Origin of the sequence: Paenibacillus vandeheii, from assembly GCF_030433635.1 — a bacterium.
GTDB lineage: Bacteria > Bacillota > Bacilli > Paenibacillales > Paenibacillaceae > Paenibacillus > Paenibacillus vandeheii.
Map to the genome: position 1 here is coordinate 1 of NZ_JAROCD010000003.1, position 115,343 is coordinate 115,343.

A 115,343-nucleotide genomic window follows, 5' to 3' on the forward strand; every position below is an offset into this window, starting at 1 on the left:
AAAGTTCACAGCGACAAGTACACGAATTACGAAACGAGGCTCTAAAAGGCTCAGACGTTCGCTATATTTAGCGGTGCGATGTGGAATGCGAAAGAATGCGAATGCAAGAATCCGTTCGTACTACGAGAAAAAAAGAAACGAGGGCAAGCCCTACAAGGTGGCTGTGATCGCCTGCGCAAACAAGCTGTTGCATCACATTTTCGCCATCTTGAAGAAGGGCCAGCCCTACCAAGCGTAATCCATATTTAACCAGAACCTCCATTGCAGTGGAGGTTATTTGCATTGGTCGAAAAAAGTATAACATGAAAAGAAAACTCATCCAACCTGAAATGCTTGACAAACATTAGCTGGTTTTTGTTGTTTTTAGGTTGCCTGGACACCCTGTTAAGAAGCCTACATAAAGAAAAGTATATAATTTTTTCATTTTGGAAAACCTTTGCAGTAAGGGGGAGGTTCTATAATGAAAAAGCAATTTTTAATTCAAAAGAAAAACATACGGTTTATCATCTCTTGCTGTGTGGTGCTCACTGGAGTTATTGTGAGCTTGAATCAGGCAGATGCGTATACCTTTGAAGAGGAAAATGAAGTCCTGTACGTAGAGAGTCGCAACAACGAAACTTCAAGTGAGCGTGAAGGCGAGTATTTAGAAACGGCGGTATTTGCATACAGTGATCAGGCTCAACTCTCCACCATGGTCTATATGGGTTTGATGTGGTCTCCGCAGCCGATTGTTATTCCACGGTCGGAAATACCGAAGAAGCAGATCGGAGTTGACCCTTCCATGCCGGTGCTCGCTCCGCGGACAGAACAGGTATTGGATACACACAAGGTGACGGCTACCGGATACACTGCAGGTGTGGAATCAACCGGCAAAGGACCTAAACATCCTCAATATGGCATTACATATTCAGGTGTAAAGGTGCGCCGCGATAAAGAAACAGTCTCTACGATTGCAGCTGATCCAAGGCTGTTTCCACTGGGTTCCATTTTATATATTCCCGGCTACGGCTACGGTATCGTTGCAGACACGGGCTCCGCGATTAAGGGCAATAAAATCGATCTTTATTTCCCTACAACAAAGCAAGTGTACAAAGAATGGGGCAAAAAGGACGTCGAAGTACAGGTGATCAAGCAAGGTACTGGGAAATGCACTGAAAAAATGCTGGAAGAGTTATCGGAAGCCATCGATGTGTACAAATCCGTACCGGATTCATGGTTGGACAAGGCCGTTTAATTGTTGAATTTAATGGATGAATAACTGCCATGCACTCTTCACATAATATGGACTGGGGACAAACCCCGCGCAGCAGCAATGCAGCGTAAATATGAAGAGAGAGGTGATCGTTGTGGCTAAGAAATCCCAAGGATTCCAAACACCAAACGAGAAGTACAATGAGGAGTTTGGACAAGAAAACGTAGCAAACAAAGTAAAACAATCCGAGCAAAACAAAGTACAGGAAAATTTCAAAACACCTGATGAAAAATTCAATGCTGAATTTGGTGTGGAAAACACAGGCCAAACAGGCCAAACAGGCCAAACAAGCCAAGTCGGCAAAGCAGGAAAATTTCAAAAATAAATAAATTTTCAGCACCCTGGAGCGGTAGCTCCGGGGTGTTTTTAATTTGGGCTTGCAAGTAACTTTTACATAAATATCCTTCAGCCTCCGTCTGGAGACCGAGATCAATTCCATCTGCCGCCGCTGTTAACCAACTCTTGTCTGATGTAAACTGGATACAGAATACAGACAAAGGAGACATGAGCGATGAAACGATCTACGCGGGACCGCTGGTGGGTTGGCATACCCCTTATTGCGATTGGCGCAATAATATTGTTCAGGCAATTGGGCTATGACATTGATATAGGATACATGTTCAGAACATATTGGCCGTTATTTTTGATTTGGTGGGGTGTAAAGGGAATAACCGACATTCGGCGCAATGGGAGTCATGCATTGATTGGACCTGCCATAGTCCTGGCGATTGGTGGATACTTTCTGGCACGTAATCTGGGATGGATTGATTACTCTATGGGTGAGTTCATTCGCTATCTGATCCCGGTGATGCTAATTGGTGGGGGCTTATTTGTTCTGATTGGACCCCGTCGTCGTGACCGGAAGCATCATGATCAAGTACAGCCGCCTCCACCTCCACCGGAGCAACCGTATAAGCCGTTGTCCCCTGAGGATCTGGAGATGCCGTCTTCGTTTGATGAACAGTTCGAGAAGACATTCGGCAAACCGAAACAGGAACAAAAGAATGATTTGCATGGCTCATTTTATACAGATAAGGAAGACCATAAATCACACGGACATCAACACCATCAGCATCACCATCAACACCACAAGCATAAAGGTTACGGCTCAAACAAAAAAAATTATGGAACATTTGCTGACGATGACAATTATGATGATGATTCCAATTATTATGGTGGCAATGGAAATACGATTAACAAATCAGCATTTATCGGCGATCTGTATATGGGACAGGAAGTGTTCTCGCTGAAACCGATGAACATTTCGGCGTTTATTGGCGATACGGTTATTGATTTGACGAAGGCGCAAATACCTTACGGTGAGACGAAGATTAACATTTCCTCTTTTATTGGTGATGTAAAGGTATTTGTACCGGAAGATATGGATCTGGGTGTGACCGTGACGACGAACTCGTTTATCGGAGACATGTCCCTGTTAAATCAAAAACGTGGTGGATTCCTAAGCAGTGCTCAGGCTGAAACGGCGCATTACCGCGAAGCTGGAAAAAAAGTACGGATTGTTGTGAGTGTGTTTATTGGAGATGTCAAAGTGAATAAGGTGGGTTAACGCATGATTCGAACGATTCTCAAGGCAAATAAGTGGGAACTGATGATGTATTTTGCGCTGACCGGGCTCATTACTTTGGGCGGATTTTACTTGCTGTACGGGGAAGTGCTGATGGGAACAGGGCATCAGCGTGCGTGGACCTATGTTGCTGTTGTTCTACTGGCTACCGTAATCACCGGGTATATTGCTGCCCTGCGGCTTCAACGCAAAATCGATCTTCTGGATCTCAATATGCTGAAAGTATCCAAGGGTAATCTCACCGTTCGAATGCCTGAGGCAGATGATGCCTCCTTCGGACGGGTATATCAGGAATTTAATGTCATGATGGACTCGATTGAGAAAAAAATGAGATTGCTTCAGCGGCTCGGTGAGCAGGAAGTCATTGAGAAGGAACAGGCATCGGAACGCGCTGTGATTGAAGAGCGCAAACGGATGGCAAGAGATTTGCATGATACGGTCAGCCAGCAGCTGTTCGCCATGCATATGTCGGCTTCCTCCTTACCACGTCTGCTGGAGATGAATCCCGAGCATGGCAGCAAAGTGCTGGATCAACTAATTCAGATGTCGCATATCGCACAGCGGCAGATGCGCGGACTTATTGCCCAGCTTCGCCCAGTGGAGCTGGAGGGAAGGGATCTCACCGCAGCACTGGATAGCTGGTTCCCAGATTATTGCAGGCAGAACGGACTCAAAGGAGTGAAAGAGCTGGAACTGGATGGCGGAATTTCCGATGCCATTGAGCACCAGCTGTTTCTTGTTATTCAGGAAGCGGTTGCCAATGTAGTAAAACATGCGGAAGCAGGTTTGGTCAGCCTGTCCATACGTGAAAGTGAGCATCAGATCAGTATGAGCATCAGTGATGATGGCCAAGGTTTCTTACAACAAGCAGAACGGCCCGGTTCATATGGATTATCAACGATGCGTGAACGGGCAGAGAAGCTTGGCGGGCAGGTTCAGATTATATCGAAGCCGGGAGCGGGGACAACGGTGCGGGTATTTATCCCGAAATTTCCGAAAGATCCAGAGGAGGAAACGGAATGAGCGGAAAAGTGAATGTAATGATTGTGGATGACCATGATATGGTGCGAATGGGGTTAAAGACGTATTTAATGCTGGAGCCCACATTTCATGTGATGGGGGAAGCCGGTAACGGACAGGATGCATTGAATCAGCTGCGCAAGCTGGGTCAAAGTGAACTGCCTGACCTGATCCTGATGGACCTGATGATGCCGGTGATGAATGGTGCCGAAGCGACAAAAGCGATCATGACGGAGTTTCCGGGATTGAAAATTGTGATGTTGACCAGTTTTCTGGAGGATGATCTTGTGGTCCAGGCGATTGAAGCCGGAGCGGTCAGTTATGTGCTGAAGACAGTTTCGGCCGACGAGTTGATCTATGCTTTGCAAGGCGCATACCGGGGTATGCCTGTTATGACAGGTGATGTATCACAGGCACTGACCCGTGGCATCAGACAGCGTACAGCAAGAGAGAATGAATCCGGTCTGACAGAACGGGAAAAGGAAGTTCTCTTGCTGATTGCAGAGGGCAAGACCAATAAGGACATTGGGGAAGAACTACATATTAGTATCAAAACCGTCAAAACTCATGTAAGCAATCTGCTAATGAAATGTGAAATGGACGATCGGACACAACTGGCGATATACGCTCATCGTCAGGGCTGGGTGAAGAATAAGGGTTAGAATGCAGATTTGGCGGGGAAAATGTTCTATAACAGTGTGCTTTTATCTCCTTTTTAATTGTTTTTAAGGTACGGTTAAGGTTTAAAGTACAAAATAAGGACAGTTAAAGAATATCTCTTGCGATAAGAGATTGGGAGGTAGAGAGGCATGGACGAACGTAATTACAGAGCGAACCGTCAAGACGAGGAAAATGAAACTAAACAAGCGGAGAATCGCAATTCATCCGGGACGGACGATTCCTCCTATTATTATTCTTATGGACCTTTTCAGTCCGTGAATCAGGAAGATACAGCAAGTTATAATGGGGAACATAGTCAACGTGAAGAAGGAAATGTAGAGATTACAAGACCTGACCCCGTGAAGCCAGTGCCTACTTACTACAGTAACTACAATAACGAATCATCGGATCAAGCCCATACCTCATCCAGAGGGGGCGGCAATGGTTCAGGCAACGGAGGAGATCAGGGGAATGGCGGCAAGAACAATGGCAATTGGAATTATAATAACCGTCGGCCACGTTCTTCCGTAAGATCGCTTTTGTTCTCTTTTATCGCCGGGATGCTGGTCATCACAGTATTGATGTATACAGCGGACAGAACAAATATGTTTACACCGCAGGAAGCGCTCACAAGTGCTGAAAATGAAAGCACCAGTACGTCATCTTCACCTACCAATTCGGGCAGCAGCAATAATGTGACAGCGTCATTGCTTCCAACCGGTAAAGAGGATGTTTCCTCCGTGGTAACGAGTACGAGTCCGGCTGTCGTCAAAATTGAAACGCTCGCCAAGCAGTCCTCACGTAGCAGCAGCCAAGGCGGTTCTACGATGAGCGATCCATTGTACCAATACTTCTTTGGTAATGGAAGCAATGGCGGAACAGATAGCTACCAAGGTCAAAATCAGCAGCAACAGCAACAAAGCAGCAATCAGTTGGTCCCGCTCGGTATTGGCTCCGGATTTATTTTTGACAAAGAAGGATATATCCTGACGAACCAACACGTGGTTCAGGGTGCAGATGTGATTCAGGTCACGCTGGAGAACAACAGCAAACCGTATGAAGCGAAATTGCTTGGAAGCAGCTTCGATCTTGACCTTGCTGTATTGAAAATCGAGAAAAACAGTGGCGATGATGCTTTCCCTGTCGCTCCACTGGGTGATTCCAACAGTACACAAGTGGGTGAATGGCTTGTAGCCATTGGTAACCCGGAAGGATTTGAACACACGGTTACCGCAGGTGTGTTGAGTGCGAAAGAACGTACCATCAGCATTCCAGACGAAGAAACAGGCAAAACTCGTGAGTACAGCCACTTGTTACAAACGGATGCTTCCATTAATCCGGGTAACTCCGGTGGACCATTGCTTAACCTCAATGGTGAAGTCATTGGTATGAACGTGGCAGTTAGCGCAGATGCACAGGGCATTGGATTTGCCATTCCTTCGAGTGTAATCTCGGATGCTGTTAAATATCTGAAAGAAAACAAAGAAGTTCCCAAAGAGCCGGTACCGTTCATTGGTGCATCTCTGATGGCCCTCACGCCTGAAGTGGCTAAACAGATGGGAACTGACATCACTGAAGGTTCTGTTGTAGCCAGCACGATCTATCAATCCCCTGCTTACCAAGCAGACCTGCGTGCTTATGACATCATCACAGGTGCCAACGGTACGGCATACAGCACAAGCCAGGATTTGATTGATTTCATCAAGAAACAGGAAATTGGCAGCGAAGTGACACTGAGTGTTGTTCGGGACGGTAAAAAAATGGATGTGAAAATCAAAATCGGCAACAAAAACGATTACGATACTACACAAACGACGGATCAACAACAGCAGCAACAACCATAATGAAACTTGGGTTATAGAATAAGGTACAGAAGAGCGGAAGGGTTCGTTGGCCCTTTCGCTTTTTTTGCCCTATATAAGCTTGGACTACATCCAGGATGGACTTGAAAAGCAGCAAGGTATTTGGAGAAGATGCAGATTGCGCTTTTGCCTGTTACAATGGGATTAAAACGTTAAGGGATAAAGGAGAAAGACCATGCGCTCAACTATTCTGATTGTGGATGATGATGAAAAAATTGTGTCCATGCTTCGGCGGGGACTGGCTTTCGAAGGATATGATGTACAGACGGCTTCCAATGGAGCGGAGGGCCTTAGTAAGCTGATGGATAAAGAGCCGGATATTGTGGTTCTTGATGTCATGATGCCGCAAATTGACGGGTTTGAAGTATGCCGCAGACTCAGGGAAGCAGGGAGCAAGGTGCCCGTGCTGATGCTCACAGCCAAAGATGAAGTACAGAGCCGGGTAATCGGGCTTGATACAGGTGCAGATGATTATCTCGTGAAGCCGTTTGCACTTGAAGAATTGTTGGCTCGTGTCCGTGCCTTACTGCGTCGTAAAGCAGATATGGTAGACACGCCTGATAATCGTCTTATGTATGAGGATATTATTCTGGATAATGATTCTCGTGAGGTGTTGCGTGACGGTCAGCGTCTGGAACTGACTGCCAAGGAGTTCGAATTGCTGAATCTGTTCATGCAAAATCCGAAACGTGTGCTGTCCCGTGATCTGATTATGGATAAAATCTGGGGTTATGATTACAGTGGTGAATCCAATGTGCTCGAAGTGTATATTGCCATGCTCAGACAAAAAACCGAAGAATACGGCGGCAAACGCTTGATCCAGACCATCCGGGGAGCCGGCTATATTTTGAGAGGTGACTCCTGACATGTCCATTCGGTTAAGATTAACCGCGTGGTATTCAGGCATCTTGGCAGCCGTACTCATTTTTTGGGGAGTTGTAATCTACGCTTTTGTTTATTTTAATACGTATCAAGAAGTGGAACAGCAGCTGAAAGATAAAAGTGAACGCATTACGAATCAGATTGGTGTCAATCCGCTTTCACAGTCACTGGACCTGGACCCTTTTACGGAAAGTCAGCTTCAGGAAGCTCAAATTTACATCCAGTTGTGGGACTACCAGAGCAGATCTGGCAAAATATCAGGCAATATGGAGAAGCTTCAGATTCAATTTCCCGTTGTGAAATCCAATGAGATCCAGAAAAAGCGTGGGATATCCAAGATCTATGTGAACGGGACCCCTTTCTTGGTGAACCAGCAGCCCTTGTCTCTTCAGGGAACCAATGAAATAAGGGGGCTCCTTCAAGTCGGGGCCAATGTTAGTTCCCAGGAGCGATTGCTGGAAGCTCTGCGCAATATTTTGGTTTTTGGCTGGCTTGTCGCGATGGCACTTGCGATTACTTCGGGTCTGGTTCTTGCTCGTAAATCCATGCGGCCACTCGTCAATGTAATTGATGCGGCTAATCAGATTCAGTCTGGGGATGATCTCAGCGTGCGCATACAGTACACGGGTCCCAAGGATGAGATTGGACGTCTGATTGAAACAGTCAATAATATGCTGGAACGAACAGAGCTGTCATTCCGGGGCCTGGAAGAAACGAATAAAGCCCAGCGCAGATTTGTGTCTGATGCCTCTCATGAGCTGCGTACACCGCTGACTACGATCCGTGGCAATGTGGATTTCCTCAAGAAGCTGTGGGATCAGGAGAGCACAGACCGACCGAATCTGGATGAAGAAACGGTTAAACAAATGTCGCTTGAAGCGATAGAGGATATGGCGGATGAAGGCAAACGCATGAGCAGGCTGATCAGCGACATGCTGTCGTTGGCCAGAGCCGATACAGGACAGAAAATCGAACTGAATCCGATCCCGTTGCAAATTCTGGTGCAGGAAGTGGCTCGCAGATCGCAATTCCTTGACCATCAGGCAGACTGGCGTCCAGGAGACCTATCGATTCTGAATGGCATATATGTAAACGGCAGCAAGGACTATTTGCAGCAGATGCTGTTTATTTTTATCGAGAATGCTTTCAAGTACACTCCGGATGGTTCGGTTACGCTTGATGCGATACTCTATAAAGGTCAGGTAGGGCTTCGTATCAGTGATACGGGGATCGGAATGGATCGGGATGAAGTTCCGTTTATCTTTGACCGATTCTATCGGGCAGATGAATCACGTGGGGCCACACCAGGCATAGGCCTGGGGCTGTCGATTGCCAAATGGATCATTGAGGAGCACCATGGATCTGTCGAGGTGGTAACCCGGCGTGGAGAAGGAACGACCTTTATCATTTGGTTGCCGGTTGTCTTTGCTCCGCCTATCGAATAAGGTTATAATAGACAGGACTGCAATTACATCGGCTATCTTTGCCGAGAAAGAAAGCGGGTGGCAACCAAGTGGAAGTTCTGCGAATTTCGCCGCGGGGATATTGTTACGGAGTTGTGGATGCGATGGTGTTGGCGCGCCAGGCGGCACGCAATCTGGACCTACCACGGCCTATTTATATATTAGGTATGATTGTGCATAACCAACATGTGACGGATTCTTTTGAAGATGAGGGTATTATTACACTGGACGGTCCGAATCGGATTGATATTTTGAGCCAGGTAGAGAGTGGAACAGTGATCTTTACGGCCCATGGTGTGTCTCCGGAAGTGCGCAAGATGGCACGTGATAAAGGTTTGACTACAGTGGATGCAACATGTCCGGATGTAACCAAGACCCATGACCTGATTCGGGAGAAGACGGCTGAAGGCTATGATATTATCTATATTGGGAAAAAGAATCATCCAGAGCCTGAAGGGGCTGTTGGTGTTGCGCCCGATCATGTTCATTTGATCGAGAAGGAAGAGGAGATCGACGGACTGAACGTACCTCCCGGCAAAATCCTTATTACGAATCAGACTACGATGAGCCAATGGGATATTAAACACATTATGAGCCGTCTTCTGGAGAAGTATCCGGGCGCTGAAATTCATAATGAGATATGCTTGGCTACCCAAGTTCGGCAGGAAGCTGTTGCTGAACAGGCAGGGCAGGCAGATCTGGTCATCGTTGTAGGTGATCCTCGCAGTAATAACTCCAACCGGCTTGCACAAGTATCGGAGGAAATTGCGGGGGTTACGGCATATCGTGTATCCGATGTGGCTGAGATTCAGCAGGAATGGCTGAAAGGTGTGAATAAGGTGGCGGTTACTTCAGGCGCTTCAACGCCAACACCGATCACGAAGGAAGTCATCCTGTATCTGGAGCAGTATGAACATGACAAGCCGGAAACGTGGGAAATCAAGCGTACGGTGAATATGAGTAAGCTGCTCCCTCCTGTAAGGGAAAAGACGCGTACAACGTAAAGGAACATCATTATAAGAATCCTGCAGTACAGAGCCGAAATCCGGTGGCTGGCTGCTGGATTCTTTTTTTTGAGGTGGATAAGAGCCGGCTTGACTGAAAAGGGTGAATATGTTATATTTGCTTTAGTGATTAAAAGCTTAAAAGCGAACAAGCGTTTAAGTGAAGAAGAGTTTTGGGGATTAAATCAGACGCTAAGGCGCTCTCATACAAGGAAGGATGGGAATTATAATGATCGTTATTGCAGGTAAAGCTACTCCGGAGGAACATATTCAGGATATCGTCGCTACAATTGAGAAGGAAGGACTTCAGGTTCATATCTCTCGTGGGGAAGACCGGACCATCATTGGTCTGATTGGAAAAGTAGAGCCGAAAATGGCAGAGCATCTCCGTCAAATGAAAGGTGTGGAGAATGTCGTCAAAATTTCGAAATCCTACAAATTGGCAAGCCGTGACTTCCATCCTCAAGATACTGTAATCTCCATCAAAGGTGTAGATATTGGCGGGAAAGAACTCGTCGTTATGGGTGGACCTTGTGCAGTTGAATCAGCCGCACAGATTGATGAGATTGCCGGATTGGTTAAGGCTGCTGGTGGGCAGGTGCTGCGCGGTGGTGCATTTAAGCCACGTACAGGTCCATACAGCTTCCAGGGAACGGGTGTTGAAGGTCTGATCATGATGGCAGAAGCAGGTAAGAAGCATGACCTGTTGACCATAACAGAAGTCATGACGCCTGAATATGTGGATATTTGTGCCGAGTACGCGGACATTCTGCAAGTAGGTACACGTAATATGCAGAACTTCGATTTGCTGCGCAAATTGGGTGAGTGTGGCAAACCGGTATTGCTGAAACGTGGTTTCAGTGCAACTTATGATGAGCTGTTAAATGCGGCTGAATACATCCTTGCGGGTGGCAACCCGAATGTAATGCTGTGTGAGCGTGGTATTCGTACATTCGAATCCTACACACGTAATACGCTCGATCTGTCGGCTATCCCTGTTCTGCAGTCTCTCAGCCATCTGCCAGTCATTTCGGATCCAAGCCATGGTACTGGTCGTCGTGAACTGGTTGAACCGATGACGAAGGCTTCTGTTGCTGCTGGTGCTAACGGCCTAATTATCGAAATGCATACAGATCCGGATAACTCTATGACGGGTGACGGCGTGCAGTCTCTGTTCCCTGACCAATTTGCCAACCTGCTTCAGGATCTGGAGAAATTGGCACCAATCGTGGGTAAAACATTCAACACAGCCAAACAGCCGGCTGACTTCTTTCCGGCACGAGTGGGCGTATAACTGATCTTCATCGTATAGGTATTATATATCATCCGGGCATCTGTCCTGGCTCCGTTCAATGAGAAAGGGGTTAGGACAAAATGTCCGGTTTTTATGTTATTTGGAGCTTTGAACGCATTTATTAATCATAGGTGATAAGAAACATTTATGATGTAATGTTATTTCCATAATTTAGGTTAATTATAGCCTTGCTTTACCGCATTAAACCAGTTAAATGTGGTTTATATACGTTGTTAAGTGAAATTCATAGGTTTATAAAATGTAAGCATAGCTTACATACTCGCAAAAAATACCTTACATAAGTATTGACGATGTCACATTTGAGATTTTATAATGACGACAGAAAAAAATTCGAATATGGACATTTTCTTAGCGGGGTTGTTTAATGTTCGGAATATTTGGGAGGACGAATACATGTCGGTTGAAAACGTATTGAAATCAATTCAAGAGAACAACATCGAGTGGGTAGATTTTCGTTTTGTAGATTTATCCGGTCGTGCGCACCACATCTCGTTACCAGCTTCGGCAGTTGACGCAGACACTTTTGTAAATGGAGTAGCCTTTGATGGTTCTTCTATTCAAGGTTTCCGCGGAATTGAAGAGTCCGATATGGTTATGATTCCAGACCCTGAAGCGACTTTTGTCGATCCGTTCACAGCACACCCTACCTTGAATGTTATGTGTGATATTTTCACTCCGGATGGCGAGCGTTATGAGCGTGACCCACGTGGTATCGCAGTCAAAGCGGAAGAGTTCCTGAAAGAAAGTGGAGTAGGTACAGCAGCATTCTTCGCACCTGAATCCGAATTCTTCATCTTCGACGATGTACGTTATGAGAGCGGCACGAACAGCTCTTCCTATTTCGTAGATTCCGAAGAAGCTTCATGGAACACCAACCGTAAGGAAGACGGCGGTAACCTTGGCTTCAAAGTTCGCACTAAAGGCGGATATGTTCCTGTAGCTCCAGTGGATACACAACAAGATATTCGTAGTGAAATGTGTCGCATTTTGGAAGAAGCCGGCCTGTCGATCGAGCGTCATCACCACGAAGTAGCGACAGCAGGTCAAGCCGAAATCAACTTCCGTTTTGATACGTTGAAGAAAACAGCAGATAACCTGCTTGTATACAAATACATCGTGCATAACACTGCACGTCAATATGGTAAAGTAGCAACATTCATGCCAAAACCACTGTTTGGTGACAATGGTAGCGGAATGCACGTTCACCAATCCATCTTCGATGGCGATTCCCCATTGTTCTATGACAAAGCGGGATATGCAAACCTGAGTGAAATGGCTCTGCACTACATCGGAGGGATTTTGTATCACGCACCAGCTCTGATTGCTTTGACTAACCCTAGTACGAACTCTTTCAAACGTCTCGTACCTGGTTATGAAGCACCGGTTAACCTGGTTTATTCCAAAGGTAACCGTTCTGCAGCCGTACGTATTCCGGTTGCAGCGGTGACACCGAAAGGTTGTCGGATCGAGTTCCGTACACCGGACTCCACAGCTAACCCTTACCTGGCGTTCGCTGCAATGCTGATGGCGGGTCTGGATGGTATCAAACGCAAAATCAACCCAACTGAGCTTGGATATGGTCCGCTCGACAAAAACATCTATGATTTGTCTGATGCAGACAAAGAAAATATCCGCAGTGTGCCAGCTTCCCTGGAAGAAGCGCTTGACGCTCTGGCAGCGGACAACGAATTCTTGACTGAGGGCGGCGTCTTCACAAAAGAATTCATTGAAAACTATATCAACCTCAAACGTGACGAAGCGAAAGCAGTAGCAATCCGCATTCATCCGCATGAGTACAGCCTCTACTTCGACTGCTAATCCGGTCGGAACAGAAACTGTTCCCAATGTAAAGCCTCCGGGACTCGCTCTCGGAGGCTTTTCCTTGAAACAAACGATGTAGTGCATTAACTTTGCAGGGTGATAAAGGAATTTGATAACCCTGATTCGCAGCTTCGGTGCTTATTGCCCTTGAAGCAGATAGGGAATACTGATATCATAGCGATAATATTCACTTCATATGTCAGCTACGGATGGAAAGGGCGGGGGATTTTGTGACAAAGAGAGCGTATAATTTTAATGCAGGACCTGCGGCGTTACCACTTGAGGTATTGGAGCGTGCTCAGGCAGAATTTGTTGATTTTCGTAACACGGGAATGTCGATTATGGAGATGTCTCACCGTGGGGCAGTGTACGAATCTGTACATAATGAAGCTCAGGAGCGTTTGTTGTCTCTTCTAGGCAATCCCAAAGGATATAAGGTTCTCTTCTTGCAGGGCGGAGCCAGCACTCAGTTCGCCATGCTGCCGATGAACTTGCTCGGAGAAGGGCAGACAGCCAGTTACGTCATGACAGGCAGCTGGGCCAAGAAGGCGCTGTCTGAGGCGAAACTGATTGGGGAGACACAGGTCGCTGCATCTTCCGAAGCGGATAAATATATGAAATTACCGGATGTGTCGAATCTTAGTTTACCGGATCGCACAGCTTATGTTCATTTGACATCTAACGAAACGATTGAGGGCACACAATTCAAGTCATTCCCGGATACCGGTTCAGTTCCACTTATTGCCGACATGTCGAGTGACATTTTCTGCAAACCGTTTGATCTGAATCAATTCGGCATGATCTATGCAGGTGCACAGAAGAACCTGGGTCCATCAGGGATTACGGTTGTTATTGCCCGTGAAGAAATGGTGAGTGAATCTCCTAAAACGATTCCGACTATGCTCCGTTATAGTACACATGTGGACAATAATTCTCTCTATAATACACCTCCGTCCTTCTCCGTATACATGGTGAATGAGGTTCTGAAGTGGATTGAGGAACAAGGTGGATTGGCTGGAATTGAACAGAAGAACGTGAAGAAAGCAGAATTGCTCTATAATACTATCGATTCCTCCGGAGACTTCTACCGTGGTTGTGTAGATCCGGCAGATCGTTCCCTGATGAATGTGACCTTCCGTCTGGCTAATGAGGATTTGGAGAAACAGTTCATCAAGGCTTCGGAGCAAGAAGGTTTTGTTGGTCTGAAAGGGCATCGCAGTGTGGGTGGCCTGCGTGCTTCCATTTACAATGCTGCACCATATGAAAGTGTTAAGGCACTTACGGACTTTATGAGCCACTTCCAGAAGACTAATGGATAAATGACTGGCGGGAGTTGTGAATTTCTAGTATTCACACTTCCGCTTTACCAGAGCCTTCCACATTGACGTGTGGAGGGCTTTTCTTTAAGATTAGAGAATTGTTGTTTACATGAAATGAAAAGGAGATTGAACACATATGGCTTTACATATCGTTCTGGTTGAACCGGAGATTCCGGCAAATACGGGCAATATTTCTCGTACATGTGCGGCTACAGGTACACATTTGCATCTCGTGCGTCCACTCGGATTCCGTACGGATGATGCCACACTGAAACGCGCGGGTCTGGATTACTGGCATGCCGTTCATATCGAATATCATGATTCGTTTGCCGAGGTTCAGGAACAGTATCCTGAAGGTCGTTTTTTCTACGCAACCACGAAGGCGAAAAACCGATATAGTGATTTTGAGTTTCAGGATGGAGATTTTCTGGTATTTGGTAAGGAGACAAAAGGTCTTCCTCCAGAATTAATTGCGGCTAATCCCGATACTTGTATGAAAATGCCAATGTCAGGTGATGTCAGATCATTGAATTTGTCAAACTCAGCAGCAATCATTGTGTATGAGGCATTGCGTCAACTGAATTTCCCGGGTCTTGATTGATCCAATTCGTGTATAAGTGACGGTTAGAATTCGCTAAAAAAACATTTTTCAAAAAAAAGGACAAAAAATGTTTATTTCCAGCAGGATTCGACAAAATCATGGCGAATTAATAAACATAGTACAAATGTACCTAGAAATTTAGAGTAAGATAGGAGAGGTGTGCCGTAGCTATGAAGCCAGCTGGAGTCGTTCGCAAAGTTGACCAATTGGGTAGGATCGTATTGCCTAAATCTTTGCGTAAAAGGTATCAAATGAATGAGGGAGATCCTGTAGAGATCTTAGTACAAGGGGACCATATCATTCTGGAGAGATACCGTCCAAAATGTATTTTTTGTGGATCAATGGAAGAAGTCAATGAGTTCAAAGAGCGTTACATATGCGCACAATGTTTAGATGAAATGACCCAGCTTCCACAGCACGGGTAAGTGAAATAAAAAGTATCATGGCCTCCTGAAGGTCATGATACTTTTTTGTGTGGAAAAAAAATCGCCATCCACTTCCATCATACGTTATGAAGCTAATGGGATTAAGCTCTTGTGTCATACTCCATCACCCAATATTTTTCTCCGGGTTTACCTTCTTCAATGACTTTTTTCCAACCCTGTCGTTCGTAAAAACCAATTGCTTTATGATTGTCAGACACACATTTCAATCGAACGGGCTGCTGCATGAGTGAAATCGATGCATCAAGTAAGCGTGAACCTGTGCCCCCGTCCATAAAACCGGGATGGATAAACAGAAGGTGGATAAAATGATCAGGGAGGTACAGCGATGCGAAACCGAGAATCTGTCCATCTTCCTGTTCAGCCACGATAATATGCTCATCCACAGTATCTGCGTCAAAATCTTGAAGGGACATGTCCTCCGGATTTGTCCAGTGAAAACGGGCGCGACGTGACTCCAGATAAATGTTTCTTAACTCAGGGTAATCTGTAACAACAGCTGTTCGTATATTCAAATGTTCCCCTCCAGAATAGGCAGTATATCCGACCATACACTGTCAAGAATGGCCTGCATATTTTGTTCATCACTATTGATGGCAACGACGGACGCCAGCTCCGGTAGGACAACGCATAGTTGACCATTTGCGCCATCAGCACGGTAAGCGTTATGGGAACATCTCCAGAATTGATATCCATAACCTTGTCCCCAATCACCGTCTCCCGGTGTATGGATCTGTTGTGCCGACGCCAAGCGAATCCATTCCGCAGGAATGAGCTGTTTGCCGTTCCAGTAGCCCTCCTGAAGCAATAATTGACCGAATCTGCCTAATTCCTCGTTGGTGAGCTGCAAGCCTGCACAACCCAATGTAATGCCCAAGGGAGAAGTTTCCCACTCTACATTCGAAATACCCAGTGGCTCGAATAGCCGGGGAATCAGATAGTCCTTAACGGTTTGACCAGAAGCAGCCTGAAACATGGCGGAGATCATAAACGTATCTGCACTGCTATATGTAAACGTTTCACCAGGAACTCTGTTCAAAGGAAGGGACATGTAATATTTTGCCCAATCTTTCTCAGGAAGGGTGGCACGCTCTTCTGCCCATAACACGGGGACATCATGCCCCGAGGACATCCGCAGCAAATCGTACAGGGTGAGATCCGCAGGAGGGAAGGCCGTTAAATGAGAAGCAGGAGTTGGTGATGTGAAATAATCCCCGAGTCTGGATTCAAGTGTAAGCGTGCCTTCAGCCAATGCCAATCCAATGGCCATACAGGTAAATGATTTGCTGACGGAATGCTGTAAGCGGCGCATATCACGGGTACGATCCCAGGCTCCGATGGTAACCCCTTTCTGCAATACCCGAACAGAATGTACGTTTAACTGTTGTTCATTAATATGATGAACAAAAGAATCTATAATTCTCGACATCGTAACATCCTTTCTAAAAAAAAGAAGAATTTTTACTATTGGTGAAACGTTTCCGCAATTTGGCTCAAAAATTAGAACTTATGTTAATACAAACGGAGTTCAATGTCAATGAGAATGTGCAAACGGTTACTTAAAGGATATTGTTGCATAATAAAAGTGCCTTTTGACGCAAATTTTATTACGAAAAATCAGTTTTTCGAGAAAAAAGCGCGAAATTTGTAAAAAGGTTATTGACAGGGTTTGCACTTCGGGATTATGATTTATTCGAAACGATTCGAAGAAATCGCTTCCACGTAAAAAGTGTTGTAATCAAGTCCAAGTAAATCAACGTTGGCTATGTTTTGAAACGATTCGAGAAAATCGTTTCGATAACCGAGCAAAATACGGGGGAATCACTGGAAGTTGCAACAAAAAGGCAGAAAAACAGAAGTTTACAGACAGCAGCCGACGATGAAAGGGGTTACATATGGCGCATATAACGATCGAAACCGGATCGCCTACATTATGCATGAATACAAGCATACATGTAGTGTCCAGTGACTCCGGAGACACTTCAGGCGGTACGCTATATTTGCTGCATGGGGCAGGCGATAATGCAAGTACATGGCAACGTTTGACTACAATTGAAATGTACGCGGAGCAATATGGCTGTACCATCATTATGCCGGAAGCGAACCGAAGCTATTACACCGATATGGAATACGGCCTGAATTACTTCCATTACATCACTCAGGAGCTGCCTGAATTCTGCAGGCGTCAGCTCAATCTCAATACAGACCCGGCCAAGACTTACGTCGCCGGTCTATCCATGGGTGGGTACGGTGCATTGAAATGTGCACTGACATATCCCGAGAGGTACCGCAAGGCGGTGTCCTTATCTGGTGTAACTGATATCCAGACCCGGCTTCATGACCCGGAGATGCCATCAGGCATGATCAAGGAAATGAAAGCGGTTTTTGGGGAACGGTTACAGGTGAAACCCGATCAGGACCTGTACGCACTGTCTGCCAAGCTGTTGAAGCAAGGTGGAAATTTACCGGATATTCTGAGTTGCTGTGGTGACATTGATCCGTTTGTGGATATGAACCGCAAATTCGCAGCATACATGCAGAAAACGAATTTTGAGTTTCGATATGTAGAGACACCGGGCACCCATGAATGGAGATTCTGGGAGCACCACCTGAGAACCATGTTTGATTTTCTGTATAACGACAAGACCAAAGTAGAGTGAGGAGATGCAATTTGAAACCTGCAGCCGAAGGACCTAGCAAAAAGCTGAAGGGAAACTTGAAAGGCAATTCGCTCTGGAGTGAAATCTGGAAGCACAGAATGACGTACACCCTGCTTATTCCAGGGCTCGTCTGGCTGATCCTGTTTGCCTACATGCCAATGGGTGGCCTGTCTCTTGCCTTTAAAGACTACAAGGCGAATCTGGGGATTTGGGGAAGCCCATGGAGCGGATTTGAGAATTTCAAATACGTTTTCCGGGATCCAACCTTTATTGACGCAGTATGGCGGACGCTGTACATCAACATTCTGAAACTGATTATTCAGTTCCCGTTCCCGATTATTCTTGCCCTGTTGCTGAATGAATTGCGGATGCGGAGAGGGAAAAAGTGGTTCCAGACGGTTCTTACGTTCCCTCACTTCCTTTCATGGATCATCGTATCCGGGGTAGTCATCAACGTCCTGGCTTATGACGGACTGGTAAACAGCGCACTTGGTTTGCTTGGATTGCCAACCATTAATTTCTTGGGTTCCGAGTCCAACTTTGTACCGATGCTGCTGTTGACGGATATTTGGAAATCAAGCGGATGGGGTGCGATTATCTTCCTGGCTGCCATTTCCGGTATTGATCAGGATCAGTATGAATCGGCACAGATTGACGGCGCTTCCCGTATGCAGCAGATGTTCAAGATTACATTGCCAAACATTCTTCCGACAATTACTGTCATGTTCATTCTGTCGGTTGGCGGATTGATGTCTTCCGGTTTCGACCAGATCTTCAACTTGGCGAATGCCGCAACCAAAAATGTATCGGAAGTATTGGATGTATACATCTATCGGATTACGTTCCAGTCTTCAACGGACTTCTCATTCTCGACGGCGGTCAGCTTGTTCCGTTCCCTCGTGAATATGGTCTTGCTGCTTCTCGCAGACAGATTTGCCAAGTGGCTTGGCGGAGACGGTTTGTTCCGATAAGAGAGGAGGAAAAATGAAATGAGCAAGAGAGCTAACAAAAAACCGAGAATTGGTACAGAAAAAATGACATTTCTCGATTACATTATTTTCGCCATTTTACTTGTGCTTGCCCTGATGATTCTGATTCCGTTCTGGAATGTCATCATGATCTCGTTCGCAACACAAAAAGAATATGCAGACAATCCATTTTTGATGTTCCCTAAAGAATGGACATTGGATTCCTATAAGGCGTTGTTCGCTGACGGAACGATTCTGTCGGGGTACAAAAATACAATTATTTTGCTAGTCATCGGCTTGCCACTCAGCTTGTTCCTGACAACAAGCATGGCATATGGCCTTAGTCGCAACAAATTTCCGTTCAAGAAATTTCTCTTTTTCCTGGTACTGTTCACCATGATCTTCAATGGTGGTATTGTACCGCTGTACCTGATCATGAAATCACTTCACCTTACAGGTACGCTGTGGTCCGTTATCCTGGCAGGAAGCTTCAGTGCATTCAACATGATTCTGATGATGAACTACTTCTATACCTTGCCTGAATCGCTGATGGAGTCGGCGAGACTGGATGGAGCAGGGGAGTGGAGAATTCTGTTCTCGGTAGTTCTGCCACTAGCTACACCAATTATGGCTACCATCACGTTGTTCTACGGTGTGGCGTACTGGAACAGTTGGTATGATGCGATGATATTCCTGCGAAAAGCGGATCAGTTGCCGCTCCAGAATGTACTCAGAAACATTATCGTCACATCCCAAACGAACGCATCCAATGCATCCAGTGTGGATGCTGCCCAAGCAAGCAATTTCTCAATGGGTATGAAGATGGCGGCCGTATTTGTCACCATGGTACCAATTATGTGTTTCTTCCCAATGCTGCAAAAACACTTTGCCAAAGGGGTATTAACAGGGGCTATCAAGACCTGATTATACGTATAGGATTTTTGCATTAAAATTCTACTAAAAACATGGGGGTAAAACATGAAAACGAACAAAAAGTTGTCAGTAAGAGCTCTCTTTGCCATCACGCTTAGTGTAGTTATGCTGATGGTGACCGCTTGTTCCAGCCAAGGAGCTTCAGGTGGTAACGAAAAAGATGCAGAGGGAAATTACAAAGACAACCTGACCATCTCTGTAGCTAACCTGACAGAAATTAAAAACGGGAACTTGGATAATGACTTTCACAAGTTCTGGACAGACAAGTTCAATGTAACATGGGATTACAACTATATTGATTGGGATTCATGGGGCGAGAAACTTCGTCTGTGGATCAACTCTGGCGATTTGCCGGATGTCGCAGTATGGAACTACGTGCATGGCGATGCCATGAACAGTATTGATCAAGGCCTGTTCTACAAATTCCCGGATGACTGGAAAGAACGCTGGCCTAACGTGGCAGCAGCCTACAAGTTGACCGGTCTTGGAGACAAGCTGGAAGAACTGACAGGTGGAACATACGTCCTGCCAAGACCAATCTATTTCGAGAACAAACCTGCTGACCCATTGACGAATCAAATTGGTGTCATTGCGCTTCGTAAGGACTGGGCTGAAGCGGTTGGTTTCGAACTGAAAGATGCATATACAACAACTGAATTAAATGAATACGCTGAGCTAGTGAAAGAGAAAGATCCAGGCAAAGTGGGTAACAAACTTGTACCTCTGTCCTACAATGCGGCAGATGCGATGACGAACATCATTATGCCTAACAGTGTACATGCCATGACCGACTCTCCGTTCTATAAAGGAGAAGATGGCCAGTTCCACTGGGGACCAGCAGATCCTGAGACGCTGACAGGACTTAAATTGATGCAAAAAGCCTACAAAGATGGCTTGCTCAATCCTGAGTTCTACACATGGAAAAACAATGAAGGTCAAAACAACTTCAAAGTAACAGGTACAGCTGCAGTAACAAGTCTGGGCGGACTGGCTTCGTACAGACAAGGTCTGGATTCCGATATGAGAAAGAATCTGGGTGTAGATAGTGATGATCTGGTACACACAGCAATCGTATTGGGCGATGATGGAAAATACCGCAACATGGAGCAAGCGAACTTCTGGTCTGCATTGATCTTCAATCCGAACATCAGTGACGAGAAATTCGAACGGATCATGGATCTGATCGACTACTCGACTACCAAAGAAGGACAACTGCTGATCAACATGGGCTTCGAAGGAAAAGATTGGAAGTATGACGAAAACAATGAACTCGTTAGCTTGCTGCCAGAAGGAACTGTTCTGGAAGACAAATACCCGGCACGTTTCGAAGGTCTGTATCTTCTGGGTGACGACTTCAGTGTTGTAAACCCTGCAATCAAAAAGGATTATCGTGATAGAGCTGTGAAGCTGTTCGAGGAAAAAGCAAAACTCGGTACAGAAGGTCAATCACTCGCAACATACGACTGGGATGTCAACCTGTACGATTCCAAAGCTAAAAGTCAGGCTTCATTCGACTACCAGAATGAGTATGCCAACTTGATCCTCAAAAATGGAGATCTGGAAGCGAACTGGAAAGAATGGGTAAATAGCAAAATGTCCCTGGTTCAACCTTATCTGGATGAACTGAACAAAGAATTCAAGTAATCATTCAGTAGTTAGCAAGATGGGATATGACAGATGTGTTCTGTCGGTCCTATCCAATCGAACCCGGTGCGCGGTCTCTCCCCGAACGCAGCCGGGTTCTTTCTTTCAACAACATGCAGTGGAGGATAATGTCTATGAATAACGAGCAGTTGCTAGACCTTGTAAAACAGATGACCCTGGAAGAGAAAACGGCCCAGCTGCTTCAGCTGACCGCTAACTTTTATGAAGGAACCAATGTCGAAGGTCAGATCACAGGTCCAATGGAAGAAATGGGAATCACGGAGCAGTCCGTGGATGCCAGTGGCTCCATTCTGGGATTATCCGGTGCACAGGCCATCATTGATGTACAGCAAGCTTACCTGAAAAAAAGTCGTCTCGGCATTCCGCTTTTGTTCATGGCGGACGTTGTGCATGGTTTTAAAACCATTTTCCCTATCCCGCTAGCGATTGGGTGTTCATGGGACACCGAACTGGCTGAGAAAAGTGCTGAGATTGCAGCACGCGAATCCGCCGTATCTGGCCTACATGTCACTTTTGCGCCGATGGTCGATCTCGTTCGTGATCCGCGCTGGGGCCGGGTGATGGAGACGACAGGCGAAGATCCTTATTTGAACAGCCTGTTCTCTGCGGCATTTGTACGTGGATATCAAGGCGATAATTTGAAGGATGAGCCGGATCGTTTGGCAGCTTGTGTAAAACACTTTGCAGCCTACGGGGCAGCAGAAGGTGGTCGCGATTACAATACGGTTGACATGTCTGAGCGTCATTTGCGCGAGTACTATTTACCGGCTTACAAGGCGGCACTGGATGCGGGCGTAGAGATGGTTATGGCTTCGTTCAATACGGTCGAGGGTATTCCAGCGAGTGGAAATGAGAAACTGATGCGAGACATTTTGCGTGACGAGTGGGGCTTTGATGGTGTATTGATCTCGGATTGGGCTTCTATTCGCGAGATGATTGCTCATGGTGCAGCTGAAGATGATCGTGAAGCCGCATATCGTGCCATTCGTGCAGGCGTGGACATCGAGATGATGACACCTTGTTATGTTCATCATTTGCCGGAGTTGATCAAGAACGGAGAAGTGGAAGAAACGCTCATTGATGAAGCGGTACTTCGTATTCTACAGCTGAAAGAAAAGCTGGGATTGTTCGATAATCCACTTCGTGCAGCTGATCCGGAGCGTGAGCGCGAGATTGTGTTCTCCAAAGAACATCGTCAGGTATCGTACGAGCTCGCAACCAAATCGGCTGTATTGTTGAAAAACGATAATCACGTTCTTCCGCTGAAGCCGGAAGCCCATGTAGCGTTAATTGGACCTTTTGCTCAAAGTGAAGACATTCTCGGATGGTGGTCCTGTGAAGGCGTCAAAGCGGATGCCGTTAAGCTCGGAACTGCTTTGCAGGAACGTCTTACTGCCGGAAAAGTTCATATGGCTCAAGGGAGCAACGTCCACACCATCACGGCTGAACAGATTGCTGAAGCGCTTGAAGCAGCAAGCAAAGCCGATCTGATTGTGCTTGCCCTTGGCGAAGATTCCGAAATGAGCGGTGAAGGTGGATCGCGTACAGATATTCGTTTGCCAGCAGCTCAACTGGAATTGGTTAAGCAGCTCAAAGCAGCGGGTAAACCGATCGCCAGCGTTATTTTTAACGGTCGCCCGCTGGACCTGCATGGTGTATTTGAAGAATCCGATGCTGTGCTTGAAGCTTGGTTCCCTGGCAGTGAGGGTGGAGCGGCCATCGCCGATGTATTGACAGGTGTGGTGAATCCATCTGCGCGTCTGACAATGTCCTTCCCGCAATCCGTAGGTCAGATACCGGTATATTACAATCATTTTAATACAGGACGTCCGCTCAATCCGCAAAAGACAGAAGAGCGTTATGTTTCCAAATATATTGATAGTCCGAATGATCCGCTGCTTCCGTTTGGCTACGGCTTGTCATACACCTCATTTGAGTATGGTGACCTGGAAGTTTCAAGCCATGAAATGACTGCTGATCAGTCTCTGACGATCCAAGTGCGTGTAACCAATGCAGGCGAGCGTGCTGGCGTGGAGACGGTTCAGTTGTACGTACGTGATGTGACTGGTGAAGTAGTTCGTCCAATGCGTGAACTGAAAGGGTATGTTAAGCTGTCGCTCGCACCGGGTGAAAGTGGTACGGCAATATTTACATTAAACGAAGAACAGCTTCGGTATCATCATTCCGATTTGAGTCATCGCAGTGATAAAGGAACCTTCCACATTTTCGTAGGGTCAAATAGCCGTGATACATTGGAGAGTACGTTCAAGCTGGTGTAATTGGATATAGCTCTTATCGATGAATGAAGGAGGATATAAATAGATATATGAAAACCATGAATAAATCTCAAATCAACGTACAATCCGGCGAGCTGTGCTTTACGTTCTGGGAAAGCGGTGATTTGTTCAAGGCCGTAAGTGGAAAAACGATGATTAATCAGTGGATGGCTAGTCCGGTAGACGGCTCTATGAACAATCTGTACTTGCGTTTTCACAGTGAATCCGGTATCCGTTTTGTTCCGATGCTGGGCCTTCACTCCGACAGTCAGGTAAGCACCGATGGCAGTCGTATGGTATGGACAGGCACCGCTGAGGGCGTAGGTTATCAGGTTATTTTTGCTCCAACAGCACAAGGTGTATGGTTCTGGGATGTAACCGTAAACGGTAATGGAGAAGAGGTCGACGTGGTCTACGGCCAGGATGTCGGCAATGCGGATCCAGGTGCCGTACGCAGCAATGAGGCTTACTTGTCCCAATACATTGACCATGCCGTATTTGAGGATACGAAGCTTGGGTATATCGTAGCTTCACGGCAGAATCAGCCACAAGGCGGTGCTTTTCCTTATCTTCAACAGGGTTCATTAACCCGTGCAGTAGGTTATTCCACAGATGGATTTCAGTTCTTTGGCTTGAGTTACAAGGAAACGAATGTGCCTGAAAGTTTGGGCAAGCCAACACTTGCGAATGAAGTATACCAGTATGAATTTGCATACACAGCCCTTCAGTCCGAGAAAGTGGTTCTGAGTGGCGAAGCTCGTTTTGTGTTCTATGGACTCTTTCAGGCCAATCATGCGAAAGCAGTGAAGGAACTGGAATACCAGGATGTTGTCCAACAGGCCTGGGACGAGTATGAAGCGAAGCGCCAAGAGAAAGCAAGCACGGGACAGACTTTCTCTAACGTATTTCCAAAAGTATCTCTCCACCCGGTAATAGGGGAGCCCCTGCAGGTCTTACCGATGACCGAAGAAGAAGTGAATTCCCGCTTCCCCGCTGCGAAGAGACATGAGGAAGAGCGTACGGATGGTGAGTTGCTGGCTTTCTTTACAGATACGTATGAGCATATTGTGCTCAAGGCAAAGGAAATGCTTGTGGAGCGTCCGCATGGTCATATTCTGATGAGTGGTAACAATGTGAAGTTGGGTCAGAACGTAATTACTACGTCTTCCTATATGTATGGTATTTTCAATTCTCACGTGGTTGTGGGTAATACCAACTTTAATAAAATGATGAGCAATGCACGTAGTGCACTCAATATCCCGAAATCATCGGGTCAACGGATCTATGTCGAGGTTGAGGGAATGTTCCGCCTGCTCACGATGCCTTCCCTGTTCGAAATGGGCTTCAACTATGTTCGCTGGTATTACAAGACAGCTGAGGATACGTTGATCATTACGAATTATACAACATTAGATACGCCTGAAGTACATCTTCATGTCAAGTCGGAAAAAGGAGTAGCTTATCGCTACCTGATTACCAATCAGATTACGATGAATGTGAATGAATATGAACTGCCTGTTCATGTTACTGAGCAGAATGGTGAACTGAGCTTCAAGGCAGATCGCAGTTCCCTCAGTGCAGAAGTATATCCGAATCTGGAGTACCGCATGCGGGTAAACGGAGCACAAATGAAGGTTGGCGATGAGACTGAACTGGCCAGTGGAGTAAACGCAGGCGAAGCATCACTGACAACTTTACAGCTGGACAGCAGTGCTGAATGGACATTAACCATTCAAGGTCTGTTGGAAGGTGGACAGACTGCATCATCGACACGCAAATTTGAAGAGGAAGTGGCAGCCTATCGGACCTTCTATGCAGAAGTGATGAACGGGTTCCATTTATCCCAGCCTCAAAAGCAAGGCGCAGACGAGCTGTTCAAAGTCAATGCTCTTGCATGGTGGTACACCCACAATATGCTGGTGCATTACTCTGTTCCTCACGGACTGGAGCAATATGGCGGCGCAGCTTGGGGAACACGGGATGTTTGCCAGGGGCCGGTCGAATACTTTATGGCTACACAAAAGTACGAGCAGGTCCGCGATATTCTGAAGACAGTGTACTCGCATCAGTATGAGGATGATGGTAACTGGCCTCAATGGTTCATGTTCGATCGGTATTTCAAGGTTCAGCAGGAAGAAAGCCATGGTGACATTATTGTCTGGCCTCTTAAAGTGCTAAGTGATTATCTGATTGCCACCAAGGATTATTCGATTCTGAATGAAGAGGTGCCTTATACCTTAAAACATGGTTTTGACTTTACCGATCAGACCGCCAGCGTGCTCGAGCATGCCCAGAAAGAGCTGGAGTATATCCGCAGCCATTTCCTGCATGATACATTCCTCTCCTCATACGGAGATGGTGACTGGGATGATACATTGCAGCCTGCCAATGCTCAATTGAAGCAATATATGGTCAGCAGCTGGACTGTTGCGCTCACTTATCAAACGTTGAACCAGATTTCCAGAGCACTTGCGCCTGTGAAGCCGGAGCTTTCTTCCGAATTAAGTGATATGGCAGCGGGTGTGAAAAGGGACTTTAGCAAGTACATGCTGGATACTGATGTGATTCCAGGCTTTATATACATGGAAGATCCGGCACAAGCAAAGCGTATGCTTCATCCGGATGACAACGAGACAGGCATTCAGTATCGGTTGCTGCCTATGACACGCAGCATGATTGCGGAGTTGCTGGAACCTGAGCAAGCCCAATCCCATTATGAACTGATCAAGGACAAGCTGTATTGCCCGGATGGCGTCAGATTGATGAATCGTCCAGCACAGTATGATGGCGGCGTCAGCACTCATTTCAAACGTGCAGAGCAGGCATCCAACTTCGGACGTGAAGTGGGCTTGCAATACGTTCATGCTCACATCCGTTATATTGAAGCCATGGCGAAGCTGGGCAACCCGGATGAGGTCTGGAGTGGCCTCGGCATGATCAATCCAGTGGGTATTCAGGAAGCTGTTCCTAACGCAGATCTGCGTCAAAGCAATGCCTACTTCAGTAGCTCTGACGGTAAATTTAACAACCGTTATGCGGCGCAGGAGCAATTCGACAAGCTTCGCACCGGCAAAGTACAGGTGAAGGGCGGCTGGAGAATCTACTCCAGTGGACCGGGAATCTATATGAATCAGCTCATTTCGAACGCCCTGGGCATTCGTCAGGAGGAAGAAGACCTGATTCTTGACCCTGTGCTGCCTGTTAGCTTGGATGGAATGCATTTTGATTTCCAATTTGCCGGTAAAAAAGTAACCTTCGTCTATCATCTCAGCGGAGAGGCTGTCCAACGTATTGTGCTGAACGGCAAGGAACTGGATGCAACAAGGCTGCAGCAACCTTATCGTCTCGGCGGCCTGCGTATTCCACGCACGGCTCTTGAACAAAGCCTGAGCGAGAATAATGTGATTGAGATTTACTGTTAATCCTGTAAACAATAGTCCATTTTAACGATTATAAAATATTTAAGATGTCAGGTCCTCCGATTTCGGAGGGCCTGATGAACATAACAGGGGAGCGAAGAATGTGTTCAGTATCAAGGATATCGCCAAACAGGCGGGAGTTTCGATCTCTACCGTGTCATATGCTCTAAATGGCAGCAACAAAGTGACAGATGAGACCCGTTCCAAAATTTTGGCTATCGCCAAAGAGCTGAACTATGTTCCCAATGCTGCTGCGAGAACATTGAAGAAGAGAGAATCCAAAATTTTGGGCGTATTTCTGACGGATTTTAGCGGGGATGTATATGGAGACTTGCTCAGTGGTATGAAGTCTGTATGTAACGCGCAAGGTTATGACCTGATTGTGTGCAGCGGAAAGCAATCTCACCGAATGCTTCCAGAGCGGATGATTGATGGTGCTGTCATTCTGGACCATACATTTGCGAGCAAGGAACTGTTGCAATATGCAGACAGAGGGCACAAGATTGTCGTTCTTGACCGAGAACTGGATCACCCGAACATTAATCAGGTTTTGCTGGATAACAAGGCAGGAGCGACCCTTGCGATGGAGCATTTGATTGAACAGGGGCATACGAAGATCTATGTCGTGACAGGTCCGGAAGGTTCATTTGACTCGGCTCAGCGGTTGAAGGCTGTCAGTCAGGTATCGGAGCGGGAAGCGAATGTGGAATGGATTGAGATCACCGGAGATTTCGAGAAGAGTGGCGGAGAACGTGCAGCTGAACGTATCATTCAGGAGTACACTCAACCGGTTGGAGTGTTTTGTCTCAATGACGAGATGGCCATTGGGATGTGTGATCGGCTCGCTGACAGTAAGTTAAACATTGGTCAGGATATTGATATTATCGGATTTGATAATATTGAACTTAGCAAATATGTGCAGCCAAGGCTAGTCACGATTGATTATTCCAAACGAAAATGGGGCGCACTGGCCGCTGAACAATTAATTAAGATTATTGCCGGAGAGCCTGTCGATCATGAGCGCATTTACGTGACACTGGTGGAGGGTGGATCGGTAAACAGCCAGGTTCAGTCCGATCATGATGGACACACCTTGAGTGAAAAGGCGGTTAGCTATTGACGACGCTGCCCCTTCTTCATTCCATGGATGATGTGATAAACGTCGACTGTGCAGCAAGAGCAAGAGACAAGGCTTAGAAGAATTACATATTCTTTTAAGCCTTGTCTCTTGTTTGGATTGTTTTTAAATTATTGTTTTTATTTAATTTTGGGTTGATGCCAATTAAAAAACCTCTCACGAGGAGAGGCTTGGCCCTTAAAGGCCCTTGGTCTTGTCATTGTTGTAGGATGAAGTGAGAATGCCTGTAATGAAAAGAGTCAATACGATAGCAATAATCCAAAATGTCAGCGAAAATGACATACACTTGGCACCTCCTGCACAATCTCATTTACTTCTATTATAACCATTATAGGAAGAAAAGGAATGCTTCACACCATCATTTGTAAAATAAAAAGTGAGTAGGTACCGGTCTAAGGCTCCCATCCGAAGGATTATTCACAACCCGGTTATTCACGATGAGAGAGGACGACCCGCCGCCATCCAGATTATAGGCATCCACGATGCCAAGCTTGTACATCCGTCCTTGCAGCTCTTCCAGAGTAGCTCCTGAGCTGCCTCCTTCGTTGTAACCGTCAACCACGATAATCAACAATTGATCGTCCTTGTAGTTTCCGATTACGGTGCGTGGAGCCCGCTTGGGTGATACTTTCCATTTGGCCGGAATGGCAGTCTTTTGTCCATTCTGCAAGAGCACGGGTACAAATGTGGCCCCGAATTGCGGTTGTAGGCGATCCAGGGAACTTTTGTCGAAAAATTTACCGCCAACCAGCTTACCGGTATCATTGAGACCTACAAAAAACAGATCCTTAAAGCTGGCTTGAAAACCATTCACATATTTGCCGTCCATTACGGTTGTGCTCAGCGGATAACGTTTGCCGCCGCTGTCGGCGAATCCGCCTGCATTAATGCCGGCAATGGCACCATGGCGCTTAACCGCCTGCATCGTTGTCTCAGAACGCCCAGGTTCGCTGTCCAGAGCCATCTTCATGGCCGTGGGATCTTTGAGCTTAATTTTCATCGCATAGCCCTTATAGGGACCTGGGTTGACCCTATACAGTTCAATCGTAAGCCGATCACTGTCGATCCGTTCAAACGGGACGCCCAGCTTGGAGGAAATTCGCTGATTATAGATCGTTTCCGGGCGAGCGGCTTGAACTGCTGCCTTCTGTACTATCGTAGACATCGTACTCGTCGTCTGATTGTACAATTGCGTTGTTCTTTTAATAGAAGAAGAAGTCTGAACAGCAGCTTCTTTTGCCCCTGCAAGCTCCTGGCTAATCGCCTGGGTCCGGGGTGTAACGGTCTCTTCAGTCAGACCGGAATCAATGAAGTCTCCGGGTTCAATCGGAGGACGAAACAGCAGCATGCATAATATCAATCCAACAAAAGGAGCAAGTGCAAGCATAAATAAACGATTAACCGTTTTTACGGGTGTAATCATTTGAGCAGGTCCATCTTTTTCTGGAGTGTTTCCAGTTGTTTTTTGACTTCGCTCAGCTGCGTATACAGTTTGTTGCTGTTGTCGGTCTTATCGTTTGCATTATCCTTGGTGAAAGTCAGCAATTCATTAAAGGACTGCACCTGGCCCTGCAGGTCCGCAACTTCCTTGGATATCGTTGTTAGCTGCTTTTCGTAGTCGGCTTTGAGTGCTGCAATCTGCTGTTGATTATGGGTCTGAAGCTGATTAATCATCTGTTGCTGGAGGTGGTTACTATAATAGTAGGTTCCGAGTACTCCAAGTGCAATGAGAACAATCCACATGACCAGAAACAGCTTGACTGAAGATCCGGCCTTACCTTTGGCGCTCCGGGCGTGATGGATGTCAGAGGGTTGGGCAGAAGGTTTCATATCATCACTCCTGGTTATTTATAGGTACAAAAATTTTTCCAGTCCTCATTCTATCACGCCCCTATTGATTACGCAAAAATGAAATTCTTTGAGTAATAGGATAAAAAGAGATTGCATCGGAAGGAAGTCCTAGGATACAATTTCTTATAGATGCAATAAGTAGGAACTTTGGGCAAGTTTTTCGACTTTTTTAGATAGAAATGCAGGAAATTTATACTATATTTTGATCTTTCTTCGCTCGGGAAGACAAAAGTCCTGATGTGTCGACAGCAAAATACAGTAGAAATAGAGCTGTTCTTACAGCTGTATCAAGTGTTTTTCTATTTTTCGACATAATCCGACTTTTACTTCTTCTATACACGGACTGTCGCAAGGATAGAGTCATCATCATGGCTGATGGTAGAAAAGGAATTTGTCCAATACATAACAGGGGGAACAACAATGAAAAAAGTATGGCAGGTGGTCATCGTAGATATCCACCCCACCAGCATGCTGGGTACGAAATTGATTTTGGAAGAACAACAGGATTTGTTGGTACGGGGGATGACTTCGACCGGGTCCGAAGGCCTTGACCTGGTGAACATTCACCAGCCCGATCTGATTTTGATGGATTATCGGCTTCCTGAGGGCCAGGCGGATCAGTATATTGCCCAGATGAAAAATCTGTCGGCACATAGTCACATCATCATTCTAACGGACGAGGATAATGTAAAATTATTTCGTCATCTGATCAGTCTTGGTGCTAGTGGTATGCTATCCAAACAGGCTTCCCCTAGCCAGCTGATTCATCTGATTTCCGGGCTGCGTGAGGGATGTGTATCCATTCCATTATCCTGGTTGGCCAGTGCGGAGTGGGCCCAGCCCGTCGAGTCTCCGGCCGAAGAACTTATTGTTGAATTAACAGAAACCGAAACTTTTATTATGGAAAGAATTGTTCAGGGCGTAACCTATGATAAAATAGCCAGTGAGATTAATGTTAGCAGACGTTCGATTGATAATTACCTGCGTAAAATATACGTGAAGCTGGATGTAAGCAGCAGGGCACAGGCGATTGAACGTTATGCTTTATATGCGAGGCAGACCAAAACCGTATCCTGACGAGCATGGTTTCATGTATCCCTATGGACGATGACTCGTCAAATGCCCGGTTTGGTCATATTCAGTGTCCAACAGGAATAGGTTGTAGGGGCTACGGACTGCGAGCACAGTTCGGATTTAGGGATGAAAGGGGAACGGACCGATGAAATATTTCTTCGCCTCCCGTACAAACAGGCTTTTGACATCACCGCTAAGGGACATTCGTGAGATGTCTGGCCGGGAGTATTTCATTTCTTTGGCAGAAGAACTGCCTGCAGAGGAGCTGTTTCCATTCAAACTGCTGGAAGAAGCAGCGGTGTCTGTATTTAGTTCCGGACCCTCCGCATTGCAGTATGGCGAGCCGGCAGGGTACAGACCGTTGAGAGAATGGTTGGACAACGATTGGAATGCACGTAAGGGCATCCGGACGGTACCAGAGCAGATTCTATTGACCACAGGTACTCAGCAGGCCATCGATCTTGTGATGCGTTTATTACTTGAACCTGGAGATTCCGTACTGGTTGAGCATCCTACCTCTCCGGGTTGTCTCGAGGTTCTGGAGATGCAGGGTGCCAAAATCGTACCCGTCACTGGTGATGGGGATGGTATTTTGCCTGACCTTTTGGAGCATCACATGCAGCAGGTGAGACCGAAGCTGCTTTTTGCTGCACCCAGTTTTTCCAATCCAACCGGCGTGCTGTGGAGCATGGAACGGCGTGAGGCTGTACTTGATCTGTGCTCACGCTATGGCGTACTGCTTGTGGAGGATGATTCCTATGGCGAACTTCATTTCGATGGATTGGAGCCGGGAGACTTCTACCGGAAGTATCCTTCCCTCTTTGCGCTGGATACAGCGGATCAGGGTGGACATGTTCTCTATATTGGTTCGTTTAGCAAAACCGTAGCACCCGCCCTGCGTACAGGTTGGGCTGCCGGACATCCGGCTCTAATCCAGGCTATGGCCTCAGTGAAGCGAATAGCAGATGGACAGTCCAGCCCAATGAATCAGCGGTTATTGTATCAACTGCTTGCTCATTCTCCTTTTAAATGGAGCGATCATCTGTCCATGCTGAACCGGGAATACAAGACCAGACTCAAGCTTATGCTCGAATTATTGAAGCGTCCGGGCTGGAAAGGGAGCCAGTACAGCATTCCTGAAGGGGGGATGTATCTGTGGGTTAAGTTGCCGGATGGATTGGACAGCGGAGCTCTGCTCAAAGCTGCTCTGTTAAAAGGTGTATCGTTTCTTCCCGGTTCGCTCTGCTCCACTGGTGAGCAGGATCATCGGTATATCCGATTGAACTTCAGCCATCCCGGCCGGGATGAATTGCTGCTTGGCATGAATCTGATCAGTGAGTCCATCACAGAGTTTACAGCCCGAAGCTAAACCGGATATAGGAAAAGATAGAATGTATGGTCAAATTCGCGCCTGGGACCTGAGCCAGCAGAAGTTCCAGGCAGTGAATTTGGAAGCAAATGTGTTACCCCCAAAGTAATTACGTTATTGCATCCACTAACATTTTTATATATAATATGTATTAATGAGTTGTTGTTTTCTTTATATAAGCTGCATTCATTGCAAGTTCAGGAGAAGCACTCATATATTTTAACTAACGGGGGAACGAACATGTCCAACATTTTATTTGTCAAAGCAAACGACCGTCCTGCAGATCAAGCAGTCAGCGTACAATTGTACGATGCATTTCTGAGCGCATACAAAGAATCCCATCCAGGTGACACAGTTACCGAATTGGATCTCTACAATACAGATCTTCCATACTACGGCAACACTGTAATTACTGGTGGCTACAAAGCAGCTAACGGTATCGAAGCAACACCAGAAGAGCAAAAAGCGGCTGCACTGGCTGCACAATTGCAAGATCAATTTTTGGCAGCAGACAAAGTAGTATTTGCGTTCCCGCTGTGGAACTTCACTGTTCCAGCACCACTGGTGAACTACATTTCCTACCTGAGCCAAGCTGGTAAAATGTTCAAATACACTGCTGAAGGCCCTGTAGGTCTGGTAGGCGACAAAAAAGTAGCATTGCTCAACGCGCGTGGCGGAGTGTACTCCGTAGAGCCTATGGCATCCGCTGAAATGTCCGTAAAATATGTAACCAACGTACTGAACTTCTGGGGTATCCAAAACCCTGAACTGGTTATCGTTGAAGGTCACAATGCTTCACCTGATCGTTCCCAGGACATCGTGGCAGCAGGTCTGAAATTGGCTTCTGAAGTAGCAGCAAGCTTCTAATTGCAATTATATATAGAAACACGAGAAAGCCTGTTATCTCCGCGGAGATGACAGGCTTTTTTGCATCTTCATTTGCCTGAAGCTGCATTTCCTCAGACATTCCTATTATGGTGGATCAGGTAGGGCTCCACTACTTCTGCAATATGCTCCAGCTCACTATCGCTATGTTGAACCAGAGAAAAATCCGTTTCTAGTTCATTTATACTCCGCTCAATCATATCATTATCCTCAAGCATGTGAGCATGCTCGGTCAGGGCTTGCACACCCTTAATCGTCAGCACATATCGTCCACGGGATAGCCGCTCGAACCAGCCATAATAATTTTTTTGCAGTATGGCCGCAGCGGAACCCACGCTTGTCTGTTTGGCGAGAGAGGCCGGGGAGGCTTCTCCCTGAGCGCGAAGAGCAGAAGCCACACGTAATGCCTTTTCCCTGTATGCGGTGACCAGCTGTCTGCGTGTGCTTCCTCCCGTGTTGTAGTCACCACTGCGCTCGTCGAATTCCTTCAGCAGTCGTTGCCGTCGGATACCACCCTTACGGATACCGGTGCTGTCACCCAGCGCATGAACTTGGGCAGCAGGTTCGCACAGCACATCAATCAGAGGGGATTTGGTCTTGTAGAACGTGACGGTGATAAGCCCCAGTCCAAGTTGTCTGCACAGTGCGGACAATTCTCCCCAGCGCTGGTTCACGGCGCCACGCTTGCTGCGGTTCCGCTCAACAGCCAGATACACGAAGGGGCTGAGCTTCAGGCGCTGCATTCCCTGCAGCAAGAGGGACAGATTGAATGTTTTTTTCATCTCCACAATGAGTGGCTCATTCTGATCCGATCTGACTCCAACCAGGTCACAATGTTTGACTTCAGCCTTCACGTCGTAGCCGCGTCGTTCGAAAAAAGCCTTTACAGGTGAATATAACTCCGTTTCGTACTTTACCGCCATCGTTTCTGCTCCTTTCCTGAAGTGGCTCTTCTCTGGCCATGTATTGTCCCGTTTTATGAATTTAGAACCTTCATTATATCATATCCATGCTTTTTTTTCTGAGTGCACAAGATGTCTGATAGAACAGGGAAAGCCTCAAATTCAGAGTCGCAAATTGAAAAAAAGAGGTCAACTTATCCGATTTGCCGCATAGGTATGTAATACACTTTTCACAACAATAACTGATGTTTGGACAGAAGGTGGCGGGACTTATCCGGACCGCAAGATTGGTATTCAAGCAGAAGCATAAATTCTATTGATTTCTTCATACCATTCGGAATGGTTGACAATCACACTAAAGGAGCCATGGGAGGTACCAAGCATGAATATTTTTGAACGCGTTGCGGAACATCGGGCAGAAAGTGACCGTTTATCATGGAACGGGACATTTGAAGATTATATTGCACTGCTGAGAGAGGACCCGACTCCGGCAATGACGGCTCACGCTCGAGTGTACCAGATGATTGAATCGTTTGGCGTGGAAGAAGTGGGGGGGCACAAACGATACAAGTTTTTTGAACAGGAGATTTTTGGACTGGATCGGTCCATTGAAAAACTGGTGGAAGAATATTTTCACTCGGCAGCACGCCGTCTGGATGTACGCAAACGGATTCTGCTGTTAATGGGTCCGGTCAGCGGAGGGAAGTCAACGCTGGTAACGCTGCTTAAACGTGGCCTTGAACAATTTTCCCGGACAGAAAAGGGCGCCGTATACGCCATTGACGGATGCCCGATGCATGAAGAGCCATTGCATCTGATTCCGCTGGAGCTTCGTCCCGAAGTGGAGAAGGAGATCGGTGTCCGTATTGAGGGTAATCTCTGCCCATCATGCCAGATGCGTCTTCGGACCGAATATGGCGGTGATATCAGCAAGGTGCGAGTGGAACGGGTTATCATTTCCGAGGATAACCGGGTGGGAATCGGAACATTCAGTCCGTCTGATCCCAAATCACAGGATATTGCCGATCTGACCGGAAGTATCGACTTCTCAACCATTACCGAATTCGGCTCCGAGTCCGATCCGCGTGCCTATCGTTTTGACGGAGAATTGAACAAGGCCAACCGTGGATTGATGGAATTTCAGGAGATGCTGAAATGTGATGAGAAGTTTCTGTGGAACCTGTTATCCCTGACACAGGAGGGTAACTTCAAAGCAGGCCGATTTGCCTTGATCAGTGCGGATGAAATGATTGTGGCGCATACGAATGAATCCGAGTACAAGTCGTTTATTTCCAACAAAAAGAATGAAGCCTTGCAATCCCGGATGATCGTCATGCCGATTCCCTACAATCTGAAGGTCTCCGAGGAAGAGAAGATATACAGCAAGCTCATTCAGCAGAGTGACATGAAGCATGTCCATATTGCACCGCATGCCCTGCGGACTGCAGCCATTTTTTCCATACTTACCCGCCTGAAAGAAACGAAGAAACAAGGCATGGATCTGGTCAAAAAAATGCGGATGTATGACGGTGAGGAAGTTGAAGGGTACAAAGAAGCTGATCTGCGTGAGATGCAAAATGAATATTTGGATGAAGGCATGTCGGGCATTGATCCGCGTTATGTCATCAACCGGATATCCAGTGCTTTGATTAAGCAAAATCTTCAGTGCATTAACGCGCTGGATATACTCCGGGCAATCAAGGATGGTCTGGATCAGCATGCTTCAATTACAAAAGATGAACGTGAGCGTTATCTGAACTTTATTGCTCTTGCACGTAAAGAATATGATGAACTGGCGAAGAAAGAAGTGCAGAAAGCATTTGTCTACTCGTTTGAAGAGTCGGCCAGAACGCTGTTCGAAAATTACCTCGATAATATCGAGGCATTCTGCAACTGGTCTAAAATTCGTGATCCACTGACGGATGAGGAGATGGACCCGGATGAGCGCTTAATGCGTTCGATTGAGGAGCAAATCGGTATTTCCGAAAATGCCAAAAAGGCATTCAGGGAAGAGATATTGATCCGCATCTCGGCTTATTCCCGCAAGGAACGTAAGTTCGAATACAGCAGTCATGATCGTCTGCGTGAAGCGATTGAGAAGAAACTGTTCACTGACCTGAAGGACATTGTTAAGATCACAACTTCAACCAAGACACCAGATGCAACGCAACTCAAACGAATGAATGAAGTGATTAAACGGTTGATTGAAGAACATGGCTACACCGCAGCCAGTGCCAATGAATTGCTTCGTTATGTGGGCAGTTTGTTGAATCGCTAATCTGCAACAACCATTCCGAATCAGGCTCCTGATGCCTGTTGTGAGGCTCCTTCACAGCAGGGTCAGGGGTCTTTTTATATGCGGAAACGCACAATTGGAGGCTAAAAAACTGACAAAGAAGGTCAATTCCATGACAAATAGTTCTTAGGGTATATGTAAAATTAGGTCATTTAGTCTATAATCGATACAGATATTTACAATTTATTATTTTTTGTGGTTATTAAGGAGCTGACAGAACTAGTTATGAATATTGCTATATCAAGACAACAACAACTTGATTATATTGGATTGACCGCCGAAGATCTGCAATTGCTTGCTGATCATCGACCTGCGTTTGTGAAAGTGGTTGATGAAGTGGTGGACCACTTCTACAATCATGTGGGTAATTATCCGAATTTGGTCGATCTGATTGCCCGCTTCTCTTCCATTGATCGGTTGAAAGAAACACAAAAGCAATACTGGTTATCGATGACCGATGGTGTGGTTGATGATGCATATATTGAACAGCGCATTGCAATCGGATTAGTCCATTCCCGCATTGGTTTGTCCGAAGATTATTATCTGGGCACGTATATGGTTTACCTCGATATTGCAACAAGCATATTCCAGCAAGTTATCCCTGAGAGCTGGCATTTGGTTATTCAGGCACTTAGTAAAATGTTTAATCTTGATTCACAGCTTGTATTGGAGGCTTACGAGAAGAAGGAAAAGGAAAAGTTAAATCAACTGGCTGAAGATCAGCAGCACACTTTGCTGGCGATTACACAGATTACCCAGCAGCTGACGGGTATGATCAGTGAATTGAACGAAAATGCTCAGGCCATCTCGGATGTCGCCAGGGAAACAGCAGCCTCCCAGGATCAGGCCAATGGGCTACTGGGAGAGCTAACTAAAGAAATTCATCAGATTGGTAAAATGGGTGAGCTTATTCGCGAAATCTCGGATCAGAGTCATCTCGTGGGCTTGAATGCTGCCATTGAAGCTGCACATGCAGGAGAATTTGGACGGGGATTCGAGGTGGTTGCCAGCGAGGTTCGCAAGCTTGCGGCTAGTTCCCGTGAGGCTCAAGGACAGATCCAGTCGAACCTGGCACAGATCATGAAAAAGCTGAGCAGTGTTCAACAAGAGTCGAAGCACACAGCTTCAGGGGCAAGGCGTCAGGCATCCCGTTCAGAAGAGCTTGCGGTTTTTGCTACCACTATGGAGAAATTGGCACTTGATCTAAGGAAATTGGATCATCAAGAATAGCCGGTAACACTGGCTGGAAGCTGTGATACCGTTTCTGGCTGTTTTAAGCTATAATGGGTAGACAAACCTGCCGATGTTATAGTGAATGCAGCCGGAGACAGGGGATTTGAAAGAGGTTGAGGTGATCAGGTGGCTTCTATCCATGATGTGGCCAAAGAGGCGGGCGTATCTGTTGCAACCGTTTCCAAAGTGCTGAACGATTATCCCGATGTAAGTGACAAAACTCGCAAAAAAGTCAATATAGCCATTGAACTATTGAAATATCAACCGAATGTGGTTGCACGTGGACTTGTAAAACGCCGTTCTTGGACGGTAGGTGTATTGTTGACGGTCCCTTTTACCAATCCGTTTGTCTCAGAGTTGCTTGAAGGCATCAAAACAGCGCTTGAAAACAGCGGATACGATCTTGTTCGGTTATCTACACGTTTTGATGATCCGACGTACTCGTTTATCAAACATTGCCGCAGCCGAAATGTCGATGGCGTGGTTGTTTTCGGGGAAGGAAGAGACAATAAGAGTATTCAGGAATTGGTCACAGCAGAGATTCCGACGATGTTTATTGATACCGACTTGTTTGGCAAGCGGGCAGGATACATAACGACGGATAATGCAAATGCCATTGCCATGAGTGTGAAGCATTTGCATGAACTGGGTCACCAGAAAATTGCTTATATTTCAGGTACACTGGGACCTGCCGTAGCCAACCTTCGACTGGATGGATATCGGGAAGGATTGCGTGTCTGCGGTATTCCATATTCAACGGTGTATCTGGAGGTCTGTGACTATTCTTTCGATGGTGGCAGTAAGGCAGCTCGCCGATTGCTTGCATTGAAGGACCAGCCTACGGGAATTGTGTGCGCTTCAGACATGTCTGCTTTCGGTGCAATCCACGAAATTGAGAAGCATGGTTTACGGGTGCCGGAGGATGTATCGGTTGTCGGATTTGATAACACTTATTATGCGGAAGTATTCAAACCGGGGTTAACCACGATCAATCAAAACATTCATTCCATTGGGATCAAATCAATTGAATATCTGATCGCCATGATTGAGAATCCTGCATATACTCCGCCAGTCATTACGGAGCCATCCAATCTGGTGATCCGTCAAACGACTGCACCTGTGAACGGGTAAAGGTCTTCAAACCAGCACAGCCTATGGGCTGTGCTTTTTTTGCTATGCTATTTCATACTAAGAAATAACGGATATCAGAAATTGTTGTGCATAGCTGGCAGGAAAAGCTGTTGACTTTTTGCAACACAGACCTTAACAATAAAAGGCAGAATAATACAAAAAAATATGTAATCGCTTTCTTTTTGCTAATGAATAGAAGAACACTCCAATTGTCATTCAATGGGAAGGGTGATGGGCATGCATCGGGTACTGCTGGTTGATGATGAAGTATACGCACGCAAAGGACTTCGAAAACTGATTCGTTGGGAAGCATGCGGGTTTGAAGTGGCTGGAGAGGCGAATGATGGGGATGAGGCTTGGACCCGGATCGAACAGCTGCAACCCGACGTTGTCATTACGGACATACGCATGCCGGAGACGGATGGACTGGAACTAATCCGGCGCACGGTTGAGCGTGATGAGCAGGTGCTAACCAAGGGCAAACAGCCCTATTTTATCATCGTGAGCGGATATAATGATTTTGCTTACGCCCAGCAGGCCGTGAGGTACGGGGTACAGGATTATATTTTGAAGCCAATTGATGAGATAGAACTGGAAGCCACTTTACGCAAGCTGGCGGAGGAGTTGAATCGGCGCAAACATGCTGAACAAACCAGACGTGAGCAGGAATATGCCAGATTGCTTAATCAGTTTATCTATGGCGAATCGGATGCGGAAACGGTTGAACAGTGGACTGAACTGACGGATACACGGGCTGGCGACGCGCTGGCATATCTGCTGTTTGAGAATAACACGCCACATTTCCGGGTTTCGGATACGGTTCAAGAGGAGGGGCCAGGAGGCGGGAAGGGAGAGAATTTTGTCCGTATTGTGCAGTCTGTTCTTGGGGAAATGTATGCAAATCGCTTGTATCTGCATGTAAAAGAGCACGGTGAACGTGTAGGAGTTCTGTTAACTGCGGAACATCTAAGTCCCTATTCAATGAATCTTCAAGCGGTTGCCGGGCAAATGCAATCTTGCTTCGCCGAATTGAACCATCACTTTGTAAACATATATATTGGGAAGGTTTGTTATGAACCTTTACTCATTGGACATGCCTATCAGACTGCTCTGAACGCCATTTCCTATAAATTTATTTCAGAGACGAGTGGAATTGTCTTGTATGAGGACATGCAGCATGAGCCTGTACAGTGGGTGCATACCGATCATGAAAAGGTGCATCAACTTCTGACACTTATGGAAGAACAACGGGTTCAGGCGTTGGAGAATGCACTGAATGAATGGTTCTCTGGTATGAGAACGGCACATTACGCTCCTATTGCTGTGACGTCGGCAATTCACCAACTGATCTCAGCAGTACTATCGATTCTGAAATCGGCTGAGGCGAATGTAAAAGAGATGTCTTCGTTCAAGCCTGTTCTGGCATGGCAAGCGGAGCGGGGAAGATTGGCTGAGGCCAGACAGTTGTTGACGGTTTTCATGTTGGATTCAGCGCGGAAGCTGGCGGAACAGCGTCAGTACAATCACAGGGGGGCCATGACCAAAATCAAACATTATATTGAAGCCAACTACAGCAGCAATATAAATTTGCGAAGTATTGCCTCCGAATTTTACATGAATCCGGTCTATCTGGGTCAACGCTTCCGCAAGGTGTATGGCGTATATTTCAACGACTTCCTGCTTCAGCTTCGCATGGAGGAAGCCAAGAAACTGCTGCGTCAGACGGATATGCGAGTATATGAAATTGCCGAGAGGGTTGGGTTCGGAAGCAGTGATTATTTCGCGACTCAATTTGAGAAAACGGAATCATGCTCTCCTACGGAATATCGAAACCGCATCTTAGATGAAGGATAGGGAGATGACACCGTGAAGCTCAATTTTTTTAATAATATCCGACTGCGAGATAAAATGCTGATCTTGTATCTCTTCTTTGTGCTGGTACCGGTTATTCTCACCAATGTTATTTTCTATCAGGTGACGATAGCGAACGTAAAGTCCCAGCGAATGGCCGACCTCTCCAAAGGAATGGAACAGATTCGAAGTCAATTTATGGGGGAAATTCGCAATGCGGCCGATTTTTCCTCCAGCTTTTATACGGACAGTATATTAAATAACATGCTGGATGTGGTTTACACAAATCCGGTTCAATATATCGAAGCCTACGATTCCTATCTTCGCAAAATCTTGAATAATTATTACTCCGGCTACCGCTCCCTCCAAGGATTGACGATATATGTGGATAACGAAAGTGTACTGCCTTCCGGGGGAGTTGAGTTTCTGACCGAAGAGGTTCGACAGTCCGAGCCATACAGGATGTTGGTAAACAGTGAACACTCCGCACCCATTCTGATGAGATCCGGTCCTGAAGGGAATCGGCAGACGTTCAGTATTTTACGCAAACTCAATTATTATGAAGCTCTGCCCGGATGGAAGGAAAAGTTCGTACGACTGGATCTGAAGCCATCGACGATTCGCCAGATTTTCACCAACCTTAACGTACAGGGCAACCTCTATCTGATTAATCCGGCTGGACAAATAGATTACTCGACGGATTCTGATATCCCATGGACGAGTCAACTCGTGAATTATAGTGATGTCATGGATCAACTAACTAAGAAAGAGTTTGAAATGGCCTATTCTTTGTCCGGTGAAATGGAGGGGTGGAAAATCAATGGGGTGTTCGATGAATCTGAGATTTACAAGGAATTGGGCAAATCCAGTCACCTCGTCGTTGTACTGGCTTGTATTAATCTGATTCTGCCGACCTGGATCATTATCTGGATGACACGCACAATCCACGTGAGGCTGGCACGAATATTGAAACACATGGAAAAAGTGAAGCATCAGCGATTTGAACCGATTAGACAGCCGGAATCGACGGACGAGATTGGGCAGCTGACAGCCGAATTCAATCGCATGACGATGACGATCCATCGTTTGATTAACGACGTCTACGTAGCAGACATTCAACATAAAAATTTGGAGTTACAGCGGCGGCATGCCCAATTAAACGCATTACAGAGCCAGATTAATCCGCATTTTTTGTTCAACGCGCTGGAGACAATCCGCATGCGCAGCCTCATGAAAGATGAGGATGAGACGGCACGAATTATCTATCATATGGCTAAAATTTTTCGAAATGCCCTAACCTGGAACCAGGATAAAGTGAGCATACGGGAAGAATTGGAGTATGTAACCTGCTTTCTTGAAATCCAGAAATATCGTTTTGGTCACAAGCTGAATTATACGATTGATCTGGACCCAGAGGCTGCGGAATGTTCCATTCCCAAGATGACATTGCTGCCTTTTGTTGAAAATGCCAGCATTCATGGTATCGAACCACTGAAGGAAGGTGGAGAGATTCGACTTCGTATTCGGCGAATAGGTACAGAACTGATCTGTGTGGTGGAGGATTCCGGGGCAGGTATGACAGAGGACAAAAGAAAGCAGCTGCTCTCTTACGTGGAGACGGAAGACTCCATGGGTGATCGCGTAGGTGTACAGAATGTCATCTATCGTCTGAAGCTGGTCTACGATAGCCGATTCCATATTCAAATCGATAGCGCTCCCAGAGAAGGTACGCGTGTGGAATTGGGTTTACCGCTTGAAGAATAACAAAGCCAGGCAAAGCATCAAACATTCTAAGGCAAAAAACTATAGTTTATCCGGTAAACAAAGTTTGTCTTCAACCTTATAATAAAAGTGCTTACATTTAGTGTGGGGAGAAAGAGGGTGCGTACCTATTGGTTAACCACATGCTGAAGCGCTGGCTACCGGCAGTATTAGCTTTAACCATGGTGACGGCGTGTTCCTGGGGAGGAAGTGAGATTAAATCGGAAGCGGGAGCAGTGGTAGACGGTAAAGAAAGCACAGAGAAAGTCACTTTCACGTATTTTAAAGCAGGTTCCGGCAAGGACATCAACACAAACGAAACTACAATCGGCAAAAAGCTGGAGGAACAAACCGGGGTTAATTTTAAAATTGAATACCTTGTTGGGGATATTGATACCAAAATCGGGACGATGATTGCGAGCAACAAGTACCCGGATGTGATGGTACCGGATGGGGCTATTGACAAAATCGTGGATGGGGGTGCATTTATTCCACTCAACGATCTAATTGATCAGTATGGCCCTAATATAAAACGGGTGTACGAGCCGTACTATAATTTGATGAAAGAAGAAGACGGCAACATTTATTTTTTGCCCATGAGCGCAGTGGTTGGAGACTATCTGCCTAATCCGAATGTGGATCAAGGAGCCTTCTGGGTACAGCGTCGTGTATTGAAGGAGGCTGGATATCCAAAGCTCACTACACTGGATGAATACATGGATCTGATTAAACAATACGCTGACAAGCACAAAAATGAAGGATTAACTGGATTCCTGTCACTGACGTATGATGATAAATTTTTTACAATTACCAACCCGGCCATGCATCTTGCAGGCTATCCGAATGATGGAGCCATCATGGTGGATATGCAGACACAGGAAGCCAGGGACTATGGGCTGACCGGAGAGACCAAACGCTGGATGCAGAAGCTGAATGAAATGAATTCATTGGGACTGTTCGATAAGTCCTCCTTTGTCGACAACTATGATCAGTATCTTGCGAAAGTGACCAGTGGAAAAGTGCTTGGATTCTTTGATTATGCCTGGCAGGTAGGGCAGGAAATGAACCATTTGAAGGAAGCGGGCAACGACGATTTGCGTTATATGGCACTGCCTATTGTATACGACGCAAATACCAAGGATCAGTATACTGATCCGCCAAGCTTTGTAAATAACCGTGGGATTGGTATTACCGTAAGCGCGGAAGATCCAGTCCGTATTATCCAATTTTTCGATAACCTGTTAACGGATGCGAATCAGATTCTGTCCAATTGGGGGATCGAAGGACAGACCTACGAAGTGGATGACAAGGGGCGGTTTAGGCGCTCATCAGAAATGATTCAGAAAACAGATTCAGAAGAGTTTCGCGAATCGTTCGGATTCAAATATTTTGAGTACAGCTGGCCGCGTTACGGTAATGGTTCGACTCTGCCTGACGGTAATTCTGTCGGTGTAGAACGACAACCCGAAGTTGCCCAGTTCTCCTATACGGATGGAGACAAGCTCATTCTGGAGAAGTATGATGTGGAGACGTTCTCCCAGCTGTTCGCTGCGCCGGAAGAACGTCCATGGTACCCGGCTTGGAGCATTTCTTTTGATCAAGGCTCACCAGCCCATATCTATGGGCAGAAACGCACGGAGTTGCAAAAGAAATATGTGCCCAAACTGGTCCTCTCCAGTCCGGCTGACTTTAACAAGGTCTGGGATGAATATGTGAAGGAATTCAACAAGCTTGATGTGAAGGGCTACGAGCAGACGATGACCGACGAAGTTCGCAAGAAGGAGGAACGGGTCCAAGGTGAATAAGGTAGGCGAGAAAAGGGTGGAAAGGGGGAAAATAAACGCCACCAAGGCGCATGGTGAATGGGAATTTGAGGATTTTAAACATTCATTTCATCTGGAAAAAAGTGTTGATTTTCAGGGCTAGGACGTTTAGACTAAATACAACAATATTAACGGGTTTGAGATGTATGACTTTGGCTTTACAACAAGTCGGTGGTCACGAGACAAATGATGTGGAGGGAGTGCCTGTCATCCAGACAGAGCACTCGCTTCTTTTTTACATTTTGCATACATACAAGGCATTTCCCGGTTGAAAGGACAGAGTGAGTGGATCACCTACATGGAACGTACAACATAGAACTGGTTATTTTATCTTACATTATTGCAGCGTTGGCTTCTTATGCAGCGCTTGACCTTGCGGGTCGGGTAAGTCTGGCTAAAGGTATGTCCCGAAATGTCTGGCTTACCTGCGGGGCATTCTCCATGGGTTTGGGAATCTGGTCCATGCATTTTGTGGGCATGCTCGCTTTTGTTCTTCCCATGCATGTGTCGTATTCCACAGGGGAGGTCTTTCTATCCGTTCTGCTTGCCATCGTTGCATCTGGTGTAGCGTTAAATATTGCAGGTCAGCAGTCAGGTAAAATAAGCAAGCTCCTGATCGCAGGATTGCTTATGACCGCAGGTATTGGCAGCATGCATTATGTCGGAATGGCTGCCATGTCGGTTCCAATTACGTATGAACCAAGCAGGGTGGTGTTATCCATCCTGATCGCAGCTTTAGCTTCATTTGCTGCCTTATGGCTCATGTTTTTCTTCCGGCAGCACCAGTCACGTTATACTTGGGTATACAAGATGGGCAGCGGGCTCATTATGGGGCTGGGGATTTCGGGAATGCATTATACGGGGATGTCAGCTGCACAATTTCATCATGCACATGACACAATGGCAGGTTCGGGTATGCAGATTGAGCCTTCACTTCTCGCATACCTCATCGCAGCGGGTACTTTTATTGCATTGGGCTTGACCTTGTTCGGTATATTTATTAATCAGCGACTGTCTCAGAAGGATCGCCGGATTCACGAAAATGAGCAATGGTATCAGGCCCTGTACCATAACCATTCCGATGCCATTATTTCGGTGGATATTCAGGGAGCAATCAAGGGGATTAATGCTGCAGTCACACAAATTACAGGGTACCAGGAAAAAGAGATCATTCATCGTTCGATTGATGAGATTACACGGCATGTCGATATCCATTGGACAAGTGAAATGCAGCATGTAGTGTGGGATGATGACAGCCGTGACCAGCAGCATTTCATGGGGGAAATGAAAAATGTTCAGGGGGATCTTCTTGACCTAAGTATTGCTGTAGTACCTGTGCTGATTGATGGTAAACATCAGGGAAGCCACATTCTGATCAAAGACGTCACCGAGGAGAAGCAAGCGCAGGAAAGCATCCGCCATCAGGCTCTGCACGATCCGCTGACCGGGCTCCCAAATCGTCGCAAGCTGGATGAGCTGCTGGAGAGCACGATCAAGTCTTCTGGGCAAACAGGAGATTCATTTGCGGTTATGGTGATGGATATCGACCGTTTCAAAATGATTAATGACTCTCTGGGACATTCCATTGGAGATGTGTTTCTTAGAGAAGTGAGCGGCAGAATTATGCGTGCAATCCAGGATTCAGACCCAAAAGCGACGGACAATGTCATGCTTGCTCGTATGGGGGGCGATGAATTCACACTCGTTGTTACGAATGATCAGGGAACGGAGGAACGGGCGGCCGAGCTGGCAGAACGGATTGTTCGAGCAATTCAGCTGCCTTATCGATTGAAGGAAAATGACTTTTACGTTACAGCCAGCATCGGGATCGCGATGTATCCGTATCATGGAACCGGAGCGGATGCGTTATTGAAGCATGCGGACTCCGCTATGTATGAAGTCAAGAAAAACGGCAAGAACGGTTTTCAGTTTTACACTGCCCAACTGGATTCGGAGCTGTATGAACGAATTGAACTGGAAGGGTATTTGCGCAAAGCACTGGAGAGGGATGAGCTGGTCCTATATTATCAACCTCAGATTCGTACAGAAGACAGCCGGATGATCGGCGTAGAGGCTTTAATTCGCTGGAATCATCCGGAGAAGGGCGTTCTGGCCCCGAATGTGTTCATTCCACTGGCAGAGGAGACAGGCTTGATCTATGAGATTGGAAACTGGACACTGCGTGAAGCTTGCAGACAGATGAAGCTTTGGCATGCGAGTGGCGGACCTCTCATTCCGGTATCCGTTAACTTGTCTAGTCAGCAGTTTCATCAATCCAACCTAGTGGAGCAGGTCAAAAATGCCCTCACGGAGACAGGGCTCGATGCCCGCTATCTTGAATTGGAAATTACAGAGAGCATGATGATGGATGCGTCCGTGTCTACAGGTATTCTGAATGAACTTACAGCGCTTGGGGTCAAAATCAGCCTGGATGATTTTGGGACAGGATATAGCTCGCTGAGTTATTTGAAACATTTCCCAATTCACAAACTGAAGATTGATCGTTCGTTCGTGACGGATATTACGGAGAGCCGAAGTGACCAGGCCATAGTAGCCACGATCATATCGATGGCTCAGAATCTGAAGATGGAAGTGATTGCAGAAGGGATCGAGACGAAGGGACAGCTGGATATTCTGATGCAAAATGATTGCCGTGAAATTCAAGGATATTATTTCAGCCGTCCATTGCCAGCAAGCGAAGTGGAGCATGACTTTTTTGTGCCGTTGAGGCTGCATGGAACGCCATTGGTTCTCTAATATAACTAAAATGCCAAGCGGCAAGTCCCCGCCATATGCCAGGGACTTGCCGCTTTTTGTATTCTTATGATAAAAACTTGCGGTGGTGCTTCTTGCCATCATATGTGAACCAGATCGGCTTATCTTCAACCCGTGTTTCCACATGGACGGTACGTCCCCAGAGGCGGTACAGATAAGGAAGGGTCCGTTCCATATATTTCAGATCCAGCTCGATGCCCTCATATTGATGCTTGAGCACGAGTTCTCCTGTTCGCAGGTAATCGGCGTCCTGAACGACCAGGTATGGAGAACCACCATTGACGCGTGAAAATACAAGCTGATCCCGTATGTTTTGCCAGGACTTGTCGGTAATTTTCCAGTCCGGGCCTTTTTTCTCGAATACATAGAGGTCAAGGTCTTCGGTTAATTGTTTGGTCATGTAATTGCGGATAAATGAGGTGTCGGAATCGAATTCGCGCACCTCAAACATTTTGGCCCGACCCTGCCCCGGTTGACGTCCAAAACGTTCTCTTTCTTCCCGGGACGGGTTATCCCAGCGACGTTCAATATCCTCGAATATTTTCAGCCCTAAATAGTAGGGGTTCAAACTTTGCTTGGATGGCTGCACGACAGAAGAGTTCAGTTTGGCAAATTCAATCGTATCCTCACTGTTCAGGTCCAGTTCTCGTATAATGCGTTGATGCCAGTAGGAGGCCCAGCCTTCATTCATAATCTTCGTTTCCATCTGCGGCCAGAAATAGAGCATTTCCTCACGCATCATACTCATGATATCCCGCTGCCAATCCGTCAACACTTCGGAAAATTCCTGGATAAACCACATGATATCCTTTTCCGGTTCTGGTGGGAAGTGATGTACTTGTATGCCCTCCACAGGTTTTTCCTCGGTCTGGATATCATCAAGGGACCACAGGTCATCATAGCGACCTTCCGGTTTTGGTTTTTTCTCCCCGCGCTGCTCACGCATCTTCATCTCCATATAGCGTTGTTTGTCCAAATGGCGGGGGTTGATGAGTTGTGGATCGACATGTTCCTGAATCGCAATAACTGCGTCAATGAACGCTTCAACCGCTTCGGTGCCGTACTCCATCTCATAGTTGCTGATCCGATCCGCAGTCGCTGCCATACTTTCGACCATATTGCGATTGGATTTGGAGAAGCGGGCATTATTTTTAAAAAAATCGCAGTGCGCCAGTACGTGCGCCACGATTAGCTTGTTCTGGATCAGGGAATTGCCATCCAGCAGGAAGGCGTAACAAGGGTTTGAGTTGATGACAAGCTCATAAATTTTGCTGAGACCAAAATCATATTGCATCTTCATTTTATGAAAAGTCTTCCCGAAGCTCCAGTGACTGAACCGGGTCGGCATACCATACGCTCCAAAGGTATAGATGATATCGGCAGGGCATATTTCATAACGCATCGGATAATAATCCAGTCCGAATCCATTGGCAATTTCCATAATCTCGGCAATGGCGTATTCAAGGTCGCGGATTTCATCAGTCATCCTACGCTGCCTCCTTCCCGTTTCTGGAAAAAGCTGCGCAAAGCTTTGTACACTTCGCCTTTTTCTTTGATTACATAATACATAAACTGGTCGATCTTGATATGACGATAGGCAGACATGAGTGTGCTGCTGCGGTTGTACTGATTCACCTCGCCATACCCAAACATGTTGCTGCGCTTCATCAGTTCACCAATCAGTTTGACACACCGCTCATTATCCGAGGTCAGGTTATCCCCATCCGAGAAGTGGAAAGGGTAGATGTTGTAGCTGGAAGGCGGGTAACGGCTATCAATAATTTCCAATGCCTTCATATATACAGAGGAGCAGATAGTGCCTCCACTTTCGCCGCGCGTGAAAAATTCCTCTTCGGTCACTTCCTTGGCTTCGGTATGATGGGCGAGGAAAACAATTTCGACCTTCTCATACTGACGACGGAGGAAACGGGTCATCCAGAAGAAAAAGCTGCGTGCGCAATATTTCTCAAAGGAACCCATCGATCCGGAAGTATCCATCATGGCGATGATGACCGCATTGGATTGTGGAATGATTTTATCCTCCCACGTCTTGTAACGCAGATCATCCGGACTGATATGGTGAATACCCGGATTGCCGGTAGTTGCGTTGCGGCGCAAGTTCTCCAATATGGTTCGTTTCTTGTCAATATTGGACTGCATGCCTTTTTTGCGAATATCGTTGAATACAACGGTATGTGTCTCAATCTGATCCTTGTCTTTCTGCTTGAGATCCGGAAGCTCCAGTTCCGAGAAAAGCATATCTTCCAATTCTTCGATGCTTACCTCAGCTTCAACGATGTCATGCCCAGGCTGATCTCCGGCTTTTTCACCTTTGCCTGGCTTCTTCGAAGCGGGATCACGTCCGATGACATCTCCGACCTGACTGTCACCGTCTCCCTGGCCCACATGTTTTTGCTTTTGGTAGTTATACACAAAACGGTACTCATCCAGACTGCGGATTGGTACCTTGATGATTTGTTGTCCATCGGACATAATGATGTTTTCTTCGGTAATCAAATCAGGCAGATTCTGCTTGATGACATCTTTAACCTTTTGCTGATGGCGTTGCTGGTCCTGGTACCCTTTGCGGTGAAGCGACCAATCTTCCCGGGATACGACGAACGAGTAAGGCTGGTGTGAATTTGACATGTAGGCACCCCCCATTGATTACGCGGCACAGTTTGGCCTGTCGGTAATTAAGTATATTCACGGGCGGGGATGATATGTGATGCGTGAGTAGATAAAATGATACAATTGCGCGAGTTTCCCTTCCGGGATCAGCTAAAAATGCACAGATCGCCAGGAACTTTTTTACAGAAACGGTGAACAAGTGTGACGAACTTCCTTTACAATAGGGACAGGTGTTTACTTAACATCCCTTTGAGGGGATGTGTGCAAAGGAAGGATACCATTTGGATAAACGGGCAATTAAGGCATGGATTACGTATGATTGGGCCAACTCGGCCTATGCGACGACGGTACTTGCAGCTGTTCTTCCCGTCTTCTATGCTTCTGTGGCCGCTGCTACACTGGATGCAGGAACCGCAGCATCTTATCTGGCGTATACCCATTCCATCGGCATGTTATGTGTAGCCCTGTTAACCCCTTTGTTGGGGTCCTTGGCGGATTTATCGGGACGTAAGGGGGACTTTCTGAAGGTATTCTCCATCATTGGCATCATCGCAACCCTCGGATTCAGCATCATTGGAGAGGGAGACTGGCTGCTTGCTTCTACTCTGCTGGTCATTTCGACCATCGGTTTTGCGGGTGGCAACACATTCTATGATGCGATGCTGCCTGATCTGGTATCAGCCGAGCGAAGAGAGATGGTGTCCTCCAAAGGGTATGCTTATGGATACATTGGTGGAGGACTATTGCTTGCGGTCAATATGCTGATGATTCAGCAGCCTGGCTGGTTTGGGATGGGAAGTACGCTTGCTGGAACGAGGCTTGCTTTTATCTCGGTAGCGTTGTGGTGGCTGGTGTTCTCCATTCCGTTATTTCGCCATGCCCCACGTCGGCCTGCATCGCCAGAATTGCCCAAGTCATGGAAAGGCTATGCTGGTGTGGGCGTACGTAGACTTCGCCATACCTTTCGCCAGATACGGCGTTTTCCCCAGTTGATGCGTATGCTGGTTGCTTTCTGGTTTTTCAATGATGGCATTAACACGATTATCCTGATGGCAACCATTTACGGTACAAGCATTGGGATCGGGACAGCCGATCTGATGTTGGCCTTGTTACTGACCCAGTTTATCGGGTTTCCTTGCACATTGTTGCTGGGGGCATGGGCACAGCGTTGGGGTGCGAAGCAGGTGTTGATGGTCAGCTTGTCCATTTACATATGCATCGTAATTTTGGGATATTTCATGACATCAGCCATTCATTTCTATCTGCTCGCCGGACTGGTTGGCGTAGTTCAGGGCGTAAGCCAATCGACGGCGCGTTCCTTGTTCAGCAATTTGATGCCTGCAGGCAGAACAGGAGAGTATTTTGGTTTTGTTAATATTACAGGCAAATTCTCTTCGATTTTTGGGCCGTTTGTATTCGGTTGGGTGGGTCAATTAACAGGGTCAACCCGCTGGGGAATTCTGTCTCTGATTTTCTTTTTCGCTGCTGGAATTGCAGTGTTATTAACGGTTAAGGTGCAGCAAGGTATTTCGGATGCAATTCAGGCCAATCAGGAAGAAGAGCAAGGCTGGATGCATCATCCGATTTCAGCGAAAGGGTCGGAGGCAAAATCGACTGGATGAGTAGTTAACGATGTGGTATAGCTAATCTTTTATTATTAATAATAGTAGCTCTGTGGGTCTGTTTATTCGTAAACGGCTCCAGAGCTTTTTCATGTTTGTGCAACAGTCATAACTAGTAAGCACGATAGAAAATGTATAAGTGCTTAAACGACAGAGAACAGAATAGAGTGAATAGAAAGATATTATGAAAAGGTGAAAATAAAAGATTGACATGATACATTTTGTATCATAGAGTAAAACTATGAATACATATCGTATCTAAAAGTTGTCGAAAGTACATCATCCAATATACCTATTCCCTTATGGTTTTTATAGCCGATGTTGAGATAAAGAGCTATACCAACTGCATGCTTATTTTAATTTTACAGAGGAGAGGCTGCCCTTGGTAGATGTTCATGGTAACGGACTTGTCTTACTACTATGTGTACCTCGCAGTGGAAGTTCGCTATCCACCGTGATGCTGCAAAATCACAGCCGTGTATTTGCCACACAAGAGATGTGGTTTCTGATGAATCTTGTAGATTTGCAGAAGGCTGATCCCCGCCCCTATGGCGGAAGTGCAATCATCCGTCAGTTTTATAGCGCTATGGTCTCAGACGAAGGTTTTGAGAAGGCTTGCAGAAGCTTTGCTCTTGAAATTTATAACGGATTTCTGGAGGGGAGCGGGGCAGACTTCCTCGTAGATAAATCTCCTCGTTACTATTATATGCTGGAATGGCTGGATCGCCTGTTTCCACAGTCCAAGCGCATTCATCTTCAGCGTAACCCCCTTGCCGTAGCTGCTTCTTACAAAAAGGTAAACCGACATACTGGAGAAGGCTTCGAACTGATTCGCAGCTTGCAGAGTCCGAATCTTAATATGAAAGCAGTCGATCTTACGCTGGGTATGCTCCGTTTGAATGATTATTTTGCGGACAAACACACGAATGCCTATGAAGTTCAGTACGAACAACTTGTCTCCAGCCCTCGGGAAGAAATGGAAAAGCTATGTGGTTTTCTTGGTATCGGATATGAAGAGGGAATAGAGCAATATGGACGCTTTGCGGATAGCACAAAGTCCAATATGTTCTACAGTATGGGTGTCGGTGATCCGTTTCTGTCCTCGCATCAGGAAGCTCATAAAGATTCTGTTAACAACTGGAAAAACATATTAGATCCACAGGAAGTTGAATTTTATTGCCGTGTAATGGGTGCAGATCTATTCCATCGGATGGGGTACAGTGAACAGCTGGAAGAAGCCGAGCAATGGACGGGTGTGCGCTATGAAGCTGGCCCGGATGAGGAAGTAATTGCAAAGTTAGATCGTCAATTCTCCGAAGCAACAGGCTGCAGCTGGCAGCATGGTTACCGGATGCAGCCTGTAGACGTAGCGGGCGGTACTCAAGATGGCAATAACAATAATCCGGAAGCGAGTGAACCAGAAGCGATTGATCCGACACTGGCTGCACTCGCAACCATCAGGCAACTGGAAGCCGCACTTCGTGCAGCCGATAATCGGCTGGAGCGAGGGTACAATGAGCGGGAACGATTGAAGGCACAACTCGCCTCTGCTCATAGCAAGATTCAGCGTATCAAATCATTGATTCCGTTTGGTAACCAGTTAAGCGCCTGGGCTTCACAGCGCAAGATACTTCGGGGAGGAAAGTCATGAGCGCTATAGCAGGAATTGTTCACACCGATGGTCAGCAAGCGTTATGGGAGGACAGTTGGCACCTATATGCCAGTCTGGGGCACGTTCCGGCGGATACAACGGGGGTCTGGAAAGGTAATGAAGCCTTCCTGAGCTGCCACGCCCAGTGGATTACGCCGGAGTCGGTCAGGGAGCAATTGCCTTTATTTGATGAAGTGAGCGGTCTGACCATCACGGCAGATGCCATTTTGGATAATCGGGAACAGCTTGCAGATCAGCTCTCTATATCGAGAGCGGAGTTAGCAGGATTGTCGGATAGTGAACTGATCCTGCGTGCGTATCAGCGATGGGATGAACATATGGCCGAGAAACTGCTTGGCGATTTTGCCTTCGCCATCTGGGACGATCGCAAGCGCAGACTCTTCGCTGCCAGAGACATTACTGGCATGAGATCCTTTTATTTTCGGCATGATGGTCAGCGGTTTGCCTTCTGTACCTTAATGAATCCGTTACTGCAACTGGAAGGTGTACATAAAGAGCTGGATGAAATCTGGTTGTCCGAATTTCTTGCCATTCCCGACATGCATGACTCAGCAGATATCCATTCTACCGTCTATCGTGGAGTGAGCCAGCTGCCTCCTGCCCATACGCTTAGCTTCAGGGATGGCAGGCTGGAACAGAAGCAATATCATCGCTGGGACGAAGTGGAGCCTCTAAGACTCAAGTCTGACGGGGAATATGTAGAAGCTTTCCGTGAGGTATTTGGTCAAGCGGTTGGATCGCGTTTGCGAACGCATCGACAGGTGGCTGCTGCTTTGAGCGGAGGGTTGGATTCTGGGGCAGTGGTTGGATTTGCCTCAGGAACACTGCGGAGACAGGGGAAAACGTTAAATGCGTACAGCTATGTTCCGGTGTCTGATTTTACGGATTATACCTCAAAAACGCTGTTGGCGGATGAACGCCCTTTTATCCAGTCTACCGTTAATCATGTCGGTAATATCACGGAGAATTACCTTGATTTTGAGGGGAGAAGCCCTCTTAGTGAAGTGGATACCTGGCTTGATATGATGGAAATGCCCTATAAATACTTTGAGAACTCCTTCTGGATTCGTGGATTTTATGAAAAAGCGAGCCAGCAGGATGCAGGCATTTTATTGACTGGAGCACGGGGCAACTTTACGGTTTCCTGGGGGCCAGCACTGGATTATTACGCCAGTTTGCTCAAAAGCGGACGCTGGTTCCGATGGCTACGGGAAATGCAGCAGTACAGTGAACGTACCGGGATGAAATTCTCGCGAATTGCCAAAATTACGGGTCGTAAAGCATATCCGGAATTGTTCAAATCCATGTCGAAGGGAGCTGCCCAAGCCGCATCGGTGCAATTAATCCATCCGGAGTTTGCTAGGCGAACTGGTGTATTGGAACGGCTCAAATCCATTATCGTTCTGCAAGGCGGCGCCCAAGCAGATGCGCTCAAAGTACGGGCAGAGAAATTCAATAACCTGGCCATTGCGAACAAAAATGGTGCTGTCGCGACCAAATGCTCTCTTCGTTATCGGGCGTGGGAGCGTGACCCTACGAGTGACGCCAGAGTGATCCGTTTCTGTCTGTCCGTACCGATTGAACAATATGTTAGTCAAGGAACGGACCGTGCCTTGATCCGTCGGGCTACCTCACCTGAGCTGCCTGACAAAGTGAGATTAAACCAGCGAGTTCGCGGTGTTCAGCCCGCGGATTGGTTGCACCGCATGATTCCCAATTGGGGTGATTTTACTGCCGAATTGCGTGCGCTATGTTCTGACAGCCGGGTCGCCGGCATATTGAACACAGAGCGAATCAAGTCCGCACTTGCGAATTTTCCGAACCCTCGGCCCGAGCTCGCTTCCCACCCGGACTTGCGGTTGATGATGCATAGCCTGATCGTGTATCGATTCATCCGAAAGTTCTGATGCAGCTAGGGGGTGTAGTGATATGAACCGGCATACTGGTTCATTAATCCGTTGACTCATGAGAGGAGGTGAACACGATGCAAATGGAAAAAAAGGAATGGCAAGCACCAGCACTGGAAGTATTGGAAGTGAACCAAACAATGGCGGGCGTAGGTTACAAACAGATCGACTGGATTACTGTCCACGATGCTGATCTCTACGATCCAACTTCCTAAGTTGTTTAGTTTTAACATGTGCCATCATACTTAGAAGGGCGGAAAGGGCAGTATTCCACTTTTCGCCTCCGCCCTTATATTGAGCAGTGCGAATATAAGGGCTTTTTTTATCTACATGCAAAATTGTGAAGGAGGAGTCATTCATTGTTGCCTGTGCAGTATGAAGCGTATGGCTTGCGTTGGTTGAGCCAATTCCCCATGCCTGAACTCCAAACCGTACAGAACGGTACAGATTCTGAAGCTGTCCATGCGGATGTACACATTGAGATAGCTGATTTGCAAGCACACTGGGAAGAGTGGGATGTGGGAAGCGATAACTTTGTATCCCGGAATGGCAGTCTTTTTTTTCGAATCGAGGATACGGGTCTGTTTCTCATGGAGCAAGGACGTCGCATTGTGGTATCCCCTCAAGCGGGAGCGGACGACAAAAAGGTTAGATTGTTCGTGCTGGGCACATGTATGGCGGTCATTATGATGCAGCGCGGCATTCTTCCGCTGCACGGAAGTGCGGTGGTCATTGACGGTTGGGCGTATGCATTTGTTGGACATTCGGGTGCGGGCAAATCTACTTTATCCGCTGCACTTGCTTCACGTGGCTATCCACTCTTAACGGATGATGTTGTGGCACTGACATGGGATGCAGGGGGAAGAGCGATCGTATCACCGGGGTATCCGCAGCAAAAGTTATGGCAGCCCAGCCTCGACGGATTCGGCATGAAGGAACAGAATTATGCAACAGTTCATGCAGAGATTACGAAGTACGCGATACCTGTTCAGCACTATTTTCATGATAGACCGGTTCCGCTTGCTGCAGTTTTCGAACTTGATCCGAAGCCGGAAGAGATGCTGAAACCCGTACAGCTGACGGAAATTGCAGGTTTGGAACGCCTTCACATGCTGTGCTCTCATACCTTTCGTAGTGGACTTGTTTCCAGGCAGGGTCTGGCACAATGGCTGTTTGAGACGGTCTCACGACTGTCTGCCAGTATCGAAGTTTTCAGAATCACGAGGTCAGGATCTGATTTTACTGCTTTTGAGATGGCTGACCGGATTACAGAACATGCACGTAAAGGAGTGTATACAGGACAATGACAGCAACGAAGCCAATGAATGGGGAAGACCGTGTGTTGCGGAAGGAAGGCAATCTTGTCAGTGACATGGGCGGGGAAAAAGTCATGATGAGCATTCATAACGGAAAGTACTATAACCTGGGCAGCACGGGTGGACGAATCTGGGACCTCATCAGTGAAGAACGAACATTGAATGAATTGGTTGAAGTGTTAGCCTCAGAATATGAGATTGAACCAGAGCTATGCCGTGAACAGGTTGTTCAATTCCTTGAGCATCTGACGCATGAAGGATTAATTGACGTTACCCGCGGAGAGTAGAGCCATGTTGCGAAAAATAAAAGCATATCGTTCATTGCCGCGTGAAATCCGTGGATTGGTATGGGAAGCCTATGTCCACCTTGGGTGGGCACGAATACTGAAGGCGATGCCTTTTGCCAAGATTGCTCCAGGGCTCGGTACACCGATGTATGAAACGTCGATGACGGGGCTCAATCGAAGTGAAGTGACGACGATTCGAAATATTTCTAAAGCTATACTCATTGCCAGCAGGTATACCTTATGGGAGAGTCGTTGCCTAGTCATGGCAATCGCAGCGATGAAGATGCTGGAACGCCGTAAAGTGGAGAGTACTCTATATATGGGTACTGCCCGGAATGAACAAGGCCAAATGATGGCTCATGCCTGGCTGCGAAGTGGGAAATTAATTGTGACCGGAGCAGATACAATGGACCAATATACGGTTGTCGGCGTGTTTGGCAAGCGGTGTCCTGAGAGGGGAGCTGGAGAGATTGTCTACGATACATGAATGGGAACACTATACAGCGGATTTTCCGCAGGAGCTTAAGCTGATTTTGAGCATGATTAAAGGCGATCTAACGGCAATAACCCCTGAGGATGCCCAAATACAGATGAAGGACATGGACTGGCAGCTCTTTTTGCAGCTCGCTCATCATCATCGATTATATTCAGTTCTCTATCTGAAAATAAAAGAGTTGGACTCAGCGCATATTCCCGCTTTTGTAGTGGAAAGCCTGAGGCAGCAATATACAGCCAATACGTTCCGCATGTTGCATCTGACCGCCGAGATGGAGCTGGTGTGTGGTGCTTTTCGCGAACGAGGCATTCGGAATATTACGCTCAAAGGTCCTGCACTGGCACATGATCTTTACGGAGATATATCCTTGCGGACTTCTAAAGATCTGGATATCCTCATTCCTTTTGATGATGTAGAGTTTGCGGAAGAGATCCTTGAATCGCTTGGTTATGAATCAAAGGAAGGCAAGCGAACACCGACCGTTGCCAGCTGGAAATGGCGGGAACATCATATCTGTTACAAACACCCGGTCAAAAGAACTCAAGTGGAGATCCATTGGCGGCTTAACCCGGATTCGGGAAGAGAAACTGATTTTGAATTACTTTGGAAACGCAGCCGATTCAGCACTTATACCCAGACGCCTATCCGTATGCTGGAAAGGGAGGATCTGTGGGCATATCTGGTGACGCACGGCGCAAGACATGGATGGTTCAGACTGCGCTGGCTGCTGGATATCGACCAGATGATTCGCTGCATGCCACTGGACGTCAAAAAAGTGGAGCGACGCCTGAAAGCAGAAGGCAGATTATCCATCGGTTCACAGGCTCTTCATCTCGCTTCGGTATTGCTGGATACCCCTATAGATGCCAATTACCTTGCCTTGTTGTCCCACAAACGTGAGGGAGCGAAATTAGCCAGCCGCGGTGTAGTGTTCATGAATGAAATGATTGAGAGCCCGGCAGATGTAAAGAGTTATCGTTCCTATCTGTTTGCACTGCGAAGCACCAGGCAGAAGCTGTTTTTCTTCATTGAACGTTTGTATCCGAGTACTTGGGATGTAGATCAACTACCGCTTCCGCGTTCACTGCATTTTTTGTATTTTCCGTTACGTCCGTTTCTCTGGTTCTGGCGGCGAATCAAAAGGAACACGATGACGGAGAGGGGATAACATATGATTTCGGAATTGCAATTCTTTATGCGCAAGCTGCATCGTGTAACGGGCCCGGTGTTATATTGGAACCTGCTGGGCATGATCTGCATCAGTCTGATGGAAGGAATCGGCATATATATGCTAGTTCCGATGTTAAGTCTCATTGGTATTTTTGAAATGGGTTCAACAGGTCTGCACTTACCCTGGATATCCGAATTTTTAAATCGTTTTCCGGAAAATGGCCGGCTGCTGCTGGTGCTGTCGACCTTTGTCCTCATTGTCTCCGGACAGGCTTGGCTTCAACGTCTCCAGACGATTCGCAACACTCGAATTCAGCAGCAATTTGTTCGAACGCTGCGCATGGAAACCTATCGTGCCATCATTATGGCGCAGTGGTCTTTTTTTCTCCAAAAACGAAAATCCGATTTTAATCATATATTAACGACCGAACTTGCCCGTGTCAGTCAGGGAACGAATATTATGCTGCAAATGGCGGCTTCCTTGATCTTCACCGGTATTCAAATCGGTCTGGCCTTCTGGTTGTCTGCCAAGTTAACCACCCTTGTCCTGGTCTGCGGATTGGTATTGTTTATTGTGTTGAGAAAATTCGTGAAGCGGGCAAAACAGATCGGGGATCAGACGTCCGAATATTCCCAGAGCTATTACAATGGCATTACAGAGCACTTCAATGGAATCAAGGATATTAAGAGCAATATGCTTGAAAAATCACATATTAGCTGGTTTGAGCGCATTTGTGGGCGGATTGAACGCAACGTGATTCAGTTCAGTCAGTTGAATAGTGGTACGCAGCTGATTCATCGGGTATCGGCAGCGGTCATAATTGCTGCTTTTATCTATTTATCTTTGCATGTGCTCGCAGTACCTCCGGCAAGCTTATTGCTTATCATTCTGATCTTTTCACGGTTGTGGCCACGATTTACGTCCATTCAGTCCAATCTGGAATATATGAGTTCCATGCTGCCCGCGTTTCAGATTGTGAGAGAATTACAGACGGAGACTGAAAAAAGCCGTGAGATTAGCGACAAAACAGTTCATGCTGATGAACCATATGATCAGGAATTAACGGTTCCCGGTCCACGTTCGGTCAGAATGAAGGCTCAGGCCAAGCCGAGTGATCAGGAAGGTGGGGATGCGCGTCCCATTGAGCCCCTGGTGCTTATGGAATCCATTGAGTGTCAGCAAGTGAATTTTCGCTATGAAGGCAGTGATACCTACTCGTTATTCGAGGCGTATGCATCCATCCCGGCGAAAGGCATGACGGCCATTGTAGGCAAGTCGGGAGCTGGGAAGAGCACGATGATTGATTTAATTATGGGACTCATTCGTCCGGAGAGTGGTCAGATTTTGGTGGATGGGGTGCCGTTAACCGAAAATCGATTGTTAGCCTGGAGAAGTTCAATCGGTTATGTCTCTCAGGACCCTTTTCTGTTCCATACGAGCATTCGTGAAAATTTGCGCCTGGTGGACCCGAATGCCAGTGAGGAACAGATGTGGCGTGCATTACAGTTTTCTTCGTCAGCAACGTTTGTCCGCAAACTTCCGCAAGGACTGGATACTATTATAGGGGATCGGGGCATCCGGTTATCTGGCGGTGAACGTCAGCGCTTGGTGCTTGCCCGCGCCATGCTTCGTAACCCTTCTGTATTGGTGCTGGATGAGGCGACGAGTGCGCTGGATAGTGAGAACGAACAGCATATTCACGAGGCGCTTGAACGCCTGAAAGGGCATGTCACCGTTATTGTTATCGCCCACCGACTATCGACCATTCGAACAGCGGATCGAGTGATTGTATTGGATGAGGGCCGGGTTATCCAACAGGGTGGATATCAGCAGTTGTCTACGGATCCGGTAGGCACGTTCAGCAAACTGTTGAACATGCAGGCAGGTGTCGTGGGGCAATGAATCTCTCGGTAAAACCGAAATGGAACATAGCAAAAAGGCGCGCCATTTGAGGCAGCGCCTTTGATCTATATGCAGTAGGGAAGTCATTTAATAAGATGGCCATTTTCGCTTAGTGAACGATGGCATTGCTGACAGGCTGTGGCAGCTGAAATGCACCAACTCGTTCCAGATGCTGCACAATTTCATGTACGGCTTCTTCGATGGACAGCTCTTCGGTATCAATGATCAATGTAGGATCTTCTGGAATATCATACGGGGCGGAAATCCCTGTGAAATGTGGAATGGCACCGCTGCGGGCCTTTTTGTAAAGCCCTTTCGGGTCACGTCGTTCGCATTCCTCGATCGAACATCGTACATAGATTTCAATGAAATCATCAGCTTCAAAGAGCTGTCTAACCATCTTCCGATCCTGTGCATCTGGCGAGATAAAGGCAGAAAGAACAAATAATCCGGCATCTACCATCAGCTTGGAAACTTCTCCAATTCGGCGCAGATTTTCTTGCCGATCCTCAGCCGTGAAGCCAAGGTCCCGATTCAGTCCATGACGTACGTTATCCCCATCAAGTACGTAACAATGAACCCCTTTTTCGTACAGATACTGCTCCAGGGCAAATGCAAGGGAGGACTTTCCTGCACCGGATAACCCGGTGAACCATAAGGCCCGACTGCGATGACCGTTATGCTTCTCCCTGTCCTGCCTCTTTAAGCTGGATTGCTGCCAGGTAATGTTACGCTCTTCCTTTGACATGGATATCCGCCTCTTCCTACGTATGATATGTATAATATTTTAACATATTTACAAGATTATAGCACCTTCTGAATTTGACGGAATTTAGCGTGAATCAACGATAATTCGGGTATAGATGTAGTACATACATAGCAGGAGGAACACCAACATGAATAATAACATACACAACATACAGGTTTATTTCCAGTGCGCGGATTGCGATCAGGATATCCAGGCAATCTTTGCCCAAGAACAGGTTAGTGCGGTTCGCTGTTCAGGATGTGGTAGAGCATACACCTTGATGAAGCCTACCATTGGCGACGAGATTTTGCTTGATTGGGAGCAGGAGGCTCTCTATCATAAATTGCGGGCAGATCGCTCTGAACATGATAACCATAATATGTCTGCCCTGATTATTAAAGTGATTGAGCTGCTCACCTGGCGGGATAGTGGTGACGGTCAGACACGTGCGATAGAAATGGTTAGAGAGTGGTTGGCTTCCAGTGGTAAACCCCAGACATTACTTGAACTATTTCATCATCCCGAGCGAGACAATAAACGATTTTGAACGAAGAAATGAAGAGTGGCCTCATTGGGTCATGTATGTGAAGCGATCTGTAATTGAAATTTACATACATTAGCTGCTCCTGTGGCATATTATCTGAAGGTGTTCGTGATAGGAAACGACAAACCGAATTTTTCAGGAACAGGAGCGGATAGCAATGAAGCGAATGGTTCTCTACATGCTGCTGGCCATATTGGCTTTCGGTATATTACCAGCGCATACTGAAGCATCGCCAATAAATGGAGCGTATCACTTTGGCTTCAAAAAAAGTCAAAATGGTCAATTGCCTTCCATTGATCAGGAAGGATTTAAGGAGATATTGCAGAATAACGATGCCATTTTCCTGGGGGATACAAAACAGAAAGAGCTGTATCTTACGTTTGATAACGGTTATGAAAATGGCTTTACACCAGCCATATTGGATGTTCTGCGTGATAAGAAAGTGCCTGCTGCTTTTTTTGTTACCGGGCATTATCTGAAAGATCAGCCTGAGCTGGTGAAACGAATGGCAGCAGAAGGGCATATTGTGGGGAACCACTCCTGGAGCCATCCCGATATGACCCGAGTTTCCAATGAGAAATTGAAAACAGAGCTTGATCAGGTACGGTCTGAGGTCAATCGGTTGACTGGACAGCAAGCGACCTTTTTGCGGCCACCACGTGGCATTTTCAACAACCGGACGCTCGCAGAGAGCCACGCCCAAGGTTACGTTAATGTGTTTTGGTCCATTGCCTACAAAGATTGGGATACCAAAATTCAAAAAGGGGCAGATTACGCGCGTCAGCAAGTGTTGAAACAGCTGCATCCAGGAGCAGTCATCTTGCTTCACTCTGTGTCGAAAGATAACACGGAGGCGTTAGCTTCCATCATTGATGAGGCTCGTAAACAAGGATATGCGTTCAAAAATTTGAATGAACTGAAAACAAAAAGTTATTAAGGTTACATGTTTACAATAAAAAAGGGCATCCTGAGCTACGATAGCTTGGGATGCCTTTTTGGCATGATCCTTAATGGATTAAGCAGGCGGACGCGAGATTGTATCTGGAAAATGTGCTGTATGATAAGAAGCATTTTTATAAAGCTGTGTTATAAATGATACCGATCGTTTTGGGACCACAATGACTACAAATAACGCAACCAGCCGTAGTCAGTTCCACTCGTGCTCCGGTCTGTTCCTGCAGAGATTTTTGCAAATCAAGCGCATCTTCCTCGGCCATGGTATGCACAACGATAACGAGATCGCGGTCGATCTGTTCCTTATGACTAAGTGTGTTTTGCAGCATTTGTTCCAAGGCCTTTTCCCGTTTGCCACGAACCTTGTACGCAGGTGACATCTTGCCATCGGTTACCCGAATGACTGGCCGAATCTTCAGCAGACTGCCAATCAGGTTTTGCATGCCAGAGCAGCGTCCACCTTTGTACAGATACTCCAACGTATCGATGACAAACTCAGTTCGGACATTTGGTTTGATGGCTTCAACGAGATGTGTAATCTCGGTCAGGCTCTGCCCCTTTTCTGCTGCATGAACTGCCTTCATGACCATCAGGGCAATCCCGGAAGAAAGATTCAGAGAATCCACCACAGAGATCCGACCTTCCGGAAACTCGGAACTGGCCAATCTTGCATTTTGATAGGTTGACGAGAGTTCAGAGGACAAGCTGATATATAAAATATCATATCCTTGTACTATGTAAGGTTGAAATGCCGTCATGAAATCAGCAGGTGAAGGTGCTGCCGTTTTGGGCAGACGCCCATCCCTGCTTACACGTTCATAGAGCTGCTCCGGCTTAATTTCAGCACCGTCCTTCAGTGATTCCTCACCGAACACGACATATAAAGGGATGATACCGATATCGTGCTGCTGGATCCATGCTGGGGCCAGATCACTTGTGCTGTCCGTGAAAATTTTGATTCGTGACATGTCAATCTCCTTTGGATACGAAAATTTGGCCATTAAAATGGATGAAGATGATAGGGATCAAGTGTCATTTCGTTACAATTTTTTGAGAAATGAATATGAGCCTGATGTAAGCTTTTAAACCATATAGATACCTGCAATGATAAGCCCGGCAAATGCCAGAATCATCACTCCACTGAGGATGGTTCCAATGATAGCAAAGACTTTTTTTCGATTCTTGAGCACAAGCCCAATCACGCCGAGTATGAGTCCTGCGAGATTAAGAATTAGACAAACCAGAACAGCCAGAGAAGCCAAAACAACTGCTGGATGCAACGCAATCTCTTCCACTTGGATCGGAGTGGTTACGATACCAATTGCACTGTTGATAGCCATCGTGGCAATAAATAAAGTCAGCATGTAACCAATGATCGAGACCAATCCAATCACAAAACTTGCAATACCAGGACCAGAATGTTTCAATCGACCCACGGGTGGATCTTCCAGGGCAGAAGGGTAAGGTGTAAATAGGTTGTCATGATTGGGATCTGAATGATCTGTACCCGAGCCTGATTGATAAGGATAATTGTTATTCTGGTTATTATGATTATCCATGAATGGTTTATCCCTCCTTACTCGTGGTCATGAGTGTGTGTAATTAACCTAATCTCGTTGAGATGATTCTAATTAAGAGAATGAAGGCACTCCTTTTTACTTTTCCATAAAAATCGATAAAAATCAAGGTTTCACGCCAGTTTTCGTCTATTTTGAGGCAAAAGCGAAGGGAAATATATATAACCAGACATATGAATGCCTTCCGCATCGTAGCTTGCTGGTAAACACGGCAAGGATTCGCTAAAATGAATAGTTGAGAGATGAACTAAGGGAGAGAAGGCAAATGCAACGAAAATGGATGATGATGGGTGCTGTACTGACGATGCTTTCTGTGGCTATTGGTGCGTTTGGTGCACATATGCTCAAGGAAAGCATCGGTGCGGACGCCATAGCGGTGTATGAAACCGGAGTACAATACCACATGATACATGCAATCGGACTGCTAATCATAGGTCTCACAGCGGGTCAGCTTGGACCCTCCACTAAGCTCAAGTGGGCAGCACGTCTGCTGTTTATTGGAATTATCGTATTCTCGGGCAGTCTGTATGTACTGAGTATTTCGGGTATTAAAATATTAGGAGCCATCACGCCAATCGGCGGGGTAGCTTTTATTGTCGGATGGTTGTTATTAGCAATAGACGTATGGCAGCGGGGAAAAGATCGCTCATGATGATTTACAATGGCTGGACATCGCTACGGATAACTGAAGATGTGCCAGTTGATTGTTACATGAATGGACACCTAAAAAAGCAACTTGCCTGGGAAATGTTATGAAATTCCCACGTAAGTTGCTTTTCGTTTGAATGTACATTGAGTTAAAGAAACTCATCAATTTCATTGGTCCGGAACGTATATACCTGTTTTTCATCCACATGGTAGACGCTTATAATACTGTTATCCCGATCAAAATTCAATATTCGACATGGAATGCTCTGATGCTTGCCGTTTTTATTGTTCACAACGATCCGTGTAAGACGGTTTTCTTTGATGAGGGTATCAATCCATACATCGAATGAATTTCCGTTGGCAGTGTTGGATACTTCGGATGAAGGAGTGTTCTGGGAAGCAGGTGTTTCGATTTCGCACTGTAGTGTGACTGGAACGGTGGAAGCCGTAGCTTGATTTGATGAAGAGCTCTTCAGTCTTGCATCGGCTTGTGATTTTTTTCTTTCTTTATGAAGAAAGGCGAAGGAGTCCTTCTTGGACTGCAGTGTCACTTCAATAATTTTGCCTAGCTCGATGCCGGATTGAATCCGAAAGTCCGCAATTTGTTCCTCTTTGTTTATGAACTCCAACAGGGACTGCAGTGCCAATGCATTTGAGCGGCTCTTAATAAGAATATCGACATTGAACAAAAAGCCGATTTCTTCTTCGTTGGATAAGGTTTCTTTCATTCATCCCAGCCCCGTTAAAAGATATGTCAGCAAAAATCGCTTCACTACACTATATCATTAAAATCGCTATAATCATAGTGCTAGAGACATAGAATGAGCTAACCACTTGAGCTAATTTAAGTAAAACCACACTCATTTCCAATCTTTTTCCGCAGGTGTCCACACGGCTATCCAAAATGAGGCATACAATTATCGTGACCTGTGGAAGAGGAGGTGTATCGGGAAATTATGGTGACGATGGAGCCGATTGTGGTTGGAGAGCATGTCTTGGTCGGGGTAGAGGTTAAGCTGCCCAAAACGACATTACTGACGATTAATACATCCAAAGGATATATTATGTGCGGAGCAACTATCATATGATGATTTTGGGTATTAACTTAATATGTTGATAAATAACGCAATCCCTTGTGGGACAAGCTCTCATTGGTTTTCATTAGGGACTAAAAGATCTTGGAAATTACTCGAAAAACTCAGTTGCGACTCATTTTTGTGACGTATTTTGTGACGCTAAGGAATTGGAACAAGCCCTTGACTGGTCTAAAATTGTAGTGCATATGAATTGAGATTTGTGACGATATTTTTGTGTTTTTCAAATAGAAACAAATGACAATACAGTCCATAAAATAGACTATCCATAGCATTAACCAGACTGTCATCACACATCTGTTTTTTACTACGTGTATGACTCCAAAATAGGCATTAAAGCCTATTCTAGCCCTTTCCATAATCGTATCTCCAAGTGATACCCCAAATCAACCTAATTAGATTGACACCATGTCAACCATCATGATCATCTGTTTTATGCTTCCCTTACCAACATCCACTTGTAGTGAGAACGATGTACTACGGCTCGGTAAAACATTAATGTCATATTTTCTCCTACACATAATTATTGTAAAAAGTATTATTTTAACTTGTATGATACAATACTGATGTAGAAAGAGAGGGAGTATGTATGAAGGTTAATCAGCAAAATATCATTGTACAAAAGCTGTATAATGAAGAACTAAAACTTAAGTATTTAAGCAATCAGCTTCCTGCAACTCAGGCGGCTTACTTGAGAGTACTCGCGCGCGCGTCGGAAATTGAGAAATCAACAGGAATTGACTTGCACGATTTCAGCTTGAACCAAATAGAACAGCTACTAAAACTACTTGAATCGACAAAATTAAGCACTGTAATGCATGCTGGAGCAATTATACAAAGTTACATACAATGGGCCATAGAATTAGGTTTGCGAGAGGATAAAATCAATCCTTTAGATGCGGTAGCATCAGGGGGATGGTACAAACAATTTGTCAATACAAATGTGGCAACACTTTTTAGTGACGAAGAGATTGAAAATGTAATTGCTGGTACGATCAATTATCAGGACAAGGTTGTCGTTAGGGCGTTATATGAAGGGATATATGGAAAAGGATACAGTGAGTTGCTCAATTTGAAAATGAGTGACATCAACGAGGACTCTCTTGAAGCAAGGTTAATCGATGAAACAAGTGAAGGAATTAAAACCAGAATTGTAGTCATTACTCCGTTATTATATAAATTGTTTAAAGAAGCAAATAAACAAACTGAATACTGGAAGAACAACGGTATTTTCAGTGATTATACTAGGAAAAAAACCAGCGAATTGATTATGAATGAATATATTATTAGAACGGTAGTTCATCCAAAAGCTAGATCTTTAAATAATGTAAGATCTGAATCTGCTTTGATCAATCGACGAATTGGTAAAATTGCAAAATGGCACGGACAAGAAGGGCTAACTCCTACGAACATACGTAACAGTGGTATGCTTAAGATGGCTTACGATATATACAAAGTGAAGAATGATCTGGACAAGAATGACTACTATTCAATCTGTAAAGCTTACAATGTGGGAAGGACTAAAAACGGATCATACATCTATTCCAGAATGAGGTCTGACTTTCTAAATATTGAAAATATAAAAGAAGTATACGGTTTGGAATGACTGCTTATGGTGGCACTTGGTGTCACCTTTTGTTTTGTCGCAAAAATTGGAGGTTCAGGTTGAAAGAGGTGTCGAATTATCCCCTCTTCCACTAAATGAATGTCTGATTTTAAAAGAAGAAGCCATCATTCGATGGCTGTGCTGTCAATAATCAAATTGACCTTTATACACGTCCGCTTTGTAAACTTGTTCAGCGGCTGTGTCAGAAACTATACAGCCTTCCTCGCATTCGCCAGAAACACTACTATCATTTCCGGTCAGATTGATTCTCAGGCTGTAGTTGCCACAATCAGGGCAACGGTATCTCCTTGTATAAACTTCGTTTTGGTGAATGGAGATATCACTGTACTGTCCCATAAAATATCACCCCCTATGAAAACATTACATTGGTTTGATGGGAAAATCAAGAAACTAAATGAAAGATTAATTTTAACAATGATTAAGCAGTCCAAATGGATTGCTTTTTATTTTTAACAATATTACACCATATACCGGGTTAGTAAATTTGGCGGTGAATTAACGATGTTTTACCTGTAGAAAGTGAGAAAAAAGAAAAAGCGCAAAGAGACCCAACTCAATTTGAGTCGGGGTCATTATCTGTATTTGATAATTCTTCTAGTCCAATTAATTCCGATAAGTCGGTAATGTTTAAAGCAGCAGCGATCTTTTCAATCATAACAAGGTTAATTTCTTGTCTATCCTCACGGATCAGTTTAGATATCCGAGCTTGATGCACACCAGACATTTTTTCTAATTGTTTTTGTGTAATATTACGTTCTTTTAGTACATCTTTGAGTTTAATTTTTACCTTAAACAATTATTTACCTCCAGACTATTGACATGTTATGACCTTGAGAGTATATTTAATATATGACCTCAAGCGTATAAATAAGTTGTTCTCCACATGCAACCCTAATTGATCCAATTATACACTATCTACAACGTTTCATCATCAATATAGTACCGTAACTTGCTTTTCGATCTGAAAAGCGAATCACACAAGCAAGAATATTCTGTAACCATAATATATTTATAGAGTAGTATCTTTAGTGGGTTTAAAATTCGTATAACAACTTAAATTTAATATTAAATAGGGTTTTTGGTAAGTGAACTCAATCAAAAAGGAGCGAACATGCATGTACAAACACGGAAAATTGATCAAAGGACAATTATGCGTACGCACGCGTTATGGTATGTGGGTAGTGTTGAAATCTGTTGCTTCAATAGGTTAGTCAATATACTCGTTAACGCAAAATTACGTTCAATCCAAATCCAAAGTAGACGATACATATAATACCCATGACAAACAATCCATCCATCAATCTATCTATCAAATTGGTAAAGGAGCACTCCTCAATGAAAATCGATTTTTTTAGACCAACATGGACAATCGATGAAGTTATCACTGATTGTAACGTAAATAAGAAGGCACTTATACTGATTCCTCAAATGAAAGCAGTGCTGATAACAGATGAGTTAAAATATGAGTTTATGATGAGAACTAACTTTGATCCATCTGGACATGAAGTTAACGATCTTCTATATAAAATGCGTGAGGAACAACTTAAAACTAATCCTATGCCTGATCAGTCTTTCATGGATACATACTTGCTTAATCCTGTACAAGCACTCAAGCAGTATTTCAAGGAACACATCATCCCATATCAAGTTGAACGTATGATGAAATGGGGAGTTACGGTTGAAGAGTTGGTCAAGTTAAAGCAGCAAGATAGTAACATTCGATTTGAAAGAGCTGTAATGAATATTCGCTTTAGTTAGTTTACGAACATCTATTATGAATCATACGTAATATTATACTCCAGCTCGAACAAGCGACATTGCACTGTAACTAAGTATATATAATTTATATAACAACCTGGATTACATGTGAATTTGTCTGTGAAATCATAGTTTTACCCACCTGTGGGTACGTACCAATATGATACTGGAATGATCGCTTAAGGTATGACATGAGCATTTCAATAGAGAAGATGTCTATCCGGATATGAGCATGTTATTCACCCTCTCAAATATAAGGAGTAAATTGCTTCCCCTTTCAGGAGTGTGAAAACATGGATTGTATGTATGAAGCCTTACCCCTGGACATTACCCACAAATAAAGCAGGAGTCACATTTTTTATAAACTAAAGGAGATGAAAACATGAATCCAATCCAATACATTAAGAATCTGATTAAACAGTATCGTTACAAGTGCTATGAAGAAGAGTATTACAACTTGTCCGAGCAGGAGCAATCTTACTGGACACTAGAAATGTTTCAGATGCAACGTGAAGCCATTGATGTATTCTTTAGATATCCTTCACCATGTGCTATGCTCACTTTAGCATTAATGGATCGTGCAAGACAGCCACAATGGGCAGTGTTAATGAAGGTTATGGATACTAAGATGAGACAAGATCATAATCGACAATCCTTTGTTATGGAAACGATGTACACAGAGATTCTTGAAGATACATTGATTCCAGCGGCATAGGAAGGGGATATAAGTTGGATGTATTATGAAGAAACACTGTTTGAAACGATAATGAATCTGGAGTGTAGGGATGTTCCGTATCATTGGGATAGAAAGTTAAATAATCTGGCGAGTGCAAATGCAATCAATGAAAAGAAATTTATGAATCGAAGACAGACAAGTATCAGTACAACTGAATTGGATAGTTTGTATCATGACTTGGTTAAAGAGGGATCGAGATTAGACATAACCGTTGAACGCAAGGTGGAGATACGTAAGGAGTTAACATTGATTAGGAAACAGAAACGTACAATGAAGAGTGAATACTATGTATGAGGATGGCACTAATGGGTGCTGTCCTTTTTTGTTTTTAGAAGCCATTTACATACATCGATAATATAAACATTAATATTATATCCTTCTATGTTATTTTCGTTAATACGTAGTTAAATGAAGTGTAATACGTGATGAAACTCCTATAAATGACTAGTTTATTAAAGATTATTTTAGTAATCATAAGGAGTTTAGCACCTAATTATTAGGACAAATTAACCAATGTTTAATAATAGTGTTTAATAATAAAGAAAACTATTATACCATGTTTTAGGAACTCATTTCTTAATAAGGAGGTTTTGGGCTTTACTCGGAAGGAATCTTATAGACTAATAAATAGAGACTTTGTGGAGGTAGTTGAAACATGTTTAAAAAGTTTTTTGTATTTTTTTCATTAGCATTACTTTTAATCTCAAATAGCCTTTTAGGATCGGCCTTTGCTGATGGTGCTACAGAAAATAACTCCGAATATACAATAGATCATATCAGTTCAGAGGATTTGTATTTGCATCCAGATGTCGTGCAGTTCCTTGAAGACAACAAGAGTACTCAATATATATTAGATGATGAGCAACCTGATAATGCGCTTATCAGCTTATATGGATTGGATGAAAAAGTTAGCTTACCAGAGGTAAATGATACTGAATTAACTAGATTAGAATCTGAATACGGCTTGGAAAGACCAAATACAGAGATTTTAGAGAGTAATCAGGATATTTTGATTCAACGTAATCAACTACAGTCCGTAGTTAACGTATGGTATGTAACATATTTCGCAACAAATTCTGGTTTCACTGTTAATGTGAATGGCGTAGGTTCTTCAAGCATTGCTTTCTCTGGTAAACTCACTAATCACAGAGCTTCTGGTTATGGATGGCAAGCTGATAAAAGTGTTAACTTTACAAAGAACACAAAAACAAATGGAATAGTTTATAACTGGGCTCTTCCTAGAACTTATGTTTCAGATTATTTTACTTATGATATAAAAGCTACTTCTAATGGCACTACGTACAACTATAGCCGTAGTGATAATTACTACCAAAGATATAACTTTGCGGTAGGAACATACAGCGGTATTACAGCATCTGGCGGCGAAAGACATCATTTTGTATCTAAGGATGCGCTGGGTAAAGCTAGCTTTAATACTAATGCGGCCCCTTCAGTTCGGATGATAACACCAGATCATGCTAAAACTAAAAGTTGGGGTAATAGCTTCGAATCAGGTGTATATAGAGCAAAAGAGTTAGAATTACTGAAGAAAAAAGATTATGTTGCGCTAATACGTTTGGAAGTTCAAGGATTCAAAGACTCTGTAGATCCTGCTGGAAAATTCTCAAGTTTAGAAAGTAAATACTATGATGCGCTTGTTCAGGTAATCCTGTTGACTGAAAAATACTTTGGTATATAATTGATTTATTATAACATAGTAAAGGATAATATACCTATGGATGAACTTATAATTGAGCCTGGTATTGGAATTGGAAAATTGAAATTAGGGATGAATAAATCTGAGGTAGACGAGGTTATCCAATATTACGTCAATGAGTACGAAAAAGGTACTAGCTACTTTAATTTTTTTGAGAATGCTTTTAAAGTTGAATATGACAGTAGCGGCAAAGTGAAATTCATTGAAATCGTTTCTGAATTCAAGAATTTCTTTAACTGTACATGCCACAATCTTGATGTATTCAATACAAAAGCAAATGAACTTGTTCAAAACTTAAATCGTATTTCTGAGTATGAGGAAGAAACAAACGGTGAAACTCAATATATCTTCACAAATATCGGGTTGAGCTTATGGCGTTCTTCAGTGTTTACCGAAGAGACGATGCAAGAAGACTGGTTTAAAGAAATGTGTACAGAAAATCAAGAAGAGGAAATGCGCTATTTCTACTTTCAAACAGTAGCAGTGTATCCTAATGATGGTCTGTATTACAAAGGTTTAATTTAATCATTTACACACAATCCAATTAACCCCCTTTCTGGGGGTTTTTCTTATGTAACAATCAATGAGCTTACCACCATGCACCCAAGTTTGACTTAGTTCCCCCAAAACTGACGGTAACTGAGCAAGTTTGTATGTTGAACCTACATCCCTTTGGTTGGACGTTGTGTCCAACTTGAACACGAGTATCAATGGTGAATGTGACTTGTACGTAGTGTACAACTGATTAGCTGTGTTAAACTATATTGAGTACATCCTCGTAATGGTTTGCAATACGGAGGTGTTTAAGTCCGTAGTTGTTCACAGAAACCTCTAATGCTAATACTAGGAACCCCTGTACCATTTCAATCATGTGCACCACTTCGCGCGTATGATAATTAACTACATCATGTAGTTTCGGATTGAAAAAATCCCGAAATAGAAACTCAAACCATTTAAGATTCCTTAGATGGTATAATATTCCTATTATACATAAGGAGTGATATAGATGAATGAAGCAACACTGTCTAGCTTAATTGATATGATTCAGGATATGAGGTCGAAGGAAAAGAAATATGAGGATGCATTAGAGATGACTTGGGGTGTATATGATAAATATATAGAAGACCTTGAGGAGATTGTCTTAGATGCAGCAGGAATGCCTAGGGACAATTCGCTTGAAATGGTTAAAATCCATGGTGAGGAAGCAGCATACGAGCATAAAGATATGTTCTGTAGAGATACTGCTACTGAATGGTTTTACACTTATGGTAATGGAGAATTGAGTAAGGAACAGCTAATCTACAATGTTAGGAATTGGCGTGAATTGTTTGGCATGAAGAGTGAATGGATTGATTTATAATAAAAGGAGTGAATAGATATGGTTAAGATTACTTTCTTAGATGGTTCCAGTATTATGATTAAAGAAGACACTGTACTAAATGGATATAAGAATTACTCCGATAATCCAGAAAGAGAATACTATCTTCAGCAAGTTTTCTCAAATTCTATCGATGGAATGGAAGGCTATGAAGCTTCCGGATTGGTAACAGTTGATGAAAAAGTTGGCGTGATGGGATTCATCCTTTCAGTTGATTGCTTCTCAATTGGTCAAAATCCGGAGAGTAATACGCTTTATCTTTCATCAGCAGTTAAATCAGTTGAAAATTCAAATTCAAACTTTAGCTTTGGCTAACATCTAGCATCCTTTGGGGGGCTTTTTTCTTATGTGCACAATATAAATAGCTGACATTGAAATTTCAAGGATAGGATAGAGTAGTGGTCAAACTGACCACCACTGAGCAGATTTATTCTGAAAACAAAGGTATAATCATGGTAATACTTTAGATGGAGGATATAGATATGATGACTGATGAGGAGTTTGAACAAAAAGCATTTAAGCAGGCAGAAAAGATAGTCCTGTTTAGTATGGGTTTAAATGAAGAGTCAGATAGGGGAAGTGTACTAATGTCTGCTGCTTTTTTGGATGAGTACTTGAGTAGTTTATTGAAAGCTAACTTTATTGATGATGAAAAAACATTTACCGATCTCTGCAATGGTACAGGTGGACTTGCTACTTTTTCAGCTAAAATTGAACTGTGTTACTTATTAGGTTTAATTTCATCTGAGACTCGAAGAGATCTAAATATTATAAGAAGAATACGAAATGAATTTGCCCACTCAATGGAGACTATTTCATTTGAAACAGAGAGTGTAGCAAATAGATGTAGAAGCTTAAATGGAAATTACTTTCGAGGTATTCCTACTACTGCAAGAAACTATTTTTCATCAGCTTCCTTTGGAATTGCTCGTCTTCTTTCAAGAAAACAGTATTCGTCAAAAAAACCTGAAGTACTAAACGATTATAGTGTTGGTAATCGATACAATACATAGAAATACTAAGGATTGCACTCATTATTCAATAAAATACTTCCGCTCCGCGATTACCGTTACCTAATTACACGAATCGACTATAATTTAGGTAGGGAAAATGTGTATCGTAAATCAGTCATACCGTTGAGCAAAATATTCCACTTTGTAATCACTTTAGATGAGATACTGGTGATATAATAACAAAGTCTATATAACTGAGAACAATTACCTCACAAATTCATCCAATGGTTTTGATTCAGCCCATGCAGGAATTTTAATATCAGAGCAACAATACAAATCATATATCAACAAGGCATTGAACCAATAGAATTAAGCATCCTTCGGGGTGCTTTTTTTATTTTATCCATACAGTGTTAAAGCTGAGTAGTAGTCAAACTGACCACCACTGAACACACACGATATTTAGAAAACAGAGTCAGAATTACACTTTTTGTTGTATAATTGTGGTAATCGTTTAAGAAAGTTAAGTATAGTATGTACAGATACATCATTTTTAGAAATTGCGAAGTTATCTTAGTGAAATAATACTTTTATTGGGTTTTGTCTCTTAAAATTGGAGGAAAGAATAATGAAAAAGAAGGAAATTGCGCAATGGCTTTATGACAAGATTCTTGAGGAGCAAGTGGTTTTTCAATATGACGCTGTACGAGAAGTAGAGAAAAAGTTTGGTGAAAAATATATTTATGTTAACGACAATGGAAACAAGGCAATAGATAAGAAAATAACTTCGGCATTTCGTGATATTAACAAGGATAATTTAATTGAATGGGATAGATATGATTTTAAATGGGTTTTGAGATTGAGCGATGAGGAAGCAGAAGATCTGTTAAATAGATTATGACTCTAATACTAGTTTATATTTTAGGAGTGGCATAATTGTCACATGGATAAATTTTTCTATTATCTGTAACGATACTGGTGAATCTTTTACTTCGTATAATCAATATTTAAGAAGTGATCACTGGAGAGGAGTAAAAGAACGATTCTGGGCATCGAAATTTAAAAAGGAATGCAATGTATGTAAACTGAAACATGATTTAAACTTACACCACAAATCATATAAACGGGTGGGAAATGAAAGGTTGAACGACCTTGTTTACTTGTGTGCGTCATGTCACAAAAAAGCTCATGAACTTTTGAAGGGTGAACATAGTCAGAAAAGTAACTTGTAGATCACTATTATAGATGTCTAAAAAGTTTGTTTTATTCTAAAATATAAAATCCATAAGAGAATTGAGAGATGAGCTTTTTTGAAAAAATATATGAGTGAAATGTTTGGAGAAATATTCTCTCCAGAAAATTTTTTGGAATTGACGGATCTCATCACTAACGATCATCTTGAGCTCGGCAAATTTAATGTGAGATTATGGCGTGGGCAAAGCGACATTGAATGGCCTTTAGATAGCGGAGCTTACAGAAAGATACAAAAACAGCCGTCTCCATTTGGGCCTTTCAAATTTAGCGATGAAAAAAGAGTGAGAACGCATGAAGAGAATTTACTTAAGCAGGCGCGACACAAGGGATATGGAGAGGAGCTTGGTCGTAAATTAAGTGACGTTGAATTGTTAGCAAGGCTTCAACATCATGGAGCAGCAACTAGATTTGTAGATTTTTCTAAGAATGCTTTAGTTTCACTTTGGTTCTGCGTTCAAGCAAACGAAGATAAAACAGGTTTATTACTTGGGTTATCTACGGATGGCATCGGAGGTTCTTACGAAGACGAATTCGAAGAACAAACGTATAATGAATTAGTAGAAAATTTAGAGAAGTATGACTATCCATTTTTTGTAGAGACGCCGGTGGTTACGAAAAGAATCGCTGCACAGCACGGGGTCTTTCTTTACAGCGAAGTAGTAAATTCTAAGAAAGGCAGTTTAAAACTTGATAAAGCGGATAGCAAGAACATATATATCGCCATCGATCCTACATTAAAAGCGATAGCTCGACAAGTTCTTTCGCAAGTTTACGATATAAGAGCAGCAACTTTATTCCCTGATATAGACGGGTTTTCAATGCTGCATAGTGTAAATAGCAGCGAAAAATTACATCGATGGTGATTTTTTTATTGAAAGAAATGACTGTTTCATAACTTTAAATCGAAATGGAGTGGGAAAAGTGGAGAAAGATAATAAAGATTTTGAGAAAATCACTCGCCTATATCAAACTCAATATTTTAAAGAGGCTAATACATACATTGGCGAGGGTTGGATTTTGCTTAATATTCATACTAGTGACAGCGGTCATCCAGTAGAACGAGATCAATATACTGTTTTCACTCTTGGCTGGGATAGTGAGAAAGGCGAAGTGAAGCTGCCATAGTACAATCTTTAAACTTCGGAAAGCAGATGAAATGGCTATTTGAAAAGGAGGGTTAGAATGAAAGTATCAGATATTGAGGGGTTTGTTGATGGTATTATACAATTTGTAAAATTTACGCAGCCTGAGTTTATGGATAGTATCGCAAAAGGACAATTGTATATGAATAATATCAATTATTTTGTTGAACTAGAAAACAGAACAAAATTAAAAGGCCAAGGAGATAGGTACGATGGTGGCAATGTAATCAGGGAAATAGACTTTAAATTGCTTGACGATGATACACAAGGAGTTGTTTTAGAAGGCATAACACCTGAAGCAATCATAAGAGATTATTCTTTTAGTAGAATCCCCATCTATTGTATGACTGCATTAAAAGGTAGTGACTTTATTGTTGTTGATGAATCTACAAAATCTTATATTGTAAAACCCCATTTCACGGAAGAAGTAAAAGAACTGATGTTGTCGTCATTCGGGAGTAAAGCTGTGATTATCGATTCTTTCCCATTCAAAGAATCTGTTGAAAATCATTTCAGATCTAACAATATTTCCTATGTTGCAAGATTAGTGAACTATACTGACTTTAATCACAATGGCGCTGAAAGATTGTTGAATTATCAAAATAGAAATATAGAATCTATTTTCACAAAAGATTTGTTTTTTAAACATCAAAAAGAATTTAGAATTGCCCTAGATGAAATTGAGACAGAAGAACCTATCGTCATCAACATTGAAGATTTTGATGAGAATTCTATATTATGTATGGATACGTGCGATTTTTTTGATGAATTCGCGATAGAGGTATTAAAGTAAAAGAAGTGTTTCACAAGGAAGGATGTGCGACCATGACAGACAAGATCAACCTATACGTTGACGACCTCAGAGACTGTCCAGAAGGCTTCGTGGTCGCTCGTACATATTATGAAGCCATACATATCCTTGAGACCAAAGAGGTGGATATTCTTACATTAGACCATGATCTGGGTGAGGATGTGGATGGCGTAGAGTTGCCTAACGGCTACGAATTGGTGAAGTACTTCTGTGAGCATGGATTGAGAGCAGACAAGATATACATACACACTGACAACCCTGTAGGACGACAGAACATGTATGAGACGTTGTTGGCAGCTCAACGCAGAGGATTTATTGATGAGGAAATTGAGATATATCATTATCCTATAACGGTGAATAGGTATTCAGGTGAGTAAGTAGAAGGATGCTTTATACAGGAAGGATGGGGAGTTATGATTAAATTTGATTTGTTAGAAAACGGAACCGATTCACTTAAGTCTGCTTATAACAAGATGCAAGTCTTAAACGACTTACAAAAGGGATTAGATCATTACCTTAAAGATATCGTTTTCTTTCTTAATCATGGCATTGAAATCCTTTTTAAATATGTTCTTAAAGCAAAGGACGAATCTCTTATATTCAGCAACCAAAGAAAATATGAGATCGCAAAGCAAGAGATGCTAAGACTTGGGAAAAGCAATGTTTTTGAAATAAGTCCAAACTTAAGAACAGTAACCTTATCTGAAGCTATAAAAATATGCAAGGAGAACGATTTTGAGGTGAGCGAAGAATATCACAGTTCTCTAACATACCTTAACAAGATGAGAAACCAGTTCATGCACTATGAAGTCAATATATCTGATGAAGAGATGTTGAAACTTTTAGTAAGACAGCAAGTGATTTTTGAATTGACTATGGAATTTTTTGAACTTCATATTCCGAATTTCATCGATTATTTTGAAGATGCTAGGTTTGAAGATACAATTGATGACTATGGAGATATCTTGGCTGAAATGCAAAGAGAAGCAGATTTTGAACGATACGTTGATGAAATGATGGACTCTGAGTAAAATGAAAGATTGATTAATTCTCGCTGGGAGGCAATGTTATGAATATTATCTTGGATAGTCATATCAGTGGAGCGTTTTATGGATGGAGTAACAAAGCCTTATTTAAGATTGGTAACCAGTATTGGATTCAAGCAAGAAATCAATATAATTACATGTACTCATTCCAACCTAAAGCCAAAATATTCGAAAAAGACGGAAATCATTTTCTTGAAGTAGAGAGGATGAAAGGCGCTATAGAGGTAAAAAAGGCAGGGAACGTAGTCGAAAGCCAAATAGAAGATGCTTTCAAAGGATGGGATGGAAAGACTGAGTTTAGTTTAACTAATGGTCAGATCTGGCAACAATCTGAATACAGTTACATGTACCATTATGCATATCGCCCAAATGTTTTAATCTATCCAGATTCTGGAGAATATCGTCTGAAAGTAGAAGGTGTTAAAGATACCATATCGGTTAGAAAATTACGATGAAGTGTAGATTTGATATATAGACAATTTTAAAACCCACCAATTAAATGGCGGGTTTTTTGTTGTGTGTGTATAATCTCCTTAGAATATTTTTCATTCAGAAGAGCCGATGTTCAGTATTTGGGAAATCAGAAGATAACGAAATAGATAAATTAACAAAATTGAAAAACAAGACAAAGAACAATCGAATTAAAAAGAAACTTCAGAAACGGATCGATACATATGGAAAAAATCGTTTGAGATAAGTTACTTGGATCTATCCACTTGACAATAGCACTGAAGAAATAAAAAAGCCCTAGTGAGGGCTTAGTTCATTAAAAACATTGTAAGTATTGTAACTATTATTAATAGAAGTATAAGAGCCAATGGGATTGTGCTTATAGTAATTGCCGCAATAGCCAACCCTCTTCCCGATGTTGAGCGTCTAGCACTAATGCCAAGAAAAAAACTAGTTGCGTTAATTAACAAGACCAATGCCATTGCAATCATTATTCCGGTTCCATTTGTATTATAGCTTGCATTATTGGCTTCCATTGCCATGTGGAATAAAGCGAGGGAGGCTAATCCAATAAAACTAAATATGAAGGATACCACTGCTCTACCAAGTCTGTCTACTTTCTTGATTTCCTTTTTCGCTTTCTGTTGTGATACGGTTCCCATAACAACCTCCTGAGTCTTATGTACTAATTCGTAGTCAAAAAGTAGTGCTTCATTATGTTAGCACGATTATATCTTTAATGGAATAATTTTCTTTTATTACATCCTAATGAATTTTATATTTCACATAGAAAGGAGTGGAAACTACGTATAAGAAATTTAAAGAGTATCTATGGAAAAAAGAATATCTAAAAAGTATCGTTGAGATCTACTTGCTTTTATACATATCTATTGCACTGTCGTGCGCAGCTCTCATAGTTGCAATCATCAAATGAACAAGATTTTAATCCGAGAATATCACGATAAAGGAGAATTCAGTAATTGGGGAACAGAGGTTATAGTCAATGACAAACTGATTGGCACATATACGGATGTTGACAAGGATGTTGTAAGTGATTTATTGAGGGCGTTAGATGTGAAATTTGATCTTGAATACATATATGACGATCAGGATTAAATAAGATAACTAAGGAGACATGAATTTGATTGATGAGTCATTTAAGGAAATTAAAGAATTGTTTGAAGTTGCTTACGGTAGAAGGATGCTTTCACATGAAGAAAGATTCATTAAAGCTGTATATGAAACAGGTTTCACAGATGGAAAGATTAGCTCGTATAAGTATATGAAAGACAAGTTTTACAAGAAGAAAGGGTGGAGAAATCCACCCTATAGTTTTATCATTTTATCATTGACAAGATCATACCAATATACTGCACCCGTATTCATATCAACATGATACCATCCATATGTAGCGATATGATCAGGGAAGTCTTCATATGCGCGAATAACATATCTTCCTTCACTTGTGCCATCCTCCATGAAATGAAGTTTGTACTTATCCGCATCTTTCTTTATTTTGTTGTAAACTAAGTCAAAGGCTTTATCTAAGCTAACTTTTACAGTTGGCTGCTTTCCTATGTAAAGATTATCCCCTTTTAAAGAAACCTTCTCACCAATTGCATTACTTATACTTCTAACTGGTACATATGTAGTGTTCTTGTACGTTATTGCATCAGTTGTGGATTTCTTAGTTCCATCTACATAAAGACTGACTTTCTGGATAACTGCTTTAATTGGTGTAGTAGTAGCTGCAAAAGCTGTTGCTCCTGTAATGGTTGATCCGATCAGTATACCTACTACTAACCCCTTTAATTTGTCCTTCATTTTAATACTCCTTTGTTATGTGAAATAGAATACCTAATGTATTATACAACTTTAATGTTTAATTGAACTACAAAAATTTCCTGTTGCATAAAGAACGTCTGTTCGGTGTACAGTATAAATACAGGACTAAAAGTGGGTGTAAGATAGCTAAACAGATGATTGTTAATTTTGAGGGAAGGATCAAATGATGATTTCATTTTCAACAGTTAGAATGAATGAACTACAGCAGATAGACATCCGGCTAATTATGCTGGATGTCTTATATCTTTATATATGTACCCTGTATGTTTTAAATGTGTGTGCAACAATACTGAATATCTAACTAAAGCCAGTTTTTCATAGGCAGCCTTAACGGGCTGTTTTTTTGTTTGGGTAAATCAAGATTTTTTGCATACATAATGAGGAATCTGCAAATAAACAGCTCATTTATGGATTACTGGATTATCTCATGAAATAATCCATAAATAAGTCATCATTTTAGATAATCCTGTTACTATACGATTGATATTTCAAAATACGCTGGAATCCCTTGTCCTACCTGCATTATTTGAGATTCCAATCGTAAACTTACAAAATTTTCTAATATGTTAAAATCGTTGCTACGACTAGCTTTTTAGCATGTTGCTGGTCATTCTACGATTGCGTTTACGATATAGGATAAATTGACCTGACAAAGAAGCTAAAACGTTGATTTAACTGTATAAATGGATAGTTGCTGTGTCGTACACGATTGGAATCATGATCTATGTGATTGTAATTTGTCGATTCAGTCAGAATCCGGTTACAGAGACGAATTTCTAAGACAGGCTCCCACTGTCCCAAGGGACTTCGTAATTATCCGATATTGTTCCAGTACCACATTGGTACGTGCCTACAATTGAAAAGGTGTGGCTAAAAGTATACTTTTTGAAAGACTCTCTTAGTGTGTGTCAAAAGTGGTTATGGTATGTTTCTAATAGTATATAAATATACATGGAATGTTTCAAAAATATGTGTATACAATTTGACATACATTTTGGTATAATATACTTAACGACATAGTAAAGGTGGTTTAATTATGGGAGAGATCAGACATCATGGGTACATAAGAGTTTCGACTAAGGATCAGAATGAAGCAAGACAATTAGAAGCAATGAAGGATCTAGGGATATCGGAACGGGATTTCTACATAGATAAGCAGAGTGGAAAAAATTTCGACAGACCACATTATCAAGTCATGAAAAATGCTATTCGTAAAGACGACATATTGTTTGTAAAGGAACTGGATCGTTTGGGACGCAACGCACAAGAGATCAAAAAGGAATGGGAAGATATTACTCAGAACATAGGTGCTCACATTGTTGTGTTGGACATGCCCATCCTTGACACTAGGCAATATAAGAATGGACTAGAGAAAGTGATATCAAGTATCGTTCTTGAGTTACTATCATATATGGCTGAACGTGAACGTGAGAAGATTAACGGTAGACAAGCTGAAGGTATCGCGGCTGCTAAAAATAACAATGTAGTGTTTGGCAGACCTAAGCAAGCAATTAACGAGGAGTTTAAGCAAGCATACACAGAATGGAAGCAAGGTAGTATCACAGCAGTTGAAGCTATGAGAAGGGCAGAGATGAAGCCTAACAGTTGGTATCGTAGAGTAAAGGAATATGAACAATCATTAGCTTAGGCGTTATTGCTTGGTTTTTTGTGTTTGAGACTCATCTTAGACATGAGAGTATATATGCAGGGGGCTACATTTACACCTAGAATTAGCTTTTAATTTCTAGAAAATGCCGTAGCACTTGTAGCTACAGCATGAAGTTGGATTCATTAACGATTCACACTCACTAGCCTTTGCCTAGTCAATTGATAGGTGGGGGCTATTTTAAATCTGAAATAGTATTCATTTTACAGAATATGCCCCTAGCACATCTGCTTCGACACGAGAGTTGAATTTGAACGAGTGAAATTCTATTGGATAAAACCGACATCATAATGCCATCCCATCTACACAAAATAACCCTCCATAGGTAGGAGGGGGAACACACTATCCTTAAGAGGACTAAGAGGGGGATTTTTTTCATTTTTTTAACTTATACATGTTTTCTTCAAGCACCTGTTTACAGTAAGTCGGACTCAAGCCATGTTCTTTATATATCTTAGTGAAGGCTATTCCATCCTCATAGTGTAATTTATTTATCCACTCAAAGTCACGAGCACGTCTTTTTACTCCTCTTTCTTTAGTTGATAGCAGGACAGCTTCCTTAGCCTTAAACATTTGCTTTATCGTCCACCAGTCTGTTTTAGTGGCTTCTGCAATTTGTTCAAAACTAAGCAAGTCTTCGTTGTACATATTTAGCATTTCAGGGTATAGGTATTCAATATTCTCCCATTTAGGAGGGGGGGACTCAACCACCCACTTAAGCTTATCGAAGTTGACTGAATCAGAGATGTAGGATTCACTTCTAATTAAATGACTCTTAGTGGTAAAATTGTAAAATATCTCAATACGTTTATTGTCATATAAAACTATTTTATCGACAATGATGCCTACTATTTTCCTCATGTCTACCATTTTTAATTCATTATTGATGATTTTTCGATACTTCTCCACCACTGTTAATTCTAATGGCATATTATCATTTTGTTCCCTGTCCAGATGTAGATTTTCGTTAAACGCCGACAGTTCTTGTTTTAATTGCTCAAGATTAATCTCAATTAATTGCAACTTGCTCGATAACTCCTCTTTGGATTTAATAAACCCATTAGCATAAAGGTCAATATATCGTTCTTTGGACTTTTCTTTTTCCGTAATTTCTTTAGTAATAGAAGTTCTTCTTGTTACCATCTCATCAATTTTACTCTTATCTGATAACCGTTCTAATAATTTATCAATCAATATTTCAGGATTAACGATGAGCTTAGATAGTTCATTCCATACAATAGAGTCAATAATATCTGTACGCCAATTACGACCTAGGCACACTTTATTTGATTCTCCTGTTCCAACTGTATATGCTTTTCTTGTTTTTTGAGTACAAGTATAATATCGGTGTATTCCACTTTGAGTAACACTTGCTACTCCACCAGACACAGCAGCTCCACATCTACCACATTTTACTACCCCCTTCAGTAGATATCCTTCTGATGGTCTTCCACTTTGTTTTATATTCCCTTCTAGGCACTTGCGTACCTTCTCAAATGTTGAATCATCTATGTACTGTGGAATAGTAATTGCCTTCCACTCATCTCTAGGCTTTGGTATTTGTTTTTTCTCTACATTAATTTGCATAACTTCAGTTTTCCCATAATAGTATATTCCCTTATATGTCTCATTGTTTAAAATCCTACTTATCGTTGCTTCATACCACTTATCACCCTTTGGAGCACAATAATTATTGACTGATAGGTATCTCGCTATAGCAGAACACGTCTCTCCCTTCAAAATCATTTTTACCATAATAAGATATCCTTCTTTTTCTTTGGGGTTCTCCACTAAAGTTTGTAGTTCTTTATCATAGGTATAACCGTATAACCGATTCATTCCCGGTATTTTGTTATTTGCAACCATTGCCCTTCTACCACGTTTCGTATTGGCTAGGATTTTTGCTTTGTTATATTGGGCTATCGAGCCCTGGATGTTGAAATTGAGCATTGATTCGGCGTTGTTTTTATCTAAATCAAACTCTACAAAGTGTATATCACAACCAAGTTCCCATATCTTATGTGTAATCTGTTGTTGCAAATGCAAATGTCTGCTCAATCTGTCTGGGTGAAGGAATACAACCTTATTTCCAATTCCCTTACTCAGCAAGAAGATAATATAGTTTAGCATTGGACGATTAGGATTATCCCCTGATTCTGCTTCTTCTCTTAGTACAATGATTTCATCTTCAGTTATATTAAATTTATCTTTTGCATCTTTGACACATATTTCGATTTGTGACCCAAGAGAATAATTATCGACTTGAATTTCACTGGATACACGAGTATAAACTATAGCCCTGATCTTACCGATCAAGGTTACAAGCTCTTCCCTGGTTAGTTTTTCATTGTCTCTGAGTACCTTCATCATAAAATCAATCCTCCATATTTACTTTAGATTCTGATTGGTTATGAATGGAGTAGTTTAGAAGAATAGATTCCATCCAATATAGAATTTTCGCTTCCATAATTTCTTCTGGGACCTCAACGTCTTCGTCTGAGTAACGAGAAATAATCTGATAATCATACTTTTTTTTGTATTTCATAATGACCACCTTAATAAGATCAATTACACTTCATATGATTTTATTATCGCCCAAATATTACATTCTATTCTTTTGAAATGATTGAAAGTGATAGTTTAGACGGAGCACTCGGAATAGAAAAATAGTTTCTAGCGAATATTATTTCGTCTTATATAAGAAATGGAGGAAAGTTTGCTAAAAGATCTGTAGATTTTTAAAGTAGCAGTTATTTTATACGAATAACTTGTCATCTATCCTACCCGTATTCTTCATACTATAATGTGGATATACCAAAGAGGAGGGGATATGATGAATGTTACAGTAGATGAGCAGCTACAACTTAAAGCATTGATTCGACATTACATAGACGAAGAAAACAAAATAGAAAAATTGGTGGATTACTTATCTAGGCATGAGACAGTTGGATTAGAGGTATTTGCATATTTGGGATTTGAGAAGATAGACGAGTTGATATTTCAGCCAGTTAGTAGAAGGACTTTTATTAAAAGAATACCTTTCTACTTCCATAAACCTAGCAGGGAACCACGAAATATTGCGGAATTAAGCCACTATATTTATTCACTCGAATATGGGAAAGCGAATTTTGAAGAAGAGCTTGAAAATTTTTATTGTGCATTGGAACGTCTGCATTACGTTTTTGAGTTAGATGTGGCAACAGTTTTAAACTACACGGTTAAGCAGCGTGGACGTGTGGGGGAGATACAGCCGTTATACAATTGGCTACACTACCTTGAATTGGCTCAGGAACTTGGGATAGAACAGAAAACGCCTACGCATCTTATTGTGGATTATAACATTGTTAGAGAAATGGCTGGTCTTGACCCAATTATTTATGAGATTCATGAAATGTATGCTGGAGACTACATTGAAAGATATGGTAACAGATTAAGAATGGATGGGACATTCCCATGTGATCGCAATAATCAACCTATACTTAGATGGATTGGTGTAAAAATTAAGAATGCCAAAAGGATTTGGGTTAATGTCAACGATAGGCTTAAAGGTTCTCTGTATGTAGAAATAACGCCTAAAACAAAAGTTTGGGGGCTCAATGTGTATGGGGAAGTTGAAGATGGTTCAGACGTTTGGTATGACCTATATACAGGCCCATTGTTGATGGAGTTTGATTATAGAGTAATAAAAAATAGACGTGTTGCAACAGGAATGACGCAGAAGCAACTTGCTGAAGCGATTGGAGCCTCAGACCGAACACTTCAAAAATGGGAACGTGGAGAAACAACACCTGATGGTCATTTTCTGCTTAGATTGATGAATGCTTTGGACATCAAGGAATTGAGTGAGATTACTAAAATTCAAGATGTCGATGATATATGAGTGGGGGAGACTTCTTTGATCGATCAAAAAGTGCTAACGGAATTGAGTGAGGAGTTCAAAAGGCTAATTCCAAATTTTCCAACAGAGTTTAATTTTCTTCGGTTAGATGAATTTAAACTTGTGGTTGAACATAGAGAAACTAAAGTTACAGTCGCAGTGAATTATTCTTATATTATTCCAGGTCACAATTTATATTCAAATATTGGTAGAGTATTAACTTCCTTTAAAAAAGAAATAATCGAACGTGAAAACAATTTTCTTACCATATATAGAGATTGCGGTTTTCATGATAAAAAACAAAGTTATTCAGAATTTCTCATAACCTATGATTCATTATTTTATTTTGACACAAGTTTTGTTGAGCATTATTTCATAGGAGAGGTCAGTGTTGAAGTGTCTGAACCAAGTTCTTTATATAGACTAATCTTCAACTGCTTTGCTAAAGATAAGGGGTTCGGTGATGAATGGGAAAATCATAAAACAGTCAAGTTGAAAGGCTGTAAATTCGCAGATCAGGAAAAAACTCTTCAACAAATTTTGTTTTTAATCGCTAAGTATCATGCTCCTGAATACGAGTTTATCGCTGACTATCCTACAATTGTTCCTTATACGCCTCATGGAGAGGATACCAAATGGAATGATCCCGAGGACAAATTAGACAATAGTGAATTTGATAAATTTTTGTATACTCCAGTAAAGTATACAGAGCCAGTTTCCTTATACAATAAGGCAAAAAAACTTGAAGATCCTATTCTATATTATAGAGTCCTTGAGTATTTCTTTATTATTAATAAGAAACTCGAAATCAAAAAGTCTATTGAAAGCTATAACAATGCTGATAACATAAATGCGTTCATTATCGAGATGAGTGCTTTATATCGTAAAGAGGAATCGGAGCTAATGAGAAATCTTCTTGGTAACCTAGAAGGTATTGGACATCTGATTGACTATGCTAAACAAAAGGGGCTTGTTAACAGTCTTGATATGAACACATTCTCAACAAAACTTTATGAATATAGAAATAGCGTAGTTCATAGTAAGTATGATACAAAGTTTAAAATCAATGTACCTATCATTGAAATTTTCCATCCAGAATCTAATGATAGGTATTGGATTGAGGTGTTGAGGAGGTTAGCTGAGAAGGTTATCGTACAATTTTGCTAAGCAAAGAAAAACAATTCTACAGACACAACGGTTTTTGTTGTGGATGAAGGTGAACGACAGCCATGGAGTGAAACGGAATGGATCTCGTCACCTATTATTAAGCAGCTACTAAGAAAAAAGGTGTCGCTTTGAAATCCAATATAGTAATTGTCTATATTAGAGGGAATTGAAGTGACACCCTTTAAAATTTAATATTGTTATTTGTAATTGGAGGGTGGTAAAAAGGAAACGAAACCAACTCGTCAATAACACTTCGCTATCGCTTCGTAACGTATTTGACGACCTACCGCGTTTCCTCTTGCTACGCAATTCACCTTCCGGTTCCAATTGAATACATTTCATTTTCAAGTTTTTGTAACAGGCAAATTGGAAAACCCTTGAGTCGTATAGATTTTTAACTCAAGTATTTACTTTTTTAAAAGTAGTATATATAGGATTATGCAAGATAATGTTACATTTAACTAGAAAAAACCTTGATACTATTGAGTTTATTAATTTATGTATAATATTTCCATTGCTCGTTTTTAAATTGTATGTTTTGCAACAGTCCAAAAAGTCTTAGTAAAATAGCTATTTTCACTGCCATCATCAAGTTTACGTCTGTTGTCTCTATTTTTGTCTTTGATATTAAATGGAATATTGTTAGCTACAAAATACTCGTTAATTAATCTACAACTTTTCTGGAGTCTGTTGTAGCCATCTTTTAAATTCACCTTCTCAATTAGTTGTTTCTGTTCCAGTTTGTACAATCGCTGTCCCACGATACTGTCCAGATAGTCTGCCAATGTGGACTGCTGGTATGTTTCATCTAATAGCTTGTAATCTTCCTGTTGAAGCTTTGTTTGAATGTAATTCATGTAGCCATTCTCCTTATTGAGCATATCCTCGTAAATTTTGATATCGTAGTCCACTTTATGTAATCTCAACTCGTTAACGACTTTCTCATAACCAATTTCATTCGGGCTCATACGGTCATAAACAATCTCGTTATCGTTCTTGCCACGAATATATTTGTTTGCGTATTCCTTAGAACCATGTTCCTTAAAGTAGAGGGCAGGAAGAATCAATTTTTCTGCTTCAGATTTCTTCCTATAGAGCAACTTGTTTGAGATATCCTTAATGATTACAGTTACCTTGTCGTGACCATCCAAACTTCTTTTCCTACCCAAACATTGAATAAGCAGGTCGATATCCTCTATGTCACTTACGATATATTTGATATCCTTGTCCTTTAGATTAATTCCATTATCCAGTGTAGTCGTTGTGAATAGATATCTTTCGTCAAATCGTTCTGATATTAGCATAGATTTCAATTTCTCTTTACTTACGTATCTTCTGTATTTGGATCTGCCAGTTTCAGCACATACAAATAATGAATTGTTAAATTTCTTATGTAGTTTATAGGCTCTGGTTGAGCTTTTTAGAAAGCAGATTGCTTTGTGTGTACTAGGTATCTGTTCAAGAAACTGATCAACGATAGCGTCCTTTTGGTAAAAATACAGGTTTCGAATACTGTTGTATTCTGGAGCAACCTGGTACTGTCTATGTTCAATACCTAGACTAATGAAATATTTCATCATGGCATTTGCTGTAGCTGACATAAAAATCTTCGTCTTGTCTGTGTGTGCCATAATCATATTGAATGAATCTTCAGTATTTGAATTAAAAAGTGAGTCAGATAGAAAGTAATGGAACTCGTCACATGCGATATATTTGTATCTCTCGCTAAAGGAATGATTTCCTTTACGTAGGGCTTGCTCAATATACTGGTACAGGTAAATATCAATCACGTCTGTTTTGTTGTCTTTCTCAATCTCATGCTGAAACTGTTCGCCAAGTCGTTTTCGATTGACAAGGAACAGTATCTTAGTTCCTTCACGTTTAGCCTTCTCGTACAGTGTGTTCTTAATGAAATATGATTTACCTACACCAGTACCAGCCTCAATTGTGATAATCTCACCTTGCTGCCATTGTTCGACCTCATGACCGATGATATCTGTTATTGTGAGTCTTTTGCGTCTTGTCATTACATATACGCGCCTCCTATTTTATACAAGATAAAATATGTACAAAAGAAATATAACATTTGATTATGAATGTTGCAAGTTTAATTTGAGTGGGATACAGATGATACGGATAATTTTCAGGGGCGGAGAATATTCCACAGGGTTCAGGATGATGTTTCGTCCTTAATGGCTAATCCCAGCTCTGGGGGCAGTATGATACATATGGCATACGTGATCCATTAAAAGGAACAACAGCATACACAATCATCTCAGGCCATCAACACTATCGTATTGCGTCTGACCTGGAATTGATGGAATTTCCAGTTGAGATTATGGATGTGAATGAACTGGACGCGTAGTATCTTCTCATTCCTGAGAACACGGAACGTAGAGAGGAAGCAGAAGCCGTTCCGGTTAAGAAGGGGTGACAAGTGGCCTTTTTAAAGGAATATTGGGGTGTCAAGAATGGTGGGAACAAAGCAGAGGGTCAATACGGCCTGTTGAAAAATGTTGTAGAATCAGTGGATGAGTCACTGATAAATAACAATGAAAACACAGATTGACATGTACGGAGGACACTTTATACAACTCATGCTAGTTGTGTTCAATTGTTCTATTAATTAAATTAGGAATGGAAGAAGAGAATCGATTTTGAGAGATAGACTATAGATAAAAAACAAACTAATTAAAATATGTATTGACATTATTTGAATAGGGTCATAAACTGTATACATGAGGTTAACGAATTCCAACGAGACTCTTGGAGCCTTAAAATAAAATAAAGAGGAGAGATGAGATACGACATTGGTACAGGTTGAAGCAGCGGCTAGGCTGGGAGTGATTCAAGGAGAGCATAGGTAACAAGGGATGAAGAAGAGAAATAGGAAAGAGTCGTAGCTAGATTGGCCGTAGATAGTGATAGTTGAAAATAATACATAATGAATTGGAGATTTGTGAATATGAGTAAGTTTGATATTGTTACCAAACTAAAAGATGGTTTTGAGATTCGAGTAGAAGGATTGGATGGGAACATTCTGAATATTGAGGAAGCACAGCCTATTTTGAATCTAGCATATTCTAATTTTATTACTGGCTTAACTAATAATAGTTCAATTAATGTGAATGATGAGCATGGTAATACACGTCAGTATAAGTTTGAAGATTTGGCTTCCCTCACAATTAATTTTGTTGAGGAGAATGAGTAAATGAGCGTTTGTAATATCATTTTCCTCAATGGTGGGGAAAAAGCTTATATTTCTGCTGATTCTCGTGTATGTGTGATCCATGGTTCAGATCCAGAACGCTATCAGTTACATGATGATGCTCAGAAATTACAGTTTTACTCCGGCGGCTTTGCGGCCTACATTAGTGGAAGTATGGACATCGCTGACACAGTAAGTAGAATTCTTCAAGAAACAGGCGAAAATGATATCAATAAAATTGTAAATTTGACGAAAGATGTTTACGGTGCATTTCTAGAAAATAGACCCTATCTAAAAGATTCTAAGTACAACATTCAGGTTGTAATTCCGGGCATTAGTGAAGGTGGTACGTGGGGAATTGTTTACTTTGATGAGGTTGATAATTTTGAACCTATAGAAATTAGTGCTCATCCTGGCGAAGATTTGGTAATTGGTTATGGTAAAGGGCATTGGATTACTGACCCTGTAATCGAACGTTATTTGGGGAAAGAGGATATTGGGAAAGTACTGCTAAAAGCATACGCTGCTGCAGCAAATGAGCAATGTGGAGGTACTCTTACATATTTCGAGTTGGATAAAGAAAGCACACAAATGTATACTGCGAAGATTCCAGACACAAAAAAATTGAAACGTTATAAAGATTTCTTTCCCGATGCTATTAAACATGGTGAAGGTGACGGAATGACCGCAACAAGTGGCAAATATCAGGAAGTGAAGTATAACGGAGGCCTATCTCAAACATACTATCAAAGCAATACAGGTCGAGAGAGAAGTGTACTTCTTGATGATTCAGGGATCATAACAACAGCGGTTCAAGGAAACTATACTGCCCGAAGCAAAGAGTTTCAATTTATTGCCACTGAGAACGGCACCTATAGATTGAGTCTTTTTAATGGTTCAACTTTTGAATTAACAACATCAGGTCTTGATATGGACATTAAAGGCGACATCAATATTAAGGCCACAGGAAACATTAAAATAAATGGTGCTCGTATCGATTTGAACTAATCAAACAAACATATAGAGGAGAATATACATAAGAATAAGTGTGGAGTGTAGAAACGTCAGGCACTCAGCCACTCTTTTTTGTAAATGGGCAACCTGTAGATTTCACAAAAATCTCTGTGAGTAGTTCTAAGTAAAACTAGAATTTCAACCGATAATTCTATGGTGTAGTCTTCCATATGGGCTATATCATACTTAAATCGGAGGTACATAATTTTATGAAAAAAATACTAACTAAACTGCCAACTTTCATGCTAGGTGCAGTTGTTGGTGTTGCAGTTACAGCAGGAACAGCATTAGGAGCAGCTACATACCTGAAAGCGACTCAAGTTAACATAAAAATTGTGGTTGATGGTACTCAAGCTAAGTTATCAGAAAGTCCAATGAACGTGAATGGTCGTTTATATTTGCCTGTGCGCGAAACCGCAAATGCTATGGGTTACTCTGTAGAATCTGTAACTAGTACTCAAGTTTCATTGAAAGAAGGAGTATCGGCAAGCAACACAACAACAAACAATGGTTCAAGTGGAACTAGCGTTAACAATCCAAGCAATTCGAACAATAGTACTACCACTAATAATACAGGAGGACAATACGTGCAAGGACTTCATGAAAAGTATTCCACTGATGGGAAACTTGATGCAGCAAAAGTTAAAGAAGCAATTACAACTAAAAAGATTACTGTGAACACACAAGATAAAGAAACAGGGAACAGTCTGATGCATTATGTAGTTTTGGAGAATAACTACGCGCTCTTCCTAACAATTAAACGCAATGCATTGGATGTAAATTTGCAAAACAATGATAAACAGACCCCTTTACACCTAGCTGTCATAAACAAGAATTCTTTTTATTACGGAGAACTTGAACAATTAAAAGCAAATCCTAATATTGAAGATAAAAATGATTTGTTGCCAATAGACTTTGCAGAAAAAAATTCTGTGTTTGACATAGGACTAGATGCTTACATGCGTTTTTATAAGTAATGATTAACTACCATCAAAAAGCTTTTAAACTTCAACAGAAAAAAGACAAAATTAAAGACGACTACTGCAAAGCTAACGACATCCCACTAATACGTATCCCCTACTGGGATTTCAAAAACATCGACACAATACTCAGCAAGCGATTGACTGGATTGGGTGTCCTCTCCCCTGCTTTGGTTGAGGTTTAGGTTACAAAAGTTTAAATAATAACTAACGAATAGCGTTCACTCTCTATTAAATGAAGAAAATATTGTGGTCAAACTTGCTACTTTGGTATAATCTAGTAATAGGTACAAATTTACCTCAATTATCTTCGGGAGTGAGTACAATGACACAAACAACTCGTGAAATGCATACTCGTAATGGTGAATACGATGATCACAGGATCAAAGAGCATGACGGTATTATTGAAAAACTGCTTTGTGGTGCAGAGGGTAACGAAACGCCAAACTCTATCTTGCTTGGTGGAGGTTCAGCTTCTGGGAAAAGTCGCTCGTCTCGTATCTTGCTGAGACTTGATTCTATTGACAACGATGAACAAGAGCTAACGGTTGTCGACTGCGATTCAATTAAACTGATGATACCGGAATATTCTTATTACGAAGAAAACTTTAAGGATGACTGGGCCTTTTATCTGCATGATGAAAGTAGTGACATTGCCGACAAAGCTATTCAGCGCTGCATCGAAACAAGAAGAGACTTTATTTTTGATGGGACAATGAAGAACATTGAGAAGTATGAAACATTGATTCGTCAACTTCATACGGAGAGATACAAAGTAAATGCAATGGTCTTTGATGTTCCGATCCAAACGGCAATCGAAAGAAATAAAAAGCGTCAACTTCTTGAGGGAAGACTCGTGCCAGAGGATATTCTAATCCAAACCCACGTAGATGTTTCAAAAGCATTTTTACGGCTTAAAGATTTAGTAGACACCTATGTTCTATACGACAACAGTCTTGAATATCCTGATATTATCTCAATTCGGATTGATGGAGAAGAGAAAATATTAAACAAAAAAAGACTGGAGATATTCCTTGAGAAAAGTAGTGTCATTCTCAAAGAAACCGGAACATTTTTGTAACATCTTCAAACATGAATCCAATTTGTGTTATACTGTATTTGGAGGCGATTAATATGTTGGATTTCAAACAATTGATCGGTGAATTCGAAAAGAAGAAAAAAGAGCTTTACATAAGTGAAAATGAGCGTGAACAAAAGATTATTGAAGAAAAGAAAAAAGAATTAAAAAACAAAGAACTTCGTTTGGTCACTAAATAATTCACTTAACACCATGTTCAAGCTACTGATGGAGTAAACCCACTGTAGTCGTATGCAAGTATTGAGCATATAAATTAGATGTGTTCTGGTCGCTACACTGGTTTCCATCAAAATGAAGTCACCTTCTTACGAGGGTGGCTTTTTATTATATGTTCATGTTTTCTTTTCCATCAGTCTTAACGATTTGCCCCCTCTTGAATTATACTGTATATGAGAGGAGGAATTGAATATCAATAGTAAGACATAGCCTACACTATACATAACCAGATGAGTTGAGCTAGTTGAGTTGATGTAAGGATGGAATACTGCCTGTTAACAGGTTGAAAGTGGACTGTCGCTTGCGCATAAAATATAAACTAGAAGAGGATGATTTGATTAGTGATTAATAGTTCCTTGTTCAAATTTAATGAGAAAGATGTAAGAGTGATCTTTGTAGAAAGTGAACCATGGTTTGTATTAAGAGATGTATGTGGTGTACTTGGGGATCTGGCTCCACGTGCAGCAAAACAGCGTCTTTCAAAGGATGTATGTTCAACATACCCCCTTCAAACATCTGGTGGAATTCAAAATAGCACTATTATAAATGAGGATGGTCTATATGATGTAATCTTCGACAGTAAAAAGCCAGAAGCAAAGCTGTTCCGTAAATGGGTGACGGGCGAAGTACTGCCTACTATTCGTAGAGATGGAATGTACATATCAGATGAGGCTACACATGAGCAAGTTAAGTTTAATGTTTCAAACTTCATGGCTAATTTGGATGATTACAATATCACTAAGCTATATAGTCTTATCGAAGAGTTCTTAGCATTTCACAGACAGCATAAATCACGCTTACCATATAAACGGAAGAATTCTAGGCACCACGGAAACAAGAAATTGAAAGACCATATTGAAAGTATGGAAGATATTCGTAACGAGTTGGTAAGTTTTCTAGATATCAAGATACAACAGTTTAACGATTACCATCAAGCAGGTCTAGCTCAAGAATACGTAAGGATCAAAGGTATGGTCGAATGGAAAGTTGAGAATATGCGTTATAGAACAGCAGCTTGTAAATAATACATAGAATATCATAGTAAGGGGCTACCTCATGTTAGAGGCGGCTTTTTATATACCATGAAAGCATACTTTTACTTGGTAATAGTTCGCTTAACTTCTCATATTTCACTTCGTATTAATCAAGTATAGTTTGTAAAAGTTTTTCATTTTATTTTACGTCTGTTGTTTAACATGATACAATTGGGCTAGGCCCAGTTTTCTATCATTGAAAACTTGGGTAATTATCATTATAACAAAAACTTCAAAAACACTAGAAAACTTAGAACACTTGCAATGGGAGGAATATATTATGCCAGAAATCAAAGTAAAACCTATTCGCCCAACTAACGTTTTTATAAGCAATGAACAGGAATACAAAGATTTCATTGCTTTCGCAGAGGGCAGAGAAACATTTAGTGTAAAAACCATAAATAAAGTTCGTGAAAGATTAGCTAATCACCAAAGATCAACTAAAAGAAAGCGGGCTTAACTTTTGTTAAATTACGATGACATTTCTAAAGATTATCTGCAAGATATAGAAAAATTTAAAATGTTGGACTCATTAGACGAAAGAAATGTCGAGGCATATCTGAAGAACTATGCATTAGATTTGCATGAGCGACAGACTGCTGTAACTCGACTTTATTTTGATAAAGAAAATAAATTAGTCGGGTTCTTCAGTTTACATAATGATATGGTTAAAATATCTCCTCACCTAGCTACAGAAAATGGATGGAATTTACTTACAGAAGAACAGACTCATTTTCCTGCAATTAAATTACACTATTTAGGAGTAGATGCTAGGTATCGAAGACAAGGATATGGTACATATTTAATTGATGAAGTATTCTCTATTGCCAGAGACATTGCAGCATCAAGCGGTTGTAATTTTATAAGTGTAGAAGCATTACATAGTTCTGTGTGGTTTTACATTGGTCAAAGTTTTAAAATAGACAATAGAACTAATGAATTTTATAATATGCTTTTTCCTTTGGAGGCGCTTGACAATCCTGACCTAAAAGAAACTCCATATTTGAGTAAAAAAAGAATACAAGAGATAAGGGATCAAATTAACAGCGCTTTTATACAATCTGGTGTGAATCATTCAGAAATTGCTGCTACTTCTGAATTGAGTGAGGAAATACTAGAACAAATTGAATATGGCTCTGAGGTTAATCTTGAACATCTGCAACATGTTTGTAAAGTCTTAAATATTCCCTTCCCTTAATTGTTAATGAAATACCAAATTTACATAGAAATTAACTTCTGAAAAGAGCCTTATAGATAGGGCTTTTTTTATTTGTTTTAAATTTTAGATTTATCAATAGGGGATTGGGCTAAATATAGGTTGATCCTATTTTCATCATCATACTAATAAAAATATGTACAATAATATTAAATAGTGATATGATGGATACATGAAAGGGGTCAAGGTAAGTTGATAGACAAATCTCATGAAGTCTATGTGAAATAGGATTTTTATTAAGAAGAGGAGAAAAGTATATTTGTCAAAACGTCTTATTGAGTCTGAAGTATTAAGTGATTGGATAAATACATATGGTGATCAAAATTATGTTGATTACAAGTTACGAGCATTAGCATTTGCAGAAAAATGTTTTGAGGAAGGCATAGTAACATACGATGAGAAATTTAGTACATTTCTGCTCCATGGCAGCCTCTATAGCCGAATAACCAATTGTAAATACAACTCTGGTATGTATAAGTACGTTGAATGTGAATGGGAGGATGAGGAGAAGACGTTTTTAGATATACTCCATAAGCAAAAAGGATTTTGGGTGTCATGGAAAGAACTCACGGAAGAATACATGAAAAATGATTACAAGCATTCATACAGACCAACTATAGATAGGTTAAATGAGAGAGAAGGTTACAATCTAGCCAATATCCAAGTGTTAACCAATGCTAAGAATGCGGCGAAGGCTACAAGTCTCCCACACTATCTATTTACCATTGTTAATCATGATGATAAATCAAAACAACAAACATATAGACGATTTGAAACCAAGTCAGAGGCCTTAAAACACATTGGTTTACCTTATACAAAATCAGACACGGGAAGGTTTCATCAGGTGAGTAATTCCCTATACTTGCTCCAATCAGAGCACGTTACTATGGGAAAAGTAGCACTAGAGGAATATGAGAATCCAGAAGACTTAAGTTATTCAGGTTCGTTCTCAGTAGCTGTAAGCAATCCAGACGGTGGCATAATAACTATTAGTAGAAATTTCACTTATGAAAGAATGGCAATTATTTTAAAGCAAGAACAACAAATAGTACATAGTTAAAGTAGATAGATTAGATTTTTAAAATTCTTAATAGCTACCTTTGAATGTATACATAAGAATTTAAAAGTAATAAGACAAGTTAATACATACATAGGAGTTAACGAGGTGATAAGTGTGAGTACACCCAATGAGAAAGAGTTATTATGCACAAAGGATATTATGTTGCGACTTAAATTGGGCAGAAATGCAGCAAGAGAGGTTATGGAGAAGTTAAATCATATCCAAATTGGGAAGAGATTATACGTACCTAGCCAAGTCCTTGAAGAGTGGATCAAAACAGCAAAAGTCAATTAACTGAAAATGGAGCCAGTAATGTGATAGAGTTAAGTGACAGTCACTTGCTTGGCTCCATTTTCTTATAACGTCACAATAAGAAAATAGGAGGTATCGGAATGGCATCTGTAAAGAAAAACCAGGACACAAAGAAGTGGTATTTCGTCTTTGATTACTATGAACCTACAGGTAAAAGAAAGCAAATTAAGCGAGAGGGATTTGATTCAAAGCGTGAAGCTGATTTAATCATGTCAAAATTAAAACAAGAAATCGAGAACGGCGAATTTGTGAAGAATGATAGTTCTACATTAGGTAGCTTTGCGCTTTATTGGCTAGAAAATATCCGGAAGTTGGAGTGTAGTGAAGTAACATTTTACAATGATCGTCTATATTATAAGAATCATATCAAGGATTCAATTGGAAATGTTAAGTTACAAAAACTTGATATGAAAACTTGTCAGCGGTTTGTTACTGACTTACATTCTAAAGGGTTCGCGAGAAATACAATTGAAAGAATAACAACGTTGATTAAACGAGTGCTGGATAAAGCCATTGAGTATGGTTTATGCAAATCAAATCCGATGAGAAAGTCCACCTTGCCCAAAAAAACCAAGAATGAAGTTAACATTTGGTCAATAGATCAGGTAAATCAATTCCTTGAAGCAAATAAGAACCGAAGATACTTTTGTGTTTATGCATTAGCGCTTTTGACTGGCATGAGACAAGGAGAGATTCTAGGACTCAGATGGAAAGACATTGATTATAACAACAAGGTTTTATACGTCAATCAAACTTTATCGAATTATGGAAAAACTCTAAAGTCAGGAGCTAAAACTTATGCAGGTGTTCGAAGAATTTCTATTCCAAATCAATTGGTTGAAGTCCTCAGAACACAACAAGAAAAGTATGATGCTTTGAAAAGTAAATTGGGCAGAGAGTTTCTTGATCTCGATTTGGTTATTTTCAATTTGAAAAATGGCGGTACTGTTTTTCCGAGCAATATGATGAAAATCTATCCCAAAGATGTTAAAAGAGCAGATCTTCCACATATAAGGTTTCATGATTTGCGACATACACATGCAACCTTACTATTGTCTAAGGATATCAATGTTAAGGTGATTTCCGAGCGATTAGGACATAGTAAGATTTCAGTTACGCTGGACACGTATAGTCATGTGATACCAAGCATGCAACAAGAAGTTACAAACACTTTAGAAGAAATCGTATTTCTGTGACGCATCTGTGACGACTGGCATACTGAGAGCTTAAAAACGTTGATACACCAAGGTATTTTGAACTTTTATATCATGTGCGGAGCACTCGATGTGGGGTTACTTAATGAGAAGCTTGGGGATCGCAAAATTATTGCAGCTCGGGCGGTTGGCGTGCGCACATTGGAACAGCTGCTGCATGCACCTATGGAGTCAGTGACCACGGAAGCCGAAGCGATGGGCATTACGGTTGGCATGACGGGTGTAGAAGCATTGCTCAAGATGATTTAATCCCTGAATAATCAAAGAGAGGGCTCCCCGACTGGGAAGCCCCTCTCTTTGATTTACATGTAACAATCCTAAATTGAACGATCTACTCAAATTTGCTTCAATAATTAAGCTTCATCCTTGGCGAACAGGGCAGCCAGATTCTCTTGGAAAGGAGCGCGAACGACGCCTTTTTCCGTAATAATGGCTGTTACATATTCGTTAGGCGTGACGTCAAACGCCGGGTTGAATACTTTCACCCCTTGCGGTGCTGTACGTTTGCCAAAACCTTCCGTTACTTCCTCGGCAGCACGTTCCTCAATCGGAATGAGATCTCCGGATGGCGTAGACAGGTCAATGGTGGACAGTGGGCTGGCTACATAAAATGGAATGTTGTGCGCTTTAGCAAGGACCGCTACACTGTATGTTCCAATTTTGTTAGCTACATCCCCATTGGCAGCGACGCGGTCTGTACCCACGATAACGGCCTGAATCCAGCCCTTGGACATCACCATACCAGCCATGTTGTCGCAGATCAGAGTAACGTCAATACCGGCTTGCTGGAGCTCGAATGCTGTAAGGCGTGCGCCCTGAAGGACAGGACGCGTCTCGTCTGCGAATACTTTAAGGTTAATGCCGCGCTCATGAGCGAGGTACATCGGTGCAGTCGCCGTGCCGTATTTCGCGGTTGCAAGACCACCTGCATTACAGTGTGTGAGTACACCCATACCGTCTGCGAACAGAGGAAGAGCATTTTCACCAATCAAGCGGCAAACTTCTTCGTCTTCTTTTTGAATCAAGAGAGCTTCTGCTTCAAGAGCAGCATTACTCTCTTCGATGTTTGCACCGGATTCAGCGAGGTCACTTGCTTTTTGCATCATGCGATCCAGCGCCCAGAACAGATTCACTGCTGTGGGACGGGAAGTGGCCAGATGCGCACAGATGGATTTTACATGTTCCAGCCAGCCTTGTACGGCAAGTCCATCAAATGCTTTGGCGCCTAGTACGACGCCGAAAGCAGCTGCAATTCCGATCGCGGGAGCGCCGCGTACTTTCATGGAGTGGATGGACTCCCATACTTCCTCGGGCGTATACAGTTTCAGCATCAGAATCGTTTCGGGCAACAGACGCTGGTCAAGCATTTCGAGCTTGTCCTTTTTCCATATAAGGGAGGACAGAGGCTGATGTTCAGGGGTTGTCATGGGTGTTCCTCCGTTCCTTGAGTAAAGCTTTATGAGTTCTATGAATCAGACTTTGATGGTAGTAAGCGCAGTAGCTACAGTATCCAGGAGTTCACCAATCGTATTCAGATTGCGATTACGCTTGATGAGTGCTTTACCGATCGCCAGCGCTTTGCGCTGAGCACGTTCACGTTCTGTTGCATCTTCAATCGTATCGATATCTGCGACATGCGCAAGTCCGACAATACGGCGAACCATTTTCGCGCCAGCAAAGCCAGCAGAATCTCTGAATAATTGTTGTACATAAAGGTCTTCGTACCCAGGCGCTTTAGCCATAGGATCAACCAGATCGGAAGTCCACAGACCACGGAAGCGGGATTCGAATTCAGTCCATACGTCACAAACCATATCCAGCAAAATCGTTTCACGCTCACGAAGCGCCGTCTGATCTTGAATTCGACCTGGCAGCGAGGCGTAATGGAGAAGCAAATTGGCAAGCACGGCACCTACATCGAATCCCATTGGCCCAAAATAAGCAAATTCGGGATCAATGACTTTGGTCGATTCAGGTGTGACGAAAATGCTGCCTGTGTGCAGATCACCATGAAGCAGGGCTTGACCGTGGGTCAGGAATTTCTCACGCAGTAAGGCGACTTCAAGATGAAGTTCCCCATCTGTGCGAAGTGCTTCCGCTTCGTCTTCAATTGAAGCCTCATAATTATTTTTCTCCGCAATGCGATATGGCTCATCAAAGATCAAATCTTCGGTTATTTTACATTGATCCGGATTGACGAATCTGCCCTGTTTCTCTTTCTTCAACTGCTGGTTCATACCCAGGTCTGATGTGAAAAATAATGTCCTTGCCATAAACTCCCCAATGTGTTTTGCAAAAAGAGGATATGTTTCGCCATCGATGAGGCCCTTGCGCATAATCACATGATCGCTCAAATCTTCCATTACAGTTAAGGCGAGGTCATCATCATAATGGTACACTTCGGGTACCATTCCCGGACATAGACGATACTCTTCCTGAAGGATTTCCCTTTCAATTCTGGCACGTACCAGAGACAGGGGCCATGATTCTCCGACCACTTTCGCATAAGGAAGAGCCTGTTTGATAATGATACTTTTATCGGAGTTCCGATCCGTGATATGGAAGACCAAATTCAGATTGCCGTCACCGATCTCACGACATTCCAGATTCGCATCTGCTGCAAACGGACCCGGTAATGTTTTGGCCAGTTCGATTGCATCCTGGGGTGTTAATGGGTGATATTGGGACAAGAATGCCACCTCCATATATATGAAGAAACAGGAGAAAACCCACTTCTTTGCTTGGTATATGTCAGTATATCGGAAATAACTGTGATTTTGTACCCTTTTTTTGAGACAGGTGATACCGGACTTGTTTCGAACTTCCTGTACACGGGTAAAAACAAATAGGCCGGACGGTTGACAGGAATACCGCCGACAAGGCTCTCCGCCACAGGGTGGAGCCGAATTGTTAAATCACTGTCATTTACGGCAGGATAACCTGCTTAAAATGAATGTCAGACTAATTTTATAATAAAAGGATGGGATTAAGATGGCTACAAAAAACAAAACAGATCAAGCGAAATCGGTGGAACAAGTACTTAATCGTCAGGTAGCAAACCTGAACGTCCTGTATGTCAAAATCCATAACTATCACTGGTATGTAAAAGGACCTAACTTTTTCACACTGCATGTAAAATTTGAAGAATTCTACAATGAAGTGACTGTACAAATGGATGAAATCGCAGAACGCATTTTGACTCTCAAAGGAAGTCCAGCGGCAACAATGAAAGAGTATATGGAGCTTTCCTCCATCCAGGAAGCAGCTGGCGGTGAAGATGCAAAAACAATGGTACAGAACCTGATTGAGGATTTTGCGACTTTGTCGAACGAGTATCAGGAAGGTATTGAAGTAGCTGAAGCTGCGGAAGACCAACCAACATCCGACATGCTGACAGGCTTCAAGGCTGATCTGGAGAAACATATGTGGATGCTTCGCTCTTTCTTGGGCTGATTTCAGCTTGACCAGCCGAGTTGGCGATCGCTTGCAATACAATTGCTCTATCTTCCCTTACTCGTTGTCAGGATGACGCCGAGCGTCTATACTGCTGACAAGACTGACTTCGGGAGGGGAACGTTATAATAGGCACAACGATACCGGCATTAAAAGAATGGGCCTCCGCAATCAAAGCGCTGGAAACGGGTCGCCAGATTATGGTGATGCGCAAAGGCGGGATTGTGGAGGAAACCCGACGTTTTGAGTTGAAAAGTCCAGCGTTCTATCTGTATCCGACTTATGAACATCAGCGTAAAGAACTGGTAAAGTCCTCTGATCATTCCTATGTTGAGGAATCACTGGCCGAATGGGTGCCTGAAGCTTCGACGATCCGTCTCACGGCTTATGCTGAAGTGACGCAGGATTTGGAGATCAGAGATCAGGAGATGCTGGATCGACTTCTTGACTTTCATATGTGGACTGGGGATTTTGCCGAAGATCGCCTAAAGTGGAAACGCAAAGAACCACTTCACGTATTGATACTCCGAGTGTACCGTTTGAAGGAACCGATGGAGATTCCCGTATTACCTGAATACAACGGATGCCGTTCATGGATTTCCATTCCGAATGGTCCGGTGCCGAGCGATATGACGCCGGTGGTGGACGTTGCGGATTTTGACGAACAGGTACAGAAGATTAACGAGACGCTCAAAATGTAATGTTATTTATCGAAAGGACTTGTCCATGATATGGATAGGTCCTTTTTCGGTTGAGGGGAGCAGATTCGATAAAAGGTTGAATCCCTGTGATTTTTCTCACTGTCTATTTATGACGAAGAAGTTTTGTTATTTGATTCAATCTGGCTTTTATTATAGAATCAGATAGAATAATGTTTCCTGTAAGGGACAAGAGTTCTTAGGAAATGACTTGATAATCATTGAGAATCAGTTTAGAATTATTCTAAAGTGATTCTTGCTTTGGAGATTGGAGTACAGGAGAAATTCAGGGGAAGCCCTGTTCAGATATTTAATAGGCGCTTTTTCGTTTTCGAAAGTAAACATCAATTTAATCAATGGAGGGAAACAATACACATGGCTACGAATTTCGTCATTGAAGGTCTGAAAGCGACGATCGAAGGTAAGGAAATCCTGAAAGGCATCAACCTGGAAATGAAAGGTGGAGAAATCCACGCAATCATGGGTCCGAACGGAACAGGTAAATCAACACTGGCTTCTGCACTAATGGGGCACCCTAAATATGAAGTAACAGAAGGTACAATTACACTTGATGGTGAAGATGTACTGGATATGGCTGTAGACGAGCGCGCTCGTGCAGGTCTGTTCCTGGCTATGCAATACCCGAGTGAAATTGCTGGTGTAACGAATTCCGACTTCCTGCGTAGCGCAATTAACGCACGTCGTGGTGAAGGTAACGAGATCTCCCTGATCAAGTTTATTCGCCAAATGGAAGGTAAAATGAAAGAACTCGACATGAATCCTGAATTTGCTCACCGTTACCTGAATGAAGGTTTCTCCGGTGGTGAGAAAAAACGGAACGAGATTCTGCAAATGATGCTGCTGGATCCGAAAATTGTAGTACTCGATGAAATCGACTCCGGTCTGGATATCGATGCTCTGAAAATCGTGGCAAACGGTGTAAACGCAATGAAGAGCGAAGATCGCGGATTCCTGATCATCACTCACTACCAACGCCTGTTGAACTACATTACTCCTGACTATGTACACGTAATGATGCAAGGTCGTATCGTGAAGTCCGGCGGACCTGAACTGGCTCACCGTCTGGAAGCTGAAGGATATGACTGGGTTAAGGAAGAGCTGGGAATTACAGACGAAACTGTAGGTCAAGAAGCGTAAAGACAAAACGGAGGAGGATAATCAATGACTACACAAACAATTCTTCCGGTTGAATCTGAAGCGCTTCGCGCCTTGTCGGAAAGCAACAATGAACCCGGCTGGTTGACCGAGCAGCGGCTCGAAGCCCTTAAGCTTGCAAGTGGGCTTGCGCTTCCCAAACTGGAAAAACAAAAAATCGAACGCTGGAATGTCAGCGAGTACGGCACATACAAAGCAAGTGAAGCGATTGCTTCACTTGAGGAAGTACCAGCTTCCATTAAAGATCTGGTTAAGGACCAAGCGGAAGGCAGCCTAGTTATCCAGCGCAATTCCGGTACAGTTTACTCCAAGTTGTCTGCTGATCTTGCAGCAAAAGGAGTTATCTTCACAGATCTGGCTACAGCGGTTCGCGATCATAGCGATCTGGTAAAACCATATCTGAATACGGCTGTAAAAGCAGATGAGCATTCACTTGCAGCACTGCATGCAGCACTTTGGAACGGCGGGGTATTCCTCTATGTTCCGAAAAACGTTGAAATTGAAGTTCCACTTCAAGCGGTACTGCTCACAGACGATGCTTCTGCAACGTTTGCACCTCACGTGCTTGTCGTTGCTGAGTCCAACAGTTCCGTTACTTATGTGGATAACTATGTATCCGGCGAACTGTCTTCACCTGTATTCCATAACGGTGTTGTGGAAGTGTTCGTGAAAGCTGGTGCCAAAGTCCGTTTCGCATCTGTTCACCAACTGAGCACAAGTGTTACCGACGTATCTTTCCGCCGTGCAGTGGTAGAGAACGACGGTTCGATTGAGTGGATCGTTGGCGAGATGAACAACGGTGATACTGCAAGCAACACGATGACAGTTCTTAAAGGAAATGGCTCAAGCTCCGATTCCAAAGTGATTGCAGTAGGTTCAGGTTCCCAGAAACTGAACTATACAACAGAAGCTCGTCACTTCGGCAAAAACACGCCAAGCCAAATGATTACGCGTGCAGTTATGCGTGAAGAAGCTTCTGCAATCATCAACGGAATCACGAAGATTGAGAAAGGTGCTACTAAAGCGGACGGACAGCAAACAGAGAAAGTACTGATGCTGAGCCCGAAAGCACGTGGAGACGCCAACCCAATCCTTCTCATTGATGAGGATGATGTAACAGCAGGTCACGCAGCCTCTGTAGGTCAAGTCAATGTGGAGCAGATTCATTACTTGATGTCGCGCGGGATTAACCGTACGGATGCGGAACGCCTGATCATTTACGGCTTCCTGGCTCCGGTGGTGGCGGATATTCCTCTGGAAGCACTGCGTACCCAGTTGCAGTCTCTCATCGAACGGAAACTGGGACAATGAACCCGGCTATCCGCGAGCAGTTCCCGATCCTCCACCAGGAAATCAACGGACACCCGCTCGTATATCTAGATAACGCAGCGACTTCCCAGAAGCCGCTGGCTGTAATCGAAGCAATTAAACATTATTATGAATTTGAGAACTCCAATGTGCATCGTGGTGTTCATACGCTTGGAAGCCGTGCAACGGATGCTTATGAAGGCGCACGGGAGAAGGTTGCCAAGTTTATCAACGCGCGACGCACACAGGAGATCATTTTCACCCGTGGGACAACGACCGCTTTGAATTTGGTTGCTTCGTCTTACGGACGCGCAGTTTGCAAAGAAGGCGACGAAATTGTTATTACGCAGATGGAGCACCATAGCAATCTGATTCCATGGCAGCAGGTAGCCAAGGAAACGGGAGCGACCTTGAAATACATTCCGCTTCAGCCAGATGGCAACATTGATTTGGCTGATGTGGAAAGGACGATTACAAACAAAACCAAAATTGTTGCAATCGCGTATGTATCCAATGTTATGGGTGTTGTTCATCCAGTAAAACAAATCGCTGAAATTGCACACCGCAATGGTGCTGTCATCGTTGTAGATGGCGCACAGAGCACACCGCACATGAAGGTGGATGTGCAGGATCTGGACTGTGATTTCTACGCATTATCCGGCCATAAAATGTGCGGACCAACCGGAATCGGTGCACTTTACGGCAAAAAGGCGCTGCTGGAGTCCATGGAACCGGTTGAGTTCGGCGGTGAAATGATTGATGAGGTTGGCCTCTACGATTCCAATTGGAAAGAGCTTCCTTGGAAGTTTGAAGGTGGAACCCCGATTATCGCAGGTGCGGTTGGATTGGGTGCAGCTATCGATTTCCTGGAGCAGATTGGTATGGATGAGATTGCTCATCATGAAAGTGTGCTGGCAGCTTATGCAACGGAACGTATGGCCGAGATTGACGGACTGACCATTTATGGACCAGCCAAGCGTCATGTCGGAGTGGTTACATTTAACCTCGGTGATGTACACCCGCATGATGTGGCAACGGTGCTGGATGCGAGTGGCGTAGCCATTCGTGCCGGACACCACTGCTGCCAACCGCTGATGCGCTGGCTGGAAGTCAGTTCAACAGCTCGTGCCAGTTTCTATCTATACAATAACGAACAAGATGTGGACCGACTTGTTAGCGCCTTAATCCAGACAAAGGAGTATTTTGGCGATGCAACTTGATGATCTGTACCGGCGTGTCATAATGGACCACTACAAAAACCCGCGTAACCGCGGAACATTTGATAATGACGCTGTCACGGTGAATTTGAATAATCCAACGTGCGGCGACCGGATTTCACTGCAACTTTTGCTGAAGGACGGAATCGTTCAGGAAGCCAAGTATACGGGGGAAGGCTGTTCCATCAGCATGTCCTCGGCATCGATGATGACCGAGGCGGTGAAAGGCAAAACGATGGATCAGGCACTCGACATGGCTAACCGTTTTTCCTCACTGATGAAAGGGGAAGAAGTCGATTTCGACGATTATGAAGATCTCGAAGCCCTATCCGGTGTGAACAAGTTCCCTGCACGCATCAAATGTGCCACTCTGGCCTGGAATGCATTACGCAAAGGAATTGACGAAGAGGACAATGTACAATAACGATAGGGAGGTAGAGCAAGATGGCTAAAAAAGCACCAGAAATGGAAGAGTATAAATATGGTTTTCGCGACGAACACAAATCTATCTTTCAAACCGGTAAAGGTCTGACTGCAGAAGTCGTTACCGAGATTTCCAAGATTAAGAACGAACCGGAATGGATGTTGGAGTTCCGTTTGAAATCCCTGAAACAATTCGAAAAGATGCCGATGCCGAATTGGGGCGGAGATCTCGACGGGTTAGATTTCAATGAAATTCAGTATTATGTTCGTGCTTCTGATAAGCAAGGGAAAACATGGGAAGAGGTACCTTCTGAAATCAAGGAAACTTTTGATAAGTTGGGTATCCCTGAAGCGGAACAAAAGTTCCTCGCAGGTGTATCGGCTCAGTATGAGTCCGAGGTTGTATATCACAACATGCAAAAAGAATTGGAAGATCAGGGCGTAATCTTCATGGATACGGATACTGCACTTAGAGAGCATCCGGAAATCCTGCGTGAATATTTCGCAACCGTTATTCCACCAGCAGATAACAAATTTGCTGCACTGAATAGTGCCGTTTGGTCCGGAGGAAGCTTCATCTACGTACCTAAAGGCGTGAAATGTGAAGTGCCTCTGCAAGCCTATTTCCGGATTAACTCCGAAAATATGGGACAGTTCGAGCGTACACTCATCATTGCAGACGAAGATAGCTTCGTTCACTATGTTGAGGGCTGTACAGCCCCGATCTATAGCACGAACTCACTGCATAGTGCGGTCGTTGAGATCATTTGTAAGAAAAATGCCCGTGTTCGTTACACAACGATTCAAAACTGGGCACCAAACATCTACAACCTGGTTACCAAACGTGCGGTTGCTGAAGAGAATGCAACGATGGAATGGGTCGATGGCAACATCGGTTCCAAACTGACGATGAAATATCCAGCAGTTATATTGAAAGGTCGCGGAGCTAAAGGTTCGGTTCTGTCCATCGCTGTAGCTGGCAAAAATCAGCATCAGGATGCAGGTGCGAAAATGATTCACTTGGCTCCAGATACAACATCAACAATTGTATCCAAATCGATCAGTAAACATGGCGGTAAAGTAACCTACCGTGGTCTGGCTTCCTTTGGTCGCCAAGCGGAAGGTGCGAAATCCAATATCAAATGTGATACGCTCATTCTGGATAATGAGTCCACATCCGATACGATTCCTTACAATGAAATCATGAATGATAACATTATGCTGGAGCATGAAGCTACGGTATCGAAGGTGTCCGAGGATCAACTCTTCTACCTGATGAGCCGTGGTTTGACTGATGCCGAAGCAACACAGATGATTATCATGGGCTTCATTGAACCGTTCACGAAGGAACTGCCGATGGAATATGCGGTAGAGATGAACAGATTGATTAAGTTCGAAATGGAAGGCAGTATCGGTTAATACAGCTGCAACAAAGAGGTCGGGGGATTTTCCCTCGATCTTTTTTTGTTTTGTGGAGATCTGTCTCTGTATGCAGGCTTGAACCAGATTTGAAATGATTAAAAATACAAAAATATACATTTGATTTATTTTCCCGTAACACTGATTACCTATATTTGAATGGATTCAAATATGAGGAGGGATCATTTAATGAGGCAACCATTAGCAAAAAGAACAAAGGCTTTATTATTATCAGCGCTGGTTACATTCAGCATATTACCTCTGTACTCCCCTGCTGCACATGCTGCTGAGGACGGAGCAGCCTCCGGTTCGTTCAACATCCTAAGTTATAATGTAGGCGGTCTCCCCAGTCTCGTTTCCAGTTACAAGCCCCAAGAGTATACGGTGCAGATTTCCCCTAAGCTGAACGACTATGACATCATTAATGTGCAGGAGGATTTTAATTACCACAACCAGTTGATTTCGCAAGTAACCCTGCCTTATTTGACTCAAACGAGCGGGCTAGCCGGATTTGGAAGCGGGTTGAACAGTTTATCCCGGTATCCGTTCCGTGACTTGAAAAGGGTAACCTGGAACAAGCGATCCGGTCTGTTTGATAATGGAAGTGATGAGCTGACGCCCAAAGGTTTCACCGCAGCAACCTACGAGATTGCACCTGGCGTGAAAATTGATGTATATAATCTGCACGCAGACGCAGGCGACGATGATAAATCGCTTGAAGCCAGACGTGATAACATCAGACAGCTTTCCGATTACATAAAAAATCAATCTGAGAGCAACGCGGTCATTGTTTTTGGTGATACGAATACTCGTTATACCCGTGCTTCAGACAACATCGAGATGCTGCTGACGGAAAATGAATTGCATGATCCCTGGATTGATCTCGTTCGGGGTGGAAGCATTCCGGCAGATGGAGATGCGCTTATGGATGCTGGCAACGTCAATGGCCCCAATTATGAAATTGTGGACAAAATCTTATACCGTGGAAGCAAAGCGTTAACATTGAATGCCGCAAGTTATCGTGTGGAAGATCAGAAATTCGTTGATCCATCTGGAAATCAACTGTCTGATCATTTTCCGATTACAGCAAATTTTGTATACAGTGTGTCCCCTGCATATCGACTCAGTTCAACCATTGGAGGAGCAGGTGGGACTGGCTTTAATGATTTGGAGCGCATCCCTGATGCGCAGCCTGGCTCAATTGTACTGGACACGGGCAACCGTGTGGATGGTATTACGACGTTGTATCGAGATGGAACGAGTCTGACACATGGAGGGAAATCCAATACTTCCACACTGAATCTCGCTAATGGTGAATATCTAACACGGGCAACGATTAGTCAGGGGACACGAAATGGAGATAAACGAATCTTTCACCTTGAATTAACGACCAATCTGGGGAATAAAATTGCAGGGGGACAGAAGACTTCAGAGCAGATCATTCTGGACGCGCCTGCGGGTTGGTATATCGCCGGGTTTTATGGAAGAGCCGATCAAGAGATTGATCAGCTTGGAGTGATTTATAAGCCTGTCCAACCTTAATTCCCTTAATCTTGGAACGATAGGGAACAGATAATAATCTATATCACCGCTTGGAATAAGCATTGGAAAAGACCGCAGGGTTTGGACCAATAACATTCTGAGCGGTTCTTTTTTGTAATAAAATAAGAACAATAGCACAAGCCATTTACTAGATTCAAGCATCTAATGATAGAAAAGGATGTGAATACATGAGCGACAATCCGTTTAAGGGATATCGGATTACAAGTTCATTTGGCTACCGAATTCATCCTATTTCTGGCGGACAGACATTTCATCGTGGAATTGATCTCGTCACAGAGCCATGGAATGGGCCCATACATGCATTTATGGACGGGACTGTATGTTTTGCCGCGGAAGGGGCTACAGGCTCAGGATTCGGCGGTTACGGGCTTACGGTTGCGGTACAGGATCACAGGGGTTACTTGCATTGTTATGCCCACCTTTCCCGAATTGCAGTAAAAGTTGGACAGCAAATAAAGCAAGGGCAGCTTCTGGGCAACCAGGGGAGCACGGGTGAAAGTACAGGGCCACATGTGCATTATGAGGTACGCAAATCCAGCACCCCTTCGTATGGATATACGGCCAGTGTGAATGGTGTTGTGGATCCAGGAATCTATTTGCAATCTGAATATAATTTAACTGTGGAAGGAGCGGAGGAGACGCCAATGACGATGGAGGAAAGAGAACGGTTAACAGCGATGGAGAAGATGCTGGAATCCCAGTCGGCCTGGATCCAGCAGCAAAAGAACATTGCCAGTATGGCTTGTCCGTCTTGGGCAGAGGAAGCTTATCGTTATTACCAACCGTTTATAATGAATGAGACGGGCAGTTATGATTTTTGGAGATTGCTGGTTATCATGTATCGTAAGGAAAAGGGGATCAAGGTCTCTTCCGGTTCCTCAGATTAACTACGGATCAGGAGTAAAGGTGAATTTAATTTTCAGGCAAAAGCAGGCAGACAACCATTTATGGAATGTTGCCCGTTCGCCCGGTTCATCTAACCGGAAACGTCATATGTTAGGGTATACCTGATGAAGAGGAGGCAATCACATGAGCGAAGTAGGATATGGCTGTGGCGGCAACGTAGGCGGCGTAGGCGGATACAATATGTTCACAAACACTGGTGCGATCTTGGTACTGTTCATTCTGTTGGTAATCATCACGAAAGCATTCTGCGTTTAATCCGATATGAATTAATCCGAATAAAGGGGAGCCTTAGTGGCTCCCCTTTATTCACATGCATACGAGGTAAACGTTGTATCGGATGTTCTCTTGGATTTGAATTACGCTAACTGCTGCTGCGGATTCCTGACGCTTATTGCTGGCTTACTGGATATAAATTTCAACGATGGCTATATCTCTTTCCTTCGCTAAATCGATAAAGGCTGTAGAGGTCTGAACGAGTGGTCGGAAGTAATCCGCAGGGTTATTCAAAACAATCAGACCAGTTTCGCCGGTTGTGAGCAGAACCCTTTTGCCAATAAAATTGGGTAGCATATGTTTGATGAGTTCCTGTGTGACTTCAGCATTCAACTGACCAAAGCTGAGGCTGTACAATTCGCATAGCACGGAGATAAGTTCCTGCTTGGTCTGATACACCCGATTGGTCGTCATCGCGCTGTACACATCTGCTACAGCCGTTATACGGGCAAATGGATGAATCTCGTCGCCTTTCAGTCCGTAAGGATAGCCACTTCCATCTTCACGCTCATGATGCTGGAGGGCAACGGTTGCAAGAATCTCATCCTGAGTAGATTCCATGACAATCTCATAACCATATAACGTATGTTTCTTCATTTCTTCAAATTCTTCGGGCGTTAATTTGCCTGGCTTATGTAACATTTCAGAAGGAATTTTGGACTTGCCTATATCGTGAAGATATCCTGCTTTGGCTACAGTCAAACATTCCTCAGGGTTGTAGCCCATCCAGCCGGCGATATAAAAAGCGAGCATTCCGACTTGTAAAGAATGATTGTAGGTATAGTCATTATCCCCGTCAAGCATCAGTAGCAAGGAGACAACATCCTTTTGTTTTTCAAGCTGTCCCGTTAGGGTTATCAAAATCTCATCGACCTGAGTCTCATCAATAAAACCCTTCTCCATCGCTTGTTCGAACAGAGATTCTGTACCTTTGATCGTATCGTTAAACAGGTTAGTTAACAGACGGGTTTGATCGGAAGGTAAGGTTTGTGCATCAGAGTGGAGGTCAGATGTTGTATGCTCTACATCTGCGTAATCGATTCCGTGCTGCAGCAGCTTGGCAATATCATCGTCGCTGAGTCTGGAACCTTTCATCAGCATGTGGAGACCCGAACTGTTGTACACATCATTTTTTAGCAGGTCGCCAGGTTTAAGATCAGTAACATGCACTCTCACGTATAAACCACCTTTTCCTCGACTAATATCGACATATATCATTATAATAACAAGAAAAAAATGGGTTGACAACGACTTATTTACTAATTTCATTGCCCGTTCAAAGGGTCGAATGACTAGTTATTTAATTGTCCATGGGGTTCCAGGGTCCTAGTTGATGACCTTTCCACTCGGAACCATCTTCCCATACTTCTTTTTTCCAAATGGGGACATTCTGTTTGAGTCTTTCGATCGCGTAGCGGCTTGCATCGTAGCAGTCACTGCGATGAGGGGAGGAAACGGCAATGACAACGCTGATCTCTGCTACGTCTACCTGCCCAATCCGGTGACTTATCGCACATATCACACCTGGCCAGCGTTCATTGATTTCACTGCCGATAGCCGCCATCTGAGAAAGTGCCATAGGTACATAGGCCTCGTACTCGAGATGAACCGTTCGTTGTTGTCCGGTCATTTCACGGGTGGTGCCAACAAAGGTAAGGGCTGCTCCATGGTTTGCAGTGATGACTAGCTTCGTTGTAGCTTCTACGGACAGTGGGGACTGGGTGATCAGGAATAATCCGTCATCCGTACGATGCTCGGGATGGGCAGAACGCTGTTCGTCACCAGTCAAATGGGTCCCATCTCCTCCCGACACAGGGGGAATTAAGGCGAGTTCGTCCTCGGCCTTGATTATAATATCGGCAGAAGCATACTGTTGGTTTACTGCCAGGAAAGAAACGCGTATTTGATCCGCCGCTTCTGGGTAAGCAAGGCTCAGGTTTTCTTTTAATTGCACAGGAGTTGGATCCGTTCCAGGGTATTCATATTCGAGCAGGGATGTGCCCAGACGTTCAGCGATGCCTGCAAATAGTTGAATTGTCAATTTCATGCGAATAACTCACCTCTTTTTAATCTCTAAACCCTATAAATATATCATAACGACGCGGAAAATGTTATGCTTATCCATTAGAGGAATGTACGTTATATACGATAAGAGGGAGGCGGTGTGATGAGCACCAGGAAGACGCAAACACTAACGATTCTACACACGAATGACATCCATAGTCATTTTGGCTCCATGAGCTCCATCGCCGCCATGATCGGACAGGAGAAGAAAGAGGCCGGAGAGTTTCTGGTAGTAGATATCGGAGATCATATGGACCGGATGGCAGTTGAGACGGAGGGCACTCTGGGGGCGGCTAACGTCGATGTTCTTAATCTGACCGGTTACGATGCCATAACAATCGGGAACAACGAAGGACTAACCTTTACACCCGAACAACTGGCACAGTCTTACTCTGGACTTCTGTGCCCAGTCGTATGTGGAAATGTTGTGGACCAGGCTACGGGCCTGCCACCAGTTTGGATGAAATCCTCTCTCATTCTGGAGAAGGGGCCATTTCGCATCGGTCTGCTTGGTGCTACAGCACCCTTTACCGCTTTTTACGAATTGTTGGGATGGGATGTATTGGAGCCGGTAGAGGCACTGCGTGAGCAAGTTGAAGCTTTGCGTTCTCAGGTGGATGTGATCGTTATTTTGTCCCATCTGGGGCTTTCAACAGATCGCAGACTGGCCGAACAGATCCCGGGCATCGATGTCATTCTGGGCGGACACACACATCATGTATTGGAAGAACCATTAGTCATTGGTCAGACGGTGCTTGGAGCGGCAGGCAAGTTTGGTCAGTGGCTCGGTAAGGTGGTATTGGAGCGAGAATATGGAGCGAATGAACTTGCACTGGTGAGCAGTGGCTGTGTTCCGGTCCAGAACATGATGCTTGAAGAAAGGGTAGCGCTGGCCATAGACACACATCGGACGGAAGCCGAACGGGCGCTTGGCCAGACAGCCGTTATAACGGATAGAACACTCGCCATTGATTATGATCATGAGTCTCCGTTTGCGTCATTGCTTGCCCAGGCAGTTCGTCAGTTCACCGGAGCGCAGTTGTCACTTGTGAACGCCGGGCAGCTTCTTGCAGATCTTCCGCAGGGCAATATTACAAAGGGAATGTTACATTCCCTATGTCCATCTCCCATTAATGCCTGTACAATATGCTTGAATGGAATTCAGATTCGGGAGGCACTGGAGCAGTCGCTGTTGTCAGAGTTCTCACGAAAACCGATTATCGGGTTTGGATTTCGCGGGCATATTTTAGGAACCTTGTGCATGGATGGGATGGACGTGGAGTATGATCCACACGCGCCTCCATACGAGAAGATCCGTGCCATATATATTGATGGTGAACCGATTCGTGATGAACATGAATATGTGGTGGGAACACTCGACATGTTTACGTTCAACGTAGGGTATCCGACCCTTTCTCTTGGAACGGATACAACGTATCGACTTCCTGAATTTATACGTGACCTGCTCGAAACGGAATTGAAAAGGCCAGGGGCGCTGGATGACAGCTTGCGATCCCGTTGGCATGAAATCTAACAAGTACTTGCCTTCTGCTGAAGCGGCGGCTAGTGGAAATTACATCTACGGAGCGGGAGAGGATAGGCTGTGCGTTTAGTACATATAAACCTATTGCAGCCTGGCATGAAGCTGGGGAAACGAATTTATAGTCAAGAGGGTTTGGTTCTGCTTAGTGATGGAGTGGAGCTGACCAGTCGGTTGATTGGACGTCTCAAGGATTTGGGGATCGGCTATGTGTATATTTCGGATGCAGCAACAGAAGATATCATCATTCCGGATATGCTGCAGGAAGAGACCAGGCGCAGAGCGCTGGTCGAGATCAAGCAGCAATTTCAGAGCATGTCCGGGGTGAAAACCAAAAGCCGGATTCCACACTTCGGTAAAGCACTTAGCGGGTTGATGAATGCGATACTGGAGGACATTGGCAGTCAGAAGGAAGCGATGATTATGCTGATGGATATGAACTCCAGTGATTTTGATCTGTATAATCACTCATTGAATGTATGTGTATACACCTTGGTTCTTGGAGTGGCTTCGGGTTATACACGCCAGCAATTAATGGAGATTGGTCTGGGGGCCTTGTTACATGATATTGGAAAAACACAGATTGCCCCAGAAATTCTGCACAAGCCCTCCAGGCTGAGTGATGAGGAATTCAAAATCATACAGCAGCATACTACATATGGACATCGTATTCTCAAAGATGAACCGGGTATACCGCTCCTTGCTGCACATTGCGCT

Annotated in this window: 108 protein-coding genes and 2 pseudogenes (1 of these 110 running past the window's edge); 89 read left to right on the forward strand and 21 right to left on the reverse strand. The window is 43.3% G+C overall.

What is annotated here, in order from left to right; genetic code table 11:
* The 15 genes from P5G61_RS05515 to P5G61_RS05585 all read left to right on the forward strand — a co-directional run.
* Positions 1 to 238 (forward strand): transposase (locus P5G61_RS05515; protein WP_301245273.1); only part of this gene is annotated, 238 nt, incomplete at its 5' end.
* Between the two features lie 453 nt (positions 239 to 691).
* The gene (locus P5G61_RS05520; protein ID WP_435874076.1) at positions 692 to 1,234 is read left to right on the forward strand and encodes a 3D domain-containing protein; all 543 of its coding nucleotides are present in this window, start codon (positions 692 to 694) and stop codon (positions 1,232 to 1,234) included.
* Between the two features lie 112 nt (positions 1,235 to 1,346).
* Positions 1,347 to 1,577, forward strand: coding sequence for a hypothetical protein (locus P5G61_RS05525; RefSeq protein ID WP_301245277.1), 231 nt, complete (start codon positions 1,347 to 1,349; stop codon positions 1,575 to 1,577).
* Between the two features lie 186 nt (positions 1,578 to 1,763).
* The gene (gene liaF / locus P5G61_RS05530; protein WP_301245279.1) at positions 1,764 to 2,819 is read left to right on the forward strand and encodes a cell wall-active antibiotics response protein LiaF; all 1,056 of its coding nucleotides are present in this window, start codon (positions 1,764 to 1,766) and stop codon (positions 2,817 to 2,819) included.
* 3 nt (positions 2,820 to 2,822) lie between these two features.
* A complete protein-coding gene (locus P5G61_RS05535) occupies positions 2,823 to 3,860 on the forward strand; it encodes a HAMP domain-containing sensor histidine kinase (protein ID WP_301245281.1) in 1,038 nt (345 codons plus the stop codon).
* A complete protein-coding gene (locus P5G61_RS05540; RefSeq protein ID WP_301245283.1) occupies positions 3,857 to 4,519 on the forward strand; it encodes a response regulator in 663 nt (220 codons plus the stop codon). The genes P5G61_RS05535 and P5G61_RS05540 overlap by 4 nt, the downstream gene beginning before the upstream one ends.
* A gap of 147 nt (positions 4,520 to 4,666) precedes the next feature.
* Entirely contained in the window at positions 4,667 to 6,361 is a 1,695-nt protein-coding gene (locus P5G61_RS05545) for a S1C family serine protease (protein ID WP_301245284.1), read from the forward strand.
* A gap of 193 nt (positions 6,362 to 6,554) precedes the next feature.
* Entirely contained in the window at positions 6,555 to 7,244 is a 690-nt protein-coding gene (locus tag P5G61_RS05550; protein WP_024629038.1) for a response regulator transcription factor, read from the forward strand.
* Between the two features lies 1 nt (position 7,245).
* Positions 7,246 to 8,706, forward strand: coding sequence for a sensor histidine kinase (locus tag P5G61_RS05555; protein WP_024629039.1), 1,461 nt, complete (start codon positions 7,246 to 7,248; stop codon positions 8,704 to 8,706).
* Between the two features lie 68 nt (positions 8,707 to 8,774).
* Complete coding sequence (locus P5G61_RS05560; protein ID WP_076289892.1) at positions 8,775 to 9,728, forward strand: 4-hydroxy-3-methylbut-2-enyl diphosphate reductase; 954 nt, start codon at positions 8,775 to 8,777, stop codon at positions 9,726 to 9,728.
* 229 nt (positions 9,729 to 9,957) lie between these two features.
* Positions 9,958 to 11,022 carry a 3-deoxy-7-phosphoheptulonate synthase gene (gene aroF / locus P5G61_RS05565; protein ID WP_301245287.1) on the forward strand — a complete coding sequence of 355 codons (1,065 nt, stop codon included), beginning with the start codon at positions 9,958 to 9,960 and terminating at the stop codon, positions 11,020 to 11,022.
* A gap of 414 nt (positions 11,023 to 11,436) precedes the next feature.
* On the forward strand, positions 11,437 to 12,861 hold the full coding sequence (gene glnA, locus P5G61_RS05570; protein WP_063564243.1) for a type I glutamate--ammonia ligase: 1,425 nt from the start codon (positions 11,437 to 11,439) through the stop codon (positions 12,859 to 12,861).
* Between the two features lie 233 nt (positions 12,862 to 13,094).
* The gene (gene serC / locus P5G61_RS05575) at positions 13,095 to 14,183 is read left to right on the forward strand and encodes a 3-phosphoserine/phosphohydroxythreonine transaminase (RefSeq protein ID WP_301245293.1); all 1,089 of its coding nucleotides are present in this window, start codon (positions 13,095 to 13,097) and stop codon (positions 14,181 to 14,183) included.
* A gap of 136 nt (positions 14,184 to 14,319) precedes the next feature.
* Positions 14,320 to 14,784 carry a tRNA (uridine(34)/cytosine(34)/5-carboxymethylaminomethyluridine(34)-2'-O)-methyltransferase TrmL gene (gene trmL, locus P5G61_RS05580; RefSeq protein WP_079346052.1) on the forward strand — a complete coding sequence of 155 codons (465 nt, stop codon included), beginning with the start codon at positions 14,320 to 14,322 and terminating at the stop codon, positions 14,782 to 14,784.
* A 170-nt stretch (positions 14,785 to 14,954) separates the two neighbouring features.
* Positions 14,955 to 15,209, forward strand: coding sequence for an AbrB/MazE/SpoVT family DNA-binding domain-containing protein (locus P5G61_RS05585; protein WP_024629045.1), 255 nt, complete (start codon positions 14,955 to 14,957; stop codon positions 15,207 to 15,209).
* A 101-nt stretch (positions 15,210 to 15,310) separates the two neighbouring features.
* Here P5G61_RS05585 and P5G61_RS05590 read toward each other — a convergent pair whose 3' ends face one another.
* Together P5G61_RS05590 and P5G61_RS05595 are read right to left on the reverse strand one after the other, a co-directional pair.
* Positions 15,311 to 15,742, reverse strand: a complete 432-nt coding sequence (locus tag P5G61_RS05590; RefSeq protein ID WP_301245300.1) for a GNAT family N-acetyltransferase — start codon at positions 15,740 to 15,742, stop codon at positions 15,311 to 15,313.
* On the reverse strand, positions 15,739 to 16,656 hold the full coding sequence (locus tag P5G61_RS05595) for a serine hydrolase domain-containing protein (protein ID WP_301245302.1): 918 nt from the start codon (positions 16,654 to 16,656) through the stop codon (positions 15,739 to 15,741). Before P5G61_RS05595 ends, P5G61_RS05590 begins: the two co-directional genes overlap by 4 nt.
* Before the next feature lie 466 nt (positions 16,657 to 17,122).
* Here P5G61_RS05595 and P5G61_RS05600 point away from each other — a divergent pair, with 466 nt between their 5' ends.
* The 7 genes from P5G61_RS05600 (at position 17,123) to P5G61_RS05630 (ending at position 28,268) form a co-directional block, all read left to right on the forward strand.
* Positions 17,123 to 17,887, forward strand: coding sequence for an alpha/beta hydrolase (locus P5G61_RS05600; protein ID WP_301245304.1), 765 nt, complete (start codon positions 17,123 to 17,125; stop codon positions 17,885 to 17,887).
* An 11-nt stretch (positions 17,888 to 17,898) separates the two neighbouring features.
* Positions 17,899 to 18,858: an ABC transporter permease gene (locus P5G61_RS05605; RefSeq protein WP_063564249.1), complete on the forward strand. Its 960-nt coding sequence runs from the start codon at positions 17,899 to 17,901 to the stop codon at positions 18,856 to 18,858.
* A gap of 18 nt (positions 18,859 to 18,876) precedes the next feature.
* A complete protein-coding gene (locus P5G61_RS05610) occupies positions 18,877 to 19,779 on the forward strand; it encodes a carbohydrate ABC transporter permease (RefSeq protein WP_024629050.1) in 903 nt (300 codons plus the stop codon).
* A gap of 54 nt (positions 19,780 to 19,833) precedes the next feature.
* A complete protein-coding gene (locus P5G61_RS05615; protein WP_079346044.1) occupies positions 19,834 to 21,432 on the forward strand; it encodes a type 2 periplasmic-binding domain-containing protein in 1,599 nt (532 codons plus the stop codon).
* A 134-nt stretch (positions 21,433 to 21,566) separates the two neighbouring features.
* The gene (gene bglX / locus P5G61_RS05620; protein ID WP_301245307.1) at positions 21,567 to 23,732 is read left to right on the forward strand and encodes a beta-glucosidase BglX; all 2,166 of its coding nucleotides are present in this window, start codon (positions 21,567 to 21,569) and stop codon (positions 23,730 to 23,732) included.
* Positions 23,733 to 23,779: 47 nt separating this feature from the next.
* Positions 23,780 to 27,151 (forward strand): GH36-type glycosyl hydrolase domain-containing protein, encoded by a 3,372-nt coding sequence (locus P5G61_RS05625; protein ID WP_301245309.1) that lies wholly within the window; start codon positions 23,780 to 23,782, stop codon positions 27,149 to 27,151.
* Positions 27,152 to 27,251: 100 nt separating this feature from the next.
* Positions 27,252 to 28,268 carry a LacI family DNA-binding transcriptional regulator gene (locus tag P5G61_RS05630; protein ID WP_301245311.1) on the forward strand — a complete coding sequence of 339 codons (1,017 nt, stop codon included), beginning with the start codon at positions 27,252 to 27,254 and terminating at the stop codon, positions 28,266 to 28,268.
* Positions 28,269 to 28,644: 376 nt separating this feature from the next.
* On the opposite strand, the gene P5G61_RS05635 is transcribed toward P5G61_RS05630, so the two are convergent.
* Together P5G61_RS05635 and P5G61_RS05640 are read right to left on the reverse strand one after the other, a co-directional pair.
* On the reverse strand, positions 28,645 to 29,709 hold the full coding sequence (locus P5G61_RS05635; RefSeq protein WP_094936717.1) for a phosphodiester glycosidase family protein: 1,065 nt from the start codon (positions 29,707 to 29,709) through the stop codon (positions 28,645 to 28,647).
* Positions 29,706 to 30,116, reverse strand: a complete 411-nt coding sequence (locus P5G61_RS05640) for a hypothetical protein (protein WP_301245313.1) — start codon at positions 30,114 to 30,116, stop codon at positions 29,706 to 29,708. Before P5G61_RS05640 ends, P5G61_RS05635 begins: the two co-directional genes overlap by 4 nt.
* A gap of 441 nt (positions 30,117 to 30,557) precedes the next feature.
* On the opposite strand from P5G61_RS05640, the gene P5G61_RS05645 reads away from it, so the two are divergent.
* The 3 genes from P5G61_RS05645 to P5G61_RS05655 all read left to right on the forward strand — a co-directional run bounded on the left by P5G61_RS05645 (position 30,558) and on the right by P5G61_RS05655 (position 33,447).
* Entirely contained in the window at positions 30,558 to 31,214 is a 657-nt protein-coding gene (locus tag P5G61_RS05645) for a response regulator transcription factor (RefSeq protein ID WP_024629057.1), read from the forward strand.
* 142 nt (positions 31,215 to 31,356) lie between these two features.
* Positions 31,357 to 32,580, forward strand: coding sequence for an aminotransferase-like domain-containing protein (locus tag P5G61_RS05650; RefSeq protein WP_024629058.1), 1,224 nt, complete (start codon positions 31,357 to 31,359; stop codon positions 32,578 to 32,580).
* A 240-nt stretch (positions 32,581 to 32,820) separates the two neighbouring features.
* Positions 32,821 to 33,447 (forward strand): FMN-dependent NADH-azoreductase, encoded by a 627-nt coding sequence (locus P5G61_RS05655; protein ID WP_024629059.1) that lies wholly within the window; start codon positions 32,821 to 32,823, stop codon positions 33,445 to 33,447.
* Positions 33,448 to 33,539: 92 nt separating this feature from the next.
* Here the strand turns inward: P5G61_RS05655 and P5G61_RS05660 are convergent, their stop codons facing one another.
* Positions 33,540 to 34,388 carry a DUF2161 domain-containing phosphodiesterase gene (locus P5G61_RS05660; RefSeq protein WP_301245316.1) on the reverse strand — a complete coding sequence of 283 codons (849 nt, stop codon included), beginning with the start codon at positions 34,386 to 34,388 and terminating at the stop codon, positions 33,540 to 33,542.
* A 361-nt stretch (positions 34,389 to 34,749) separates the two neighbouring features.
* Between P5G61_RS05660 and P5G61_RS05665 the strand changes: the two genes are divergently transcribed.
* The 8 genes from P5G61_RS05665 to P5G61_RS05700 all read left to right on the forward strand — a co-directional run bounded on the left by P5G61_RS05665 (position 34,750) and on the right by P5G61_RS05700 (position 47,219).
* The gene (locus P5G61_RS05665) at positions 34,750 to 36,645 is read left to right on the forward strand and encodes a PrkA family serine protein kinase (protein WP_024629061.1); all 1,896 of its coding nucleotides are present in this window, start codon (positions 34,750 to 34,752) and stop codon (positions 36,643 to 36,645) included.
* Positions 36,646 to 36,888: 243 nt separating this feature from the next.
* On the forward strand, positions 36,889 to 37,893 hold the full coding sequence (locus P5G61_RS05670; protein WP_029880736.1) for a globin-coupled sensor protein: 1,005 nt from the start codon (positions 36,889 to 36,891) through the stop codon (positions 37,891 to 37,893).
* A gap of 129 nt (positions 37,894 to 38,022) precedes the next feature.
* Positions 38,023 to 39,027 (forward strand): LacI family DNA-binding transcriptional regulator, encoded by a 1,005-nt coding sequence (locus P5G61_RS05675; protein ID WP_024629063.1) that lies wholly within the window; start codon positions 38,023 to 38,025, stop codon positions 39,025 to 39,027.
* Positions 39,028 to 39,264: 237 nt separating this feature from the next.
* Positions 39,265 to 40,881: a response regulator gene (locus P5G61_RS05680; RefSeq protein ID WP_301245321.1), complete on the forward strand. Its 1,617-nt coding sequence runs from the start codon at positions 39,265 to 39,267 to the stop codon at positions 40,879 to 40,881.
* Between the two features lie 12 nt (positions 40,882 to 40,893).
* Positions 40,894 to 42,642 (forward strand): sensor histidine kinase, encoded by a 1,749-nt coding sequence (locus tag P5G61_RS05685; RefSeq protein WP_363325727.1) that lies wholly within the window; start codon positions 40,894 to 40,896, stop codon positions 42,640 to 42,642.
* 140 nt (positions 42,643 to 42,782) lie between these two features.
* Entirely contained in the window at positions 42,783 to 44,444 is a 1,662-nt protein-coding gene (locus P5G61_RS05690) for an ABC transporter substrate-binding protein (RefSeq protein ID WP_301245323.1), read from the forward strand.
* Positions 44,437 to 44,565, forward strand: coding sequence for a hypothetical protein (locus P5G61_RS05695; RefSeq protein ID WP_301245324.1), 129 nt, complete (start codon positions 44,437 to 44,439; stop codon positions 44,563 to 44,565). The genes P5G61_RS05690 and P5G61_RS05695 overlap by 8 nt, the downstream gene beginning before the upstream one ends.
* A 182-nt stretch (positions 44,566 to 44,747) precedes the next feature.
* Positions 44,748 to 47,219: an EAL domain-containing protein gene (locus tag P5G61_RS05700; protein WP_301245326.1), complete on the forward strand. Its 2,472-nt coding sequence runs from the start codon at positions 44,748 to 44,750 to the stop codon at positions 47,217 to 47,219.
* 64 nt (positions 47,220 to 47,283) lie between these two features.
* Here the strand turns inward: P5G61_RS05700 and P5G61_RS05705 are convergent, their stop codons facing one another.
* Both P5G61_RS05705 and yhbH read right to left on the reverse strand, forming a co-directional pair.
* Positions 47,284 to 48,723 (reverse strand): SpoVR family protein, encoded by a 1,440-nt coding sequence (locus P5G61_RS05705; protein ID WP_301245328.1) that lies wholly within the window; start codon positions 48,721 to 48,723, stop codon positions 47,284 to 47,286.
* Positions 48,720 to 49,886 (reverse strand): sporulation protein YhbH, encoded by a 1,167-nt coding sequence (yhbH, locus tag P5G61_RS05710; RefSeq protein WP_094936710.1) that lies wholly within the window; start codon positions 49,884 to 49,886, stop codon positions 48,720 to 48,722. Before yhbH ends, P5G61_RS05705 begins: the two co-directional genes overlap by 4 nt.
* Positions 49,887 to 50,149: 263 nt before the next feature.
* On the opposite strand from yhbH, the gene P5G61_RS05715 reads away from it, so the two are divergent.
* From P5G61_RS05715 to P5G61_RS05755, 9 genes are all read left to right on the forward strand, one after another.
* Positions 50,150 to 51,490 (forward strand): MFS transporter, encoded by a 1,341-nt coding sequence (locus tag P5G61_RS05715; RefSeq protein ID WP_301245330.1) that lies wholly within the window; start codon positions 50,150 to 50,152, stop codon positions 51,488 to 51,490.
* Between the two features lie 382 nt (positions 51,491 to 51,872).
* On the forward strand, positions 51,873 to 53,141 hold the full coding sequence (locus P5G61_RS05720; RefSeq protein ID WP_301245332.1) for a sulfotransferase family protein: 1,269 nt from the start codon (positions 51,873 to 51,875) through the stop codon (positions 53,139 to 53,141).
* Complete coding sequence (locus P5G61_RS05725; protein ID WP_301245334.1) at positions 53,138 to 55,069, forward strand: asparagine synthase-related protein; 1,932 nt, start codon at positions 53,138 to 53,140, stop codon at positions 55,067 to 55,069. Before P5G61_RS05720 ends, P5G61_RS05725 begins: the two co-directional genes overlap by 4 nt.
* Positions 55,070 to 55,152: 83 nt before the next feature.
* Positions 55,153 to 55,284, forward strand: a complete 132-nt coding sequence (locus tag P5G61_RS05730) for a paeninodin family lasso peptide (RefSeq protein WP_143805395.1) — start codon at positions 55,153 to 55,155, stop codon at positions 55,282 to 55,284.
* Between the two features lie 144 nt (positions 55,285 to 55,428).
* The gene (locus tag P5G61_RS05735) at positions 55,429 to 56,376 is read left to right on the forward strand and encodes an aldolase (RefSeq protein ID WP_301245337.1); all 948 of its coding nucleotides are present in this window, start codon (positions 55,429 to 55,431) and stop codon (positions 56,374 to 56,376) included.
* The gene (locus tag P5G61_RS05740; RefSeq protein ID WP_094936705.1) at positions 56,373 to 56,672 is read left to right on the forward strand and encodes a lasso peptide biosynthesis PqqD family chaperone; all 300 of its coding nucleotides are present in this window, start codon (positions 56,373 to 56,375) and stop codon (positions 56,670 to 56,672) included. Before P5G61_RS05735 ends, P5G61_RS05740 begins: the two co-directional genes overlap by 4 nt.
* A gap of 4 nt (positions 56,673 to 56,676) precedes the next feature.
* Positions 56,677 to 57,159, forward strand: coding sequence for a lasso peptide biosynthesis B2 protein (locus tag P5G61_RS05745; protein ID WP_301245338.1), 483 nt, complete (start codon positions 56,677 to 56,679; stop codon positions 57,157 to 57,159).
* Positions 57,143 to 58,336, forward strand: coding sequence for a nucleotidyltransferase domain-containing protein (locus P5G61_RS05750; RefSeq protein ID WP_301245340.1), 1,194 nt, complete (start codon positions 57,143 to 57,145; stop codon positions 58,334 to 58,336). The genes P5G61_RS05745 and P5G61_RS05750 overlap by 17 nt, the downstream gene beginning before the upstream one ends.
* Before the next feature lie 6 nt (positions 58,337 to 58,342).
* On the forward strand, positions 58,343 to 60,241 hold the full coding sequence (locus P5G61_RS05755) for an ABC transporter ATP-binding protein (protein WP_435874077.1): 1,899 nt from the start codon (positions 58,343 to 58,345) through the stop codon (positions 60,239 to 60,241).
* A 109-nt stretch (positions 60,242 to 60,350) separates the two neighbouring features.
* On the opposite strand, the gene cysC is transcribed toward P5G61_RS05755, so the two are convergent.
* Positions 60,351 to 60,989 carry an adenylyl-sulfate kinase gene (cysC, locus tag P5G61_RS05760; RefSeq protein WP_301245344.1) on the reverse strand — a complete coding sequence of 213 codons (639 nt, stop codon included), beginning with the start codon at positions 60,987 to 60,989 and terminating at the stop codon, positions 60,351 to 60,353.
* A 148-nt stretch (positions 60,990 to 61,137) separates the two neighbouring features.
* Here cysC and P5G61_RS05765 point away from each other — a divergent pair, with 148 nt between their 5' ends.
* Together P5G61_RS05765 and pdaA are read left to right on the forward strand one after the other, a co-directional pair.
* A complete protein-coding gene (locus P5G61_RS05765; RefSeq protein WP_301245346.1) occupies positions 61,138 to 61,536 on the forward strand; it encodes a hypothetical protein in 399 nt (132 codons plus the stop codon).
* Between the two features lie 154 nt (positions 61,537 to 61,690).
* Positions 61,691 to 62,470: a delta-lactam-biosynthetic de-N-acetylase gene (gene pdaA, locus P5G61_RS05770; RefSeq protein ID WP_301245348.1), complete on the forward strand. Its 780-nt coding sequence runs from the start codon at positions 61,691 to 61,693 to the stop codon at positions 62,468 to 62,470.
* Between the two features lie 136 nt (positions 62,471 to 62,606).
* On the opposite strand, the gene P5G61_RS05775 is transcribed toward pdaA, so the two are convergent.
* Both P5G61_RS05775 and P5G61_RS05780 read right to left on the reverse strand, forming a co-directional pair.
* Complete coding sequence (locus tag P5G61_RS05775) at positions 62,607 to 63,455, reverse strand: DegV family protein (RefSeq protein ID WP_301245350.1); 849 nt, start codon at positions 63,453 to 63,455, stop codon at positions 62,607 to 62,609.
* Between the two features lie 114 nt (positions 63,456 to 63,569).
* Positions 63,570 to 64,046 (reverse strand): hypothetical protein, encoded by a 477-nt coding sequence (locus P5G61_RS05780; RefSeq protein WP_301245352.1) that lies wholly within the window; start codon positions 64,044 to 64,046, stop codon positions 63,570 to 63,572.
* Positions 64,047 to 64,329: 283 nt separating this feature from the next.
* On the opposite strand from P5G61_RS05780, the gene P5G61_RS05785 reads away from it, so the two are divergent.
* Positions 64,330 to 64,716, forward strand: a complete 387-nt coding sequence (locus tag P5G61_RS05785; protein WP_301245354.1) for a DUF423 domain-containing protein — start codon at positions 64,330 to 64,332, stop codon at positions 64,714 to 64,716.
* Between the two features lie 145 nt (positions 64,717 to 64,861).
* Here P5G61_RS05785 and P5G61_RS05790 read toward each other — a convergent pair whose 3' ends face one another.
* Positions 64,862 to 65,440: a hypothetical protein gene (locus tag P5G61_RS05790; protein ID WP_301245356.1), complete on the reverse strand. Its 579-nt coding sequence runs from the start codon at positions 65,438 to 65,440 to the stop codon at positions 64,862 to 64,864.
* 228 nt (positions 65,441 to 65,668) lie between these two features.
* Here P5G61_RS05790 and P5G61_RS05795 point away from each other — a divergent pair.
* The 3 genes and pseudogenes from P5G61_RS05795 to P5G61_RS05805 all read left to right on the forward strand — a co-directional run.
* A pseudogene (locus tag P5G61_RS05795) lies at positions 65,669 to 65,788 on the forward strand (YunC family protein); the annotation flags it as partial.
* 607 nt (positions 65,789 to 66,395) lie between these two features.
* A complete protein-coding gene (locus P5G61_RS05800) occupies positions 66,396 to 67,412 on the forward strand; it encodes a site-specific integrase (protein ID WP_301245358.1) in 1,017 nt (338 codons plus the stop codon).
* A gap of 99 nt (positions 67,413 to 67,511) precedes the next feature.
* A complete protein-coding gene (locus P5G61_RS05805) occupies positions 67,512 to 67,886 on the forward strand; it encodes a hypothetical protein (RefSeq protein WP_301245360.1) in 375 nt (124 codons plus the stop codon).
* Positions 67,887 to 67,986: 100 nt separating this feature from the next.
* Here P5G61_RS05805 and P5G61_RS05810 read toward each other — a convergent pair whose 3' ends face one another.
* Positions 67,987 to 68,229 (reverse strand): helix-turn-helix domain-containing protein, encoded by a 243-nt coding sequence (locus tag P5G61_RS05810; RefSeq protein ID WP_301245362.1) that lies wholly within the window; start codon positions 68,227 to 68,229, stop codon positions 67,987 to 67,989.
* Between the two features lie 539 nt (positions 68,230 to 68,768).
* Here P5G61_RS05810 and P5G61_RS05815 point away from each other — a divergent pair.
* The 14 genes from P5G61_RS05815 (at position 68,769) to P5G61_RS05880 (ending at position 78,683) form a co-directional block, all read left to right on the forward strand.
* Positions 68,769 to 69,191 carry a hypothetical protein gene (locus tag P5G61_RS05815; RefSeq protein WP_301245364.1) on the forward strand — a complete coding sequence of 141 codons (423 nt, stop codon included), beginning with the start codon at positions 68,769 to 68,771 and terminating at the stop codon, positions 69,189 to 69,191.
* Positions 69,192 to 69,573: 382 nt separating this feature from the next.
* The gene (locus P5G61_RS05820; protein WP_301245366.1) at positions 69,574 to 69,906 is read left to right on the forward strand and encodes a hypothetical protein; all 333 of its coding nucleotides are present in this window, start codon (positions 69,574 to 69,576) and stop codon (positions 69,904 to 69,906) included.
* Positions 69,907 to 70,582: 676 nt separating this feature from the next.
* Positions 70,583 to 71,626, forward strand: a complete 1,044-nt coding sequence (locus tag P5G61_RS05825) for a hypothetical protein (protein ID WP_301245368.1) — start codon at positions 70,583 to 70,585, stop codon at positions 71,624 to 71,626.
* Positions 71,627 to 71,662: 36 nt separating this feature from the next.
* Positions 71,663 to 72,169: a hypothetical protein gene (locus tag P5G61_RS05830; protein WP_301245370.1), complete on the forward strand. Its 507-nt coding sequence runs from the start codon at positions 71,663 to 71,665 to the stop codon at positions 72,167 to 72,169.
* Positions 72,170 to 72,650: 481 nt separating this feature from the next.
* Entirely contained in the window at positions 72,651 to 73,004 is a 354-nt protein-coding gene (locus P5G61_RS05835; protein ID WP_301245372.1) for a hypothetical protein, read from the forward strand.
* 18 nt (positions 73,005 to 73,022) lie between these two features.
* The gene (locus tag P5G61_RS05840) at positions 73,023 to 73,337 is read left to right on the forward strand and encodes a hypothetical protein (protein WP_301245374.1); all 315 of its coding nucleotides are present in this window, start codon (positions 73,023 to 73,025) and stop codon (positions 73,335 to 73,337) included.
* Positions 73,338 to 73,504: 167 nt separating this feature from the next.
* Positions 73,505 to 74,035 (forward strand): MltR family transcriptional regulator, encoded by a 531-nt coding sequence (locus P5G61_RS05845; RefSeq protein ID WP_301245376.1) that lies wholly within the window; start codon positions 73,505 to 73,507, stop codon positions 74,033 to 74,035.
* Positions 74,036 to 74,603: 568 nt separating this feature from the next.
* The gene (locus tag P5G61_RS05850) at positions 74,604 to 74,876 is read left to right on the forward strand and encodes a DUF6953 family protein (RefSeq protein WP_301245378.1); all 273 of its coding nucleotides are present in this window, start codon (positions 74,604 to 74,606) and stop codon (positions 74,874 to 74,876) included.
* A 421-nt stretch (positions 74,877 to 75,297) separates the two neighbouring features.
* Positions 75,298 to 76,092 (forward strand): FRG domain-containing protein, encoded by a 795-nt coding sequence (locus tag P5G61_RS05855; RefSeq protein WP_301245379.1) that lies wholly within the window; start codon positions 75,298 to 75,300, stop codon positions 76,090 to 76,092.
* A gap of 58 nt (positions 76,093 to 76,150) precedes the next feature.
* The gene (locus P5G61_RS05860; RefSeq protein ID WP_301245381.1) at positions 76,151 to 76,354 is read left to right on the forward strand and encodes a hypothetical protein; all 204 of its coding nucleotides are present in this window, start codon (positions 76,151 to 76,153) and stop codon (positions 76,352 to 76,354) included.
* 57 nt (positions 76,355 to 76,411) lie between these two features.
* A complete protein-coding gene (locus P5G61_RS05865) occupies positions 76,412 to 77,164 on the forward strand; it encodes a hypothetical protein (RefSeq protein ID WP_301245383.1) in 753 nt (250 codons plus the stop codon).
* 32 nt (positions 77,165 to 77,196) lie between these two features.
* The gene (locus P5G61_RS05870) at positions 77,197 to 77,559 is read left to right on the forward strand and encodes a cyclic-phosphate processing receiver domain-containing protein (RefSeq protein WP_301245385.1); all 363 of its coding nucleotides are present in this window, start codon (positions 77,197 to 77,199) and stop codon (positions 77,557 to 77,559) included.
* Between the two features lie 36 nt (positions 77,560 to 77,595).
* Positions 77,596 to 78,213, forward strand: a complete 618-nt coding sequence (locus tag P5G61_RS05875) for a hypothetical protein (protein WP_301245387.1) — start codon at positions 77,596 to 77,598, stop codon at positions 78,211 to 78,213.
* A gap of 38 nt (positions 78,214 to 78,251) precedes the next feature.
* Positions 78,252 to 78,683 (forward strand): hypothetical protein, encoded by a 432-nt coding sequence (locus P5G61_RS05880; protein ID WP_301245389.1) that lies wholly within the window; start codon positions 78,252 to 78,254, stop codon positions 78,681 to 78,683.
* 303 nt (positions 78,684 to 78,986) lie between these two features.
* Here the strand turns inward: P5G61_RS05880 and P5G61_RS05885 are convergent, their stop codons facing one another.
* The gene (locus P5G61_RS05885; protein ID WP_301245391.1) at positions 78,987 to 79,340 is read right to left on the reverse strand and encodes a hypothetical protein; all 354 of its coding nucleotides are present in this window, start codon (positions 79,338 to 79,340) and stop codon (positions 78,987 to 78,989) included.
* A gap of 268 nt (positions 79,341 to 79,608) precedes the next feature.
* Between P5G61_RS05885 and P5G61_RS05890 the strand changes: the two genes are divergently transcribed.
* On the forward strand, positions 79,609 to 79,794 hold the full coding sequence (locus P5G61_RS05890) for a hypothetical protein (RefSeq protein ID WP_301245393.1): 186 nt from the start codon (positions 79,609 to 79,611) through the stop codon (positions 79,792 to 79,794).
* 210 nt (positions 79,795 to 80,004) lie between these two features.
* Here P5G61_RS05890 and P5G61_RS05895 read toward each other — a convergent pair whose 3' ends face one another.
* A complete protein-coding gene (locus P5G61_RS05895; RefSeq protein WP_301245395.1) occupies positions 80,005 to 80,502 on the reverse strand; it encodes a stalk domain-containing protein in 498 nt (165 codons plus the stop codon).
* 1,057 nt (positions 80,503 to 81,559) lie between these two features.
* Here P5G61_RS05895 and P5G61_RS05900 point away from each other — a divergent pair.
* Positions 81,560 to 82,171, forward strand: coding sequence for a recombinase family protein (locus tag P5G61_RS05900; protein WP_301245397.1), 612 nt, complete (start codon positions 81,560 to 81,562; stop codon positions 82,169 to 82,171).
* A gap of 393 nt (positions 82,172 to 82,564) precedes the next feature.
* Here P5G61_RS05900 and P5G61_RS05905 read toward each other — a convergent pair whose 3' ends face one another.
* Both P5G61_RS05905 and P5G61_RS05910 read right to left on the reverse strand, forming a co-directional pair.
* A complete protein-coding gene (locus P5G61_RS05905; protein ID WP_301245399.1) occupies positions 82,565 to 84,559 on the reverse strand; it encodes a recombinase family protein in 1,995 nt (664 codons plus the stop codon).
* Positions 84,560 to 84,563: 4 nt separating this feature from the next.
* Positions 84,564 to 84,734 (reverse strand): hypothetical protein, encoded by a 171-nt coding sequence (locus tag P5G61_RS05910; RefSeq protein WP_301245401.1) that lies wholly within the window; start codon positions 84,732 to 84,734, stop codon positions 84,564 to 84,566.
* Positions 84,735 to 85,022: 288 nt separating this feature from the next.
* On the opposite strand from P5G61_RS05910, the gene P5G61_RS05915 reads away from it, so the two are divergent.
* Positions 85,023 to 86,069 (forward strand): helix-turn-helix domain-containing protein, encoded by a 1,047-nt coding sequence (locus P5G61_RS05915; RefSeq protein ID WP_301245402.1) that lies wholly within the window; start codon positions 85,023 to 85,025, stop codon positions 86,067 to 86,069.
* 15 nt (positions 86,070 to 86,084) lie between these two features.
* Entirely contained in the window at positions 86,085 to 87,233 is a 1,149-nt protein-coding gene (locus P5G61_RS05920; protein ID WP_301245404.1) for a hypothetical protein, read from the forward strand.
* Positions 87,234 to 87,757: 524 nt separating this feature from the next.
* Here P5G61_RS05920 and P5G61_RS05925 read toward each other — a convergent pair.
* Entirely contained in the window at positions 87,758 to 89,260 is a 1,503-nt protein-coding gene (locus tag P5G61_RS05925) for a DEAD/DEAH box helicase family protein (protein WP_301245406.1), read from the reverse strand.
* A gap of 938 nt (positions 89,261 to 90,198) precedes the next feature.
* Between P5G61_RS05925 and P5G61_RS05930 the strand changes: the two genes are divergently transcribed.
* The 11 genes and pseudogenes from P5G61_RS05930 to P5G61_RS05980 all read left to right on the forward strand — a co-directional run.
* Positions 90,199 to 90,444: a hypothetical protein gene (locus P5G61_RS05930; protein ID WP_301245408.1), complete on the forward strand. Its 246-nt coding sequence runs from the start codon at positions 90,199 to 90,201 to the stop codon at positions 90,442 to 90,444.
* Entirely contained in the window at positions 90,445 to 91,449 is a 1,005-nt protein-coding gene (locus tag P5G61_RS05935) for a hypothetical protein (RefSeq protein WP_301245410.1), read from the forward strand.
* A 215-nt stretch (positions 91,450 to 91,664) separates the two neighbouring features.
* Complete coding sequence (locus tag P5G61_RS05940) at positions 91,665 to 92,432, forward strand: stalk domain-containing protein (RefSeq protein WP_301245412.1); 768 nt, start codon at positions 91,665 to 91,667, stop codon at positions 92,430 to 92,432.
* Between the two features lie 328 nt (positions 92,433 to 92,760).
* Positions 92,761 to 93,516: a zeta toxin family protein gene (locus tag P5G61_RS05945; RefSeq protein ID WP_301245414.1), complete on the forward strand. Its 756-nt coding sequence runs from the start codon at positions 92,761 to 92,763 to the stop codon at positions 93,514 to 93,516.
* A 53-nt stretch (positions 93,517 to 93,569) separates the two neighbouring features.
* Positions 93,570 to 93,713 (forward strand): hypothetical protein, encoded by a 144-nt coding sequence (locus P5G61_RS05950; protein WP_301245416.1) that lies wholly within the window; start codon positions 93,570 to 93,572, stop codon positions 93,711 to 93,713.
* Positions 93,714 to 94,106: 393 nt separating this feature from the next.
* A complete protein-coding gene (locus P5G61_RS05955) occupies positions 94,107 to 94,775 on the forward strand; it encodes a BRO-N domain-containing protein (RefSeq protein ID WP_301245418.1) in 669 nt (222 codons plus the stop codon).
* A gap of 289 nt (positions 94,776 to 95,064) precedes the next feature.
* The gene (locus P5G61_RS05960; protein WP_301245420.1) at positions 95,065 to 95,244 is read left to right on the forward strand and encodes a hypothetical protein; all 180 of its coding nucleotides are present in this window, start codon (positions 95,065 to 95,067) and stop codon (positions 95,242 to 95,244) included.
* 3 nt (positions 95,245 to 95,247) lie between these two features.
* A complete protein-coding gene (locus P5G61_RS05965) occupies positions 95,248 to 95,982 on the forward strand; it encodes a GNAT family N-acetyltransferase (protein WP_301245422.1) in 735 nt (244 codons plus the stop codon).
* 277 nt (positions 95,983 to 96,259) lie between these two features.
* A complete protein-coding gene (locus P5G61_RS05970) occupies positions 96,260 to 97,060 on the forward strand; it encodes a hypothetical protein (protein WP_301245424.1) in 801 nt (266 codons plus the stop codon).
* 392 nt (positions 97,061 to 97,452) lie between these two features.
* Positions 97,453 to 98,568: a site-specific integrase gene (locus P5G61_RS05975; protein ID WP_301245426.1), complete on the forward strand. Its 1,116-nt coding sequence runs from the start codon at positions 97,453 to 97,455 to the stop codon at positions 98,566 to 98,568.
* 66 nt (positions 98,569 to 98,634) lie between these two features.
* Positions 98,635 to 98,835, forward strand: a pseudogene (locus P5G61_RS05980) (YunC family protein); the annotation flags it as partial.
* Positions 98,836 to 98,939: 104 nt separating this feature from the next.
* Here P5G61_RS05980 and mtnA read toward each other — a convergent pair.
* On the reverse strand, positions 98,940 to 100,013 hold the full coding sequence (gene mtnA, locus P5G61_RS05985; RefSeq protein ID WP_301245428.1) for an S-methyl-5-thioribose-1-phosphate isomerase: 1,074 nt from the start codon (positions 100,011 to 100,013) through the stop codon (positions 98,940 to 98,942).
* A gap of 45 nt (positions 100,014 to 100,058) precedes the next feature.
* Positions 100,059 to 101,276, reverse strand: coding sequence for an S-methyl-5-thioribose kinase (mtnK, locus tag P5G61_RS05990; protein ID WP_301245430.1), 1,218 nt, complete (start codon positions 101,274 to 101,276; stop codon positions 100,059 to 100,061).
* A 301-nt stretch (positions 101,277 to 101,577) separates the two neighbouring features.
* Between mtnK and P5G61_RS05995 the strand changes: the two genes are divergently transcribed.
* The 10 genes from P5G61_RS05995 (at position 101,578) to P5G61_RS06040 (ending at position 111,004) form a co-directional block, all read left to right on the forward strand.
* Positions 101,578 to 102,039 carry a Dps family protein gene (locus tag P5G61_RS05995; RefSeq protein ID WP_301245432.1) on the forward strand — a complete coding sequence of 154 codons (462 nt, stop codon included), beginning with the start codon at positions 101,578 to 101,580 and terminating at the stop codon, positions 102,037 to 102,039.
* A gap of 140 nt (positions 102,040 to 102,179) precedes the next feature.
* On the forward strand, positions 102,180 to 102,740 hold the full coding sequence (locus P5G61_RS06000) for a DUF1802 family protein (RefSeq protein ID WP_363325732.1): 561 nt from the start codon (positions 102,180 to 102,182) through the stop codon (positions 102,738 to 102,740).
* Between the two features lie 372 nt (positions 102,741 to 103,112).
* Complete coding sequence (sufC, locus tag P5G61_RS06005; RefSeq protein WP_090895331.1) at positions 103,113 to 103,895, forward strand: Fe-S cluster assembly ATPase SufC; 783 nt, start codon at positions 103,113 to 103,115, stop codon at positions 103,893 to 103,895.
* 24 nt (positions 103,896 to 103,919) lie between these two features.
* Positions 103,920 to 105,224, forward strand: coding sequence for a Fe-S cluster assembly protein SufD (gene sufD, locus P5G61_RS06010; RefSeq protein ID WP_285074677.1), 1,305 nt, complete (start codon positions 103,920 to 103,922; stop codon positions 105,222 to 105,224).
* A complete protein-coding gene (locus P5G61_RS06015; protein ID WP_301245439.1) occupies positions 105,221 to 106,441 on the forward strand; it encodes a cysteine desulfurase in 1,221 nt (406 codons plus the stop codon). Before sufD ends, P5G61_RS06015 begins: the two co-directional genes overlap by 4 nt.
* Positions 106,431 to 106,862 carry a Fe-S cluster assembly sulfur transfer protein SufU gene (gene sufU / locus P5G61_RS06020; protein ID WP_024629096.1) on the forward strand — a complete coding sequence of 144 codons (432 nt, stop codon included), beginning with the start codon at positions 106,431 to 106,433 and terminating at the stop codon, positions 106,860 to 106,862. Before P5G61_RS06015 ends, sufU begins: the two co-directional genes overlap by 11 nt.
* Positions 106,863 to 106,882: 20 nt before the next feature.
* Entirely contained in the window at positions 106,883 to 108,280 is a 1,398-nt protein-coding gene (gene sufB / locus P5G61_RS06025) for a Fe-S cluster assembly protein SufB (RefSeq protein ID WP_301245441.1), read from the forward strand.
* A gap of 189 nt (positions 108,281 to 108,469) precedes the next feature.
* A complete protein-coding gene (locus P5G61_RS06030) occupies positions 108,470 to 109,822 on the forward strand; it encodes a jacalin-like lectin (RefSeq protein ID WP_301245443.1) in 1,353 nt (450 codons plus the stop codon).
* Positions 109,823 to 110,010: 188 nt separating this feature from the next.
* Positions 110,011 to 110,730 carry a M23 family metallopeptidase gene (locus P5G61_RS06035; RefSeq protein ID WP_301245445.1) on the forward strand — a complete coding sequence of 240 codons (720 nt, stop codon included), beginning with the start codon at positions 110,011 to 110,013 and terminating at the stop codon, positions 110,728 to 110,730.
* Between the two features lie 142 nt (positions 110,731 to 110,872).
* Positions 110,873 to 111,004, forward strand: coding sequence for a YjcZ family sporulation protein (locus P5G61_RS06040; protein ID WP_208642727.1), 132 nt, complete (start codon positions 110,873 to 110,875; stop codon positions 111,002 to 111,004).
* Positions 111,005 to 111,148: 144 nt separating this feature from the next.
* Here P5G61_RS06040 and P5G61_RS06045 read toward each other — a convergent pair whose 3' ends face one another.
* Positions 111,149 to 112,198, reverse strand: a complete 1,050-nt coding sequence (locus tag P5G61_RS06045) for an HD-GYP domain-containing protein (RefSeq protein ID WP_024629100.1) — start codon at positions 112,196 to 112,198, stop codon at positions 111,149 to 111,151.
* Between the two features lie 124 nt (positions 112,199 to 112,322).
* A complete protein-coding gene (locus tag P5G61_RS06050) occupies positions 112,323 to 113,069 on the reverse strand; it encodes a molybdenum cofactor biosynthesis protein (RefSeq protein ID WP_301245449.1) in 747 nt (248 codons plus the stop codon).
* A 120-nt stretch (positions 113,070 to 113,189) separates the two neighbouring features.
* On the opposite strand from P5G61_RS06050, the gene P5G61_RS06055 reads away from it, so the two are divergent.
* Together P5G61_RS06055 and P5G61_RS06060 are read left to right on the forward strand one after the other, a co-directional pair.
* Positions 113,190 to 114,620, forward strand: coding sequence for a bifunctional metallophosphatase/5'-nucleotidase (locus P5G61_RS06055; RefSeq protein ID WP_301245451.1), 1,431 nt, complete (start codon positions 113,190 to 113,192; stop codon positions 114,618 to 114,620).
* Positions 114,621 to 114,689: 69 nt separating this feature from the next.
* Positions 114,690 to 115,343, forward strand: partial view of an HD-GYP domain-containing protein gene (locus P5G61_RS06060; RefSeq protein WP_301245453.1) — the 5' portion only. The gene runs 465 nt beyond the window's last position; only the first 654 of its 1,119 coding nucleotides appear in the window; the start codon lies at positions 114,690 to 114,692; its stop codon lies beyond the right edge, outside the window.

Bases quoted from the DNA above. Each gene is read 5' to 3' on its own strand.
- P5G61_RS06035 (WP_301245445.1), top strand. From the start codon at position 110,011: ATGAGCGACAATCCGTTTAAGGGATATCGGATTACAAGTTCATTTGGC.
- P5G61_RS05790 (WP_301245356.1), bottom strand. From the start codon at position 65,440: ATGAAAGAAACCTTATCCAACGAAGAAGAAATCGGCTTTTTGTTCAAT.
- cysC (WP_301245344.1), bottom strand. From the start codon at position 60,989: ATGTCAAAGGAAGAGCGTAACATTACCTGGCAGCAATCCAGCTTAAAG.
- P5G61_RS05610 (WP_024629050.1), top strand. From the start codon at position 18,877: ATGAGCAAGAGAGCTAACAAAAAACCGAGAATTGGTACAGAAAAAATG.
- P5G61_RS06030 (WP_301245443.1), top strand. From the start codon at position 108,470: ATGAGGCAACCATTAGCAAAAAGAACAAAGGCTTTATTATTATCAGCG.
- P5G61_RS05900 (WP_301245397.1), top strand. From the start codon at position 81,560: ATGGGAGAGATCAGACATCATGGGTACATAAGAGTTTCGACTAAGGAT.
- sufD (WP_285074677.1), top strand. From the start codon at position 103,920: ATGACTACACAAACAATTCTTCCGGTTGAATCTGAAGCGCTTCGCGCC.
- P5G61_RS05880 (WP_301245389.1), top strand. From the start codon at position 78,252: ATGAATATTATCTTGGATAGTCATATCAGTGGAGCGTTTTATGGATGG.
- P5G61_RS05890 (WP_301245393.1), top strand. From the start codon at position 79,609: ATGAACAAGATTTTAATCCGAGAATATCACGATAAAGGAGAATTCAGT.
- P5G61_RS05765 (WP_301245346.1), top strand. From the start codon at position 61,138: ATGAATAATAACATACACAACATACAGGTTTATTTCCAGTGCGCGGAT.
- P5G61_RS05645 (WP_024629057.1), top strand. From the start codon at position 30,558: ATGAAAAAAGTATGGCAGGTGGTCATCGTAGATATCCACCCCACCAGC.
- P5G61_RS05555 (WP_024629039.1), top strand. From the start codon at position 7,246: ATGTCCATTCGGTTAAGATTAACCGCGTGGTATTCAGGCATCTTGGCA.
- P5G61_RS05690 (WP_301245323.1), top strand. From the start codon at position 42,783: ATGCTGAAGCGCTGGCTACCGGCAGTATTAGCTTTAACCATGGTGACG.
- P5G61_RS05885 (WP_301245391.1), bottom strand. From the start codon at position 79,340: ATGGGAACCGTATCACAACAGAAAGCGAAAAAGGAAATCAAGAAAGTA.
- P5G61_RS05615 (WP_079346044.1), top strand. From the start codon at position 19,834: ATGAAAACGAACAAAAAGTTGTCAGTAAGAGCTCTCTTTGCCATCACG.
- sufC (WP_090895331.1), top strand. From the start codon at position 103,113: ATGGCTACGAATTTCGTCATTGAAGGTCTGAAAGCGACGATCGAAGGT.
- sufU (WP_024629096.1), top strand. From the start codon at position 106,431: ATGCAACTTGATGATCTGTACCGGCGTGTCATAATGGACCACTACAAA.
- P5G61_RS05595 (WP_301245302.1), bottom strand. From the start codon at position 16,656: ATGTCGAGAATTATAGATTCTTTTGTTCATCATATTAATGAACAACAG.
- P5G61_RS05925 (WP_301245406.1), bottom strand. From the start codon at position 89,260: ATGACAAGACGCAAAAGACTCACAATAACAGATATCATCGGTCATGAG.
- pdaA (WP_301245348.1), top strand. From the start codon at position 61,691: ATGAAGCGAATGGTTCTCTACATGCTGCTGGCCATATTGGCTTTCGGT.
- sufB (WP_301245441.1), top strand. From the start codon at position 106,883: ATGGCTAAAAAAGCACCAGAAATGGAAGAGTATAAATATGGTTTTCGC.
- P5G61_RS05585 (WP_024629045.1), top strand. From the start codon at position 14,955: ATGAAGCCAGCTGGAGTCGTTCGCAAAGTTGACCAATTGGGTAGGATC.
- P5G61_RS05960 (WP_301245420.1), top strand. From the start codon at position 95,065: ATGCCAGAAATCAAAGTAAAACCTATTCGCCCAACTAACGTTTTTATA.
- P5G61_RS05825 (WP_301245368.1), top strand. From the start codon at position 70,583: ATGTTTAAAAAGTTTTTTGTATTTTTTTCATTAGCATTACTTTTAATC.
- P5G61_RS06015 (WP_301245439.1), top strand. From the start codon at position 105,221: ATGAACCCGGCTATCCGCGAGCAGTTCCCGATCCTCCACCAGGAAATC.
- P5G61_RS05820 (WP_301245366.1), top strand. From the start codon at position 69,574: ATGAATCCAATCCAATACATTAAGAATCTGATTAAACAGTATCGTTAC.
- P5G61_RS05895 (WP_301245395.1), bottom strand. From the start codon at position 80,502: ATGAAGGACAAATTAAAGGGGTTAGTAGTAGGTATACTGATCGGATCA.
- P5G61_RS05650 (WP_024629058.1), top strand. From the start codon at position 31,357: ATGAAATATTTCTTCGCCTCCCGTACAAACAGGCTTTTGACATCACCG.
- liaF (WP_301245279.1), top strand. From the start codon at position 1,764: ATGAAACGATCTACGCGGGACCGCTGGTGGGTTGGCATACCCCTTATT.
- P5G61_RS05800 (WP_301245358.1), top strand. From the start codon at position 66,396: ATGAAGGTTAATCAGCAAAATATCATTGTACAAAAGCTGTATAATGAA.
- P5G61_RS05660 (WP_301245316.1), bottom strand. From the start codon at position 34,388: ATGGCGGTAAAGTACGAAACGGAGTTATATTCACCTGTAAAGGCTTTT.
- P5G61_RS05840 (WP_301245374.1), top strand. From the start codon at position 73,023: ATGGTTAAGATTACTTTCTTAGATGGTTCCAGTATTATGATTAAAGAA.
- P5G61_RS05640 (WP_301245313.1), bottom strand. From the start codon at position 30,116: ATGAAACCTTCTGCCCAACCCTCTGACATCCATCACGCCCGGAGCGCC.
- P5G61_RS05665 (WP_024629061.1), top strand. From the start codon at position 34,750: ATGAATATTTTTGAACGCGTTGCGGAACATCGGGCAGAAAGTGACCGT.
- P5G61_RS06055 (WP_301245451.1), top strand. From the start codon at position 113,190: ATGAGCACCAGGAAGACGCAAACACTAACGATTCTACACACGAATGAC.
- P5G61_RS05815 (WP_301245364.1), top strand. From the start codon at position 68,769: ATGAAAATCGATTTTTTTAGACCAACATGGACAATCGATGAAGTTATC.
- P5G61_RS05915 (WP_301245402.1), top strand. From the start codon at position 85,023: ATGAATGTTACAGTAGATGAGCAGCTACAACTTAAAGCATTGATTCGA.
- P5G61_RS05940 (WP_301245412.1), top strand. From the start codon at position 91,665: ATGAAAAAAATACTAACTAAACTGCCAACTTTCATGCTAGGTGCAGTT.
- P5G61_RS05975 (WP_301245426.1), top strand. From the start codon at position 97,453: ATGGCATCTGTAAAGAAAAACCAGGACACAAAGAAGTGGTATTTCGTC.
- P5G61_RS05740 (WP_094936705.1), top strand. From the start codon at position 56,373: ATGACAGCAACGAAGCCAATGAATGGGGAAGACCGTGTGTTGCGGAAG.
- P5G61_RS05905 (WP_301245399.1), bottom strand. From the start codon at position 84,559: ATGATGAAGGTACTCAGAGACAATGAAAAACTAACCAGGGAAGAGCTT.
- P5G61_RS05875 (WP_301245387.1), top strand. From the start codon at position 77,596: ATGATTAAATTTGATTTGTTAGAAAACGGAACCGATTCACTTAAGTCT.
- P5G61_RS05835 (WP_301245372.1), top strand. From the start codon at position 72,651: ATGAATGAAGCAACACTGTCTAGCTTAATTGATATGATTCAGGATATG.
- P5G61_RS05680 (WP_301245321.1), top strand. From the start codon at position 39,265: ATGCATCGGGTACTGCTGGTTGATGATGAAGTATACGCACGCAAAGGA.
- bglX (WP_301245307.1), top strand. From the start codon at position 21,567: ATGAATAACGAGCAGTTGCTAGACCTTGTAAAACAGATGACCCTGGAA.
- P5G61_RS06040 (WP_208642727.1), top strand. From the start codon at position 110,873: ATGAGCGAAGTAGGATATGGCTGTGGCGGCAACGTAGGCGGCGTAGGC.
- P5G61_RS05845 (WP_301245376.1), top strand. From the start codon at position 73,505: ATGATGACTGATGAGGAGTTTGAACAAAAAGCATTTAAGCAGGCAGAA.
- P5G61_RS05655 (WP_024629059.1), top strand. From the start codon at position 32,821: ATGTCCAACATTTTATTTGTCAAAGCAAACGACCGTCCTGCAGATCAA.
- P5G61_RS05780 (WP_301245352.1), bottom strand. From the start codon at position 64,046: ATGGATAATCATAATAACCAGAATAACAATTATCCTTATCAATCAGGC.
- glnA (WP_063564243.1), top strand. From the start codon at position 11,437: ATGTCGGTTGAAAACGTATTGAAATCAATTCAAGAGAACAACATCGAG.
- P5G61_RS05785 (WP_301245354.1), top strand. From the start codon at position 64,330: ATGCAACGAAAATGGATGATGATGGGTGCTGTACTGACGATGCTTTCT.
- P5G61_RS05625 (WP_301245309.1), top strand. From the start codon at position 23,780: ATGAAAACCATGAATAAATCTCAAATCAACGTACAATCCGGCGAGCTG.
- P5G61_RS05745 (WP_301245338.1), top strand. From the start codon at position 56,677: ATGTTGCGAAAAATAAAAGCATATCGTTCATTGCCGCGTGAAATCCGT.
- mtnA (WP_301245428.1), bottom strand. From the start codon at position 100,013: ATGACAACCCCTGAACATCAGCCTCTGTCCTCCCTTATATGGAAAAAG.
- trmL (WP_079346052.1), top strand. From the start codon at position 14,320: ATGGCTTTACATATCGTTCTGGTTGAACCGGAGATTCCGGCAAATACG.
- P5G61_RS05830 (WP_301245370.1), top strand. From the start codon at position 71,663: ATGGATGAACTTATAATTGAGCCTGGTATTGGAATTGGAAAATTGAAA.
- P5G61_RS05945 (WP_301245414.1), top strand. From the start codon at position 92,761: ATGACACAAACAACTCGTGAAATGCATACTCGTAATGGTGAATACGAT.
- P5G61_RS05870 (WP_301245385.1), top strand. From the start codon at position 77,197: ATGACAGACAAGATCAACCTATACGTTGACGACCTCAGAGACTGTCCA.
- P5G61_RS06050 (WP_301245449.1), bottom strand. From the start codon at position 113,069: ATGAAATTGACAATTCAACTATTTGCAGGCATCGCTGAACGTCTGGGC.
- P5G61_RS05670 (WP_029880736.1), top strand. From the start codon at position 36,889: ATGAATATTGCTATATCAAGACAACAACAACTTGATTATATTGGATTG.
- P5G61_RS05635 (WP_094936717.1), bottom strand. From the start codon at position 29,709: ATGATTACACCCGTAAAAACGGTTAATCGTTTATTTATGCTTGCACTT.
- P5G61_RS05600 (WP_301245304.1), top strand. From the start codon at position 17,123: ATGGCGCATATAACGATCGAAACCGGATCGCCTACATTATGCATGAAT.
- P5G61_RS05950 (WP_301245416.1), top strand. From the start codon at position 93,570: ATGTTGGATTTCAAACAATTGATCGGTGAATTCGAAAAGAAGAAAAAA.
- P5G61_RS05520 (WP_435874076.1), top strand. From the start codon at position 692: ATGGTCTATATGGGTTTGATGTGGTCTCCGCAGCCGATTGTTATTCCA.
- P5G61_RS05775 (WP_301245350.1), bottom strand. From the start codon at position 63,455: ATGTCACGAATCAAAATTTTCACGGACAGCACAAGTGATCTGGCCCCA.
- P5G61_RS05540 (WP_301245283.1), top strand. From the start codon at position 3,857: ATGAGCGGAAAAGTGAATGTAATGATTGTGGATGACCATGATATGGTG.
- P5G61_RS05550 (WP_024629038.1), top strand. From the start codon at position 6,555: ATGCGCTCAACTATTCTGATTGTGGATGATGATGAAAAAATTGTGTCC.
- P5G61_RS05805 (WP_301245360.1), top strand. From the start codon at position 67,512: ATGTCTGATTTTAAAAGAAGAAGCCATCATTCGATGGCTGTGCTGTCA.
- P5G61_RS05865 (WP_301245383.1), top strand. From the start codon at position 76,412: ATGAAAGTATCAGATATTGAGGGGTTTGTTGATGGTATTATACAATTT.
- P5G61_RS05910 (WP_301245401.1), bottom strand. From the start codon at position 84,734: ATGAAATACAAAAAAAAGTATGATTATCAGATTATTTCTCGTTACTCA.
- aroF (WP_301245287.1), top strand. From the start codon at position 9,958: ATGATCGTTATTGCAGGTAAAGCTACTCCGGAGGAACATATTCAGGAT.
- P5G61_RS05930 (WP_301245408.1), top strand. From the start codon at position 90,199: ATGAGTAAGTTTGATATTGTTACCAAACTAAAAGATGGTTTTGAGATT.
- P5G61_RS05705 (WP_301245328.1), bottom strand. From the start codon at position 48,723: ATGACTGATGAAATCCGCGACCTTGAATACGCCATTGCCGAGATTATG.
- yhbH (WP_094936710.1), bottom strand. From the start codon at position 49,886: ATGTCAAATTCACACCAGCCTTACTCGTTCGTCGTATCCCGGGAAGAT.
- P5G61_RS05730 (WP_143805395.1), top strand. From the start codon at position 55,153: ATGGAAAAAAAGGAATGGCAAGCACCAGCACTGGAAGTATTGGAAGTG.
- P5G61_RS05545 (WP_301245284.1), top strand. From the start codon at position 4,667: ATGGACGAACGTAATTACAGAGCGAACCGTCAAGACGAGGAAAATGAA.
- P5G61_RS05850 (WP_301245378.1), top strand. From the start codon at position 74,604: ATGAAAAAGAAGGAAATTGCGCAATGGCTTTATGACAAGATTCTTGAG.
- P5G61_RS05935 (WP_301245410.1), top strand. From the start codon at position 90,445: ATGAGCGTTTGTAATATCATTTTCCTCAATGGTGGGGAAAAAGCTTAT.
- P5G61_RS05995 (WP_301245432.1), top strand. From the start codon at position 101,578: ATGGCTACAAAAAACAAAACAGATCAAGCGAAATCGGTGGAACAAGTA.
- P5G61_RS05535 (WP_301245281.1), top strand. From the start codon at position 2,823: ATGATTCGAACGATTCTCAAGGCAAATAAGTGGGAACTGATGATGTAT.
- P5G61_RS05855 (WP_301245379.1), top strand. From the start codon at position 75,298: ATGAGTGAAATGTTTGGAGAAATATTCTCTCCAGAAAATTTTTTGGAA.
- P5G61_RS05725 (WP_301245334.1), top strand. From the start codon at position 53,138: ATGAGCGCTATAGCAGGAATTGTTCACACCGATGGTCAGCAAGCGTTA.